This is a genomic window from Chitinophaga eiseniae, from assembly GCF_012641265.1.
In the GTDB taxonomy this organism is placed as follows: domain Bacteria; phylum Bacteroidota; class Bacteroidia; order Chitinophagales; family Chitinophagaceae; genus Chitinophaga; species Chitinophaga eiseniae_A.
The window spans coordinates 1-114,504 of sequence record NZ_JABAHZ010000013.1 but is presented as its reverse complement, the minus strand read 5'-3'; the positions used below and the strand labels follow the sequence as shown (position 1 = coordinate 114,504).

The window sequence follows — 114,504 nt, the reverse complement described above, 5'->3', positions numbered from 1 at the left end:
TTAATAGCCCTACCTTGTTTTTAATTAACTTTACTGCTGTATTCATTTCTGACGGTTTATGGGTTAATGAATAAGTGTGGTTACTTAAAATTAACCCTAACTGTCAGATTAAATCGCAACTATTCCACTTTATAATCAATACAGACCGCATCTGGCCCTTAAACTTAAAACACCAGGTCAGGTCCACGAACAAAAAATCCCGGTCATCTAATGACGACCGGGAATATCTTTAAATCTGTCAACCTATTTCAGGACGACACATTCTGCTACCTTCACACCCTTAACGAAACAGTGATTACCACGTAGCTATCTTCGCTATCAGTAACCTCCATCCCCCCGTTCATCTTCTCTAAAAAATCCCTGGTAATAGCATAATTCAGGGCATGCGTATTGTCCTGCCAATTAGATAAAGACGTTATAACATCTGTTGCCCCAATACCCGTATCTACCATAAAACGGATATATATAACCGGTGCAATTGTCCAGGTAGTTATCACCAGTGAACGGTCCGGCTGCGAATAATGCACAGACAACTGCAGTATATGCAGGAACACCATCCGGAGCATTTCCGGGTCGGCCTTTACCATGCAATTTGCAGGTAGCTGATTCACTATCTCCAGCTTTTTTTCGGCAGCAGTGCCCTCCACCTGGTGTAAGGTGGTCAGCAGGAGATCGTAAGCATGACAATCCACCGGCTGATACGTAAACCCTGATAATTGCAACCGTATCCATTTTAGAATATTATCAAACACGGCCAGCGTATCGCCCGATACAGCGGCTATTTTCCGGATCAATGCCACCATGGTAGCCGGATCCACACCTGGTTCCCTTAAACGGGTAGCTACCTCAGAAATGTAATAAAGTGGCGTTCTGAAATCATTGGCAAGAATGGTGATCAGCTTATTTTTAAACTCATCGTTTGCACGCAACGCCACATGCTTCAAGGATATACTGGCATAACTCTTCACCATCATTTCCTCCTGTTTCCCGGCTAACCGGTACTCCTGGTACCTAAAATACAGGAGCACCATCAGTAGTAAAACGATGGTGAATACTCCGGCTATCACCACCTGGGTACTTCTCCGCCTCATTGTCACTTCCTCCAATGCTGTCTGTAGCTGTTGATTGCGATCGGCCTGCTGCCGCAGTGCCTCCTGTTTCACGAAATAATCAATATAGTTGATCCCCTCCCTGCTTTGTACGTCTGTTCGTGCTGCTGACAGGCGCATTACCTCCTGGCTGTAGTAAGCAATTTTACGCTTATCACCTGCGGCACGGTATTGCTTGAACAACCCGGCCAGGGCAGGCAGGTTCAACTCTGCGCAACCTGCCTTCCTGGCCAGATCGTACGAAAGCTCCCGGTAATAGGTCATGTTAATGGGGTATCCCATGGCAGGATAATCTTCCAGGTGGCTGTAAATCTCCATCGCTACGTAGGGCAGCCCCCGATGTAATGCAGCAGTAGCCAGCTTGTTGATCACCGCCTCTCCCTCTCTGCCCCGGCCCTGCCTGACCAGGGAGTCGGCTGCAAAGGCATCAATGTATAACGAAAACCTGCTCTGAGGATATTTGCCTGCCAGCTGTTTTGCCTTGCGCAGCGCCCATTGCAGGGAATCCCTGCGGGTACTGTCCTGGTAAAAACGCATCACATAATTAACCAGTAGCATGCTATAAAGGGAATCCTGTGCATCCGGAAGACGACTGGCCATCTGGAAAGCCTCGTAAAAATAATTCCCTGCATCGTCCTTCCTTCCCATGTTGAGATAATAGATATAAAGGTTATTCAGGGTATTGCAAATACGTACACTATCCGACAACGACTTATGCAACTGAAGGGCTCTATAGGCATAGATAGCGGCAATGCTGAAATCTGTTTTCAGTGCATAACGGTAACTGATCACATCAAAGGCATCTGCAATCCCATGAGGATATTGCAGATGCTCGGCTATCTCCAGTTCCCGGATGGCATACCGGAAACTACTGTCGATATTAATCATCATGTACAGGGTACCAATTTTACCCAACGTATTCACATATGCCGCACTGTCCCGCTGTTCATGCAATTCCTGCAACAGGACCGGCAATTGCGGGTCTTGTGCGACTGCATGATTCACCTGGCCTAACCATAACATCGCAATACCCATAGCGAATGCCAGGTTCCTGAACCTTGTACGTATACTTATCATTACTTCCTCAATACCATTTTCTTTGCCTCCGGCAACCGGTAATAAAAAGTGCTTCCTCTATCCTGGTTATTATTGGCGCTAATAGTTCCGCCCATTTTTTCAATAAAGTCTTTACAGATAATCAATGCAACACCGGCGCCTTTTCCGGGCCGTTCCTGTTGCTCTGCCTGGCTGTTCCAGCTAAACAACCTGGATAATACCGTTGTATCTATACCGGTACCGGCATCTTTAAAGGCTACCTGCAGCCATTCCTTTTCACGTATAGCCGTTACAGTTATAGTACTATGTTTCGGTGAAAATTTGATCGCATTATGCAAAAAATTACGGTGAATGAACTGCAGCATTTCATAATCTGCATTCACCGTAATCGCATCCGGGATTTCTTTCTGTACCTGGATATCTTTTTCTGCCAGTAAATGATGCAGGGTATTGACGGTTGTATCGATCATATCTGACAACAGGAAAATTCCGGGACGATATACAAAACCTGATAACTGGGTACGTATCCACGCCAATATTTCTTCGAATACGGTGAGCGTAGCCGCAGCACTGGTTTCTACCTGCAGGATCATATCGGCAGCGTCTGTTACTGTCAGCGCTTCCTCTTCTATAAACCCGGTGATATTAACAATGTTATGCAGGGGCGTTCTGAAATCATGCGCAATCATAGAAATCAGCTTATTCTTAAAATCATCGCTTTCCTGCAACGCTTTATTACCTTTACGGATTTCTTCCCGCAAAACGGCCATACTGGCTGCATTCATATGCGAAAGACGGTATGCGCGCACAAAATACAGCAACAAAATAGCCAATAGTATAGCAATGGCGGTGATGATGATCACCTGGTAATACCAGAAATAGTTGTTGCTTTTGCCTTGCTGCAGTTTAGCATGTTGCAGCTGGTATTGCATACGCAGCGAATCCATCAACTCATCGCCGAAAACATAAGACAGGTAGTCTGCTTCCCCCTCCTGTATATCTTCCTGCTGTTGTTGCATTACCTGCAATGCCAGCTGGCTGTAGCTGGCCGCCCGCAGCGAATCCTGCTGCTGCTGATACCAGTTGAACAACGTAGTAATGACCGGCAGCATCAGTCCTGTATACCCTCCTGCCACTGCATAACTAAGCGACCGCTGCTGATATTGTAAGGAATCCGGCCTTCTCTGCCAGATGAGATACCCGGCCAATTGCGTACAGGCGTACATGGCGATATAATTCAGGCCCTGATGATCGGCGGTGGCTATCACTCCTTTCAGCTGCGCTTCTGCGGCGGGAACATTCCCGGCCCGTAGCGTTTCATTTGCCAGGAATAGCTTTACGTATAAACTACCCAGGTAGTCGTTATACTGAGAAGTCAGTGCTACTGCCTGTTGCAGGGCTTTCTGTGCCACAGGCAGCACGCTGGTATCCGCAGCGTTGATCATATAGTAGTTGATTAACACCCAGGCCCGAAGAGAGTCGAGATGCTGATCCCAGGCTACTTTCAGCGCTTTGCTTACATAATATTGTGCAGCCGGATGGTTACCCTGGTATTGATAATAATTGCCAATATTCATCAGGGCGGCTACTACCCCGGCAGAGTCGCCGGCAGTGCGACTTGCTTCCAATGCTTTTCCATAAAATAGAAAGGATAAATAGCGGTGAGGCCGGAGGGAGTAATAACGACCAAGACCCCGTAAGGCATTGCGTTGGCCTTTTTCATAGCCAATACTCGTAGCAATGGTATTGGCGGCAGTGGCGTAAATCCCGCTGCTGTCGAGCTGACAGGGAATGTAGCAGGCAGACAGGCGGTTTAGCGCGTCTACATACTTCATGCTATCCGTTATTGTCGGTAACGCATGCTTAATGTTTGTAATTTCATTCTGCTGGGCGTACAATCCCCCGGTGATCAGTAACAGGCAGGAAAGCGCCATGTAACGCAAACGGGACATATCTGGAAGTCAACTGCCCGTAAAATAGCGGTATTTACGGTGCCGACTGTCATCCATTTTGTTCATTTTACAAACTAGATCTCAAAGACCAGTCCTTTGCGTTTCAGTGCTTCATATTTTTCAGGATCAAAGCGATACAGATGTGCTCCTTTCTTGGAAGATGTTTTGTCTTTTTCATCCAGTTTTTCCATTACATCCAGGGAGAGAATTTTCTTGCGGAAATTGCGCTTATCCAGGGTTTTCCGGTAAATTTCTTCATACAGGCACCTGAGCTGAGAGAGGGTGAATTTTTCCGGCAGCAGTTCGAAACCAATAGGATGGAACTGGGCATTATTACGCAAGGCGGTCAGCGCATCTTCAATCATCTTTCCATGATCAAAAATCAGGTCGGGGATTTCATGTAATTCCAGCCAGTGGGCGCCATGCTCCCTGGCCAGCGGTTTATCGTGATTAGTAATACGGATCAGGGCATAATAGGCGACCGAAATTACCCGGGCGCCGGTATCGCGGGCCACATCACCATAGCAATGCAGCTGGTTCATATAAATGTCATTAAGCCCGGTAGTATGCTCCAATACACGTGCTGCCGCTTCGTCCGTGCTCTCTTCTTCCTGCACAAAACCGCCCACCAACGACCATTCGCCCGCCATAGGGGCTACTTTACGTTGCATGATCAACAATTTCAACCGGCCTTCATCAAAGCCGAAGATGATACAATCTACTGCTACCAGGTGCCTGGGAGCCTTCGCATAAAAGGAGGCAGCATTCATAATGGAACTTTAAAGGCAAAAGATCGGTAAAAATAATAAAACCAGCCTACTTTTTAGGCTTAAAACGGCTGTATTCCACAGCCGGTAACCGGTGAATACCCAACTGCGCTAACATATATACCAGTTGACCACGGTAAAAGGTACTATTGGTGCATACCTGGACGATGGCATCCTCCACGGCTATCTTATAATGCTCACTCTTTTTGAGGGTATAGGCAATCGTATGGTTCAACCGCACCTGGGGAGCCTTTGCTACCCACTCTTCCAGTAATGCCGATTGCTTCAGCCAGGCTGCGCAGGCCGCCGCAAAAGAATCGTTAAAGCCGGTTGTAGGATCTGTGGTCTTTTCTACCAGCTGCAAACGCTGGTACCAGCAACTTTCCTCCGACCATAAGTGATAAACCGCTTTCCGCAGGGTAGAAAAACGCCCTCCCAGCTCCTGGTCCAATTGCTCCGTTGTTAACTTCCCTAATCCCTTCACCAGCTGCTGATTAGCCCAATGATTATGCGCAGCCAAATGCACAAGCAAATTTTTCATGTTAAAAGAGATTAATAGTCACGCCCTGGTAAACACCTTCCAAATTACAATATTGTTTTTCATTTTAGCATATGATATTTTACCAATCTTCCTGTCGCCCCGGTAGTATACCCAATGCCTGTATTGGAATACAGTGGATCCACACAATTTTGATTATTTTGCACCCGGCATTTTAAAACAAAGCGCCGGTTCACCGGCATAACATTTACAGCTATGGAAGATATAACGTTAAGGGTTGCACGAAAAGAGGATTGCCCCCGTTTGATGGAGCTGATCCGCGAACTGGCGGAATATGAAAAAGCATCGGAAGAAGTAACTGTCACCATGGCCCATTTCGAAGAATCGGGCTTTGGCCCTCATCCGGTATGGAAAGCGTTTGTAGCTACCACTATGGTGGAAGGCCGGGAAATGATCCATGGTATGGCGTTGTACTATATCCGTTATTCAACCTGGAAAGGATGCCGTATGTACCTGGAAGATATTATTGTTACCCGTGAATGGCGTGGTAAGGGACTGGGTAAATTACTCTTTGATCAGCTGATTTTGGAAGCCGGAGAAAAACAATTCAGTGGCATTACCTTCCAGGTGCTGGAATGGAATACTCCTGCGATCAATTTCTATAAAAATTACACGAACAAATTCGACCCGGAATGGATAAACGTAGCCATCGAACTACGATAATTTTTCCGTTCATATAATTCTGGAAGGGTATATCCTCCATCCTTGCTAATATTGAGGATATACCCATTCCGTTATGACAATTGATTTCAGAACATTGCAACAAGTCGCTACCCCCGCGCTGTGCGACGCTTTCAATACTGCATTCAGCGATTATATAGTTCCCCTGCACCTTACTCCTTCCATCATGGAACAAAAAATACAGGGCGAAAACCTGCACCGGGATTATTCCATTGGCGCCTTTGCGGGCAATGAACTGGGAGGATTTATTTTACATGCACCAGACGACCACCTGCATCCCACCATGTTGTATAATGGCGGTACCGGCGTTATTCCCGGTTATCGCGGACAACGCCTGGTGCAGCAGATGTATGATCATTTCATTCCCCGTTACCAGCAACAGGGTATTCAGAAAATAATACTGGAAGTGATCAGCAGCAATATCCCTGCTATCAAAGCCTATAGTAGCACCGGTTTTGAAAAAATAAGAACGATCAATGCCTACAAGGGTAACATCCACATCGGTAAAATCCCGGTAGGCATCTCTGTAAAAGAAAATAAAACACCCGACTGGTCACTGCTGGCAACATTTATGGATATGGTACCCACCTGGTCTAATTCTGTGAGTACGCTACTCAGGGAAGCGCCGTTTACCACCACCTGGGAAGCAGCGATAGGCGGAGAAACAGTTGGCTATATCAGTGTACACCGCGATACACGCCGGATCCGTAATATAGCGGTACATCCCCGCTTCCGGCGACAGGGTGTGGGCAGTACCCTGCTTCAATATGCAGCCACCAGTCTCGACGGTCCTTTTACCATCATTAATATTGATGAAAATTTCCCGGAAATAGGGCTATTCCTGGAGCGTGCAGGCCTGGAACAATACCTATCGCAATATGAGATGGTGTTGACGTTGTAAGGCTAAAAGTAAAAAGCGAATAACTTCCGTTATTCGCTTTTTACTTTTAAATCATATCCTTAGTTAATACCGTTTACCACGGTGTCTTTGTTAATCTTCTGGATCAATCCCTGTAATACTTTACCAGGACCTACTTCGGTAAACTCTTTCGCCCCATCCGCTACCATGGCTTGTACAGACTGTGTCCATTTAACCGCGCCGGTCAGCTGATCAATGAGGTTTTGTTTGATTTGTGCAGGATCGGTTACTGCCGCTGCTGCCACGTTCTGATATACGGGGCAGGAAGGCGTATTAAAGGCAGTAGTTTCGATGGCTGCTTTCAGTTCTTCTTTGGCAGGCGCCATCAGCGGGGAGTGGAATGCACCACCTACCGGTAAAATCAGCGCTCTCTTGGCGCCGGCAGCCTTCATTCTTTCACAGGCAATTTCTACGCCTTTGAGGCTTCCTGAAATAACCAGTTGCCCGGGACAGTTATAGTTGGCTGGCACCACTATTTCGCCGGTTTCGGCGGTAACAGCAGCACAGATCTCTTCTACTTTTTCATCCGCCAGGGCCAGTACGGCGGCCATGGTGGATGGTTGCAGTTCACATGCTTTCTGCATGGCATTAGCGCGGATAGCTACCAGTTTCAGGGCTGCTTCAAACGACAATACACCATTGGCTACGAGTGCGGAAAACTCACCGAGAGAATGGCCGGCTACCATTTCAGGCTGTGAATGTTCGGTGCACAAAAAGGCAATTACTGCATGCAGGAATACAGCAGGCTGGGTAACATTGGTTTGTTTCAGATCTTCTTCTGTACCGGTAAACATGATATCAGAAATGCGGAATCCTAAGATGTTATTAGCCTGTTCAAAAAGTTCTTTTGCTTTTGCATTGGTGTCATACAGGTTTTTGCCCATTCCCGGAAACTGGGAACCTTGTCCGGGAAATACGTAAGCATGCTTCATGTGGAGATATTATAGTTTTAGCTTATCAAATTAAAATTTTCCAAATATACAAGTAAAAGAATTATAAATTATTTAGGGACCCTCAAATTTCATTTTTCCCGGTAGCACTGTGTAACAGTGCTATCCAAAAAATAAAATCTGAGCGTCCCTAAAATAGGTATAATGCTTTCTATCTGCCTATCAGCTTGAGGAATTCGGCCCTGGTAGTACCGTTCTCAAATTGTCCGCTGAAAGCGGAAGTAGTGGTAACAGAGTTTTGCTTTTGTACGCCACGCATCATCATACAGAGATGCTGGGCTTCGATCACTACCGCTACGCCTTGTGGCTGGAGCGTTTCCTGGATAGCATCCAGGATCTGATGCGTTAAGCGCTCCTGCACCTGCAGGCGGCGGGCAAATACATCCACTACCCTGGCTATTTTACTCAGTCCGGTAATATATCCGTTGGGAATATAGGCTACATGCGCCTTTCCAAAGAAGGGCAGCATATGGTGTTCACACATAGAATACAATTCTATATCTTTTACGATCACCATTTCACTATATGCTTCGGTAAACCGGGCGCCTTCCAATATTGCTTTAGCGTCTGACTGATACCCTTGTGTAAGCACCTGCATCGCCTTAGCCATACGTTCCGGCGTTTTTTGCAAGCCTTCCCGATCAGGATCTTCTCCCAATAATTGCAGGCATTCCCTATAATTCTCTACAAGACCGGACGTGATCTTATCATCGTATGTTTCAATCTTATTATATGCCATTCTTATATGATTTTAATAAATTCCAAGGCCGGCATATACGTATCCGTTTCCACTATTTTCCTCCGTAGTATTCTACGTATATGCGAGGGGTTTCATACAACTTGATACAGTGTAGTTGCACTTCTGCCGGCAGATGTTTGGCCAACTGGTCCCAGATAGCAATAGACAGGTTTTCGGCGGAAGTAAATTTACCTGCCATAAAATCAACATCCATATTGAGATTCCGGTGATCGATCTTCTCAATAACAGCATCCCGGATAATTACGCCTAAAGTCTTGGCATTGAATACAAACCCGGTCTCCGGGTCAGGATTACCTTTTATAGTGACGTGTAATTCGTAATTATGACCATGCCAGTTTTCGTTGGCACATTTCCCAAAAACTTCCTCGTTCTTCTCTTTGCTCCAGCCCGGGTTAGATAACTTATGCGCTGCATTGAAGTTCTCTACTCGCGTTAAATAAATCATTATTGCAAAAAATTTTCGCAAAAATACCACTATTAAGTGAGTAAGGCCAATTTATCCTAATTCCTGTCAATTGTTTTACATGGGAAGCTCTCATTTTTGCCGTACTTTTACCCCATGAAATTACTGGTAACAGCGGCTACCACACTGGAAATACAGCCATTTTTACAGTTCCTGGACCAACACCGCCCAACTTTATCTGCCGCTCATTGTGAAGTCGACGTACTCATCGCCGGCATTGGCATGATGCACACCGCTTTCCACCTCGGCCGGCACCTGGCCAATAATAAACCCGACATCGCCATCCAGGCAGGCATTGGGGGCGCCTTTGGCCCCCAATGGGAATTGGGACAGGTAGTGCTCATCCGGCAGGAATACCTGGCCGACCTGGGCGCAGAAGACAATGATCAGTTTAAAGATTTATTTGATATACAACTCTGGCAACCCTCCCAGGCGCCGTTTACCGGCACCAGCCTGGTCAATACCTTTTCCGGTCTCCCCTGGATGCCTGCCCTACCCACTGCTACCGGTGTTACGGTTAACCTGGTCAGCGGCAGCCTGCCCACTATACAGCGACTGGAACAACGCTATTCGCCAGACATAGAAAGCATGGAAGGCGCCGCCTTCCACTATGCCTGCCTGACGGAAAACGTACCTTTCCTGCAGCTGCGCAGCATTTCCAACCAGGTGGCTATCCGGGATAAAAGCAAATGGAAAATACCACTGGCCGTGAAAACATTAAATGAGGAACTGGTACAAACCGTGAAAACTTTGGCCGGCATTCAATAACAAGCAAATAAAATTTTGGAGCATATGCATTTATCGCTAGGATTTTCACCCTGCCCAAATGATACCTTCATTTTCGACGCATTGGTGAATAAAAAAATAGATACAAAAGATTTTACCTTCGATACCCATCTGGAAGACGTGGAAACACTCAATAACTGGGCTTTACAGGGTAAACTGGCCATTACGAAACTGAGCTTTGCGGTATACCTCAAAGTAAAAGACCAATACGACCTGCTCAACAGCGGCAGCGCACTGGGACGCGGCTGCGGCCCTTTACTTATTGCCAGGAAAGATATTCCTAAAGAGGAGATCAAAAACCTGCGCATTGCCATTCCGGGAGAAAATACTACCGCTAACCTCCTGTTTTCCATTGCGTTCCCCGAGGCGAAAAATAAAAAGATCATGGTGTTCTCCGAGATCGAAAACGCCGTATTAAACGGCGACGTAGATGCCGGTGTTATCATCCATGAAAACCGCTTTACCTACCAGCTGAAAGGCCTGGTAAAACTCATGGACATGGGCGAGTTCTGGGAACAGACTACCGGCAATCCCATCCCCCTGGGCGGCATCTTTATCAGGAAAGACGTACCGGAAGCTACCCGCCACCAACTCGACCAGCTCATTCACCAGAGTTTGCAGAACAGCTACACCACTTACCCTCAGCTCTCCGACTATGTAAAATCACATGCCCAGGAGATGGATGAACAGGTAATGCGTCAGCATATCGACCTGTATGTAAATGACTTTAGTCTCGACTTAGGCCAGGAGGGAAAGGCTGCCGTGACGGCGTTGATAGAAGCAGCGGAAAAAATCCGTTCTTAAACCAGCCGCCTGGGGTAATCAGTTTAAATCCATATTATTATAATACAACCATCTATAGCAAGCGGAGACCATAGATCTCCGCTTTGCTTTTTAGGATTTCAGCGCTTTCCCGTATACTTCCAATGCCCGCTTCCTCGCTACCTCATGTGATACGATTGGTTTCACATAGGTAGGCTCTTCAAACTCCGGCACCCATTTACGAATATATTGCAGGTCTTTATCAAATTTCTGCGTCTGCAAAGTGGGGTTAAATACCCGGAAATAAGGAGCCGCATCGCAGCCCGAACCAGCCGCCCATTGCCAGCCTCCGTTATTGGCGGCTAAATCGTAGTCTAATAACCTATCCGCAAAGTAGGCTTCTCCCCAGCGCCAGTCTATCAATAAATGCTTCGTTAAAAAACTCGCGGTAATCATGCGTACACGGTTGTGCATATAACCGGTAGCATTGAGTTCACGCATACCGGCATCCACAATAGGATAGCCTGTTTCGCCTTTACACCAGCGTTCAAATTCCTGTTCATTGTTACGCCACTGGATCTTATCGTATTCCTTTTTAAAAGAATGTCCCACTACATGCGGAAAATGCCAGAGTATCATCTGGTAAAACTCCCGCCATATCAGCTCTTTGGCGAAAGTATCGTTGAGTTGTAATGCGGGTTGCATCAGCGCACGAATACTAACGGTTCCAAAACGCAAATGAACACCTACCCTGGAAGTGCCCGCCATAGCAGGGAAGTCGCGGGTTTTATCGTACCCGCGGATCAGTGCTTCCGGCAATACATTTGCTGGAAAATATTTATTACCTGCCACAAAACCCATTTCCTTCAGGGAAGGAAGCAGCAATACCGGTTGCTGGTATAATTGCCTGATATAACGATGGCAGGGATAAGGCTTCAAATGAAAGGGAGTTAATGTATCGCGCCACTTCCGGCTATACGGCGTAAATATCGTATATGGTTCACCGTTATCTTTCAATACTTCATTCCGGTCGAGGATCACCTGGTCTTTATAAGTGTGAAAGGAAATGCCTCTTTCGCGGAGCTCCTTTTCCACCAGGGCGTCACGTACTTTTGCATAAGGTTCATAGTCATGATTGGTATATACTGCGGCTACATTATACCGCTGGGTCCAGTACGCAAAAGCAGCAGCAGGCGTGCCGTAAAAGATATCCAGGGAGGCGCCGTACAGTACCAGTTCCCGTTGCATATCTTCCAATGCCTCGTGGATAAATTGTAAGCGCAGATCCTGCTTATCTTCCAGGTCATCCAGTATATTCGTATCAAATACAAATACGGGCACCACCGGTTTACCAGCACATAATGCATAATAAAATGCGGCCTGGTCTTCCAGCCGCAGATCGCGGCGGAACCAGCATAAACTCACTTCAGGCTTCATGCAAACAGGTGATTTAGCTACAACATTCCTTCATGCAGTACTTCATGTAAAATAGCAGCGGTAGCATTGCCATAGCTGCTGTCGCGGAATACGCCTACCCAGCGAATACCATAAATGGCATTGGTCAGGAAGATTTCGTCTGCCATTTCCAGATCATCAATATCCAATGGGCGTTCTTCCACTTTAAAGGGCAATTCTGTTTGCAACAGGTATTTACGCATTACGCCACATACGCCTCCTTCCGAAGTAGGCGGCGTATATAGCACTTTGTTCCGTACAATGAATACATTGGCGATGGTACTGTCTGCCACACGGCCATACTGGTTCAGCAGGATCGCTTCATTCAGCCGGTGTTGTTTAGCGTACATAGCCGCCATTACATAAGGCAGGCAGTTATTGGATTTGATAGAAGAAAGTTTATCGCAACTCTTTTTCACATCCGGGAAGATATCAGTTACCAGGCCATTTTGATTTAACTCCAATACTGATTTACTTAATTCCCAGCATTGGATAATATAATTGGGCAAATTATTGACGGGGTCGTATAAACCGCCGTCAGAGCGGAATACAGCTACGCGTACACGTGCCAGGTGCGACACATTGTTTTTAGCGCAGAGGTCAGTGATCTGCTTAACAAAAAAAGCCTTGGTAAAATCAGCAGGAATGTCGAAGTGTAATAAATGTAAACTCGCGAGTAGTCGTTCAAAATGAAGATCGGCCAGTAATACATGGCCCTGGTATACTTTCAGCGTTTCGAAGCACCCATCCCCATATCTGAAGGAACGATTGTCCGCAGTAAAAATCGGGTCTGCCGCAGGAATATATTTACCATTATAACAAAGAAATCCAACTTGCACCTCGAACTATTTTAGCAAAGTGAAAGTTAGCACTTATTTGGCTATTTCTGAACTTTGAGATTTCCGGATTTTAACCCAGGAAAATATGTATGGAGATACAAAATATCTGATATCAAACAGTACTTGGCATTCCTTTTCTTAGCATTCCACCAGGTATGAATAATTAAATAATATCATTATTATAGATATATAAAGCGTCAAACATTCATATTTAATACTTAGTATAAAAATGATCACTTTGTAAAATAAAATGCCCCCGCTTCCTATAAAGGCGCAGAGGCACGGTAACGTATATATGTAATTATCCGGTCAGATCTTCATCTCCGGAATTTCACCTTCAACAATTAATCTTCCTGCTGTTTTAGCACGAATTTCGTCTACACTCACACCGGGCGCACGTTCCAGCAGTTTAAAACCATCTGGGGTAACATCCAGTACGGCCAGCTCTGTTACTACTTTCTTTACACAGTTCACACCGGTTAATGGCAGTGTACATTGCGGCAATAATTTACTTTCCCCCTTAGGATTGGTATGCATCATGGCCACGATAATATTACGTGCCGATGCCACCAGATCCATGGCGCCCCCCATTCCCTTTACCATCTTTCCCGGGATTTTCCAGTTGGCAATATCACCGTTATCAGCAACTTCCATTGCTCCCAGCACGGTGAGGTCTACTTTCCCAGCGCGGATCATACCAAAGCTCTCGGAAGAATCAAAGAAACTTCCTCCTGGTAATAGGGTAACAGTTTCCTTACCTGCATTGATCAGGTCTGCATCTATATCTTCTGTAGCCGGGTAAGGCCCCATGCCCAGTATACCGTTTTCTGATTGCAGCATAATAGACACTCCTGCCGGAATGTAATTGGATACGAGTGTTGGGATGCCAATACCCAGGTTAACATACATACCATCCCGCAGCTCCTGTGCTATTCTTTTGGCGATGCCATATTTGTCGAGCGACATAAAATTTCAGATTTGAAGAGTGGAAAATTTGATGAACTAGATCTTAACGGTTCTGCGTTCAATCCGTTTTTCATAGTTACCGCCCTGGAAGATGCGGTGCACATAAATACCCGGAACGTGGATGTTGTCCGGGTCCAGCTCTCCTGGCTCTACCAGGTGCTCTACCTCTGCAATTGTAATTTGTCCGGCTCTGGCCATAGAGGAACTGAAATTTCTCGTGGTTTTACGGAATACCAGGTTCCCCGAAGTATCGCCTTTCCAGGCTTTCACAATAGCGAAATCGGCATGCAGGGCCAGTTCCATCAAATGAGGTTTTCCGTTAAATAGCCTTACTTCTTTGCCTTCCGCCACCTCGGTGCCATAACCGGCAGGCGTAAAGAAGGCTGGAATGCCCATACCTGCCATCTGGATACGGGTGGCCAGGGTGCCCTGGGGAATCAGGTCTACCTCCAGCTCTCCGGCCAGTAACTGCCGCTCAAATTCTGCATTTTCGCCCACATAAGACGACATCATTTTCCGGATTTGCCGTGTTTTCAATAACAGCCCCAGGCCAAAGTCATCAACGCCTGCATTGTTGGAAATACAAGTCAATCCTTTTACAGCTTTCTTTACCAACGCGGTAATACAGTTTTCCGGAATACCACACAAACCAAACCCTCCCAGCATCAGCACCGCGCCATCCTGGATATCCTGTATCGCTTCATCGGCATTAGCTACTACTTTCTTCATGTTTTGGTGTTTTATAGATTATTGCTGCCGCTTAACAAAGGGCCGCATCGTGTCCATCCTGGGAACCAATATCACACTGTCGGCATAAGGGAAAATACTTTTCAAACGATACCGGACCGGCGCATTTTCTTCTATCGGGTTACCCAGCTTTTGTTTCCTGGTGGAAATATTATTCTGCACCATCTCCAATACCTCTTTCAACCTGCTGGGATGCGATTCATAATAGCGGTAACTATCCATAAATTCATGCACCGTTACTTTATGCAAATCCAGTATCTGCTTATAGTAGATCTTCACTTTTTCCTGTCTGACTGAATCGTAATTGGGAGAATAGGTAGTATTTTGCTGCACCTGCAACTCATTGCTATAAGCATCTGCAATAGACATATCTGTCATAATGCTGCTCATTTTATCTTTCGAAAGATATTTACCCGGTACTTTATCCCCCTCTCCGCAGGCAAATATAAACAGCACCAATAAAGCCAGGGGGGTATATTTTATTATATTCTTCATTATCTCATTTCACTTTTAGCAGGCAGATAATCTTCCTTCCGCCATTATTTCATCTGTTGATACCGTTGTGCATTGGGTACATCCATCTGGGACAGTAATTCCGCTGCACGGCTTCTTTCCTGTGGCATTGCTTTCGCAAATAACTTCTGTAATTCTTCCCCTTTTGCGGCAAAAAACACCTGCATCAGCATAGAATTGGGAATGTCCTGGTGAATGGAATATAACATATTCAGGCAATTCAGTACCGTAGCACGTCCCTTGGCTACATCATCGTACATCACATCCAGTCCCTGGCGATGGTATTGGTACATCACATCATGGAACTGGAGGAACTTGGCATTCAGCAGGTTATCCTGCAGCCAATAACGGTTACGATTCCCTTCAAAGGCCTTCCAACCGCTGATTTCCTTCCCATCTGGTGCATTATTCACAATATTCAGCGCTTTTTTGAAATAGGGGTCGCCGCCACGGGGAGAAAAAGAATCATAATCCAGCCCCAGTATAATATTCACATAATAGGCCAGAATAGCCGTAAGATTAGATGACATCGGGTCATTACCTACAATCCGGGTATCGCTGAATTCCAGCTGTTGAAATTCCACATACCGGAATACTACGCTGTTATCCTGGATGTTCATCAAACTGGTTACGTAGCTGGCGTTGTACACAGGCCGGGTAGCCTGTATTGTGAGACTGGCCTTATAAGTATCGGAACCTATAGTACCGGTTACATTCAGCAGGAAATTGCATTCAATCCGTTCGGCTGGGGTAAATGCATCGTTGGCCCAGTGACGGTTGTTGAGAAACTCCCGGATGGAATTTTGCAGGGTAGTAAATATCTTCTTATCTACACCTTGTACCTGGGCTGCCACCACAGATACATTGGCCCTGATTTCCTGGGCCTGGGCGGGGCGGCGGCAGTATAGGATCAATGCGCCAGCCAGCAGCAGAAGTAACGGGAAACGTTTATGCATGTTGCAATTCTATTATAGCGGAAACAATATCCTGCGCCACGGCCTGTTTAGATTTCAGTGGAAAGCTTTGTTCCCGGCCATTTTTATCGAACAGGGTTATTTTGTTGGTATCATAGTTAAAGCCCGCACCGGCATCGGCCAGTGAGTTCATCACGATCATATCCAGGTGCTTTTCCCGGAGTTTTTTGAGTGCATACTCCTTTTCGTTGTTGGTTTCCAGGGAAAAGCCTACCAGCAGCTGCTGAGGAGCTTTGGTATCTCCCAGCGAGCGCAGGATGTCGGGCGTTTTTTCCAGGTCAATATGTAACTGCGCTTCCCCCTTCTTGATTTTCTTATCAGCTATGTTAGCAGGGCGGTAATCTGCCACAGCAGCTGCTGCCACTACAATATCGGCCTGGGAAAAGCGGGTGGTTACGGCTTCAAACATTTCCTGGGCTGTTTGTATGCGGGTAGTGGTAATATCGGGGTGGCTGGTTTGCTGGGGGGTAGGCCCCAGTACCAGTTGCACATTGGCGCCCGCATCGGCCAGGGCTTCAGCAATAGCAATACCCATTTTTCCGCTGGAATGATTACTGATATAGCGTACCGGGTCAATATGTTCTATTGTGGGACCGGCAGTAACAATGGCTAATTTTCCGCCAAGTGGTTTATTTACAGGTACTTTTTGTTGAAAGTGCTGTTGCAGGTAGGCTACTATCTGTTCGGGTTCAGCCATGCGGCCTTCACCAAAGAGTCCGCTGGCCAGTTCCCCGGCGGCTACCGGTATTTGTTGATTTCCGTAGGAGATGAGTTTATCCACATTGCGGCGGGTAGCCGGATGATGCCACATGTCCTCGTCCATGGCGGGGGCAAACAGCACCGGGCAGGTAGCAGAGAGGTATACGGCCATTAAGAGGTTATCACAAAGGCCGGAAGCCATTTTAGCGATGGTATTGGCGGAGGCGGGGGCAATTACCATTACATCGGCCCAGCGTCCCAGCATTACATGGTTATTCCAGCTGCTATGGTCGCTGATATTCATGGGCACCTCGTTTTTGGAAAGGGTAGCCAGGGTGAGCGGGGTGATAAAGTCGGCAGCGGCGGGTGTCATCACCACTTTTACAGTAGCGCCTTCCTTTACCAGCAGCCGGATAAGGGTAGCCGCCTTATAGGCGGCGATGCTGCCGGACACTCCCAGCAGGATTTTCTTTCCTTGTAGCATGTTTATAGCGTCCATGGACATATACAAAAACGAAAAGCGGCAGAAATCATTCTGCCGCCATGAAATTAATATTTTTCTTTTTCGCAATCGCGTACCTCACAAAATAATGTGGGACGGATTAGCTGAACAAATCGTCGTCGTTCTTGCGGAAATAAATTTTGTTGTCCAGGAATTCCTGCGTAGCCTGAATAGCTGGATTAGCCAATCTTTCGTAAAAACGGGAAATTTCGATCTGCTCTTTATTCTCGTGCACTTCCTCGAGGTTGTCCGTATGGCTGGCAAACTCTTCCAGTTTGGAATGGAGCTCCTCTTTCACGGAAATATTGATCTGATTGGCGCGTTTGGCTATCACGGCAATAGACTCATATAAATTACCAGTTCTGTTCTTAATGTCGGTAGTATTTTTGGTTTCTACCCAGGGATTAAGGCTACTGGTTAGACTTCGCTTTAATTTGCTCATTATCCAGTGATTTTATGTTGTTTTGTGCTAAGGTATAAAATTTTTCGGCATCCGGCTTCAATTTGCTGTTCGGGTAGTGATCCGCGAAGTCCAGGTATTCGTCCAGCACAGTGGCATAACGCTCCTTCTGTTTCTCCGGGATACTGTTCTTAGCATAATTGTAATAAGCCCTGATAGCCATTACTTTGTATCCATCGCTTTTATCAGAGTCGGGGTAATTGCGCATCAGGCTTTTGAAGGCAATACCGGCTGCTTTAAAAAAGCCGAGGTTATAATACAATTCGGCGCTGTTGAACTCTTTCTTTTCCAGTTTGCGGCGGCACAATTCGATCACGAGATTGGCTTCCGCCACTTTTTCCGCAGTGGGATAGTTATTGATAAAGGTTTGCATAGCAGCAATGGCCTTCATGGTATTGGTTTGATCCAGGGATACCTTGGGCGACTGCTTATAATAGCAATAGGCCTGCATATAATCTATTTCCACGGCTCTTGGGCTGTTCGGGAACAGGTCCAGGTAATTTTTAAACTGGAAAGCTGCCTGGATATAATCCTTTACATAGTAAGAGCAGTATGCAAAATTATAATACATCGGCTCAAACTTATCGGTCCCCTTATACACTTGTACCAGGTCCGTATAGAGTGTAATTGCTGTATTGTATTTCTTCTTCTGGAATAACTGGTTGGCGTATTCCAGCTTCTTCTCAAAGTTGTTGCTTTTCTCTATTCTCCGTAACTGGTTATTACAGGAGGTGGTGATGACAAGCGCAATAACACTGATGTACAATAAAAATTTCTGCATAAAAGAGTGGCAAAATTAAGAATTAAATGTAAATGTAAGGCAGAGAGATTTTCATTGCTGTTAAAATTTTGCAAAAGAGGGAATTAAATCGGCCAAACAGCTGTTTTTCACCCTGGCGGCTGTGGCTGGTATTTATATATTTTCCCACTTTCTTGCTTTTCTCTAATATCCCGCAGGATATGTAATTAACACGATTTGCACATAAAACAAATACTTATAAACATATTATCAACATGCATTATTAAAAAATACACATTATCAGGTGCAAAATGGGATCGAAAGGGCTACTATAGCCGCCGGACCACCTGTGGAAAAAATTTATAAAGTATTTTTTCGTTAAAAAGTGGGAAAAAGTGTTATTTTGTGTTAGAAAATGGATTTTCAAGGACTTTGCCCCATGGTATGACAGGATTTCTCGGTGAATATGAATCGACGCTGGACGCAAAAGGACGCTTTCTGTTACCTGCTGGATTTAAAAAGCAGTTATCAGACGGGGCCGGAGGACAGTTTGTGATTAACCGAGGGTTTGAAAAATGCTTGTCCCTGTATCCCATGAATGAATGGCAGCCTATTTTCGAACGTATCAGCAAGTTGAATGACTTTGACCCAAAAGTAAGGGAATTCAGGCGGTACTTTCTAAACGGGGCCACCATTCTGGAGCTAGACAGTGCAGGAAGACTGCTGGTACCAAAAAACCTGCTGTCTTACGCCAATCTGGAAAAAGATATTGTGCTGGCAGCAGCAACCAATAAAATCGAGATCTGGGATAAAGCTAAATACCAGGAGTTCTTTGAAAATTTCTCACCAGGAGCGTTCAGTGATCTGGCACAACAGGTAATGGGAGGAGGAGATAACAACATTTCAATTTAAAGAGGGGAGCACATGGGCGAACAACAATATCATTTACCCGTTCTGCTGCAGGAAACTACGGAGCTGTTACAGATTAACCCGGAAGGGATATATGTAGATGCTACGTTTGGAGGCGGAGGACATTCAAGAGCCATATTGGAAAAACTGGGCAAAAACGGACGACTGATAGTATTCGATCAGGATGAAGATGCTTACCGCAACAGGATTATAGACGATCGCGTAACTTTTGTACAACAAAATTTCCGTCACCTGCAACGCTTTCTGAAATTGCACAAAGCCGAACAGGTAGATGGGGTACTGGCAGATCTGGGCGTTTCATCGCACCAGTTTGATACAGCAGAAAGAGGATTCAGCATTCGCTTCGATGGCGACCTGGATATGCGGATGGATCAGAGAACGGAATTTACCGCCGCCCAATTGCTGGCCACATGGGGAGAAGCAAGGTTACAACTGATTTTCCAGGAATATGGAGAAGTGACCAACGCCAAAACCCTGGCACAAACAATTGTTAAGCAACGCAAAACACACCCCATGCGCACCATCGCGGAATTCAAATCCGTTATCCAGCCCATCGTAAAAGGTAACCCGCAAAAATACCTGGCACAAGTCTTCCAGGCACTGCGTATTGCCGTCAACGATGAACTGGGCGCACTGAAAGATTTACTGGAGCAAGCTACCAACGTACTTAAACCGGGAGGCAGACTAGCCATCATTACTTTCCACTCGCTGGAAGACAGGATGGTGAAAAATTTTATGAAGACTGGCCGCTTTGATGAAGTACCCGAAGATCCGTTTGCGAAAGAAACACCCCCTAAATTGTTCAAATTAATCACAAAAAAACCGGTTACCGCCAGTGATGCAGAGTTGAAAGCCAATGGAAGATCCAGAAGTGCAAAACTGCGGGTAGCCGAAAAAACAACATGACGCGGATTGAAAAACCGCCCGTATTATCCTACCCTATCCTAGTACACATCTGTTTGATTTGCGTTCAGGTTTATATTGTCAATTTTTTAAAAAGACATAGCGCGTGTTGCAGGAAGTAGAAACTATCGAGACAATCCAGGATGCTCCGGAGGAGGTAAACAACAACACCTCACCGGATGAACAAAAAAAAGAATGGCGTTTGCGCATCAACTACCGAGCGTTGGTGCAAAACATGCCCTTCATCGGTTTCCTGGCCTGTTTAGCCCTCGTCTACATCGCTAACAGTCACCTCGCAGAGAAAAAAATAAGACGCATAAACAAACTGGGCAAAGAAATAAAAGAGCTCAAGTGGGAGTATATCAACGTGAAAAGTGAGCTCATGTTTCGCAGCAAGATGAGTGAAGTCAGCAAATCTGTAGAGCCGCTGGGACTTAAACAACTCAGCTCCCCTCCACAAAAGATTGTGCTGAAAAAGGAATCAGAAAAATGATTTTAATACTGATGCCTGACGCTGCCCGCCTGACCAAACAATCAGGTCGGGGATGCTGGTAAATCAAATCAATGGCAAGCATCTCAAATACAAATGCAGCCAGTGTCAGGTATCTTCTTAATAAGCTGTCAGCTCTTAACGATAGCCCTTAGCCATAACGCTGAGGGCATTCATGCTAAAAGCCAACAGTAAAAAAGCTAATCGCTAAAACGAATACGTGGATGTAAAAAAGGACATATTGTGGAGAGTGTATCTGTGCCTCATAGGTATGGCGCTGTTTGGCGTGGCCATACTGGTAAAGGTATTCTACATACAGAATGTTCAGGGCCAATACTGGCGCAATATGGCCGATAGCCTGCACACCGGCTATGTAGCACTCGACGCGGAAAGAGGTACCATCTACTCTGAAGAAGGCAGAATGCTGTCGACCTCCATCCCGTATTTCGATATCCGTATTGACTTCGCCGCCGATGGCCTCCGCGATAAAAATGGCAAAGTGTTCAAGGAAAACCTCGACTCACTCGCCGATCGCCTGGCAAATACCTTCGGCGACCGCAGCAAAGCAGCCTATAGAACCATGCTGCAGGAAGGCTATAAATCAAAGGACCGCTATTTTCTGCTGAAAAGAGATGTGCCCTTTAACCAATACCAGGAGCTACGTACCTTCCCGATGTTTCGCCTCGGCAAAAATAAAGGTGGCATGATCGCTGAATCCAAAAGTAAGCGCATCAATCCCTTTAAACTGCTCGCCAACAGAACCATCGGACTGGCCCGCGAAAACTCACAGAGCGTAGGACTGGAAAGAACCTACAACGATTACCTGAAAGGGGTAACCGGTAAAAGACTGATGCGCCGCATCGCTGGCGGTACCTACGTACCCGTTGATGGATACGACATCGAACCGGAAAACGGCCGCGATGTGGTTACCACCATCGATGTGAATATGCAGGATATCGTGGAAACAGCCCTCATGAACATGATGGTAGGCAATGAAGCCGATCATGGCACCTGCATCCTCATGGAAGTGAAAACCGGCAAAATCAAAGCCATTGCCAACCTGGGCCGGCAACCCGATGGCAACTACTGGGAAGATATGAACTATGCACTGCAGGTAGCGGAACCCGGTTCCACTTTTAAACTGGCTACCGTTATCTCTGTGCTGGAAGATAAATTCGCGACCATGAACACCATGGTCAATATGGATGGTGGACACTGGCAGGTGGGACGTAGAACCGTATATGACTCGGAACCACACCCCGGCCCCCAGAATGTAACCGTGAAACACGCATTCGAACTGAGTTCCAATGTGGGAATGGCTAAACTGGCCTACCAGTTCTATAACCGTCAACCCAATAACTTTGTCGCCCACCTCAGGAAACTGCGGCTCGATCAAAGTACCGGTATAGACCTCGTCGGCGAAGGAAGACCAGTGGTTAAATCCACCGCTTCCAAAAGCTGGAGCAACACATCCCTGCCCTGGATGGCATTCGGATATGAAGTGCTCATCAGCCCGTTGCAAACCTGCATGCTGTACAACGCTGTAGCCAACAACGGTAAAATGATGAAACCCTACCTCGTTAACTCCATACAGGAGTATGGCCAGGTAGCTAAACAATTTGAGCCTACTGTACTGCTGGATAGCATCTGTTCTCAAAACACGCTTAAACAGGTACAGGCCATGCTCGAAGGCGTTCCCATAGATGGTACCGCAAAAAAATTGCGTACCCCCTATTACGACTTCGCCGGCAAAACAGGCACCGCACTCGTGGCCAATGGCAGCCATGGATATGCAGACAAAATCTACCAGTCGTCCTTTGCCGGTTATTTTCCTGCAAAGGACCCACAGTATACCTGTGTGGTAGTGATTAAAAATAAACCGCACGCTTTGCGCTTTTACGGAGCAAACGTTGCGGGTCCCGTGTTTAGGGAAGTGGCAGATAAACTGTATGCCATCGCCGTTGAAAGACAAAAACCCATGCAGGCTACCATGCAACTGGATACCCTGCTGGCACTGAAAAACGGAAGAGGCAGCGAATGGAAAGAAATTCTCAGTACCCTGCAACTCCCGCTCAGCAGCACCCCTGCTAACAACAGCTGGGTGAGCGCTAAAGTAACAGACCGGAAAATTGCCTTCCAGCAGGTAACTCAACTGAAAGGCGCGGTACCGGATGTTACGGGAATGGGACTCAAAGACGCACTGTACCTGCTCGAAAATGCAGGACTCCGCGTAGTGGTAAAAGGCGCCGGCAAAGTTAAAACACAATCACTCCCCGGCGGAACTAAAATTGGAAACGAACAAACTATCGTCATAGAACTGAGCTAAATGAAAACGCTGCGCGACATATTGTACAATGTAAGCATCCAGGCGGTGCATGGTAATACGGATATTACCATCAACTCGCTCGCGATCGACTCCAGGGCCATCGGCTCCGGTGATGCTTTCATTGCGGTGAAGGGAGTACACGTGGATGGACACGGGTACATCGAAAAAGCGATTGCTCAGGGCGCCGCTGCCATTATTTGCGAAACATTGCCGGAACAACTGGCCAAAAATATATGCTATGTACAGGTAGCCAACAGCGCTACCAGTAGCGGTGTGATGGCAGGCAATTTCTACGATAACCCTTCTCATAAAATACAACTGGTGGGCGTAACAGGTACCAATGGTAAAACAACCATTGCTACGCTCCTGTTCCGCCTGTTTACCAAACTGGGCTATCATTGCGGGCTGTTGTCTACTGTACAAAACCAGATAGGCGACACCGTTATACCGGCTACCCATACCACCCCCGATCCGATCAACCTCAATGCTTTGCTCGCAAAGATGGTGGAAGACGGCTGCCTGTATGTGTTTATGGAAGTAAGCTCCCATGCCATACACCAGCAACGGATCGCAGGATTGAAATTCGCCGGCGGCATTTTCAGTAACATCACCCACGATCACCTCGACTATCACAAAACTTTCGAAGAATATATCCGGGTAAAAAAATCATTCTTCGATCATCTCCCGGTAGGCGCGTTTGCACTCACCAACCTGGACGATAAAAGAGGCATGGTGATGCTACAGAATACCAAAGCCAGGAAAGCTACTTACAGCCTGCGCACCCTGGCAGATTTTAAAGGTAAAATCCTGGAAAATAACCTCACCGGCCTGGTAATGCTGGTAGGAGACACGGAAGTACATTTCCGTCTCATCGGGGAATTCAATGCCTATAACCTGCTGGCTGTATATGGTGCCGCTGTATTACTGGGCATTGACAAAGCAAAAGTACTGCAGGCGCTCAGCGACACACCTGGCGCTGAAGGCCGGTTCGATTATATCATTTCTGACAAGGAACAGATCATTGCCATCGTAGACTATGCACATACACCAGATGCACTGAAAAATGTACTGGCTACTATCAAAAATCTACGCAAAGGCAATGAACAGGTAATCACCGTAGTAGGCTGCGGTGGTGACCGGGATACCGCCAAACGCCCTATTATGGGGGACGTTGCCGTGGAAAGCAGCGATAAGGTAATCCTTACCTCCGATAATCCCCGCTCGGAAGACCCGGCAGCGATTATCCATGAAATGGAAGCAGGAATACCCGTGCACCTGAAGAAAAAAGTACTCTCCATTACCGACCGGAAAGAAGCCATTAAAACGGCACTTTCCCTCGCCAACCGGGAAGATATCATCCTGGTAGCAGGTAAAGGACACGAAAAGTACCAGGAAATCAAAGGCGTGAAACATCACTTCGATGATAAAGAAGTGCTGGTGGAGATGATGAAGCTGATGGACAAATAATTTTTGAAGAAGAACGAATAATACTTAATAATCCAATGACTTAAAAGCCTGTCTGCCAAGGTTGCGGGCGGGTTACGACTAAAACATATGTTATATTATTTTTTAAATTACCTGAAAACAGAATTTAAGATCAGCATCATCGGTGGTGGTATGTTCCAGTATATCACCTTCCGTGTAACGATGGCATTACTGCTGTCGCTCGTGATTTCTTTGCTGTTTGGTAAAAGGATTATTAAGTTTTTACAGAGAAAACAAATTGGCGAAACGATCCGTGAACTCGGCCTACAGGGCGAAAACACGAAAAAAGGAACACCTACCATGGGTGGGTTGATCATCCTCTCCGCCATCGTAATACCTACTTTATTATTTGCACAAATAGCCAACGTATATATCTGGCTCATCCTGCTCTCTACCGTTTGGCTGGGACTGATTGGCTTCCTGGATGATTATATCAAAGTATTTAAAAAGAATAAAGAGGGACTTGCCGGTAAGTTTAAGATCATGGGACAAATAGGCCTGGGACTGATTGTAGGCTGTACCCTGTATTTCAATAATGATGTGGTGGTATCGCGCGAAGTAGTAGGCGCCCGTAAACTGGCTCCATATGAAAGACAGATTACGAATCACCCGGAGCGTGTAACCCGCGAAGGACAACGGTTTGTGGATGTTAAAACACCTATTACCACCATTCCTTTTGTAAAAAATCATGAATTCAATTACGCTAAATTAATCTCCTGGATTCCGGGAGGCGAAAAATATACGTTCGTCATCTATATCCTGAGCGTGATCATCATTATCACCGCCGTTTCCAATGGTGCTAATCTGACAGATGGACTCGATGGGCTGGCAACGGGTGTTTCAGGTATTATTGGTGTGTGCCTGGGCATCTTCGCCTATGTATCCGGTAACATACAGTTTGCCGAATACCTGAATATCATGTATATCCCTAACCTGGGAGAACTGTCCATATTCATTGCAGCCTTTGTGGGCGGATGTGTAGGATTTCTCTGGTACAATGCTTACCCCGCACAGGTGTTTATGGGAGATACCGGTAGCCTCGCATTGGGTGGTATCATTGCCTCCCTGGCTATTATTGTGAGAAAGGAATTACTGGTACCCATCTTCTGCGGCGTATTCCTGGTAGAATCCCTGTCGGTAATGCTGCAGGTATCCTATTTCAAATACACCAAGAAAAAGTATGGTGAAGGCAGACGCATCCTGAAGATGTCACCTCTCCACCACCACTACCAGAAAATAGGGTATCATGAAAGTAAAATTTCTGTTCGCTTCTGGATCGTCACCATTATGTGTGTGGTAGTAGCGATCGCAACATTGAAAATGAGATAATTTATAAACGACTAACAACGCAGTATAAACGAAATGAAGTACAAACTCGTCATATTAGGAGCCGGTGAAAGCGGAATAGGTGCAGCCTTGCTGGGAAAACAGCAAGGGTATGAAGTGTTTGTTTCTGACGGCGGCACTATAAAAGATAACTATAAACAGGAACTGGCGGTAAACCAGATCTCTTTTGAAGAAGGACATCATTCCTGGGATATCATCCTGGACGCAAACGAAATCGTGAAAAGTCCCGGTATCCCTGAAAAATCGGAACTGATGAAAAAGGTACGCGAAAAAGGCATACCTGTTATCTCCGAAATAGAGCTGGCCTACCGTTTCTCGACAGGTAAAAAGATTATTGCCATCACCGGTAGCAACGGCAAGAGCACCACTACTGCCCTCACCTACCACATCTTTAAAAACGCAGGACTGGATGTGGCCATGGTAGGTAATATTGGTATCAGCTATGCCAGGCAGGTGGCAACCGCACCCGCGGAGTATTATGTGATTGAAATCAGCAGCTTCCAGCTGGATGACATTAAGGACTTCAAACCCAATGTGGCCATCCTGTTGAACATTACGCCGGATCACCTGGATCGCTACAACTACAAAATGGAAAATTACGTAGCCTCCAAATTCAGAATAGCCATGAACCAAACAGCGGAAGACTACTTCATCTACTGCATGGACGATCCTGAGATCATGCGACATTTAGCGCAGCAACCCATTTATTCAGCATCAATACCTTTTACCATCATGAAACCACTGAAAGAAGGCGGCTTTATTGCCAACGACCAGTTGCACGTTGATGTCAACGGAGATCCGGTTATCATGTCTATGTATGACCTGTCATTAAAGGGAAAACATAATCTATATAATTCAATGGCAGCAGCAATTGCAGGCAGAACCATGGATATAAGGAACGAAAAAATCCGTGAGAGCCTCACGTCATTTGAAAGCCTCGAACATCGCATGGAATATGTAGCCACCGTGAGAGGAGTAGATTTTATTAACGATAGCAAAGCAACCAATGTTAACTCCGTGTGGTTTGCACTGGAAAGCTTTGACAAACCCATCGTACTCATTATGGGCGGTGTGGATAAAGGCAACGATTACGATGCCATCCGTGACCTCGTGAAAGAAAAAGTGAAAGCCATCATCTGTATGGGTGTAGACAATACCCCCATCTTTGCGGCGTTATCCAACGATACACCGGTGATGATCAATACCACCAGCATGCACGATGCCGTCCAGGAAGCATTTAACCAGGCTGCTAAAGGAGATATCGTATTACTGTCTCCTGCCTGCGCCAGCTTCGACCTGTTTAAGAATTACGAAGACAGGGGCCGGAAATTCAAAGAAGAAGTAAAAGGATTATAAAACATAAAAGTGGAAAATGGCAGGAGCGCTCTATAGAACAAAAGGCGATAAGGTAATCTGGACGATAGTAATTTTTCTATCGCTGGTGAGCCTGCTGGCCGTATATAGCGCTACCGGGTCACTGGCCTACCGCGAAAGAGGCGGCCATACCGAGTATTATCTCCTAAAGCAACTGATCGTATTGGTCATGGGATTAGCTATCATCTATTTTGCACACCGGGTAAATTATACCGTTTACTCCCGGGTGGCACAGATAGGCTTCCTGATCTCTATTCCCCTGCTGATCTATACATTGGCCTTCGGACGGCATCTCAACGATGCCAGCAGGTGGATCAGTTTACCGATCATTAACCTGACGTTCCAGACATCGGACGTGGCAAAACTCGCCATCTTCATGTATGTAAGCAGGCAGTTATCCAGGCGTCAGAACCTGATCAACGATTTTAAGAAAGGTTTTTTGCCCATTATTACACCGGTAGCTATCATCTGTGCGCTGATTATGCCGGCCAATATGAGTACGGCGCTTTTACTCGGCGCCAGCTGTATGTTGCTCTGCTTCATCGGCCGGGTACCGGTAAGATTCCTCGCTTCCATGGTGGCAGCAGGAGCAGTAGGCATCGTATTGCTTTTTGGAATAGCGAAGGTAACGGGCGTGGAAATGCGTACTAAAACATGGGAAAAACGTATCGATAACTTCTTACATGGCGATCATACGGAAGCTCCTTACCAGGTACAACAGGCCAACATTGCCATTGCAGGTGGAGGCATTTTAGGTAAAGGTCCCGGTAATAGTACCCAGCGTAACTTTTTACCGCATGCCTATTCTGACTATATCTATGCAACGATCATTGAAGAATATGGCATGGCTGGCGCCTTCCTGATCCTGGCGGCTTACATGATACTGCTGTTGAGAAGTATCAGGATCTATAAAAGATGCCCGTATGCCTTTGGTGCATTCCTGGCAGTAGGGCTCAGTGTAACACTGGTGATACAGGCGTTGACCAATATGGCGGTAAACGTGCACCTGTTCCCGGTTACAGGGGTTACCCTTCCACTGGTAAGTATGGGTGGATCCTCAGTTTTATTTACCAGTATGGCCATCGGTATTATCCTCAGTGTATCCAGGAATGTGGAAGAAATGGAGGGAAAACAGGCAGAAAAAGAACGTTTGGAAAAAGTAATGGCAAATGCAGAAAACGCTGCGGTAGCTTAATACGTATTTATAACAACATCAATCGTAAGTAATAACACATGCAACGCAAAGTGATCATAGCAGGCGGCGGTACCGGGGGACATATCTTCCCGGCGATAGCGATCGCGAATGCGTTGAAAAAAATTCAGCCGGATACCAACATCTTATTTGTAGGTGCTGCCGGAAAAATGGAAATGGAAAAAGTGCCGCAGGCAGGTTATCCTATCGAAGGACTGGAAATCGCGGGATTTAATCGCAGTAATATCTTCAAAAACATACTACTGCCTTTTAAAATATGGAAAAGCCTGCGCCGTGCAAAAGCCATCCTCCGCAACTTTCAGCCCGACGTAGTGGTAGGTGTGGGTGGATACGCCAGCTTCCCCATGCTCAACAGGGCACAGAAAGATGGTATTCCGACCCTGATCCAGGAACAAAATTCCTTTGCCGGAAAAACCAATAAAATACTGGGCAAAAAAGCCAGGAAAATTTGTGTGGCATATGACGGTATGGATAAGTTTTTCCCGGCCGATAAACTGGTCCTCACCGGCAACCCGGTAAGAAACAACATCTCCCAGTCGGCCGTAACCAGGGAAGATGCCGTGCAGCATTTCGGCCTGAGTCCTTTGAAACAAACCATCTTTGCAGTGGGTGGTAGCTTAGGTGCCAAATCCATTAATGAAGGATTACAACCCTTGCTGAAAACCATTGCGGATAAAGATATACAGCTCATCTGGCAAACAGGGAAGCCCTATTATGAAACTGCCAAAGCAGCGGCAGCTCCGTATGAATCACATATCAAAGTATATGATTTCATCAACGTAATGGACTTTGCCTATAAAGCAGCAGACGTAGTACTATCAAGAGCAGGCGCACTGGCCATCGCAGAATTATGTGTAGTAAAGAAACCCGTGATCTTTGTGCCCTATCCCTTTGCAGCGGAAGACCATCAAACGTCCAATGCCATGAACCTGGTTAATAAACATGCCGGTTTAATCATTAAGGACAGCGATGTTACCGGTCAACTGGAAAGCGTATTATTCAGTTTACTGCAAAACAAAGCATTGATGGAGCAACTGGAAAATAATATCGGCAAACTGGGAAATCCCAATGCAGATATGGTGATTGCGAAACAAGTATTGGAAATTATTTAGAGAGATTTAGCAGCATATATGGATTTGAACAACATACAAAGGGTTTATTTCATCGGTATCGGTGGTATTGGCATGAGCGCCATTGCCCGCTTTTTTAATGAAAAAGGCGTGCACGTAAGCGGTTATGACCGTACTGCTACGGCGCTTACCAGGCAACTGGAAGCAGAGGGTATGCAAATCCATTATACAGACGATATCAACCTGGTGGATAAACAGGCTAACCTGGTAGTATATACGCCGGCTATTCCGGCTGCACATACTGAACTGCAGTGGTTCCGTGAGCAGGGCTATGAAGTAGTAAAGCGCAGCGATGTATTACAGGAAATTACCCGTTCCCTGTTTGCCATTACCGTAGCAGGTACCCATGGTAAAACCACCGTTTCTACCATGATTGCTCACCTGCTTACCGACAGCGGATACGGATGCAACGCATTCCTCGGTGGTATCAGCGTTAACTATGATAAAAATTTCTGGAGCAGCAACAAGCAGGTAGCCGTTATTGAAGCAGATGAATATGATCGCTCTTTCCTGAAATTAAGTCCGGACATCGCCATACTGACTGCCATGGATGCAGATCACCTGGATATTTACGGCACACCGGAAGCCATGGAAGATGCATTTATTCAGTATACACACAATATTAAGCCCAATGGCACGCTGATTGCTAAGTTCGGCCTGCATCGGAATAATGAGCTCAACGCTACCAACAAGTTATTGTACAGTTTACAAAACGATGTAGCCAATGCTTACGCCGCCAATATCCGCATGCACAATGGCGGATATGAGTTTGATGTGATGCAGGGCGATTGGATGATTGACAATATTTCGCTGCACATTGGTGGCATGCATAATGTGGAAAACGCAGTAGCAGCCATTACAGTGGCGCATCTGCTGGGCATAGATGCCGGTAAAATCAGGGCCGCTATGGCCAGCTTCAAAGGCATCAAACGCAGGTTTGAGTATGTGGTAAAAACAGCGCAGCAGGTATATATCGATGACTATGCGCACCATCCGGAAGAGCTGCGGGCACTGATTGCCAGCGCCAAAGCATTATTCCCGGGTAAAAAATGCACCGTTATTTTTCAACCGCATTTATTTACCCGTACCCGTGACCTGGCAGATGGTTTCGCTGAAAGTCTTTCCCTGGCAGATGAAGTAATACTACTCCCCATCTACCCGGCGCGTGAACTTCCTATCGAGGGAGTTACCAGTGAAATGATTGCATCGAAAATAACAGTGCCCGTAAAAATATTGCCGAAAGAGTCGGTAGTGGAATATGTGGAAAAACACCCATCCCCGCTATTGATCACTGCCGGCGCCGGAGATATAGATCAGTTAAAAGAACCAATTGCCCGGATACTAAAAAACAGTACAACATAAAACAGTAAACATTTGTCTAAAACTACCACCATATTAAAACGACTGGGCACACTCCTCCTCTGGGGGCTGGCGTTGACAGGCTTTGTAGTATTGCTGGTAGCTGCTATACAAGACAAAGATGCTGGTAAATGTAAAGGCATACAGGTGAAGTTTGAAGGGAAAGATGACAACTTCTTCATCGAACCCAAAGACATCAAATCACTGATTGTAAAAGATAAAAACCTGAACCCGGTAGGCAAAAAGATTGGCGATATCAATATCGCACAACTGGAAGCCCTGATAGACCAGGATCCCTGGGTAAAAAACGCGGAGATTTACTTCGATAACAGGCAACAACTGAATATTAAAGTAACGCAACGCGAACCGGTAGCAAGGATATTCACCTTTTCCGGTAACAGCTTTTACCTCGATGCAGCAGGGGAACATATACCGGTATCCGGTCGTTATGCCGCCAGGGTACCCGTATTCACCGGCTTTCCCACAGATGCAGAAAAGCTGCAGAAAGCGGATAGCCTGCTCACCACACAAATTGTGGATATGGGCAATTATATTGGTAATGATCCGTTTTGGATGGCACAGATAGAGCAGCTCATGATCACATCTGATCGTAGGTTTGAATTCATACCTAAACTGGGCGACCAGGTGATTGTATTCGGAGACGGTACTGATATAGAAAAGAAATTTGTCAAATTATTGGCTTTTTACAAAGAAGGATTGAATAAAGTAGGATGGAATAACTATACGCGCATTAACATCGCATTTGAGAATGAAGTAGTGTGTACCCGTAAGGATGGCGTAGTTCCGTTACAACCGGTGATCAAAACCGACAGTATAAAACTGCCGGCCGTAGATGAACCACCTATTGCAGATGTAGAAGATGCTGATAGCGGAGCCGTAGCGCATCCGGTAGCAGCATCCCCCAAACCGGAGGCCGTAAAACCGGCTGCTAAACCGGCACATCCGGCAAAAGGAAAAGAAAAGGCGAAAACGCAGCATGAGAAAGTAGTGAAGAAAGCAAAAGCAGCCCCTGCGCCCGCAAAACAACAACCCAAAGCAGTGTATAAGCCAGGGAATAAATCTGTTAACACATCAAAAAAACAAAAAACGCCATGAATCAGGAAGCTCCCATCATTGTAGGACTCGACATAGGTACTACGAAGATTGCTGCCATTGCAGGACGGAAGAATGAATACGGGAAACTGGAAATCCTGGGATTCGGAAAAGCTACATCATTTGGTGTACAGCACGGTATGGTGCTGAACATCGACCAAACGATCAAAGCTATCAGGCAAGCACTCGAAAATTGTTATGCATCCAACCCCAACCTGGAAATTAACGAGGTATACGTTGGCATAGCTGGTCATCATATAAAAAGTTTGCAAACCCGCGGGGATATTGTACGCAATGACACTGATGCGGAAATATCCCAGAAAGATATTGATCAACTGATTAATGATCAGTATAAAACAGTTATTCCCGCGAGTGATCAGATCATCGACGTGATCCCGCAGCAATATATTGTGGACAGCCTGCAAAACATCACTTACCCCATTGGTATGTCGGGGGTAAAGGTGGGCGCTAACTTCCATATCATCACCGGCGATAAAAACGCCATTCGTAACATTAACCGCAGCGTGGAAAAATCCGGTCTCAAAATCCGTGACCTGGTACTTCAGCCACTGGCCTCCGCTGCCGCCGTTATGTGCGATATGGACTTTGAAGCGGGTGTAGCCATTGTTGACATTGGTGGTGGTACTACCGATCTGGCCGTGTTTTACGAAGGTATTCTCAAACATACTGCAGTAATTCCCTACGGTGGAGAAAACATTACCAATGACATCAAAAACGGATTGGGCGTATTAAAAACACAGGCAGAGCAGATGAAAGTGCAATTTGGTTATGCACTGGCAGATGAAGCCAAAAGCAATGCCTATATCACCATTCCCGGATTAAGAGGTCAAAGCCCCAAAGAAATTTCAGTAAAGAACCTGGCCCATATCATCCAGGCCCGTATGAGTGAAATACTCGATTTCGTAGTATACCATCTCAAACAAATCGGTATGGATAATAAAATGCTGAATGGCGGTATTATCCTCACTGGTGGCGGATCCCAGCTAAAACACCTGATACAGTTAACTGAATATACCACCGGCGCAAGCGCCCGCATAGGTTTCCCCAACGAGCACCTGGCAAGCGGCCACATAGATGAACTAACTAAACCTATGTACGCTACCTGCGTAGGCTTGATTTTAAAAGGATATAATGATTTCGAAAATGATCGTAAAGCGCTGGAAGAAAACTATGTAAAGATTAATACCAGCTATCTGGCAAAAGAACAGGCTGCCCAATCCGTAGCACAGCCTGAAGACTGGATAGAAGAAACGGCCCCCAGCAGCCAGGAAATACAAGACCGTAAAGCAAAAGAAAGAAACGCATCCCTGAAAAACTTCTTAGACAAAATGAAAACAAAAATCATTGACATGTTTACAGAAGAAGAAGATGCTAAACTTTAATCGCTATATGGCGCAATTGTTGTAACCAGCAAACGTTTAATATAATAAGAATTAAGAACGATAATTAATAATGACAGGACAAATGAACCATAGTAACATAATAGCATACACGCACTTAATTCTTAATAGTTCATTATTAATTAATCGTACTAACCCATAAAAGTATAGAGTCATGATACATTTTGATCTTCCTAAAGAAAAATCTTCTATCATCAAAGTCATCGGCATAGGTGGTGGTGGAAGCAACGCGGTGAATCATATGTATAGCCAGCGCATTGAAGGGGTAAATTTCATTATTTGCAATACCGATGCACAAGCTATTGCTAACAGTCCCGTTCCCAATAAAATTCAGTTGGGACCTCACCTCACGCAGGGACTTGGTGCCGGTGCAAATCCTGAAATCGGAAAACAGGCGACAGAAGAATCCTTTGAGGAAATCAAAAAAATACTGGAGGTAAATACCAAAATGGCCTTCATTACTGCCGGTATGGGCGGTGGCACCGGTACTGGTGGCGCCCCTATCATCGCACGTATATGTAAGGAACTGGGTATCCTGACCGTTGGTATCGTTACAACTCCTTTCTCCTACGAAGGAAAGAAAAGAATGTTGCAGGCAGATGAAGGCGTACAACGTCTGAAAGAATACGTAGACACCCTGCTGATTATCTCCAACGATAAATTACGTCAGAAATTCGGTGACCTGAAATTCAAAGCTGCCTTCGAAAAAGCAGATAACGTACTGGCAACCGCCGCCAAATGTATTACCGATGTGATCAATTCTACCGGTCAGATCAACGTGGACTTTGCCGACGTTTGTACCGTTATGCGCAACGGTGGTGTAGCCATCCTCGGCGCAGCCCTGGCAGAAGGCGAAAACCGTGCACAGAGAGCCATCGAAGATGCACTGACATCTCCGTTGCTGAACGATAACGATATACGCGGTGCTAAATGGATCCTCATCAACATCTCTTCTTCCGAAGGTGAATTCGAACATACACTGGATGAAATGGATGTTATCCAGGCCTACGTACAAAGCCAGGCTGGTGAAGATTGCGATGTGATCCTCGGTGTGGGATACGACCAGTCACTCGACAGACAATTGGGCGTAACCATCATTGCTACCGGTTTTGAACAAAAACCTATCACCCAGCAAAAAATAGCACCCTCCACCCAGGAACGCGTAGAACCTAAAATAGTGATGCAGCTGGGTAAAGATGGCGATGAAAAGAAAATGAATCTGCAACAGCAGTCGCAAGGCCTGCTCTTCCAGGAACCACAAGACCTGATGGCGCCACGACTGATGGAACCGGTGATTACACATCCGGAACCTGTCATTCCTTATACGCCGCCTCAACCACAGCAACAGGCGCCCATCGCTCCTGCCCGTCAGAACTATGTGCTGAATGTACAACAAGTACCTTCTACCCCACAGCAACCTGACCCGCAGATACAACAACAAATGCAACAGGCAGCGCAGCAACAACAGCTACAGCAAATGCAGCAGATGCAGCAACAACAAATACAGCAACAGATGCAGCCCGTTCAACAGGTGCCACCCGCACATACACAGCAGCCAGGCGTGAATGTTATCCAGCCACAAACTGGCAACGCTGCCGGCGGATACCTGAACAGACCTTCACACATTTACGTGGAACCAGGTAGTGCACCCGCTCCTGAAATGAAGATGGTATTTAAAGAGGAAGAAGACGCCGTAAACGTACCGCCAACACCTCCGGAAGTGCCTATGCAGCAAGCATATGAAGACCTGGAAGAACAAAAACGTAAACAGGCAGAAAGAGTAGCCAAATTACGCAGCATCAGCTTCAATGTGAAAAACATGGACAATAATGCGGAATTAGAAAACGTACCTGCCTACCTGCGTAGAAACGTAAACCTGGACAATGGTGCAGGATCTGCCGAACATTTCTACTCCAATTATACTGTGAGTGGAGATCCGGCACAAAATAATCACCCGGAAATCAATACTATCAATACCTTTTTAGATGGGAAAAAGCCCGATTGATGAACACATTTGATTGTTTTTTAGTTGTGTTAAAAAAAATCCTCCGGTTCCCCGGAGGATTTTTTTATGATAACGCCTTATTAATGCCCAATTATAATTCATTCAATCCTTGTTTGGCTGCCTGCAGGATAGTAGCGGCTGGTGTGGCTTTCAGCGCCTGCACATCACAAGGTTCCAGCAACTGGTTCAGTTTATTCAAAGCGGCCATGTTATTACTTTTTGTAAACTCCTCCTTCAATAACCTGATTTTCTCAAAATCCTGTATCCCTTCTACCATTCTTTCAAAACGGATAGAAGATCTCGGTCCCGGATATACGAAATAAGTATCTCCGGCTGCCCAGGAACGGAAACGGGAATCTAACAACGGCGCTTTCACCCAGCTGTTATAAGCCCAGCGCAAATAACCGCTATATCCCTTATGCGCAGCATACCAGCCCATAAAGGCCGATTCTGCCGGAGGCGAAAACGTAAATGTATTAGGATAACCTTCTGCACAATAAGTGTAAAAGGTAGTAGGTAATCCTTTTTGTATACGCTCTTTCATTACCTCTGCCGGGAATACTTCCTTGGAGGCTACACAGTAATCGTAAATCTCCTGCGCAATAGGCGCATGATAGCTACCTGCCAGCGATACCTTGAAATCCTTATCTGCTTTCCTGATAATAGCCAGCGCCTGTTTCATGTCTTCCATGGTTCTTTCATCCATTGCAATGGCGGTAATGTTAAACCAGCCCTTCGCTTTCAGGTGTTTCACAAAATCATTCAACATCGGCTGCCAGTGGGCTGTATACTCGGGGGTACCGGGCTTCGCTACAATGAAGGTATCTTTGCCTGCAGCTTCATCATAGTAATAAAACTTCAGGTTCCACGGAATCATGCTATAACAGTTGATTTCCTTGCGGATGCCCAGGTCCATCATGAACTGTACCCATTTGTCAAACACGGTATAATCGTACACCCAGCTACCATTTTTCTTCTTCATCCATTTAACCATGGTACCATAGATGTCTTCTGTTTGTCCATTCCATGGATCATATATAATGGCAGTAGTAATTACTTTCTGTCCGGCGTCGGCCAACATCTTCATGTAGGGTCTCATCGCGTTGAAATGCGCATCACTCCAGGGTTTCACACCATATACACGAGCCACGGCATTCGGACTTTGCCACAGATCCAGGTGAAATTTCCAGTCTTTCGGCGCTGGTAATGTGCGGTCTGTTACCGTTACTTCATAAGGCAGGCTCACGGCAGTAGCCCCTGCTTTTACGCTGATACTGCCTTTATAAACGCCTGCAGGCGTATTGGCCGGCACCTGGATGCTTAACCATACCGGTTGTGTATTATTGGCGGCAATCGCTCTTTTATTAATGATATCGATGCCATCTGCTGCCAGGGAGGAGTCAAAATCTACCGTTTTCCTGTAGCCGCAACCTGTGCCATCTTTATTCAGTTCATCTGTCATAACATAGCGTACAAATCCTGTGGAGATAGCATCCGCAGCGATCTTCTGTCCTTTACCATTCTGTAGCGGCGATGTTTGTATACTCACCGATGGCTGTGCAGCGGTAGTCCAGATAACTAATTGGGTATGTACCCGCTCTCCTTTCCAGGCTTTAACGGCCCAGGAAGGGGACAATACTTTATCATCTGGCGCATTTCTTTTATCATAACGGGTATCAGCAGTACCAAATGCTACGTGCAACCGGGAGCCATTAACAGCTGTCCAGGAGGCCTGGTTAACGGGTTTGGGATCGGGCAGTTCCCTGTAGTCGCTGGAGGGAGAAGTTTGCGCCCATACGTTTTGTTGCAATGCCAGCAAGGCCAGCATGCCAAAAAATTTGTTCACCATACTAAAATTTAGAGATTCGCGGATATGGGATGTCAGGACTCAATACTGAATGTCCGTATCCCGGAAAACATCCAATATCTATAAAAAAAAGGGATTTTTCATATTTATAGTATAGACGGAAAGCAGCCATTCATCGCATAAAAAATGGGGTTTTCAGTGTGTATCTGAAAACCCCATCTCAAGAAAATGACTATCTATTAATGTACAATACGCTTCAACTGCAAATTAGTAACAGGAGCTACCACCAATGGATATTTCTCAATGGTTACATAGCTGGAATCCAGTCCAAAGCCTCTTTCTTCCGACAAGCTGATCTTTTTCAGGAAGAAATACATCTTCATCACCATCCGCTCGTAAAGCGGCAGGTCGTTGTCGTGTGACAGGAATTTTTCCATTACTATAAACTGGAAATCGCCCACCACATTATTCTTACTTAACGATTCGTAACGGCTGGTGATGTTCACTTCCTTGTTGCGTACCATGTCTTCCACCACCATTCTGAACATGAGGTTTATACGTTGTTCCACTTTAAATCCAAGGCGAAACTCCACACGTATTACTTCATTGGGAATAATAGTTTGAACAGAATATTCACTGAGATAAGGTTCATCCACCACATCTACATGCACAAACCAGTAAATATCCGCCCGCTTAGGCTTTTTGTTGAGAATAGAATAAATGATCTTATGTTCTATCTCCTTAGGATTATCCGCGCTACTCATATAAACCAGGTGGGTAGCATATTTGGGGATAGAAGTATCGTTACTGAGTTCCTGGATAATAGGCAGGTAATCTTCCAGGCGGACAAACTCCACATAACGGTTCTTGATCTTACGTGACTTGAACCATACAATCATGACCAGGAAGAGCGCGCCGGCTATTATCACGGTAACATAACCGCCATGCATGAACTTTACTACGTTGGCGAAGAGGAAAGAAAATTCTATCGTAAAATAGACGACCAGGTATAACAGGATCCAGCCTACCCATACCCGTTTGGTATATAGATAAAATGCAAACAGGCAGGAAGTCATCAACATACAAATAGTGATAGACAAACCGTAGGCAGCTTCCATGTTACCTGATTCCTGGAAAAAGAGCACAATGGCGGAGCAGCCTACAAACAGCATGGAATTGATACCTGGAATATATAGCTGGCCTCTCATTTCAGTGGGATAGTTTACCCGCATTTTAGGCCACAGGTTTAACCGCATGGCTTCAGAAATAAGCGTAAAGGAACCTGAAATGAGTGCCTGACTGGCAATAACGGAGGCCATGGTAGCGATCAAAACGCCAAAAATGATGAACCATTCCGGCATGATAGTAAAGAACGGATTTTGATCTTTTGGAAGAATCTGTCCTTTTTGGGTAAGTAGCCAGGCACCTTGTCCGAGGTAGTTTAAAATAAGACAGGATTTTACGAAAATCCAGGATACCCGGATGTTGCCTCTACCGCAGTGACCAAGATCCGAATACAGGGCTTCTGCTCCCGTAGTACAAAGGAATACTGCGCCTAAGATCAGGAATCCTTTGGGATAAGTAGTTAAGAGCTCAATAGCATAATGGGGGCTAAAGGCTTTAAAGATGCTGAGGTCATCGGCAATATGTGAAATACCTAGGATACCGAGCATAGAAAACCAGAGTACCATGATGGGACCAAACATGCGGCCTATAGATACCGTACCGAACTGCTGCATTACAAAAAGCCCGGTAATAATGGTCAATACAATCTTTACGATGGTCATTTGGCCAAGATCCTTGAAGACTTCCAGGGTTCTTAAACCTTCAATGGCGGAGGTAACAGTAATGGGAGGTGTGATGATGCCATCTGCCAGTAAGGCAGCGCCTCCTATCATGCCGAAGGTAACCGCCCATTTGGCGTGACGTCTGACAAGGGCATAGAGGGAGAAGATGCCTCCTTCTCCTTTATTATCTGCACGAAGGGTCAATATAACGTATTTAACAGTGGTTTGCAGGGTAAGTGTCCATATAATACAGGATATACCTCCAACTACCAGCAGATCGCTGATGGGGTTTCCTCCTACAATGGCTTTGAACACATAAAGTGGAGATGTTCCGATGTCGCCATAGATAATGCCGAGTGCTACTACCAGACCAGCCAGGGAGACCCTGTTAATATTTATTCCCACGTAATAAAAAGTTGGTTAAAAAAGCCTTCAAAATTAGGGGTAAATATTGATACTCCAACAATAAATAATTATAGTGGAAGTATCCGCTACAAAGAGAAAACCTCCCCCGATTGAACGGGAGAGGTTTTCCTAGTTATCATCTTAATGAGTGATACTGATTAGTTAGCAGGAGCTAAGTCAACAGTGCCAGACTCACCAGGAGTGTTTTGTTTGATGAAACGACCGCGGTCGATTCCTTGTTTGTCAGCCAGGTAGTCGATAACTGAATCAACACGACGGCTGCTCAGGTCAACACCACCTTTTTTACCTTTAGCACCTGCGTGGCCAGTAACCAGCACGTTGCAAGAAGGATTAGCTTTCAGCGTAGAGGCAACAGAAGCCAGGATAGCTTCCTGATCTTTACCAACTTTGGTAGCAGCACCTTTGAATGAACAGCTAGGCAATACCAGGGAAGAGCAACTAGCAGTTGGCTTGTTTTTGCAGCATTCTGGATCTGGGCATTTACCAACACCATCAGCGTCAACTGGCTGGCAGTAAGTTGGAGTGATCAGCTGTTTGTCTTTGTAATCAGGAACGCCATCACCATCAGTATCTTTAGCAACACCGTGAGAATCAACTGGTGCACCTGCTGGAGTGTTAGGTTCGCGATCGAACTGGTCAGTTACACCGTCACCATCAGCATCAGGCAGAACCGGAGCTGGGATCTTCATGTGACGTGGGTTGCTCAGCTCGCTGTAAGCGTATTCCAGTGGGTTGATCCACCATAATGGCTGTACGCGTTTAGAAGAGTTACCCAGGTTGAAGTTCAGACGTAAGCTGGTGTAAGAATAGAAATCTTTGGTAGCACCGCCTGGTCCAGGATAACCATCCAGGTAAGCGTCAAATGGCAGCGTCAGTTTTTCTTCAACACCCAGGTTGAAACGTTTGCTGATTTTGAATGCGATACCAGTACCTACGTCCAGTGCGTGACGCAGTAATTGGTTGTCGTTGTGACGGCCAATAGCGATTCTGTTACCCTGAGAAGGAGCATTTTGCTCGTATTTACCATCTTGTAAAGACTTCAGGTCTTTCACGATGTCATGACGTTTCTGACCAAAGTTGATGGAAGAATAGTCATAACCGTTACCGTTTGCATCCAATGCGTCAACGTCAACGTCAGCAACTACCAGGGAGTAACCTGCCAGTACATACCAGTTAATTTTAGGTTCTGCTCTGTAGAACAGGATATTGCTCAAAGAGGCAATCATATCCAGAGACAGCTGGTGGTTCTGAGATTTGTAGTTAGGAACGTAGAATCCGTTCTTTGCAAAGGTTTTAGCCCAAGGACTAGCAACACCCGGATTTTCGTAAATGCGATTGTAGTTCTGACCTTTATCGATAGAACCGATGTACTCAGCTCTCAGGGAGAATGTATGACCCAGTGCTTTTCTCAGGGAGATACCACCACCAAAACCTGGTCTAGGGTTAACTGTTCCATCAATCAGGTGTAAACCACCGCTTAAACCCAGTTCCCACATATCTCTCGGTTTAGCCGGGAAATTCGATTGGTGGTTCGTGAAGTTATTTTGTTGTACCATACGCTTGCTAGACACTTTGGTGCTATCCAAAGCATCGTAGCCGGTTGGTTGAACCTGTGCAAAACTAGTAGATGCTGATAGTAAACCCACAGCGCCTGCCAGTAATAAGTACTTTTTGCTTGCCATAATTGTTTTTTTTATTAAAAACTGTTAAAAATTTACTAATAACCCGTTTTTTACCTAGCAAAGGTAAATATCATAAATGAATATACAAATTTTTCTTGCAATATTATTTTCATTGATAAGTCCTTCAATATTAAAGCGTAAATGAAAGTATTTATATACCTTAAATCCAGCTAAGTTAAAGGAATGCATACCTCGTGTTAATGAAATCTTTATCTCTTGTTAAGAGAATGTTATACTCCATATACAAATTAAAGGCCAAAATGTTAAAATGTGATTTATAAAACCTAGCTTAGCAATCCTTTTTATTTCATACATGGACGAGATTAAACACCTGATAGGGAAAGAATTACAGGATTTCGAAAGCAAGTTTGCAGATTCAGTAAAAAGTCATGTGCCATTGCTGGACAGGATCATGCATTACATTGTGAAACGCAAGGGAAAGCAGATCAGGCCCATGTTTGTTTTATTATCCGCTAAGCTTTTTAACGACAACATCCAGGAAAGCACTTACCGCGCAGCAGCGTTGGTAGAACTACTCCATACCGCCACCCTCGTACACGATGACGTAGTAGATGACGCCAATGAACGCCGGGGGCTATTTTCTATCAATGCCCTGTGGAAAAACAAAATTGCAGTACTGGTAGGCGACTATCTGCTGTCAAAAGGTCTGTTGCTGTCGCTGAATAACAATGACTTCCGGACTTTACAGATCCTGTCAGAGGCGGTAAAGGAAATGAGCGAAGGCGAACTGCTCCAGATTGAAAAAACAAGGAAACTGAATATCAAAGAGGATATTTACTTCGAAATCATCCGCCGCAAAACAGCCTCCTTACTGGCTTCCGCCTGCGCTGCGGGCGCATGGAGCAGCAGCAATGATGAACATACCACCGAACAAATGCGCCTTTTTGGCGAAAAAGTAGGCGTTGCCTTCCAGATAAAAGATGACCTGTTCGATTATGGGTCCGCCAAAATTGGTAAACCTACCGGCATCGATATAAGGGAGAAAAAAATGACCCTCCCCCTCATCTATACCCTGGAACACGCCACTTCAGATACCAGGAGAAAGATTATTAATATAGTAAAAAATCACAATACAGAAAAAGACCGCGTAGAAGAAGTTATCCGGTTAGTAAAAGCATCCGGTGGAATTGACTATACCCGCCAAAAAATGTTCGAATACCGGGACGAAGCCCTTGCCATTTTAAATAAGTTCCCGGAAAATGCCGTCAGAAACGGACTGGAATCTCTGGTACGCTTTACAACGGACAGAACATTTTAGAAAGAATAAAAAATAATGTAATATGCAGATGAAGCTGAAAGCAGCGAGCTAACAGCAGCGGGAGATAGTAGTGGAGATACAGGCGAAGCTTTCGCTTCTTAAAACATAATAATGCAAAAACGCTGGACAGTAAAAGCATATCAACCAAATCAGGAACAGTTACTACAGTCTTCATTGCGCATACACCCTTTGCTATGTAGGTTGCTGGTACAACGCAATGTGACCAATTTCGAAGCTGCCCGGCAATTTTTTCGCCCTACACTGGAAGATCTCCATGATCCCTGGACAATGAAGGACATGGATAAAGCCATTTCAAGAATTGAACAGGCGTTTTTTCAGCATGAAAAAATATTGATATACGGCGACTACGATGTAGACGGCACCACCGCTGTAGCGACTGTGTATGCTTTTCTACAAAAACTCTACGGCAATATCGAATTCTATATCCCGCACCGGTACCGCGAAGGATACGGTATTTCTATGCAAGGCATCGAATACGCGAGGGATAATGATTTCAGCCTGATCATTGCGCTCGACTGCGGCATAAAATCTATTGAACATATCACTATCGCCAAAGAATGGGGCATCGACTTCATTATTTGCGACCACCATCTGCCGGATGCCATACTTCCTCCAGCAGTAGCCATCCTGAATCCCAAACAAACAGATTGTCCTTATCCTTATAAAGAACTCAGTGGGTGCGGCATCGGCTATAAACTGATTTCCGCTTTTGCACAGAAAAGAGGACTTCCTCCTTCGGACGCCAACCAGTACCTCGACCTGGTTGCCACCAGCATCGCAGCAGATATTGTTCCTATGACCGGTGAAAACAGGGTACTTGCCTTTCATGGTCTCGTAAAAGTAAATACCGATCCGCTCCCGGGCATTAAAGCTTTGATTACGCTTAGCGCCCTGAAGGAAAAGTTAACGATCGCCAACCTCGTATTCGTTATTGCTCCCCGGGTAAATGCAGCTGGCAGAATGGATGACGCCAGAAAAGCAGTAAACCTGTTTATTGAAAAGGATGTAGAAAAAGCTGCTGCTATTGCCGCAGTATTACATGCCGATAACTTCGACCGGAAAGAAATCGACAATACCATCACCCAGGAAGCCATTGTGCTCCTCCAAAATGATGCAGATATTGCCACAAAAAAATCTACTGTACTATACCAGGCACACTGGCATAAAGGAGTAGTAGGCATTGTTGCCTCCAGGCTTATCGACAAATATTATTACCGGCCAACAATTATCCTCACTCAATCGAATGACGACAAAGTTGCCGGATCCGCACGTTCTGTAATGGGATTCAATGTATACGAAGCTATTCATCAATGCAAAGACCTGCTGGAAAATTATGGGGGCCATTTTTATGCGGCCGGCATGACCATGAAAACAGAAAATGTAAAAGCATTCCAGGAGCGCTTTGAAGCAGTGGTAGCCAATACAATACGTCCCGATCAACTGGTCCCTGAAATTGTGATCGACTCTGAAATACAGTTATCCGATATTACACCGGCGTTTTATAATATTCTTAAACAATTTGAACCCCTGGGACCAGAAAACCTGCGCCCCGTTTTCCTGGTGAGAAACGTCACAGATAATGGTTATTCAAAAATTGTAAAAGATGAGCATATCAAATTCTCTGTAAAACAAAGCAGATATGGTCCTGCTATGTCGGGGATTGGTTTTTACATGGCAGACAAATTCAGCATCTTAGCAGATAAAAAGCCATTTGACATGGCGTTTACCCTCGATGAAAATGAATGGAACGGACAAACATCCCTGCAACTCAAAGTAATTGATATCAGGCGCCCCCAGTAACGAGATCTACAGGAAATACTTATGTAGCTGCTGTTTATTTATGTTGTGCCAGCAACCAGGTATACACATCTGCATTGGCATAAGTACGGGTCCAGGCATCATGGCCACCATTCGGGTATTCTGTATATTTCACATTACTTCCCAGCGCTTTCAATGCATTTACCAGCACCCGCGTATTATTTACATTGACAGTAGGGTCATCTGCGCTGTGGAAAGCCCATATAGGCATAGTTTTCAGGTTGGGCATCCTATTTACATCCCCGCCGCCGCTAATAGGAATAATAGCAGCAAATTTTTCAGGATGGGCAGAGCTCCAGTCCCAGGTACCGAATCCTCCCATACTCAAGCCAGTGAGATATACCCGGGTTGGGTCCACGTGATACTTTTCCAATACTTCCTTGTACAATATATCGAGATACTGCGGATTCCACCACCCGCTTAAACACTGCGGTGCAATGATCACGAAAGGCTTCCCCCCTGCCACTTTTACCAGTCCTACATTTTTCAGCACATTCACATTATTACCCATTTCTCCTACACCATGCAGGAAAAACACTACCGGCCATTTATAACTTTTCTTCTCATTATAACCATCGGGAACATATAGAAGATAATCGCTGATGTTTCCCCCTTTGGTGTCAATCTTTTGCGCGGTAATACCTACCGTTTGCCGGCTAAAGGAATCTTCTGCTGCAGGCGGTGTAACAGGAGTAGTGGTCGAAGGCGGTGTAGTTTCCACAGGTGTCACGGGCTCCGTTTTTGAACAGGAAAACAGAGCGGGCATACAAGCCACCATGACATAACTTAAAAATTTAATTACTCTTTTTTTCATATAACTACCAAAAACTAAAAGTCCCCCGTCGCTAAAACGACGGGGGACAGGTTTTACAATATTTTCCTTCTGCTGGTTAAAATGCAGTTTTCCGGGGGTTACTGCAAATTAAATAACAAAAACAGGAAATGAAATGTTTTTTTATTGTATAGCTATATTATTTTTTTTCTGCCATCAATTCTACACTTCTATTTACAAAAGCGGTGAGATCTGCGCCGGTCAGCAGGTTCTGAGATAATAATGCCAGGTCTGCCAGGTTCTTTATTTGCTTCTGTTGCAAGGTATTATCATTTTCTTTCAGGATCTGGGTATATACCGGGTGATTGGCATTTACAGTCATATTGATTTCGTCGGGCATGTTGGCGTACCAGTTCATTCCGCCACCGCCCATGGCTGCCATATCTTTCATACGGCGCATAAACTCAGGACGTGTAACAATTACCGGTTGCGCTTCAGCGCTCAGTCCTTTCATTTCCACTTTGATATTGGGCTGGGTCACCTGGGCGCCAAACAGTTCTTTCAATGTACCTTCCTGTTCCTGCGACAATACGGTGGTAGCGTTTTCTTCTTTATCAATCAGGTTATCTGCAATATCAGCATCTACGCGGGTGAACGATACATTCTCCCATTTCATTTCCATATTATTGATAAAGGCAGCATCCACCAACGTTTCCATTTTCACTACCTTGTATCCCTTACTGATCGCAGCTTGCACATAGCTATCCTGTTGTACAGGATTGGTAGCATATAAAATGACGAGTTTCTGTTCTTTATTGGTTTGCAACGCTGCAGCGGCAGTGCGGTATTCTTCCTGTGTATAAAACTTACTACCTGCCACCTCTTCCAGCAACAGGAATTTATTGGCTTTTTCCAGGAACTTGTCATCGGTCATCATACCGTATTTCACAAACAGACCGATAGAATCCCACTTCTCTTCAAAAGAAGTACGGTCATTCCGGAATATTTCATCCAGTTTGTCAGCTACTTTTTTGGTGATGTGCGCATTGATTTTCTTTACGTTAGGATCGCCCTGCAGATAGCTGCGGCTCACGTTCAACGGGATATCCGGGCTATCAATCACACCATGCAGCAGCATCAGGAACTCAGGTACAATATCCTTTACTTCGTCAGTAACATATACCTGGTTGGAATACAGGTTGATTTTATCTTTCTGTAGTTCGTAGCTTTTGTTGATTTTCGGGAAATAGAGTATACCAGTGAGATTGAATGGATAGTCCACATTCAGGTGAATCCAGAACAACGGAGGTTCAGCGAACGGATATAATTCCTTGTAAAAATTCTGATAGTCTTCTGTTGTTAACTCGCTTGGTTTCTTTGTCCATGCCGGGTTGGTATTATTGATTTGTGTTCCTTCAAAAGTAACGGGAACAGGCAGGAACTTACAGAATTTTTCAAGGATAGCGCGTACACGTCCATCCTCCAGGAATTCTTCACTTTCCTCGTTAATGTACATCACGATTTCTGTACCTCTGTCTGTTTTGGATACTTCTTCCAGCTCATATTCCGGGCTGCCATCGCATTCCCAGCGAACGCCGGCAGCATCTTCTTTCCATGATCTGGAATAGATTTCCACCTTGCTGCTCACCATAAAGGAAGAGTAAAAACCCAGACCAAAATGCCCGATAATATTGGTGCCGCTTTCCTGTCCTTTGTATTTTTTCAGGAACTCTTCCGCTCCTGAAAACGCGACCTGGTTAATATATTTGTCCACTTCTTCTGCCGTCATGCCAATACCATGGTCTGCAATCGTAATGGTTTTCTTTTCTTTATCTACTTTTACGTCAATAGCAATATCTCCCAGATCTCCTTTGAATTCCCCAACACTGGCTAATGTTTTCAGTTTCTGAGTAGCATCCACCGCATTACTTACCAGCTCGCGGATAAAAATTTCATGATCGGAATACAGGAACTTCTTGATAATCGGGAAAATGTTCTCTGTTTGAACACGTATAGCGCCTTTTTGCATCGGTTATCTGATTTTTTCTGAACTTTTTCAAAGGGTGTGCCAGCCAGGGTTCGGCTGACAAGATGACAATAAGCATATTAATTAAATAAAAATATGATATCATAAAGCGGAATAAGAGCTGGTGGCTTTCCGGGAGGGAAATAAGTTCCTGTAAAAATCCGGATATCCATTATTGTTAGGGTTATTAACAAAAAAATCATATCCCGGGTAAACTGAATTGCGTAGATTTATTTACCGAAATCTGAAACCCTTTTTTTTTATTAAAACCTTACTATGGAAAAACCTCTACTCTGTCTGCTTATTGGCTTATTTATCGGGGGCCACGTGCATGCCCAAACGAATCCTGCAGCACAGTCGCTCCCTTATCAGCAAAACTTTGATGCACTCCCGGCCACGGCCACCGTTTATCCTGATGGATGGCAGGGATGGTCGCTAAGTGGGGCTCCCTCCGGCAGTTTCAATACTGCGGCGCCGGCAGCAGATAAAGCCCTGCTCACTGGCAGCGCTTCTTCTACCGGCAATGGCGTATACAACTACAATGGCAAATTGGGATTTCTGAATAGCGGTAGCGTAGATAATGCACTGGTGCTGGCACTCAATACCAGCGGACAACAAAATATCCAGCTGGCCTACGATGTGATGACTATCAGGAATCCTTATGACGGGAGCGCGAATACCCGTATTAATGAAGTGGTGGTACAATATCGTATAGGCAATACCGGTAATTTCATTAGCTTATCTGAAACTGCCTATCAGAGCGATACCATCGCACAAACGGGGTCGGGTATTACCACTCCGCAACATAACATCCATCAGTCAGTATCGCTGCCGCCAGCCTGCAGTAACCAATCGCTCGTGCAACTGCGCTGGGTAAACCGGCAAATCAGTGGTGGCGGCTCCAGGCCCAGCTTTGCTGTTGATAACCTGCAGGCCACGGGATCTGGTGCAGACACCACGGCGCCTGTTGCCGGCACGCTGATTCCGGCTAATGCAGCTACCGGCGTATCGCCTGTTACATCTCCCCAGGTTATTTTTAGTGAAAATATTCTGGCAGGCACCGGTTATATTCTGTTGCACAACAGCCAAACCGGCCGGATCGACAGTTTCGCCATTAACAATGCAGCTGTTGTTATCAGTAACAATTCACTGACCCTCAAAAAAACATTGCAACCTAACCGTCATTACTATATCACGATAGATAGCGCGGCTGTGAAAGACTTGTCTGGCAATGCTTTTGCCGGTATCCGTGATAGTACGCAATGGGAATTTGCCACTGGCAACCAGGAGCTGACCTATCGGTTCGATGATTGTGCGCCGAGCGGTAGCAGCCAGTTGAGCGGAGGATTCAGCCAATACAGCGTAAGTGGCGCTCAACAATGGGGCTGCACTACCTTTGGCCAAAATAATAGTAACGGCGTACAAATAAACGGGTACAGCGGCGGAGCGGTTGAAAATGAAGACTGGCTGATTTCCCCGGCTTTCGACCTGACAGGTTTTCATTATCCGCTGTTACAATTCAGCAGTCGTACGGCCTTTGCCGGTCCTTCACTGACACTGCGTATATCTACCAACTACAGTGGTACCGGCGATCCGCGGGAGGCTAACTGGACGACACTGAACGGGCGTTTCCCGGATAGTGGCAGTGATGTATGGAAATTGTCGTCCGATATTAACCTGGCGGCATTTAAACAATCCAATGTATCCATTGCATTTGTGTATACCTCCGGCCCGGCAGTACAGGCCGCCCGGTGGACTATTGACGACTTTATACTCAGCGATACTACCGCAGCGCCGGCGCCAACGCTTAACAGCAGCCCCGGGGCACTGGATTTCGATTATGTAAAGTCCGGGCAGTCACCTTCTCCCCAAAATATTCATTTCTGGGCCAATGATTTTACTGCGAACCTTAACATTACCGCCCCTGCCGGCTTCCAGGTATCCCGCGACAGTAGCAACTATGGCAATACAGTAGCCTTTAACGCAGGAGAATTGCAGAACGGACCGAAAGACATCTCGGTAAAATTTGTACCTGGTGTAGCGGGACAGGCTTATACCGGGAATCTTACCTTTAACGCAGGTAGCTTTACTGATAATCATATCCAATTATCAGGTACTTCCCTACGGTCGTTAAAAGTGGTGAACTGGAATATTGAGTGGTTTGGCAGCCCGGTACAAAACCCTGCCAATGATAGTTTACAGCAGGCCAATGTAACCAAGGTATTACAATCGCTCGATGCTGACATTTTTGCGCTGGCCGAAGTAGTGGACACTGCCCGCTTCCGGGCGGTAGTGAGCCAGTTACCTGGTTATAGCTACGTGCTGTCTGACTTTGGCTCGTATGCCGATAGCGTGACGGACGTAGATTATGTGAGTGCGCAGAAGCTGGCGTTTGTTTATAAAACAGCAGTGATCCGGAAGATACGTACCTATGGAATATTACGGCAAAACGGCAGCAGTAGCGCTTATTATAACTGGTCATCGGGCCGTTTCCCCTACCTGATGGAAGCTACCGCCAAACTGGAAAACGATTCAGCCCGCATACAGTTTATCCTGTTACATGCTAAGGCCAATACCGGTACCAAACCGGATAAAATCACTTCCTGGCAGCGGCGTAAAAATGGTGCTAAAGAGCTGAAAGACACCCTGGATGCGCAGTATCCGTATAGCAATATTATTATGCTGGGAGATTTTAACGATGATCTGAATAAGACCATCACTACAGAATTGTTGCCGGATACTACGACTTCTTATATCGATTTTATGAATGACAGCCTTGACTACCGGCCTTTGACACTTCCGTTGAGTTTGTCCGGACAGCGGTCTACCATCAGTTATCCGTCGGTGATTGATAACGTGATTGGCTCCAATGAAACCGGGGTAGCTTATATTCCTGGATCGGCCCGTGTACAAACGCAGGTAGAGAAGCTGGTAAGCAATTATGGCGCTACTACCACCGATCATTACCCGGTGGTGAGCCGTTATAATTTACAGGTGCTGGGGAATCCGTTACCTGTCAACGCATTTGACGCGAGACCAGATGGCAATAAGGTATTGGTAAGTTGGAAGACGCCTTATGAAATCAACAGCAAATACTTTGTGGTAGAGCGTTCCAGGAATGGCCGGAGCTATGAAGCGGTGGATACTGTGCTGGGACAGGGCAGTATCGCGGATGCGTCGGCCTATATTTCTTACGATGAACAGCCCTGGCCGGGTTTCTCACAGTATCGCCTGAAGACGGTGGGATTGGATAACAGTATCAGGTACAGCCCGGTCAAACCAGTCTTTATGATAGGTAAAGACCTGTGGTTGAAGTTATTGTGGTGCGTTTTTGGTCATCAGTTGCAATATTGGCTGGATTGGCCGATGAGTGGTCCCGCCAGTGTGTCGTTGATTGATGTGCAGGGAAGGGTGCGATATGAGGGCAGAACCGAGCTGATCAAGGGAAAAAATTACAAAACGGTCAATATTGATCAATTGCCTACTGGTGTTTATTTCCTGCGGGTACAATCGGGGATGCAGGTACAGGTAAGTAAGATTTTCATTAGCCGCTGATCTTTTTGAAAAAACCATGTAAATGAGTGGCCGCCCTGGGGGTTTCCGGGGCGGTTTTCTATTTCATAACTAATTATTTATCAATAAAATATACATTCGCCTTCAAATATTTGGCGTTTATCGTGATAAAGATGTGGAAATAAGGAATAGTTCAGTATCTTTGCGGTCCTAATTTTTTTTAATTAAACCATTTAAAACAGGGAATTATGAACTACGAATTGATGGTGATCTTTACCCCTGTGCTTTCTGAGGACGACTACAAAGCGGCTCAGAAAAAATTCGCTGATATCATTAAAGATAACGGCGGAGAAATTACGCACGAAAATCCCTGGGGATTAAGATCACTGGCGTATCCTATCCGGAAAAAAACTACAGGTATGTATGTTGTTCTGGAATATAATGCGCCATCCGACCTCAATGAGAAGCTGAAAATCCAGCTGAATCGCGATGAAAATGTATTACGTCACATGATTACTGTACTGGATAAGCACGCAGTTGCTTACAACGGTCGTAAAAGACATGGCGTAAATGCTGAATCTAAAACCACTGAAGCTTAAAATTATGGCAGTTAAACCTAAACAAGAAATTAAGTACTTAACAGCCGTAAAAACTGAAAAACGTCAGAAGAAATACTGCCGTTTCAAGAAGTTGGGCATCAGGTACGTAGATTACAAAGACGCGGAGTTTTTGAAGAAATTTTTGAACGATCAAGGCAAGATGTTGCCACGTCGTATTACGGGTAACTCCCTGAAATTTCAGCGTAAAGTAGCCCAGGCTATTAAAAAAGCTCGTCAAATGGCTTTATTGCCTTATGTTACTGACCTTTTAAAGTAAGAAGTTATGCAAATTATCTTAATACAAGACGTAGATAACCTGGGTCAGAAAAATGAACTGGTTAACGTAAAGAATGGTTACGCCAGAAACTTTCTGATTCCCCAGAAATTTGCAGTAGAAGCTAGTCCTTCTAACATGAAGCAACTGCAGGAACGCCTGAAAGTGCAGAAAGTGAAAGAAGAGAAACTGCTGGCTGAAATTGCGAAAGTGGTGGAAGTGCTGAAAGCTTCTCCTGTTAAAATTGGCGCTAAGACCGGTACTTCCGGTAAGATCTTCGGTAGCGTAACTGGTGTTCAGATTGCCCGTGCAATTAAAGAACAGAAAGGTTATGAAATTGACCGTCGCCGCATCCACATCCTGGATGATGTAAAAGAACTGGGTACCTACAAAGCTCGCCTCGATTTCGGTAAAGGCAACGAAACCGAACTGGAATTTGAAGTAGTAGCTGAGTAATATTCCAACTTGTTGGAAAAAGAAACTTCCCAAGCTGATTGTCAGCTTGGGATTTTTTTTGTGTTGAAAGGACGTTGTTTGGAATTCATTAACAAAAGACCCGGAAGTTGTTGGTAGATTTGGTTATATTTGTAATGTAACACAGATGAAACCTGTAAAGAAAATATCGACACCTGAGCCTAAAATTGTCACTACATTAAAAAAGATGATAGCTGACAAAAAGGTAATTCATGAGCACCTGACCCAAGGTGGTAGCATATCTGAATTAGAGGCTAAAGGATTTAAGTTTGTTAAGTTCCTATAACATTTCCACTGTAAAAGAAGGAGATTATCTATTTACCACTGAATCCGGTATTATATACAATGTGTATTTGCTGGATGACTCGTTATATTTTGATGAGTATCCTGAATTCTCCACAGATGTATACACTTTTGGACTGGATATAATATTTAACCCCTTACGAAAAACACCCTTTGATCAAAGGGTAAGGATTACTATATTGCAATATCATCGTTAACTACCTGAGTGCACATCCGGAGAAAGTGCTTTTCTTCGTCTGTGATAGCGCAGACACCAGGCAAAAAGGACGAATGCGTGTTTTTGAACAATGGTATAACCATCTGAAAGTAGCTGATATTGAAAAATACGATGCGGCCATCGAAACAACGGATATGGATATCTATTGTTCTATTATCATTCATTCACAAAATAAGCTCAGGGCTCATATTATAAGCTCCTTTCAACACCTTGCTGACGCCACCACCGAAAAACTCAAATCTTATTAGTATTTTCATATCCTTATCCGCCTGGCATATGAAAAATGTTATCTACTGCTTATTTATCGTCATTGCTATCTCCGCCTGTAGCACCAATAAATACAAAGCAACCGTACCACGGCTCGCCGCGATAGGTATCCAGGGTGATGATATCCCCCAATACTCTTTTCATTATGATGAAGCTGGTAACCTGACAACTTTGGTACAACATTACAGTGCACACGATACCAATATTCATACTTTCTTTTATGACAGCAGCCATCGTATTACCGGGATGATCGTTTCAAACCGGCACAACCAAACCGATACGATACAAGAACGGGCAGCCGTAACTGCCTGGGATAAAGACGGAAATGTGGAAGAAATACGCTATTTCGATGCGAAAAAAAAGCCCTTACGCACCGCAGCCATTCATTGGGAAAAGGGCCAGCCGCTAGGATTGAAATATTCCGACAGTACCCAGGCCGTGAGCTGGAACTATAAAAAAGCGGGTCCTGTACGGAAAGACATTTGTATGAATACCTTTTCGGGGAAGAAAGAAGAACCCCTGGTAACCTTACGTACTGCCCGGTACGAATGGGATGACTCTATTAATCCACTGCATCCCCTGATCAATCAATTACTGATGAGTGGTGCGGTAGCCCCGGTGGTCCGTCTCACGCCCCTGTACGACCTTTCAAATACCTTACTCCACCTGGGCACTCAAAATCCTGCTCTCATCAAAATATCTGAAAAGGAAAAATCACGCTGCCAGCAACATTATCAGGAATATGAGCGTTATACCACCATGCAATATACCTGGTCCTGTAATAGTGGCAAGTACCCTTCAGGAGCATGGGTACATGTACATAGCGAAGGATTTACCAAGCTTGGGTCAGACACCGATGTGATACTGGAATATAATTACGAATAGTATTATTGATGATTTTTCATTAACTTTTAGGAGATGAAAATCGCCAATCGATTAAGGGCTATGCCGGTTACCATGGTACTGATTGGTATAAACATACTGGTTTTCGGCTATACAGCGTTAACAGGTATGGATATATGGCAGGGAAACGGCGGGCAATTACTGCACCTGGGAGCCAATTACTGGCCACTTACCATATCTTCCCATCAGTACTGGAGATTGCTCAGCAGTATGTTCCTGCACGCAGGGCTTTTTCATCTCTGCACGAACATGATTGGATTGTTTATTGGCGGATTTTTCCTGGAGCCCGTCATTCGCAGCGGCAGGTATGGAAGCGCCTATATTGTTACTGGTATTGTATCTGACTATATGAGTATCTGGTATCATCAAAGCGCAGTGGGAGTAGGCGCCTCGGGAGCAATTTTTGGCATTTTCGGGGTATTCCTGGCCTTATTAACGACTCCCCTCTTCCGGCGGGAAGTACAGAAGGCTTTCCTGGCGTATATAGGAATATTCATCGCATTAAACGTAATCACTGCCGTTGTTTCAGAAGGCGTAGACAACGCAGCACACCTGGCCGGCTTTTTAAGTGGAGCCATGATGGGATATATTTTCTTTTTTACATTAACAGGCGCAGATGGAGAAAGACTATCCCGCTGATCGTCTCCAATATGCTAAATACTTACATTTGCACACTTAAATGCAACAAAAGATGATGAATAAGTTATGGTTCCTGCTTTGCGCAGGCATAATACTGGCGCTGGGCTGTAAGACGAAAAGCAAAAATAATGCAGCCACTGCCAACGATTCCACCCCCCGGGCTATTCACAGCACACCAGACGACACAGTTCAACTAGGTGATAAAACATTCTTTGTTTATTTTATTGAGAAGGCAGATTTTGACAAATTCCCTCTTCCGCCATCAGATTCCAACGAAGCCCAGGTACTGGCAAAAGATACCCTCGTAAAAAGAGAAGGTAATAAACTGACCATACAACTCCAAAATGGCAAACAGCGGATCCTGGCCGACAATAGCAACGAAGGCGAAGAGTATATCGGGTATACTTACGCGGCCAACTATCCATCTATCAAAAGAAAAGGATTTTTTGTCAGCTATTATGAAGGCAGCGCCTTTGCCCTGGTAAATACGCTCGACGGCGACTCAATGATCACCTGGTCAGCCCCCGCTATTTCGCCCGATAAAAAGTACATCATGACCGCATGCATGGACCTCGTGGCCGCTTTCGATCCCAACGGGTTTCAATTGTTTAGCGTAAATAACAACGAGATAAAACCTGTTGGCGAAGCTAACCTGGACGATTGGGGCCCAGGTATGGTTCAATGGATTAACGATAAAACATTATTGTCTGAATACATTACCATTAATGAAGAAGGAAATACACAGATACGCTATGTAAAACTGGTGATGCAATAAAGACTATTTAGTATATTTAATAGTAATCTCCTGCATCAAACCCACGTACATATGAAAAAACTGTTCACTTCAGGATTATTGCTGTTGCTCATTTGTTCTTTTACAGCCGCAACGCTGGCAATGCCCGTTGATGCCGTGGTCCAGAACCCAACCATGAATATAGACGGTACCGCCAGTTCTATTGTCAGTAAACTGGATAAAACGCTTTTACTAACGGACGCACAGAAACCCAAACTGCTCAACATCATCACGGGTTATCTGCGCCAGAAAGTAAATATTCAGCCGTTACGCCTGAACAATGAAAAGGCGTATACCTCTAAAATGAACAGTATGCAAAATGGATTGCACGCTAAACTGAAACCACTGTTTACACTCACTCAATACTCCGAATTCCTGGGATTAAAACCCAAGTCTTTCGATGACACCAATATCCTGACTCAATTGTATTATTAAGCAGAAAGCTTAAAGCAGAAAGCAAAAAGCTATTGTGGAGGATAATCTTAGCGAATATTTAAATCGCTTTGGTCATCTTCCACAATAGCTTTTTGCTTTGCGCCTTCCGCTTTCAGCTAAATAATAATCTGCCTGTCACGGGCCACAATACGCCAGTTGGCAATAGCGGTATTATCTTCCACTACATACGCTTTCTCATATAACGCCACCGTAGGGCATATGTGAAGCGGTACACCGTATAACACGGTGCCCACCGGGAAGTGACTGGCAGCTTCTACCTTGAGCACCAGGTGTTCTTCACTTTGAGAGATGATTTGTGCAGTGGGTGCATTCAAAAAATGAACCCGTGGCTGGGGGCTTTCTGCAGCCACTGATTTATGACCGAGATCAAGACAAATGTGTTGTTCATCAATAACCGATATTACCCGGCTGAGTACCAACGCCGCCCATTTGAATGGTTGCTCTGGTAAGTTCCTTCCATATCCCCAGTCCCAGAATACAAAAGTACCCGGGCTGCATTCTATATCTTTTCGTTTCGCATGTACCGGGAATGTGGGACTACCGCCTGCAATAATTACCGGTCGGGGTATGCCCGCTTCGGCAATTTGCTCCGCCAGCACAGCTACCGAAGCATATGCCGCATCACATTTTTCCTTTCGTATGATCATATCCGTATCATGAATATGTCCGTCGTATGCATGTAATCCTACCGGGGTTACACCTGGCAGGGTATGAAGATACTTGTATAGTTGCAGTGCAGCTTGTCCAGGTTTGATTCCCGTACGATTCATGCCAACATTCAGATCAACATACACTGGCAAACGCCGTCCCTGTACTGCAAAGATATCACTGATGGCCAGCGCCGCATCTGTGTTATCGGTCACACAGGAAAAGGTAGTATGTGGATATTTCTGTGCCAATTCCAGCAGTCGCACTATTTTAGGGCCCACCGGCTGATAAGCCAGCAATACATCTTCAGCCTGCACCATCCCCAGCATTTCTGCTTCCGCTATTGTAGCACATTTAAACCGCTGTATACCGGCTTCCTGCATCAACTGCACTACTTCTGCTATCTTATTTGTTTTTACGTGTGGGCGTAACCGTTGTATATCATCGATCATTTTTTTCAATAAAGCGATATTATCTTTTACCCTTCCCCTGTATATAACTATTGCCGGAGAATCAATCTGCGCAGCATTTGCAAGCTGATACCATTCCATGAATAAAAATTTATTTTTTACACCTCTGTTAATTTATTTACGTTTAGCCATCGGTGTTATACAATCATACTTAATAGCAAACATCCGATCAACCCCGTTACAGAAACGATTGTTTCCATCACCGACCAGGTTTTAATCGTGTCCTTTACCGACAAGTTAAAATATTCCTTGAACATCCAGAAGCCTGCATCATTAATATGAGAAAACATCAGGCTTCCTGCTCCGGTAGCCAATACCATGAGATTTGGATTTACACCCGATGCAGCAATCATGGGTGCTACAATCCCCGCTGTAGTTAAACCCGCTACAGTAGCAGATCCGATACATACGCGAATAATAGCAGCAATGCCCCAGGCCAGCAGTAATGGATGCAGATGCATATGTTGTAAAGTATCTGCAATATAAGCGCTTACCTTGCTATCGTGCAATAACTGTGTCAATGCACCCGAACCTCCGATGATGAGAATAATTACGGCTACATCTCTTACTGCATCATCCATAATACCCATCACTTTCTTTGCAGGCATTCCTCTTCTTAACCCCAGTAAATACATGCCATTCAGCACCGCCAGCAACATCACTATTAACGGCTCTCCCAGCCAGTCGGCTACGTGGAACAAAGCGCTGTCCTTTGCTACCCATAACTTTGCCAACGCCGTTCCTGCCAGCAGAAACACCGGCAGCAAGGCGGCAAACAAACTGGTAAACATTCCCGGTAACTGCTCTTCCGGAATGGGCGGAGCAACAAACATCTGTCCCGGAGGATTGGTATAATGTTTCAGGAAACGCGAAAACACAGGCCCCGCCAATATAATAGCCGGAATGGCTATCATGATACCGAATAATAAAGTCATTCCCATATTAGCATGAAACTGCTGTATCAGCGCAGTGGGCGAAGGATGTGGAGGCAAATAACCATGCGTTACGGATAAAGAGGCCAGCATGGGAATACCCAGGTATACCACGGGTAATTTAGTACGTGCTGCCACGGTGAAGATCAGAGGAACCATTAACACAAATCCGATGTTATAAAACAAGGGAATACCTACAATAAAACCGGTGAGCATGAGCGACCACTGCACATACTTCGGTCCAAATATATTCATCAGGCCTCCGGCAATCTTTTGTCCCGCACCACTTTCCGCTACCAGCTTACCAAGCATAGCACCAAAAACAATAATCACAATCAGCGAACCCAGCGTTTTACCTATACCTGTTTGAATAGACTGTGTAATGTCTGTTACCTTCATGTGCAGGGCCAGCCCCATCAACAAAGACACGATCAGGAAAGAAAGGAAAGTATTGAGTTTGCACCAGGTAACCAGTACTACCAGTAAAAGAATAGCGGCGATAACAACTAATAAGGGCATATGTATTGTTGTTTTACATGAACATGGAAAACAACAAGATAATAAAATATTATTCGTATCTCAAGGCTATAATAGGATCTAATTTGGAGGCTTTATAAGCGGGATAAATGCCAGACACCAGGCCTACTGCCGCACAGAGGCTTACCCCTATCAATATCCACAACCAGGGGATGATAAAAGAAGATTTCAGTAATGCCGACACAATGTTACCCAGTAACATACCCATGATAACCCCGATAATTCCTCCCATCACACTAATAATAATCGCCTCATACAGGAACTGGGTGCGTACAACTTTACTGGTGGCGCCCAAAGCTTTAGTAACGCCTATTTCGCGGGTACGCTCTGCTACTGATACCAGCATAATATTCATGAGACCAATAGCTGATCCGAAAAGTGTAATAAAGGCAATAACAATAGCAAAGAGGTTCACTTTTCCCAAACTGGAGAACAACATTTCTGCGATGCTGTCACTTTTACTCAGCTCAAAGTTATCTTCTTCAGTGATCGCCAGTCCCCGGATAATGCGGAACAACCCGATGGCTTCTCCCTGGGCGGCATCCATTTGCTTGATATCTTTCACCGACACGCCAATCTGGTAGCTGGCATTAGGGCGGTCAAAAATGCGCCGGGTATTATTTACGGTAGTAATTACTACGTTGTCGGCACTCATCATTTTGCTGCTTCCTTTGGAAGCCAACACGCCAATAACGCGGTAGCGTATATCTCCCACCCGGACGGTATTATTTACCACATTCTTCATGTCTTTACCAAAGAGCTTCTGGGCAACATCCTGTCCCAGGATGGCCACATTCCGGCCCGATTGCACATCCAGCTGGTTAAAATTACGTCCCTGGGCGACTTCATAGTTGGAGATTTCCAGGTAGTTTTCATCGCCCCCTATTACCTGTACGTTAGGGTTGGTTTTCTTGTCATCTTTATACACGGTGGCAATACCGCTGGCCTGGAAAGATACGCTTACGATAGCCGGGAATTTATACCGGTCGCGGAAAGCCACGGCTTCCGGGTAGCGGATCATTTTATTGCTGTTGGACTTCTTTACCTTCTTGATATTTTTATTCCCCTTGGAGGCTTTATCGCCATCATCCCCCATGTGTAGCTGCATGCCCCGGTTACGAATGGAAAAGCTGTTGGCCCCCATACTCGCAAAACTGCTGTAAATACTGCTTTTCATGCTGTCGATCGCAGTAAGAATCCCCACCAGCACCGTAATACCCAATGCAATAATGGACACAGTAAGGCCTGTACGCAGCTTATTGCCAGTTACAGAACGGTACGCCAGGGAAAAAATATCTCTTGCTTGCATAATATTGGGTTACCTATAAAGTTAACGTAATATAGGTATTTAATTCGTTCATTTTGGGATGAGCGGCGTCAGCAGCTGGCCGGTAGCAGCAATAAAAAAGACCGGAGCGTGTGCCCCGGTCTTTCCATTATCTGGTAACTGGTGATTACAGCCAGCAAAGTAACAGGTTCGGGAATAATCCCAATACCAGTACCAGGGCTACTGCCAGTATTAATGCAGCTTTAAAGCCTCCGGAGATGTTTTCTACTTCAGGCTCACCGGTTCTGAAATACATGGCAATGATGACACGGAAATAGTAATACACGCTGATAGCCGCACAAAGCACTGCCAGTATTACCAGCCACAGTAAATGGCCGTGCTGGATAGCGGCAGATAATACAAAGTATTTGGCGAAGAAACCAGCAGTTACAGGAATGCCTGCCAGGGAAAACAGGAAGACTGCTGTTGCAGCAGCCAGCAAAGGCTGTTTACGGGCAAGGCCATTGAATCCCTCGAAAGTATAATCTTTCAGTTTCATCAGCACGCCAAATACACCAATGGTAGCAATGCTGTAAGCAGCTGCATATAACACGATGCCCTGTGTACCCATATCATTCATGGCTACTACGGCAAACAGCATAAAGCCTGCCTGTGCGATACTGGAGTAGGCCAGCATACGTTTCACACTCTGCTGGAATACGGCGCTGAAGTTACCAATCACCAGGGTTACCGCAGTGATGATAGACAGGATCAGGGTCCAATGCTCGCTGATAGTTCCACCAGCAAAGCTGCCGTGGAACATCCGTAAAAAAGCTACAAAAGCACCTGCCTTTACAATGGTAGACATGAAAGAAGTAAATACGGTGGGTGAACCATCGTATACGTCTGGTGTCCAGAAGTGGAAAGGTGCTGCCGATACTTTAAAGGATAATGCAAATACGATCAGGATAATACCGCACAATGCCAGGGGATGTACACTTTCTGTACCCAGGCCTAAACCTGCGATATCAAAAGTGCCGGCGGCTCCATATATGAGGGTAATACCCATCAGTAAAATACCCGTAGAAAAAGATCCCATCAGGAAGTACTTCAGGGAAGCTTCATTACCCTTCAGGCTCTTCTTGTCGGCTCCTGCGAGGATATACTGCGGAATAGACATGATTTCAATAGCCAGGAACAACATAAGGAGGTTGCTGAAAGTAGCTGCCAGGGAGATACCCGCCAGGATAAAGAACACCAGGGTAAAATAGTCTGCCACATGCTCTCCTACTTTTTCAAACTCACTGCCGGATAACAGGAAATATAACAAAGTGGCGCCCAAAGCTACTGCATTGAACAACACGCCAAATTTGGTCACTTCAATCATGCCATACATCACATAACCGCCGTGTTCTACAGACGGATACTGCGCCAGGTTAGCAATAAATGCTATAATGATGGCCGCGATGGCAAAAAATTTAATATGCTGCTTATTGCGTACAAATAAACCAACAAACATCAGTACAACGCCCGATAAAGCAGTAGAAATTAGTGCATTCATATTTTTGCGTTACAAAACCCCGTTACAAATTTTTCCATTTCGTTATTCAGTACCTAAATGACCAAATCTCAAAACAATTTATTTACCACTTCAGATGTGCTGCTCACCAAATCCAGCATTGGCTTTGGATACACACCCAACACAATAATCATGATCACAACCAGGCTCAAAGCCAGGGTTTCGCCAGGCTGCAAATCTGTAGTGGTGTCGGTTAAGTCATTGCTTTCACCAAATATCACCTTCTGTATCATACCCAGGGTATAAACAGCAGCGAGGATAATACCTAATCCGGCAAATGCCATAAACCAGTGATTATATTGGAACAATCCGCTGAACATCAGGAACTCACCGATGAAACCATTGGTAAGCGGTAAGCCGATGTTGGCCAGACTGATAATAACGAGGAAAATAGCCATCCGGGGAGCTTTCCGGGCCATACCACCCATCTGATCCATGTTCTTCACTCCCAAACGTTGCTGTATCACTTCTACGATAATCCACAAACCAATGATATTGATACCATGGTTAAACATCTGGATCAACACACCCTGCAGACTTTGTTCGTTGTTAGCGAAAATAGCAGCGCACATCAGGCCAATGTGGGCAATAGAAGAATAAGCAATCAGGCGTTTCAGATCGTTCTGCACCATCGCGATACAGGAAGCATAGATAATACCGATCACACACAGCACAATGGCCACATCAGACCACATAGCGGCGCCCTGCGGAATTACCGGCAATAACCAGCGGATAACACCAAATAACCCCATTTTTACCATGACACCGGAAAGGATCATCGTAACAGGTGTAGGCGACTGTTCATAGGTATCTGGCTGCCAGGTATGAAACGGAAATATGGGCATCTTAATGGCAAATGCCACAAAGAATAACCAGAATAACCATTTCTGATCATCCGGGTTCAGGTGAATACTGCTGAAGGAAGACCAGCTGAAGGAATGATCAGCAGTCTGAAAGTACAGGTAGATGATACCTACCATCATCAACAGTGAACCGAGGAAAGTATATACAAAGAATTTAAAGGTAACGGCTATACGTTTTTCGCCTCCCCATAAAGAGCAGAGGAAATAAACAGGTATCAGCGCTAATTCCCAGAAGATGTAAAACTGCAAGGCATCAAAAGCGGTGAAAACACCGGTCAGCCCGGCCTGGGACAATAACATCAAACCATAAAAAGCACCTGGCTTTTCATAGTCGCGGCTATAAATAGTAATGAAAACCAGCAGAGAAGCTATCGCTGTCAATAAGCAAAGCATCACGCCCATTCCATCTAACCCTACACGAAATTGACTTCCCAGCTGTGGAATCCAGTTCGCAACAAGATTCAGACTGTCTGGAGCAGTACGAAAACGGCACCATGCTCCTATTGCTAACACCACTGTTGCCAGCGATGAAATCATGCCCAGCACTTTTGGCCCGGATCCCTTCAGACCAAATGCGATAAGGCCGGCTATGAAAGGAATCAATATTAATAAAACTGTCAACATAATTTATCTGCGCTTGTAACTTCTGCTATTGGTTTATAATAAGAATCCGATCACAAATAATACAATCATACCGATCACCATGGCAAAGATGTAAAAACCTACCAGGCCATTCTGTACCAGGCGAATCCGCTGGCCACCCAGCTGTACACCACGCCCGATACCATTTACCAGCTTGTCGATACCTGCCTTTTCTACCGTATCCCGGAAGAAACGACCCAGTTCATACAATGGTTTCACTATGATAGTATCATACAATTCATCTATATACCATTTGTTTTCCAGCACTTTACCGAAGCCAGTGCTTTCAGCGCCGGTATCTTCATAGCTCGCAAATTTCTGACGGGCCAGCAGGATAAATATGATGACCAGCACACTGCTTACTCCCATCAATAACCATTCAGTGCCTTCAGTCATATGATGCTCCACTGCAAAAGGTGCGGAAGGTGCAAATACAGGCGATAGGTAATCTGCCAGCAGGTTCTTTGTATGAAATACTTCCGGTAAGCCAATATAACCACTGAAGATAGAAAGCACTGCAAGGATCACCAACGGAATAGTAATAGCAGCGGGACTTTCGTGCAGGTGGTGTTCCTGGTCGTGTGTACCCCGGAATTTACCGGCAAAAGTGATGTAGTATAAACGGAACATGTAGAAGGCTGTCATCAGTGCACCAACCAACCCCAGTACATATAACACCGGGTTATTGGCATAAGCCTGCGCCAGGATCTCATCTTTGGAGAAGAAGCCAGAAAGCCCCGGAAAACCAGCAATAGCCAAACAGCCTATGAAGAAAGTCAAACTTGTAGTAGGCATGAACTTCTTCAAACCACCCATTTTGCGGATATCCTGTTCACCGCCCATGGCGTGAATTACAGAACCCGAACCAAGGAATAATAAAGCTTTGAAGAAGGCATGTGTCATTACGTGAAACACCGCCGCTCCATAAGCACCTACGCCCAGGGCCAGGAACATATAACCCAGCTGGCTCACAGTAGAATAAGCCAGCACTTTTTTAATATCATTTTGTTTTAACGCAATAGAAGCAGCAAACAGGGCGGTAGCCAGACCGATAATCGCTACTACCGTTTGCACATGTGGTGCCAATGTATAAATCACGTTGCTGCGGGCAATCATGTAAATACCGGCGGTCACCATGGTAGCGGCGTGGATCAGGGCAGATACCGGGGTAGGACCCGCCATCGCATCCGGCAACCAGGTGTATAAAGGAATCTGGGCAGATTTACCCATCGCTCCTACAAACAGTAGCATGGCAATGGCGCTGAGGACAGTGTTGTTCATGCCCAGCGGTGCTGCTTTTGCAAATACCTCAGGGAAAGTAACTGTACCAAACTGCATGATCATGAAGAAAATAGCGATCAGGAAACCGAGGTCACCGATGCGGTTCATCACAAATGCTTTCTTGGCGGCGTTGTTATAGTTGGTATTTTTAAACCAGAAACCGATCAGGAGATAAGAGCAAAGACCAACCCCTTCCCAGCCTATAAACATCATGACGTAGTTGGCGCCCAGCACCAGTATCAACATAGAGAAAACGAAGAGGTTCAGGTAAGCAAAATACCTGGCGAAACTTTCATCGCTTTCATCATGCATATAAGAAGTAGAGTAGATATGTATCAGGGTACCCACACCGGTGATCACCAGCAGGAACAGGGCACTCAGCTGATCTACCTGGAAGGCAAAAGGAATATGCAGGGATCCTACGCTGATAAAATCAAACAGGGTAACTACCTGTGCAGAAAACCCGGGAGCCTTTACTTCCAGAAATATTAATAAGCTAATCACAAAGGACGCCAGTACAGCGCCGCTTCCAACAAATCCTACCAGGGACTTGGATAAAAATCTGCGTCCCAATCCATTCACCAGGAAACCTAATAATGGTAAAAATGGTACCAGCCAAACTAGATTAATCATTTATCAATTCTATTTACGACGACGAAAAATTCAATAATTAAGAAGAGCAGAATTATTAATTTTTCAGCCTGTTAAGAATGTTAATATCTACTGAGTGTGTATTTCTGTAAACCATTGTAATGATAGCCAGTCCCACTGCTACTTCTGCAGCCGCCACCACCATTATAAAGAATACAAACAGCTGTGCCGATCCGGCATCTACTCTGCCTGCATCTGCCCACATTTTGGAAAATGATACCATCAGCAGGTTCACTGCATTCAGCATCAGCTCTATGCACATAAAGATGATGATGGCATTTCTGCGCATCAGTACACCCATCACACCTATACAAAACAAGGCGATACTCAGGAATATGTAATATTGAACAGGCATAAAATAAATTACGAATTACCAATTAAGCATACCCGGAAGCTCCGTGTATACCCGTTTCTCTAGTCTTTTTTACCAATAACAACGGCACCTACCATGGCGCTGAGGAACAGGATACTGCTCACCTCAAATGGCAGCACATATTGTTTGAACAGGATTTGTCCCAGGTTCTTAATCAACCCTATTTCCGTAGGTTGTGTGCTCAATGCAGGCATGCTGGCATCGCGTAAAGCAGCTACCAGTACCACCAGTAAAGCACCCCCACTGATAGCGCCGGCATATTTCAGCCAGTTGCGTTTCTGTGGTTCCAGCTCTGCATTGAGGTTCATGAGCATCAGTACATAAAGGAACAACACCATGATGGCACCGGCGTACACAATGATATGCACCACTGCCAGGAACTGGGCATTCATCATAATATAATGCCCGGCTATAGTAAAGAATGTTATGATCAGGCACAATACGCTCGTCACAGGATTCTTACTTAATACCACGCCCAATGCTGAAATCAGCGCGATGACCGACAGCACCATGAAAATTATTTGTTGGATACTCATTCCCATCTCTGCTATGTTTGACTATTGTATTTTTAGCTAAATGTGCGCTGTGAATAATATTATTTTCCTTCTTTCGGATCAGGGATCAACAGATCATCTTTTCCGTAAATGAAGCCCTTACGCTGATAGTTTGCGGGTGCAAAGGTTTCAGACAGATAGATAGCGTCTTTAGGACAAGCCTCTTCACAAAAACCACAGAATATGCAACGCAACATATTGATCTCATATTTTGCGGCATATTTTTCTTCCCTATACAGGTTTTCTTCTCCGGGTTTTCTTTCTGCTGCCTCCATGGTAATGGCTTCAGCAGGACAAGCTACCGCACACAATCCGCAGGCAGTACATCTTTCACGTCCTTCTTCATCACGGTTTAATATGTGTAATCCACGAAATACCGGGCTGAAGTCACGCTTCTTTTCAGGAAAGCTCACCGTAGCCTTACGCTGAAAAATATGTTTAAAAGTGATACTCATACCTTTGGCAATAGCAGGGATGTACAACTTCTCCATGAAGGTCATCGGCCGGCGATCTACTGCTTTTGCCCTGTTTGTTAATGCTTGCATAACGAATGCTTTATTTCATCCACACTTGCGTGTGTATTTAATTAGATAATATTAATGTTGACGCGCCAATACTACCGCTCCTGTAATCAGCATATTTACCAATGCCAGTGGAATCATTACTTTCCAACCCAGGCGCATCAGCTGATCATAACGGAATCTTGGCACCGTCCAGCGTACCCACATAAAGAAGAAGATGAATACCAACGTTTTGATAAATAATGCCAGGAATCCTAAAATCGTTAACATATTACCATCCAGTCCCAGCTTATCCATACCCGGGAAGGCATAACCACCGAAATACATAGTAGCCATCAGGGCTGAACTGATAAACATGTTGATATACTCTGCGAACAGGAAGAACCCAAGTTTCATGGAAGAATATTCCAGGTGGTAACCTCCGTTCAATTCATTTTCTGCTTCAGGCAAGTCGAAAGGAGCACGGTTACATTCAGCGAAGGCACATACCAGGAAGATGAAAAAGCCCAGTGGTTGGTATACTACATTCCACAAACCATGGCGTTGTTGTTCTACAATATCCTTTAAGCTCAGGGAACCGGTCATCATCAACAAAGCGATCAAAGCCAGGCCCATAGGCAGCTCATAGGAAATGATCTGGGAGGCAGCACGTACGGATGCCATCAGGGAGTATTTATTGTTGGAAGCCCAACCTCCGAGCATGATACCATATACGCCCATACTCACCACCCCGAAAATGAAAAGAATACCAATGTTAACATCTGCTACCTGCAGGGATATTTCACGGCCGGCAATAGTCAGCGTATCGCCCCAGGGAATAACAGCACTGGTCATACAAGCCACCAGCATAGCAATGGAAGGACCGAGTATGAACAGGAAGCGGTTGGAAGTACTTGGAATAATTTCTTCCTTGAAGAAGAGCTTTCCTCCATCGGCCAATGGTTGCAATAATCCCATTGGACCCGCACGGTTAGGCCCCAGACGATCCTGGATCCACGCCGCGATCTTCCTTTCTCCCCAGGTAGAATACATGGCCACTACCAGTGAAAGTACCAGCACTCCGGATATCAGGAGTACTTTTTCAATTATAAAAAACCAATCTATGCTTAATAAGGTCATACTTACACGTAATTACGATTGTTACTTCTTAAAATCATCAGAGTGAGCCGGGCCGTGGATCTTCGACAGATCAATGTCCGGTCTGTTTACCTGGCTTTCAGAATGGATATCAAACAACAGTTTAGGTTGTCTGCCGTCCAGTACTTCCACCAGCGCATCTTTAGGCTTCACGGTATTCACATAGTGACCTTGTGAAATAACGCTGTTACGTTCTATTTTGCGTGGGCCTTCGATGATCCAGTCTTTCACATCTTTTTTATCAAAACGGCAGGTATCGCAGATAAATGCTTCTACTTCGCCGTATTTGTCTTTACGGGCAGTTACGCGGAACACTTCATTACCACGCATCCACAGCACAGTTTTACCGCAGCATTTCGGATTTTCACAATCGCGGTGGGCATCTACCGGCTTCAGGAACCATACACGGTTTTTGAAACGGAAAGTTTGATCGGTTAATGCGCCTACCGGGCAAACATCGATCACATTACCGATAAAGTCGTTATCCAGTGACTGGGAGATATACGTACTGATTTCAGACGCATCTCCACGGCCTAATATCCCGTGTTCACGTTTTTCGGTCAGCTGGTCGGCAGTATACACACAACGATAGCAGAGGATGCAACGTGTCATGTGTAATTTGATTTTATCGCCCAGGTCTACCTTATCGAAAGTTCTGCGTTTAAATTCATAACGGGTGCTATCCGCTCCGTGTTCGTAGCTCAGATCCTGCAAGTGGCATTCTCCCGCCTGATCACATACCGGGCAGTCCAGCGGGTGATTGAGCAGCAGGAATTCCACTACGCCTTTACGTGCTTCCAGTACTTCCGGGGAAGTGATGTTAGACACTTCCATACCGTCCATTACGGTAGTACGGCAGCTGGCCACCAGTTTAGGCATGGGACGAGGATCGGCATCGGAGCCTTTGGATACTTTCACCAGGCAGGTGCGGCATTTACCACCACTTCCCTGCAATTTGGAATAATAACACATGGCTGGCGGCACTATCTCTCCTCCTATCTGCCTGGCCGCATTCAGTATGGTTGTACCGGGTTCCACCTCTACAGAGATGTTATCGATTTTAACCTTAAATAATTTTTTTTCCTCCGCCATCTTAATATAGTTTTTGCTTATCAATGCTGTTGCTCGCAAAGGAGCAAAGGAGCAAAGACGCAAAGTTTATAATTTTATAACTTATTTACTATCCTGTGTATTCCTGTTTTAATTAGTGCAACATTAAAGTTGACTAATAGTCCAAGTTTTAAGTTTGTTAGTTTCAGATAGGTAAACAATTGCTTGTAATGCATATCTTTCAACTCTTCCACTGATTTAATTTCAATGATCACTTTATTCTCTATTATCAGATCCACTCTGAATGCCTTATCAAGAATAATATCCTCGTGAACTAATTTTACCCCTTCCTGTCGCTTGACACCTAAATTTCTCTTTCTTAGTTCATAACTCAATAATTCCTCATATACAGATTCAAATAGTCCTGGTCCATACCTGGTATGTATCTGAAAACAGGCATCTACAATCTCCCTGGAGATTTCATTTTCCGTCATGGATGAAAGTTTTATCGTGGGTTAACTACTTTCAGTAATGAAAATCTTCTCTTCTCCTTCTATTCTATCCTTTCTATTCTTTCTTTTCTCCTTTTTCCTTTGCTGCTCTGCTTCTCTGCGCCTCTGCGTGACTTACACAGCTGCTACCGGAGCAGGCAATGGATCCGCATAATGCGCCAGCCCGAAGTTCCGGGTCAGGGCCTCCTGTGGATGTGCCACATGCCATTCAAATTCGTCACGGAAGTGGCGTATAGCGGCAGCCACCGGCCATGCAGCAGCATCGCCAAGCGGGCAAATAGTATTTCCTTCTATCTTACGTTGAATGTCCCAGAGCAGGTCTATATCACTCATTTTACCTTTACCGTACTCAATATTCTTCAATACTTTCTCCATCCAACCGGTACCTTCACGGCAAGGGCTGCACTGACCACAGCTTTCGTGGTGGTAGAAGCGGGCAAAAGTGAGTGTATTGCGTACAATACACTGGTCTTCATCCATCACAATAAATCCACCGGAACCGAGCATAGAACCTGTTGCAAATCCGCCATCAGCAAGACTCTCATAAGTCATCATGCGGGTTTCGCCCTTTGCTGTTTTCAGCAGCAGGTTGGCCGGTAACACCGGTACAGAAGATCCGCCGGGGATACAGGCTTTCAGGCGTTTGTTATTTTTGATACCACCGCAATATTCATCAGAATAGATGAACTCTTCCACGGAGATATTCATTTCAATTTCGTATACACCGGGCTTGTTGATATTGCCACAGGCCGAAATCAGTTTGGTACCGGTAGATTTGCCGGTGCCATACTTGATATACTCATCGCCGCCGATGTTGATGATAGGCACTACTGCTGCCAGTGTTTCCACGTTATTTACCACGGTAGGGCACTGCCATAATCCTTTTACCGCCGGGAATGGAGGCTTGATACGGGGATTACCGCGCTTACCTTCCAGCGATTCGATCAAGGCTGTTTCTTCACCACAGATATAGGCGCCGGCGCCGCGTTGTACATATATTTCCAGATCGAAGCCGGTACCGAGAATGTTTTTACCCAGCCAGCCTTTATTTTTTGCTTCTGCAATGGCCTGTTCTAGGATGTCCGGAATCCATGCATATTCACCGCGGATGTAGATGTAAGCACTGTTAGCGCCAAGGGTAAAGCTGGAGATAATGAGCCCTTCAATGAGGAGGTGGGGGATGAATTCCATGAGGTAACGGTCTTTGAACGTACCTGGTTCCGATTCATCCGCATTACAAACCAGGTAGCGGGGTACGCCTTCCGGTTTGGCGATGAAACTCCACTTTAAACCGGTAGGAAAACCTGCACCACCGCGACCTCTCAGGCCGCTCTTCTTCACTTCTTCCAGTACCGCATCGGGTCCCATGGTTTTCAGCGCTTTTTCCGCTGCAGCATAACCGCCATTGCTCCGGTAGGTGTCATAGTACCGGATGCCTTCTATATGTGCTTTATCTAACAGTAATTTGCGTCCCATTTTCTTCCTTATGGTGTAATGGTATCAGACTATCCGATCCCATCAATGATTTTTGTGTATATCTTTTATGCCTTACGTATACCATGTTGCGAAATGCGGTCTGCCAGTCTGTAAAACAGGAGGCCGGCGCTAACGCCACAGATAAGGGAAACCAGCCAGTTATCGATTCGCCACAATGCGGTGAGTAATCCCACCAGTAAAAGTGCTTCTACGATTTGCAGTTTGTGCCGCTGATACATGTCCCTTACACGCATGGGCAGGTTGTTTTTTGGATGCATCAGTTTGCGTTTGCTTTAGATCTGCATTCTGCAATGATTTCATCTACCTTGGCAGGTGTCAGATGCTCGCGGTAATGTTTACCCAGCTGCATCATCGGTGCGTACCCACAGGCGCCCAGGCATTCTACCGTTTTAAGGGTAAACATCCCGTCTGCTGTAGTTTCGCCCACACCAATACCCAGTTTATTTTTTATATAATCAACAATCTGATCAGAACCACTTACCATGCACGGACCTGTTTGACATACCTCAAAAAGGTAAGTACCTACCGGTTTCAGGTTAAACATGCTATAGAAAGTAGCTACTTCATACACTTCAATCGGCTCCAGTTGCAATAGAGATGCAACGTAGTCCATTGTTTCTGCACTCAGCCATCCCCCAAATGCTTCCTGAGCCAGGTGCAGCACTGGTATCAATGCACTTTTCTGCTTCCCTGCCGGGTAGCGTGCAATGATTTCTTTTACTTTATTCAGTTTCTCTTCCGAAAATTGAACCTCAGCCATTATTTTAATCAGCTTTAATCTTCAAAATATTCTTTACCGGAGTCTATCAGCTCCCTGTTAGGCATCCAGTTCTCCCGCAATCAGGTTCAGGCTGCTCATACAAACGATGGCATCGCTCAGCATGGAACCTTTAATCAGCTCAGGGTAAGCCTGGTAGTAAATAAAGCAGGGACGGCGGAAATGCAGTCTGTAAGGACTACGGCCACCATCGCTGATCAGGTAAAATCCAAGTTCACCATTTGCTCCTTCCACGGCATTGTACACCTCACCCGGTAATATATCTGTTTCCCCCATTACTATTTTAAAGTGATAGATAAGGGCTTCCATTTTCGTATATACATCCTTTTTATCAGGCAGGTAGTAAGCAGGTACATCTGCATGGTATACATCTGCCGGCAGGGATTTCAGTTTCTCCATGGCCTGGCGGATAATGCTGATGCTTTCCCACATTTCGGCGTTACGCACCAGGAAGCGGTCGTAGCTATCGCCGGTAGTACCTACCGGTACTGAAAAGTCGAAGTCCTGGTAGGAGCTGTACGGATTAGCTACACGTACATCGTAGTCAACGCCGGCTGCACGCAGGTTAGGACCTGTAAAGCCATAGCTGAGTGCTCTCTCTGCACTGATTGCGCCTACACCCTGGGTACGTTCCATGAAGATACGGTTACGGGTAAGCAGGGTTTCAAATTCTTTCAGTACAGCAGGATATTCTGCCAGGAAGCGTTCTATTTTGGCAAATGCAGTTGGCGTGAAATTCCTTTCAAAACCGCCGATACGACCAATGTTGGTGGTCAGGCGGGAACCGCATATTTCTTCGTAAATTTCGTATATCAATTCCCGGTAGGTCATCACGTATACGAAACCGGTTAAAGCACCGGTATCCACGCCCATTACAGAGCTACAGATCAGGTGATCTGCAATACGTGCCAGTTCCATGATAATCACACGCAGGTAGTCTACCCGTTTAGGTACTTCGATACCCAGGAGCTTTTCTACGGTGAGTAACCATCCCATGTTGTTGATAGGGGCGGAACAGTAGTTAAGACGGTCGGTAAGTGGTGTAATCTGGTAATAAGGACGGCGCTCCGCAATCTTCTCAAATGCGCGGTGGATATACCCTACGGTAGGTACCGCGCTGACAATACGTTCACCATCGATTTCCAGGATATTCTGAAATACGCCGTGGGTAGCCGGGTGGGTAGGACCCAGGTTCAGCGTGGTGGTGTCTTTTTCGATGGAGCCTTCCGGCAGTTTTATATGTTGTTTCTGATCTAACATAGCCTGGTTGTATTAAATATTTCCTCCCCTTCCAAACATCTCATCATCCTTGTCAATACGCATAGCGTCTTCCAGCGGAAATTCCTTTCTCATGGGGAAATAGGTCATTTCGTCCACATTCAGTACACGGATCAGGTTAGGATGGCCAACAAAATTGATCCCGAAGAAATCGTAAGTTTCGCGTTCCATCCAGTTAGCCGATTCATATAAGCTGGTAGCGGTAAAAACGTCCGGTTTGGCCACAGGCGTAAATACTTTCAGACGGAGCCTGATATTGTCCTGCAGGTTGTGCAGGTGATATACTACTGCCAGTTCTTCGTTCTTTCTTTCCGGGTAATGCACAGCGGTGATATCCGTTAAAAAACGAAAACGCAATTCCTCATCATCAAACAGGAATTGCATTACTTTCAGGTTATAATCTTTCTGGGCGGTGAGGGTAAGCAGTCCGTACGGCTCTTCAAAGCCGCTAAGCACATCTCCAAATTTCTCCGTCAGGCGTTGCTGTATGCGTTCGTTTGTTAAAGACATTAACAATTTGAAATTTACGATTTACAATTAACCATTCCCTCTCCTTACTTGATACCGTAGGATTCCATCAGCTCCTTATACTTGTCGGAGTTACGACGGCGAAGACTTTCCTGCCCTACGAGTTCCTGTATTTTCATGAAGCCGTCGATAATTCCTTCTGGTCTTGGAGGACATCCTGGTACATATACATCTACCGGAATTACCTGGTCTATACCCTGTAATACGGAGTAAGTATCAAATATACCACCGCTGCAGGCGCAGGCGCCTACCGCCATTACCCAGCGTGGTTCCGCCATCTGCAGATATACCTGGCGTACAATAGGTCCCATTTTCTTGGAAATAGTACCCATTACCATCAGCAAATCGCACTGACGCGGCGTAAAAGCCATACGTTCTGCTCCAAAACGCGCCATATCATATGTTGCCGCCATGGTAGCCATAAACTCAATACCACAGCAGGATGTAGCGAAAGGTAAAGGCCAGATGGAGTTTTTACGCGCCAGGCCTATTGCCTTATCAAAAGAGGTGGCATAAAATCCTTCACCGGAATATCCATCAGGGATTTCCACCATCTTCACTTTATTATTATATTGAACCGGACGAGCCATTGGATTTAATTTAGAGGTTTAAGATTAGTCTTCCCACTTCAGGGCACCCTTCTTCGTGATATAAATAAAACCACACAAGAAGAAACCCACAAACATCAACACAGCCATGAAGCCTTCCCAACCCAGCTCCTTGAAATTCACAGCATAAGGGTAGAAAAAGATAACTTCCACATCAAATAACACGAAAAGAATAGCGGTGAGGAAGTATTTGATAGCTACCGGCTGGCGGGCATTTCCCTTTTGCTCGATTCCACTCTCAAAGTTAATAAGCTTATCGCTGGTTTTACGCTTGGGACCCAAAAAGTGAGTAGCTAACATCGTGATCCCTACGAAACCTAAAGCAGCAATTAATTGCAGTACTATAGGGAAATAGCTGAAAGGAGTAGTCGTTGCTGACAAAAATACAGTGTCTGTATACATAAGCTTCCCGATAAAAACATTGTCCGAATGCGCAAAAATACTGTAAGTTGACCAAATATCAAATCTATTAGTAGGTAAAATATTATCTTTTTTCACCAACCGGAAACTAAAAAACCTCCTGTAAGTACAGGAGGTTTTTTAGCTATTTGACATTTTTCAATGCTTATTTCTTGTTCTGGCCTGCCTTAGCAGCTGGTTTAGCTGCTGGCTTGTTAGCCGCTTTTTCGCGGGCAGCCATATTTTCTGTGATTTGCTTAACGGTGCCGTTATTTGGATCTAAAGCAATCAGTTTATCCGCATATACCTTCAAATTCGCTTTATCCTCCTTAAAGTAGTAATATAACAACTCATAAGTATAAGCGTTGATCAGCGTACTCTTGTTTTTAGCCGGATCTACTTCTGAAATTTCGATGTATTTGTCGTAGTAAGGCTTAGCTATACCTTCCTGCGCCTGTGGATCTTTAACGAAGTTAGTCATACCTCTCCAGTAGTAACCGGTGCCCAGCTCTGGTTTTGCCTCAATTACTTTCTGGAAAGCAGCATCTGCTTTTGTCAGCAGGGCGGTATCAGAAGGCTTAACGTTTACTGCGCCATAGTAGTAGTTGATACCCACGTTGAAATAATCAATGGCCTGTAATTGCTCTTTATTGGCCAGGCTTATTTCATTGGCTTTTCCATACCAATCAGCAGCAGCCGCATATTTCCTGGCACCTTTCAACTGTTCTGCAATCTGGATAAAGGTTTCAGGATCCTTGGCTGTGATAGAACCTGCATATTTTTCCAGGTAACCCAGCGCCTTTTCTGTATACTGGGTTTGAGTAGCAGTATCAGCAGATTTTAAACGCATGTAGATAGTACTCAACAGCTTATAGTCGTTCGAGTCCAGTTTGGATTCGCCTACTTTAGCTACATACTCATCCATTGTTTTCTTAGCGTTCAGGGAATCGCCTTTCTGCAGGTAAGCATCCCCGATCAGCAGGTTCAGCTTATTGGTATAGAGCTCATTAGCACCTGCCAGGGTAGCCTGACCTTTAGAGATGGCGTTATCATAGTCTTTCTTGAAGAAAGCGATGTAAGCGCCCAGGTACTGGTTCTTGGTTTTATCTGCCGGGTCAGCAACTGCCATATATTTTTCCAGGTATTTGGCAGCTTCGTCCCACGATAACTGGTCTTTCTTCGGAGTAATGTAGAAGTTAAACAGTTCGTAGTAAGCCGGGCCATAGTTGGCGTCCATGTTGGTAGCTTTGGTATAATCAGCTACCGCTTCAGATTTCAGCCTGGCGTTGTAGTTTACCAAACCTTCTTTCATTACAGCTTCTGCGTTGTTAGGATCCACTTCCAGCGCTTTTTCATAAGTAGTGATGGCTTTACCACCATTTTCACCACCCAGGAAGCGGTATGCATCTCCTAATTCGATATAATCAGCTGCGATCGGTGTGTATTGTTCTTTCTTTTTGCGGCCTTCATTGTTCAGGAGTTTCTCCATCACAGTAAGGGCATAAGGACGATCACCACCTTTAATTTCTGTGTTGGCATCGGCTATGGCGCGGGCTACATCCCCGTCGCGGCCCTGGGTAGCAGCACTGGCAGCTTCAAATTTCTGTTTTGCAGCAGCGGCATTACCATTGATCAGATCAATACGGCCCATACCTGCCTGTAATAAGGCTGAAGTAGGCACTGCCTGTAAACCTTTCTGGAAAGTAGCTGCAGCACCTGCAACATCTTCCAGTCCGAGCTGTGCTATACCGAGGTAATAATAAGCTTTGTCCTCCGTAGGCTTTGCTGCTATCACCTTCTCTAAATTCTGCTTGGCAGACAGGTATTTACCATAATACAGGTCTTTCACTCCGTCTTCCACAGATTGGGCCATCACACCGCTAGATGCAGCGCAAAGCAATGCTACGATTAAACTTTTCCGTTTGTTCATGCAATCTGGTTTTTTAGTTTTAGTTGTGTTTTTTTTCTACTTCAGGTTCGCTTCCCGGAAAACTACATTCAGTCTGGCGGGGAATAAACGGAACTGTTTGATGACCAGTTGCCCTTCATAACTGCCGAGAAAGGTTGCAAATCCACTGCCAAGGCCATGATAAGGCTCTTTCAGGCAGAAAAAGAAGCCGCGCTTTAATGGATAGGAACCAATACCAATATAAGCCTGGTATGGTTTAACAAAATCCGAACCATTGTCTGCCCTTAACCTCACTACACTCACCCGCTTCGTGAAGGCCATTGACAATGAATCGGCGGGATCAGAGATCCAGCTGACACCTATCACACCAATTGCGTCTTTGTTTTTAGACACGTAATCCACCACTTCAGGATTGGTTTTGGCAGCCATTGTGTTTGTTGGCAAAGGCTTTCCCTTGTTGATGGAGTCCATGATGTATCGCACGGTGCTTGAGTTGGCATTATCAAACACCAGTTGCCATTTTCTATCTTTAGCAGTACCGTCCATGATGCTACGCACCTGATCCATCGTAAATACAGAATCAGGATTGTCTTTATTCACCACCAGTGCCAGTGCATCCCAGGCAAGTAAAAGGCTGTTAGGCGTAATTTTTATTTGCTTGAAATATTCCAGCTCCTGTTTGTTGAAATCGCGGGTTACGATCACCAGGCGGGCACTATCATTTAAAAGATCTTTAAAGCAATCTGCTTCCGGTTTATAAGAAGCTACGATATGTGCTTTGGGATACAGCGATTCAAAAACTTTTATTTCTGAATCCATGAGTGGTTTATACGTTTCATCTACGCTGATGCGAATAGTACCTTCCGTGGCTGTATCAAGTTTTTTCGCATTTGGATTTGGGCCACAAGCCGCTAACACCAATATTAGTGCTGATAAATATACAGCATTCATTCTTTTAAAACTGAAAAACATATCTGCCCTCTTTAGTTCCTGTTAAAAAAAAGTTTCCTGATTCCATTGTAAATCCTAAAGAGGCCATAGATTAGCAATATCGCACCAGCTATGTTCATCGTTGTTTGTGAAATACGGAAATGAGCCAACCCCATTCGTTCTCCGAATATGGCAAACAAACCAAAGAGGATAAAAAATAGCCCCCTGATCAGCTCACCCATTGGCCGATACCTGTTTTCCAGTCGTCTGCTTGTCTGTTCTTCGTGTGTTTCCATGTTGCGAGTTACAATTATACAAAAAATAATTTTTTAATCCGGTAAAGAGAATTTTAGAAGAATGTTAAAAAACTGCAACAAAACTGCATCCAATCGCCTATCCGGCCGCAATTTGAGGCATTTTTTCAACATCACGCAAATTTTTGATTTAAAATTTCATCATTTCCCGCTAATTACAATTTGCGGAAGTTTTTGCTTTATTACGCCTGAAATCCTTCTTTTTGAGCCCGTTTCTACGATAAAGATGCAAATGGGTACACATTTCCATAATATCTTGTAGGTTTGCGGCCTGATTCATCTTTTGATACGATATGAAGATTTTGATGGTATGCCTGGGAAATATTTGTCGTTCTCCCCTGGCAGAAGGCGTAATGCGACATCTGGCTACCGAAAGGGGGCTCAACTGGGAAATTGATTCTGCCGGCACCGGCAGCTGGCATATAGGCCATTCCCCCGACCACCGGTCTGTAAAAGAAGCCAGGAAAAACGGCGTGGACATCTCCAGCCTCAGAGGCCGGCAGTTCCAAACAGCCGATTTCGATACCTTTGACCGCATCTATGTAATGGACCGGAACAACTATGCCGACGTGATAAGAAAAGCCCGCAACGAGGCCGATAAAGCTAAAGTGCAATTCCTGCTGCCAGGACAACAGGAAGTACCGGACCCTTATTACGACGACAAAATGTTTGCTCCTGTATATAAAATGATCTTTGAGGCCTGTGACGCCATCACAGCCCAGCAACAATAAACTTTTAACATTTTTTTGAGATGATAAAGCCAGGCATTCCTAAAGGCACCCGTGATTTTGGCCCCGTGGTAGTAAGAAAACGTAATTATATCTTCCAGACCATCCGCGAAACCTTCGAACTATTCGGCTTCCAACCACTGGAAACCCCCGCGATGGAAAACTTATCCACCCTTACCGGTAAATATGGGGAAGAAGGGGATAAACTGATGTTCAAAGTATTGAACAATGGAGAGATCTATACCGCCGCTCACGAAGCAAAAGATAATAAAGAACTGGTAGCCGCCATCACAGAAAAGGCCCTGCGCTACGATCTCACCATCCCATTTGCCCGCTACGTGGTGATGAATCAACATGAACTGGCATTGCCCTTTAAACGCTATCAAATGCAACCGGTATGGCGGGCCGACAAGCCCCAGAAGGGCCGCTACCGCGAATTTTACCAGTGCGACGCCGACGTAGTGGGAAGCAATTCCCTGCTGAATGAAGTAGAACTCCTGCTGATCTATGATACCGTGTTTACTAAACTGGGATTGAAAGGATATGAACTACGTATCAATAACCGCAAAATATTGGCAGGCCTCGCAGAAGTAATCGGCAAACCCGAACTGCTGACAGATATTACCATCTCCATCGATAAACTGGATAAGATAGGCGCAGCCGGTGTCCGGAAAGAACTGGAGGAACGCGGACTTGCACCCAACGATATCAACACGATTGAACGCTTCCTCGCCATTGACGGCAGCAGCACCGAAAAATTGTCGCAGCTGAAAGAACTGCTGCAATCCTCCGCTACAGCACTAAAAGGCATCGAAGAACTATCATTTGTGATCAACTCTGGCTATGGCGATTTTAATACTACACCGATCATAGACGTAACCCTGGCCCGGGGCCTCAACTACTACACCGGCTTAATCGTAGAAGTAAAAGCACCCGCCACGGTTAAAATGGGCAGCATCGGCGGCGGCGGCCGATACGATGATCTTACAGGCCTCTTTGGCCTCCCTGGCATCTCCGGCGTTGGTATCTCCTTTGGCGTAGATCGTATTTATGATGTACTGGAAGAACTGCAACTGTTTCCCCAAACAGCACAACAATCTACCAAAGTACTATTCCTGAACCTGGGAGAAGACAGCGCCCGTAAAGCATTTGGCTACATGATGCAACTGCGTAAAAATGGCGTAGCAGCAGAACTGTTCCATGAAAATGCCAAAATGGATAAACAAATGAAGTATGCAGATAAACGCGGTATTCCGTATGTGATCATCCTCGGTGAATCAGAACTACAGGAAAATACCCTCAGCATCAAAAACCTGGTGAACCGTCAACAGGAAAAAATTGAGGCAGCTGAGTTGCCGAATTATTCTTTCTGATATCCGTGTAAACTATAAACAGGAAGGGCTGCACAAATGTGCAGCCCTTCCTGTTTATAACTCATAGTAGTACAAACTACTTAGTACTTTTGAATGCCTCCAGGCCGCATTTCAGCCACTCTGCATACGCTTTCGGATCAGGTGTGTAACCCACCGGATGCGTCAGCAGCTTTTCATCGGGACTGATTAACACATAAAACGGCTGTGAGTTGTTGGAAAAGTTCTCTGTCTGCATTGTAGCAAACTTGTCGCCTACTGTTTTGATCTCTTTCTTGAAACCATTGCTGGTAGTGAATAAAAACTGTTGATCTTCCGGTAAAAGCTTTCTGTCATCTACATAAAGCGATACCAGGATATAATCCTTTTCTATCAACACTTTTACTTCATCCTTTGGCCAAACATTTTCTTCCATCTTACGGCAGTTAACACACGCCCAGCCGGTAAAATCCAGCAGGAGTGGCTTGTGCTGCTCCTTAGCCAGTTGCAGCGCCTTCTCATAATCATTCATTACATTGGGCTCTACTCCTTTTGCAGCATCTTTCCCATAAACGCTATAGCTCAATGGTGGCGGGAAACCACTGATGAGTGAACGATTAGCATAAGTGGTATTGGTGACTCCCGGTATCAGGTAAATAGTGAAGACCAGGAAGATCAGCGCCAGTGTAATTCTACCCTTGCTAAGTTTTTTAATAGGTGAATCGTGCGGGAAACGGATTTTGCCAAAGAGATATAACACGATACAAAAACCAATGATAATCCAGATAGCAAAGAATACTTCCCGTTTCAAAATACCCCAGTGTTTCACCAGGTCAGCATTTGACAGGAATTTGATCGCCATAGCCAGTTCCAGGAACCCTAAAACCACTTTCACTGAAGTAAGCCATCCACCAGACTTTGGTAGTGAATTCAGCCATCCGGGGAACAAAGCAAATAAAGCAAAAGGCAGGGCCAACGCGAAGCCAAAGCCGCCCATGCCGACAGACAGCTGAATAGCCCCTCCGTCGGTAGATAAAGAACCCGCTAACAAAGAACCTAAAATTGGACCCGTACAGGAGAAAGACACCAATGCCAGGGTTAAGGCCATGAAGAAAATACCTACCAGGCCTCCTACACTACTTTTCGCGTCTACCTTATTCGCCAAACCGCTGGGCAAGGTGATTTCAAAGTATCCAAAAAATGAAATCGCAAATACAATGAAAATGACGAAAAACGTAAGATTCAGCCAAATGTTGGTAGAAATATTATTCAATATTTCCGGGTTCAATGAATCGAGGAAATGGAATGGAAGACTTAAAAGTATGTATATCAGGAATATAAAGAACCCGTATGTAATAGCGTTCATAACTCCTTTCTTCCTGTCTTTAGACTGTTTGGTAAAGAAAGACACAGTCAATGGAATCATCGGGAATACGCACGGCGTGAATAACGCAATGAAACCACCCAGCATACCGAGGATAAATAGCCCCCACAGACTTTTCTTGGCATTGCCTTCCTGGCCTGTACCACCACAGTCTTTTACTGGTTTTTTCAGATCAATAGCAGTACGCTTTAGCGTCTGTGCATTACCTGCAGATTCCTGCAAACCGGCTGCCACACTGGTCAGGTTGCCAGAAGCATCTTTACTGAATTTAAAGGTTTCTTCTTCCGGTCCAACGGCATCCTCTCCTTTTAATGCCATATAATTGACACTACCTTTAAATGAAGCGGGAACAGCTCCGGTAAATTTTACGGTTGTTTCGAGATCCACAGTATTCTCGAAATACCTGATTTCCAGGTTATCAAAGAGTGGTTCTTTGCGGGTTTCTAATTTACCCGCTTCCTTGATACCAGTAATACTGGCTATGGAAGTAGCTGCACTATCCAGCGCTACCCTTGTATTGGGATCATCATTTCCCATGGTGGTGGAAAACATCAACCAGCCTTTGTCTACCGTACCTTTCAGGTGCAGTACATATTCCTGGTCGCTTTTCTTTTCTGCGGAAAACTGCCATTTAACAGGTTTCGGGCTGTTGTCCTGGCCATTTGCATGCAAGGCAAAGAGGGCGAAGACAGGTATTAAAAATGCAAGCAGTTGCTTCATAAAGTCAATAGGCTTTAAATAATATAGATCTGAGAAAACAAGAAACGAGTTCCCTGGAAGAGGAACTCGTTTTACGAGTATTTTTATCAGTTACCGGATACAATTTACTTTCCTCCTACATTCACCGCAAATTCCAGTTCTTTTGGAGGCAGACACTGGTGGTCATCGCACACCATGAATTCTACAGCGCCTTTCACTTTAGTAGCTGCTTTACCTTTTACGGTTACTTTCTGCACGAAGTCTACGGTGTTTTCGTAGTATTTCAGTTCAGAGTTGAAGTTTTTGTCGAATGCCTTATGCAGTTTACCTGCTTCGGTTACTTTACCTTCCAGTGTCGCCAGTGGATTTTTAGTAAACTTGAAAGAGGTAGGTACCGGGCCTTCTCCTGCTTCCTGCGCGTACAGGTGCCAGCCAGCTTCGATAGTGGCGATGGCGTGTACTTCGTAGGTGTTGGCATTTACTTTCTTGGCAGAGAAGCTCCATTTTACCGGATTTTCGATTTGTGCACTTGCCAGGATGGGCAAGGCGAACAATGCCAGTGCTGTGAGTAATTTTTTCATGCTTTTCTTTTTAATTGGTTGGTTGATTTAATCTATTAGTTGTTATTGATCAGACTCTGTAAAATCAGCTGCCCGTCTGTATTACCCAGGGCGAGGCTGGTGGCCCTTTCCGGGTGAGGCATCATACCAAAGACATTTCTTTCTTTGTTACAGATACCCGCGATATTACGGATGGCGCCGTTTGGATTAGCAGTTTCAATAATGTTGCCAAACTCATCGCAGTAACGGAACAGTACCTGGTTGTTCTTAAACAGTTCTTCTACGGTAGCATCATCTGCATAGTAGCGGCCTTCTCCATGGGCTACAGGGATCATCAGGGCCCTGCCGGTTACATCCTTAGTGAGTGCGGTAGTGGTATTTTCGCTTTTCAGGAAAACGTTCTTGCAAACAAACTGTTGGTGGTCATTCAGCAATAATGCACCTGGCAACAGGCCTGCTTCGCACAATACCTGGAAACCATTACAAACACCTATTACACGGCCGCCTTTGTTGGCAAACTCAATCACACTCTGCATCATTGGGCTAAATCTCGCGATAGCGCCGCAACGCAGGTAGTCGCCATAAGAAAAACCACCCGGCAATACGATGCAGTCATTGGTAGTGAATGCGCTCAGGTCTCTGTCCTTATGCCACAGTTCTATTACTTCCTGTCCCAGGTCGTTACGCAGGGAATCAATCATATCATGATCACAATTAGAACCGGGAAAGGTGACAACGCCAAATTTCATCTGAAAATGTTTTGTGTTTATGTGTAAATAATGTTTTTAAAAACTGTTTTTATCCCCGTTTTTATCCTCATTTTTCACGAATGACAAATCTAATGGGAAAGGACAAAATTACTTCGCCGTTCGCAATTTTCCATTGCCGTTTGTCCTGATTTAACAAATTACTGGTAATCAGCCTTTTAAAATGGAGAAACTAGCTGAAATACTGCATAACGATGACGTACGCCAGTGTAATAAAGTGGATAATGTTGGCAAAAGTATCGTTTGTGACAGACCAAAAGACGTTGCCAGCAAACATAGAAACCGGCAAAACGGCCAATACCCAGTACCCGGCAGAAAAATGTACGTTAAAAAACGGTATCAGCATGGCTACCAGCACATATATGATCAATGCGGCCCATATCTTACGGCCCTGGATCAACATTTTCTTGAGCGGACGCTGTAATAACAGCCAGCCTATCACAAAAAACAGCAAACAGGCTACCATGGCTCCCCATACCTTATAATCCTTAATCATGGGCAGCGACAACCCAATATTTGGTATTTTCCAGAGTAAAGTCATCTGCCCAGTCAGGAAGAGATAAGTACCCATCAAATAAATCGGACATATGAGCCCCAGCAGTGCAATAATCCACTCCGCCAGACGGAAAGCCCGCATAATGAGCATGCTCGCCAACAACAGCACACAGAAAATTACAGACGGAAAATAAAACAATCCACATACCCCCAACGCAAACCCAATGTTAAATACCACATCCCGGGCGGAAGTCCGTGTATACAGTTCCGTTATACTGGAAAACACCCACAGCATAATCAGGTTGACCAGCAATGCCGGAGAAAATACATTCCAGCTCTGAAGCATAGAGGTAAAAAGCAGGAAACACATGGCCGGCAGGTAAGTAGGCCGGGCAAACAACCGGTGATGGTTGATAATGCGGGTAAACAGCAACGACTGCAGGAACAACAACAGTATCGCCAGGGAAGTGAAGATCAACGGACTATTGCCTATACCGGCTTGCATCCATTTCACCAGCAGGTGGTACAATAATCCTTCTGATCCATCTGCCACAAAGGAAGATGGATGAATCAGATAGTAAAACTTAACGACCAGTGTATATATCAGCAGGAGCAATACCGTCAACGGATTGCCTGAACGGAAAAATCTTATCACAGTGCAAAGGTGTGATTAAAAGTCAATTTTAGCAAAGCAAATATAATTCCTGTAAATACATGGTACTACTACCGTGCGACCACTGATCTGTTTACCATACCTGGGCATCCAGGTAAAACCTTTATCCAGGTTACGCAGGGTAGGCATGCGGTTTACTTTCCCACCAGGCGCCAGGCTTACATCCGTAAGCATATAGCTCCTTCTGTCCAGCTCATTATACAGGAAACGCAGTTCACTGCCTACATTTACCATCAGGTAAGACAGGTACAGGTCGGCGTTATCGTCGAATTGGCTCTTGTGTACAAAGTTGTTCCACTGCATATTGCCCTCGTCATCGAAAGACAGCACCGCCACATTATCGTAGTGGTAGCGTAATCCCTGGGAATTGTTCCAGTAGTATGGGTTATAATACATGGAAGAGTAAGGCGAATAGTAGTAGGGAGCATACATACCGCCGTATGGGCTTCCGTACATATAGTTCCAGCGGTTCCAGGGCTGATAGCGGGAAGACGTGGAGAAGGATTCGGCGGCCAACAGGAATCCGCCATTGGCAGTATTAATGATTTTCCGGATGAAATAATCATTGAATGCCGCGTTGGTACTGGATTCGCCGCGGGCATTCGCCTTCAGCTCATCTGCAAAGGCAGTTGATTTCTCATACACGGTTTTATGATTGCCATAATCATATTTATAGAGATAGATGCCCTCTACATTCCCCCGCTTCTGTTTATAGTAAAAAGCCGTTACCAACGCGGTTTGTTTGCTGTTGTCCAGCTTCATTTTTACCTCATCGAGCAACTGGGATTTGAACTCCATAGGAGTTACTTCAAAGCTATCGACCAATGGGCGTTTGATGATCATGTTGCCATTTAACACATAATCCCGGTTGGAAGTACGCTCCAGCTTATTGAAGATAAAATCGCCGCTATTAGTCAGGTTAAAATTGCTCAGGAACTGTCTTTTCTGCATGGGCAGCGACAAGCGGCTGTTATTGACCAGGTTCATGGCGCTGTCGTATAGGAAAGTATAAAACACATTGTTGTTTTCGTTGTCCTGGTTGATCTTATACACCATAATGCGGTTCTTATCTTCCGATACATCCACAGAATATACCTTGTTTTCTTTGGAGTATATACCAATGCGGGTAGAATCGATCAGGATAGGCGCATCTGTAAAGGTGGCATCAGGCGACATGGTAGCACAGAGGCTGAAAACAGCATCTTTACGCTGAAACTGGTATATCATCAGCACTTTATCGGAGTAAGCCACAAAGTCCATACTGATCACCTTCCGTGGCAGAAAATCCAGCTTCACCCGGTTTTTCAGCTGCATCGTATTATCATACACCGATACCACGTAATCGCCACGGTCTGTTTTATACACGAGGATATTGCCTGCTACCCTGCCAATGATTTCGAATTCCGTGCTTTTGTAATCATCCTTTTCAGGTTCTGAATAGGTGATCTTCTGTGCCATTGCTGCTGAGCCGGCAAAAAGCAGCAGCAATACTAACTGTATGCGGTATAGCGTATGCATGCGGTAATATAGATTTCAGATATGTGTTAATACAGATGGCACGTTTCAATGCTTCAATTTCAAACTTACATTAAAAATCAGAAATTAAGCGGTCAATTTACACCTACCTGCTCCTGCCTTTACATAAATTCCAAAAGGCCCGATTTATTGTGTACTTTTATTAAATTATTTTCAAAAAGCAGCTATACTTGATGGAAACCGTTATTATAACCGGTGGAACAGGACTTATAGGAACGGCATTGACCCAACTGTTGCTGGAGCGCGGCTACAAGGTAATTATATTGAGCAGGCGCCCGGAAAACGGCGACAATAAGGCGGTTACATATGCCCCTTGGAACCTGGAAACGCAAACGATTGATAAAGACGCCATCCAACAGGCTGATTATATTGTACACCTGGCAGGAGCCAATGTAGGCGCCAGGCGCTGGACAGCGGCACGTAAACAGGAGATTATTGACAGTCGCACCCAAAGCAGTGCACTCATCTATACTGCACTACAAACTATTCCCAATAAAGTAAAGAAAGTCATCAGCGCCTCGGCTACTGGCTACTATGGCGAGTTTACAGATCATGTTTTCACAGAAACCGATCCGCCGGCCACCGATTACCTGGGCAGTACTACACAGGCCTGGGAACAAAACATTTCCAGGGTTACCACGCTGGGAAAGAAGCTGGTTATTTTACGTACCGGGATTGTATTGAGCAGGGAAGGCGGCGCCCTTAAAGAGTTTTACAAGCCGCTGCGCTTTGGATTTGCCACCATATTGGGTTCCGGCGACCAGTTTATTTCCTGGATACATATCCATGACCTGGTAAGGCTTTATTTCAGCGCTATCGTTAATGATAAACTGGAAGGCATTTATAATGCGGTAGGCCCTCATCCTGTTACCAACCGGGAGCTGATCCTCAGCATGGCCCGGATAGCCAAAGGCCGCAGCTTTATGACCACTTATGTACCGGCAGCGGTATTGAAACTGGCATTGGGCGAAATGAGTGTGGAGGTATTAAAGAGTATGAAGGCATCTCCGGATAAAATACAAGAGACGGGATTCCAGTTTTCCTATCCTACCATCGATGAGGCGATGGAGCAGCTGTTTAGCCAATAATGGTTTTCTCCATGACAGCCGCTTTCAGCAGGCATTCCTCCCATTCTTTTTCCGGATCACAGTAAAAGGTAATAGCAGAACCGGTTTGGAAAGACAGGTACTGGCTTGTCGCATTATAAAGCATACTACGGATCACGACATTGAAATCGAAATCGCCTTCCGGCGTAATGTAACCTACTGCTCCGGAGTAAAGTCCACGGCGGGTTTGCTCATATTGTTCAATCAACTGCATCACCCTGATTTTGGGTGCTCCAGTCATGGAGCCCATCGGAAACGTAGTGCGGAGCACTGCTGTAAACGGTAGCTGTGGCGGCAATTGAGCCGATACGGTGGAAATCATGTGGTGTACATGGGCAAAAGAATAGATCCCAAACAACTCGGTTACCTGTACTGAACCCTGTATGGCGGTGTGCGACAAGTCGTTGCGCACCAGGTCTACCACCATTACATTTTCGGCTCTCTCTTTTGGATTTTGCAGTAATTGTTGTTGCAGCCACTGGTCCGTAGCCGGATCTTCGTCTTTGCGGCTGGTTCCTTTGATAGGCTGTGAAATAACCGTGTTTCCTTTTTTCTGCAGGAAGCGTTCGGGACTGGAACAGGCCAGGTAACGATCGTGCAGACGATAATAGGCAGCAAAAGGTGCGGGTGAAAGGTTATTCAACTTTGTGAATAACGCTGTGGGATTTACGTTAACACCGGTCATATAATTTTCCCGGCAGAAATTGATTTCATAACAATCTCCGTGTAAAATATGCCGGCGGATATCCTCTACTGCGGTAATATAGTTGTGGTGATCCAGGCGGCTTTGCAGCGCAGGCACCGGCCCCGTGGTAACCGGTACTACCTGAACGGGCATACGTAAACAGTCGTCATATATGGCACGGGCCTCCGTTTCTTGGAGATGGATGCCGCCAATATGTACCTGTTGCTGTTGTAATTGAACAATAATGCGTGGCTGAAAAAAGCACATATCCGGGAAGCCAATACCATCGGTATTAGCGGATTGTAGTCCGGGGGCTGTTTCATTTTTAAGATCATATGCCAGGTGACCAAAGAGCCAGTCGGCGTGCCGGTCGTGGAAGGCCTGTAAAGCGGGGAAGGCATTGCCTGCGTTTACTTCAAGGATTTGCAGGGCATCTGCAGCCAGAACGGCGTCATATTGGTGCCAGGGAGAATCGTAGTTATTATTGTCCAAAAAACAACAAATGTTGAACTGGTTTCCCCAATTCAACATTTGTTGCTTAAATATTTTCTGATTATCAACCGGGAAGGTGTGGAATATCCTGATAACAATCGTGTTTTAAAGCTTAAAAATCATCATCCTCATCGTCAAAACGATCGTTAAACAGATCCATATCCTTGAATTCATCGTCTATGCCCAGGTCATCATCGTCATCGGTTTTCTTACCGCCGCCGGCAGGACGACCGCGTTTACCTTTTGACTTAGGCATGTCAAATTCTTCAAAATCGGGATCATAATCATCATCTTCTCCTTTTTCCCAAGCATCGTCCATGTCATCCACCTCATCGTCATCATCATCCTCCTCATCGTCATCTTTACGTTTGGATTTTGATGCGGACTTATCTGATTTCTTAGCGGCAGATTTTGAAGGTTTTACATCTTCATCATCTTCCTCCTCTTCATCTTCATCCACCTCTTTCTTAGGCTTGGCCGCAGCTTTGGGAGCGTCTTTTTCAGTCTTAGGAGAAGTAGTTTTTTTGGTCTCTTTCTCTTTATCAGATTTTGATTTCATAATAGGTTGCCTTATTTCTTTGCCGTAAAGTTTTAATAGTTTTTTTTATTCGCCAAATTTTTTTTGCCGTTTTTTTTCCTTACTTTTTTCCTTCTACTTTTCAAGGATCTGATCGCGCCCAGGTCCGTTGGAAACGTATTTCACGGGAACGCCCAGGTAATTCTCCACGGATGAAACAAACGCTTTCATCTCGGTTGGTAACTCGTTGAATTGCTGACAAGTAGACGTCTTGTCACTCCAGCCTTTATAAGTTTCCCACACCGGTTTAATGTCCAGACCGTTTAACTGGAAAGGCAATTGTTTTGTTTGCTGACCGTCGATCTGATAAGCTGTACAGGCCAGTACTTCATCAAATTCGTCCAGTACGTCGCTTTTGGTCATTACCAGTTGAGTTACGCCACTCAGCATGCAGGTATAGTTCAGTGCAACCAGGTCAATCCAGCCACAGCGGCGGGAACGGCCTGTAACGGCGCCAAATTCATGACCGGCACTGCGCAGGTGCTCACCCACTTCATTGTCCAGCTCAGTAGGGAAAGGTCCGCTACCCACGCGGGTGCAGTACGCTTTGGTAACGCCAATTACATCTTTAATCCAGCGGGGAGCAATACCCAAACCGGTACATACGCCGGCAGAAATGGTGTTGGAAGAAGTAACAAACGGATAGGTACCAAAATCAACGTCCAGCATACTTCCCTGGGCTCCTTCGGCCAATACTTTTTTACCGGCTTTCAGCTGTTCATTCAGGAAATATTCGCCACTTACCACGTTCATCTTTTTCAGGAAAGGAATCGCTTCAAAGAATTCGGCTTCCCAGGCGGCAATATCTTCAGTAAGATCTGTAATATCGTAATGAGACAAGAGCTGCAGGTGCTTCTGCTTCAGGCTCTCATACAGGCTTTTAAAATTAGGCGACAACACATCTCCTACACGTAAACCGTTTCTGCCGGTTTTATCCATATAGGCAGGGCCGATCCCTTTCAGGGTAGAACCGATTTTATCGTTGCCTTTTGCAATTTCAGATGCTTTGTCCAGCGCACGATGCGTAGGAACGATGATATGGGTTTTTTCTGCTATAAACAGATTTTTTGTCAGATCCACGCCCAGTGCCGCGATATCTTCGCTTTCCTTTTTGAAAGCTACGGGATCCAGTACCACCCCGTTACCGATAAGATTCACGGTCTTATCATGGAATACACCGGATGGAATGGTGCGTAATACTACTTTCTGTCCGTTTACATATAACGTGTGACCAGCGTTCGGGCCACCCTGAAAACGGGCAATCACGTCGTACCTGCCGGCAAAATAGTCCACAATTTTACCCTTGCCTTCGTCGCCCCATTGCAGGCCTAACAAAACGTCTACCATAATGATTTAATTAATTATCGGAGGTTGTTGCTTTAAAAGAAGTCGCAAAATTAAGGCGAATATTAAGAAATACAAATTTTGAAAGCTTTTAGCCTTCCCTTATCCGCAGTCAGTAAACCCCATAGCCCTCACATCGCGTAAATATACGCCACCTTTACCGACAGTTTTCCTTAAAATGACAATGGCTATATCACGATTCCTCGAGCCGTTGGATAGATTGTATGCCATCCAGCTTTTTAAGCCGATCTACCAGTTCATCCAGCTCCTCCTTATCATGTACATACACTTTGATCAATCCTTCAAACAGGCCTTCTTTTGACTCAATACTGAGGGCGGAGATATTTATCTTCAATTCTCCGGAAATGATGTTGGTGATTTTGTGGATAACCCCCACATCGTCCATACCGATAATACGCAAGCCGGTGAGGAAAGAGATTTCCCGGTTCTTCACCCACTTGGTTTTCACGACCCGGTGGCCATAGTTAGCCAGAAGCTGGGCTGCATTGGGGCAGTTGGTACGGTGAATTTTGAGGCCTTCGCTGGCCGTAATAAAGCCAAATACGTCATCGCCCGGGATAGGCCGGCAGCAATTGGCCAGCTTATAGGCAATCTTATCTGAACTTTCACCGAAAATAATCAGCTCTGCATCCTTCTTGGAAGGCAGCTGGTGCTTCACCTGCTCTTCCGGTACATGTTCCGGCGCCTTCACCGGTTTTGGGGGTTCCAGCTTATCGCCCAGTACAGCAAACTGTTTGAGCTCTTTCAGGTCGATATTCTTAACCGCTACCTGGTAGTATAAATCGAGTGGAGATGGTTGTTTATAGAACTGAACCAGCTCACTGATATTATGTTGATTGATGGAGATATTCATGTGGGATAGCTTACGCTCCAGCGCCGCTTTCCCATCCATCGCCACTTTCCGCTTTTCTTCCTTCAGGGCATCTTTGATCTTTGACTTGGCTTTGGCTGTGAGCACAAAGTTGAGCCAGTCTTCCGAAGGCTTCTGTTTATTGGAGGTAATAATCTCTACCTGGTCCCCACTGCGCAACTTATGGCTCAGGGGCACCAGCTTGTAATTCACCTTGGCGCCGATACACTTATTCCCCACGGCACTATGGATAGAGTAGGCAAAATCCAGTGCGGTAGAGTTCACCGGCAATATCTTCAGGTCGCCCTTAGGCGTGTATACATAAATTTCCTCGGTGAACAGGTTGCTCTTAAAATCGGCGAGGAAGTCGAGCGTATTGGAATCGGGATTGTTCAGTATTTCCCGGATCTGGGTAAACCACTGGTCAAATTTGGATTCCTGTTGCGCGGAAGCACCGCTGCCCTCTTTATAGCGCCAGTGTGCGGCCACGCCTTTTTCGGCATAGTCGTTCATGCGTTTGGAGCGGATCTGTACTTCTACCCATTTACCGTTGGGCCCCATTACCGTTACGTGCAAAGCTTCATACCCATTGGATTTGGGGTTACTGAGCCAGTCTCTCGTTCTTTCCGGGCTGGGGTGGTAAAAGTCGGTAATAATGGAATATACTTTCCAGCAGTCCGCTTTTTCCTTTTCCAGTGGGGAATCCAGGATAATACGGATGGCGAAAAGATCATATACTTCCTCAAAGGCTACGCCCTTGGTTTTGATTTTATTATGGATAGAATGGATTGACTTGGGCCGGCCATAGATCTCGAATTCAAAGCCTTCCTCCTGCAATACCTCTTTGATAGGTTTAATAAACTCATTGATATAGCGGGTACGCTCCCGTTTTGTTTCCTTGAGACGTTTGGCGATTTCCCGGTAGGTTTGCTGCTCGGTGTATTTCATCGCCAGGTCTTCCATCTCGGATTTAATATTATAAAGCCCTAGGCGATGTGCCAGGGGGGCATATATAAATACCGTTTCGGAAGCTATTTTCAGCTGTTTTTCACGGCTCATGCTGTCGAGCGTACGCATGTTATGCAGCCGGTCTGCCAGCTTGATCAGTATTACCCGGGGATCATCAGCCAGGGTAAGCAATATCTTCTTGAAGTTTTCAGCCTGTGCGGTACTGGTGCTGGAATCTATGACGGTAGATATTTTGGTTAACCCGTCTACAATATGAGCGATTTCATTACCAAATTCACGGGACACATCTTCGAGGGTCACTTCTGTATCTTCCACTGTATCATGCAGTAATGCACAGATAGCAGAACGTACCCCCAGCCCTATTTCTTCCACGCATATCTGCGCCACTGCCAGCGGATGCAGGATATACGGTTCCCCGGACTTACGGCGCATTTCCTTGTGTGCATCGGCTGCCATTTCAAAAGCAGTACGTACCAGCTCCCTGTCGCCTTTTTTTAACCGGGGTTTTAATGCCCTCAATAAAGCACGGTAATGCCGAACGATTTCTTTCTTTTCCTGCTCTTCGTCTAAATTATATTTTTGAACTGCCACTGTTTCCATTAGAATAAAGTTACGATTTAATATAATCTGAAAGAAAAGCAGGATGGAAAAAGCAGGGGCTGGCAAAAAATTCCCGTCCTTTCCCTGGTACAGTCACCGGGAAAGGAACGGGAATTCGCTTCATTTATGGTTGTTATTTGTGCGCTAGGTGAGTGGTACACATATCTTAACAGGCAGTAATGCTTCGGGCACATTCAGCCTCAGCCCTACATTGTACACCGTTTCCAGCTCTACTCGGGGTTCCAGCTTCAGCTGCTTCCGGATCCGGCCAATAAACACGTCCATGCTCCGGCTGGCATAAAAATCTTCTTTTCCCCATACCCGCAGTAGCACTTCGTCTTTTTGTACGATAATATTGGGACGGCTCAGGAAATAACGCAGCATTTTGGCTTCAATCGGGGATAACTTGCTCTTTACCAGCTTGCTTTCCGTCTCATATATCTTCAGCTTCCTGTAGTGATACGTGTAGGTGCCCAGGTTATGCCCGATCAACAGCTCCGTTCTATTGGGCCGGGTCCATTTCAGGATCACCCTTATCCTTCTCAGTAATTCCTCGAAACTAAATGGTTTGATCAGGTAACCGTCGCCTCCTAACTGGAATCCGTTGATCCGGTCTTCATCCCCGGTTCTTTCGGAAGAAAGGAAAAAAATAGGCGTTAGCAGGGTGCTTTTGCGGATATGCCTGGCCAGCTCAAATCCATTCATTTTCGGAATGACAATGTCTATCAGGCAAATATCGTATCGGTTTCTGAGATATAGATTCCAGGCATCAATACCGTCGTAACAATGTTCTACGTTGTAGCCGGCCTGCTCAAGATGTTGTTTTACTATACTACCGAAGGCCTTATCATCTTCAACAAGCAGCACTCTTGGGTTTCTGTTCATATAGCTACCATTTGTGGATATTATCGGTTATAAAACAAAAAAGAGAGGACTGCGGGTAAGCAGTCCTCTCTTTTTTTCTTTATCAACATTAATCCACATGAACTAACACATAAATCACACTTTTTCCACAGCTGATATTTTAATCGCTATAGCATGTTTAAATCCTTTCTGGCGAATAGTTTCAGGCACCTGAATGGTTACGCCATCGGCAGTAGTTTTCCACACCAGCTTATTACTGGCTCCCAACAGCTGTAAGCGGGCGCCTTTGGCAGGCGTGAGTCCTTTAAAACTGATAGTAGCCGGTACCTGCTCATTTTCATCCAGCAGGTAGATAGCGTATACCGCACCGTCTTTTTTGCGGGTAAAGCATACTTTGCCATCTTTATAAGGCGCTACGGCGCGGGTACCGTAAATAGCGTCGCCATTAACATGCATCCATTCCCCAATACCCTTCATGGTAGCGTAAGCCGCGTCATGTAATTCGCCATCAGGGCCAGGAGCCACATTCAGCAGATAGTTGCCTCCTTTAGCCACAATATCGACCAGGTTGTGGATGAGCACATTCACTGTTTTATACTTATCGTCCGGTACGTAAGACCAGGAGCTACCCATGGTCATACAAGTTTCCCAGGGATAGCTGAGCGGCTTGTTAGGAATTTCCTGCTCAGGCGTGCGGTAGTTTTCGTACGGACCATGTACGCTACGATCCACTACGATCAGCCCCGGTTGGTGACTACGGGCCATGGTGGTAATTTTACCCATGTCTATATCCTGGTCCTGTGGAGCGGTCTGACTCCAGGAAAGCGATTCTTTGGTCTGTGTTTTACGTGGACGTACCCAACCTCCGTCCAACCAGAGAATTTCCAGCTTACCGTAACCTGTCATCAGCTCTTCTATCTGGTTGTAGGTATATTGCTTAAACTGGTTCCATCTTTCAGGATACTTCTTAATATCATAGTTCACGTTCCTGTCGCGGGGCGGGAAATAAGGCCACCAGTAATATTCTGTATGCCAGTCGGGCTTAGAGAAATAAGCGCCGGCATGAATTCCTTCTTCCCGGAACGCCTGGAATATCTCCTTGGCGAGGTTAGCCCGCGGATTCTTGCTGAAAGCACCATCGGCGGCGGTAATCTTATAGTCTGTTTGTTTGGTATCAAACATACAGAAACCATCATGGTGCTTGGTAGTAAATACCAGGTATTTCATACCGGCATCTTTGGCTGCCTTTGCCCATTTTTCGGGATTAAAATGTACCGGGTTAAAGGTTTTCCCTAAAGCCTCATACTTTTTCAGGTAATCGTAATACGGGATACCGGCAGGTTTACGCTGCGTCCAGCCTTCATCTTCCGGGCAAATGCTCCAGGATTCCACTACGCCCCACTGTGAATAAGGTCCCCAGTGCATAATCATACCAAACTTCCAATCCTGCCATTCATCCAGTTTTTTCACAACTGCCTGATCGGTTTCAGGTACATATGGATGTTCTTCGCTTTGGGCCTGGGCGCTCGCCATTCCCATTAATACGCAACCTAATGCAATCCAGAATTTTTTCATTTTCAGTGTTTATAAGATGCTTCCAATGTGGTTATCTTCAATGCCTGCTGAACTATTTCAGGCAATTGTGTTGTTTGCAACCGGATAGTCCGGGTTTCCCCGGGCAACAGGTCAAAATAGTTTTCTTCAAAATGCGTAGCTGCCGGCGCATTGTCGAGCGATAAATAAACATTCCGCGCCAGCTTATCCGATTTCAAACGGATATATACCACCCCACTCTCTTTAACTGGCTTGCTGGTCACCACCTCCAGGTGCGGTACCTCCAGCTTCATTTCCTTCGCCGGAGCAAAGTAAAAGATATTCCGTTCTAAATCCTTATTGTCAATTCGCAGTTGCGCATAGAATATTACCATTGCCGGGTTCCGTCCCTGCAAAATAGCCGCGGTATCAATGGTATGCAGCTTTACACTGGCATTGCTGTTTAACTGGATATCCTTCAACTCCTTTTGCCAGATCGTCTTTCCGTTCAAGTCCATCGCCAACATCACCAGGTCGGCTTTTCCCTGGTATTCATCCGTCACCACCCAGGTATTGAGCTGCCCGTTTTCTACGACGTTAGACACCAACCGGGGCTTGAAAGCCTCTTTCACATAGTATTGCAACGCTTTCCAACGACCGTTATAATCCCTGCCAGACCAGGACGGACCAGGCCAGCAATCGTTCAACTGCCAGTAAAGGGTACCCATACAATAAGGCATGGCACGGCGGTGCGCTTCTATGGCCACTTTCATCCCCTCTGCCTGTAATACCTGGCTTAGATACACGAATGCCGGAAAATCTTTCGGCTCCCGGTAATAATGCAGCATATAGGTTTTAATCGCAGTATTCCCTTTAGCAGGGCTTTTCTGGTGCGACTGCATCACATTGGAAAAAATATCGTAATCGTCTTTGGTAGCAAACGTGCGTATCGTTTCCATACCCGGGAAGGACTGGAAACCATATTCGCTCATAAACCGGGGAATATGCGTATTGAAGGCCTCAAACCACTCCATGCCATGCCAAACACCCCAGTAGTGGTTGTCGCCTCTGGTAAATTCTTCCGGCTTACCCCAGTTGCTGATAGGAGAAGAATGGAAATAAAATACCCCTGGCTGATAAGTCGCCACCTGTTGAGGTAAAATAGTTTTAAACAGCAGATCATACCCCTGCTGCAAACTATCCCATTGCTTGTTCGTATAGGCGTAACCGCTTTGCCATCCCCAATTTTTAATAGCTACCGCTATCTCGTTATTCCCGCACCATAAAGCCAGGGAAGCATGATTACGTAAACGCCTGATGTTATCGGCCGCCTCTTGTTTCACATTCTCCAGGAAAGCGGTATCTGAAGGATAAAGGGTGCAGGCAAACATGAAATCCTGCCATACCAGGATACCTTTCTGATCTGCCAGGTCGTAGAACTTATCATCTTCATAAACACCACCACCCCATACGCGCACCATGTTAAAATGCGATTCCGCCATATCGCGAAACAGCTGCTCCTGCTTATCAGCAGTTACGCGGGGCAGGAAATTGTCCTGGGGAATATAGTTGGCGCCCTTCATAAATACCGGGCGGCCATTTACTCTCACATAAAAAGATTCGCCCAGGCTATCCGGTTTATTCACTACTTCTATCGTTCTGATCCCAATTTTATCGCTACGGGTATCTATCTTCTTCTTACTAAGGAGCAGATTGGCTACCAGCTCGTACCGGTATTGATCGCCCATACCGGCAGGCCACCACAGCACTGGTTTTTCTATCACGAAAGGTATCTTAAACACCTGGGTACCTGCCTGTAAAGTTACCGGGAACAACGCCAGGGAGGGTTCTCCACCACGGGCAGATTTCTTTTGCAGCTGCAGCGTATACGCTCCCGCTACCGCAGCATCCACGGTTACTTCCGCCTGCATTTCTGCCCGCGTACTATCTACCTTCAACTGCTGCCAATATACATCACGAATGATTGCTCTATTCCAGCTGTGCAGGTACACCGGGCGCCAGATACCGGAAGTGACCAGCCGCGGCCCCCAATCCCAGCCATAATGATACGGCGCTTTACGCGCATATACGCTTAATGGAATATCGCTGGCATCGTTGCCGGCAGGATAAATAACCTGATCCTGCAGAAATTTAGGCATGTCTGTTTTAACAGGACTTTTAAACAGGATGCGTAGTTCATTGTCGCCCGCTACCAGCCACTCTTTCACATTTACCACATGCGACACAAACATATTGGATGACTGTAAAACCAGGTGGTTATTGAGATACACTTCTGCGTAGGTATCCAAACCTTTGAATTCGAGCGCTATCACATCAAAATTCAGTTCCTGCTTCTTCAGCTTCCACTTTTTCCGGTATTCCCAGTCTTTTTTATCGACCCATTGAACCGCCTTTTCATTGGTACCTACAAATGGATCAGGAATTAAATGCTGGGCCAGCAGATCGGTGTGTACGGTGCCGGGAACAGTGGCAGGGCGCCACACGCCTTCGTCGGTACGGGAAAACTCCCAGCCGGAGCCCATGAGGTTAACGGTATGATCCTGTGCCTGCAGATTCATAAAAACAGCTAAACAAAGCCAGGCACTTAACAGTATATATTTCATGTTCTAATTTTTCAGAAGAACCAAAAATAGTACTGATTTACGATCTTTGAGAAATGAAAAGTATCTGGAAACAAATATTGAGGTATCTATATATCGGTAAAAAAGATCCCAATGCACCAAAAACACGCTACGTGGCCATGATGCATGGGATGAACAGAATTTCTCTTTTACTTTTTATTATTGCGATCATCGTGATGATCATCCGGCTAATCCGGAAGCATTAGCGCGCTACAGCATATTCATAGATCACTTCAGCTGCGCGGCGGGAAGCATCCTTCTCGCCCAGTTTATGCCACAATGCAGCATAGTCGTTCATCACGCTATTCCTGACAACGGTATCCTTCAGTAACAGGGTCAGTTCTTTCAGGAGGTTCTCTTCTGTAAGGTCGTGTTGAATTAATTCCTTTACTACCAGTTTATCCATCACCAGGTTTACCAGGGAGATGTATTTTACCTTAATGAGTCGTTTGGCGAAAAAGTAGGAAATAGGATTTCCCTTATAACATACTACTTCAGGCACCCCGAATAATGCCGTTTCCAGCGTAGCGGTACCCGATGTTACCAGGGCAGCGGTAGCCTGCCTTAATAAGGTATATGTTTGTCCTTTTACCATCGATACGTTAGGATGTTGCCCGGTCAATGCTTCGAGGAAATGATCGTCCAGGCTGGGCGCCTGGGCTACTATAAATTGGTAATCAGGGAAATGTTTAGCCATGGTAAGCATAATCGGCAATTTCACGCTCACTTCCTGTTTGCGGCTACCCGGCAATACGGCTATAATAGGTTTATCGGACAAAGGCGCATCAGCAGGCTTTTCTTTGGCAGCTTTTACCACTTCTACCAGGGGATGACCTACATATTCTACCTCATAATTCCATTTATGATAAAATGCCTGTTCAAACGGGAGAATACAGAGCATTTTATCTACAGACTGTTTTAATTTTTTCACCCTGTTTTCCTTCCAGGCCCATACCTGTGGAGAAATGTAGTATACTATTTTAAAGCCTTGCTGTTTTCCCCATTCTGCAATGCGCATATTAAAGCCGGGATAATCTATCAATACCAGCACGTCAGGTTGCCAGGCGGCAATATCTTTTTTACAGGTATCTATATTGCGTAAAATAGTGCGCAAGTTCATCACCACTTCCACAAATCCCATAAAGGCCAGTTCCTTGTAATGCTTCACCACATGGGCGCCGGCGGCTTCCATCATATCGCCTCCCCAGCTGCGTATATCCGCTGCGGTATCTATCTGTCTTAATTGCTTTACCAGATTACTGCCATGCAAATCACCAGACGCTTCTCCTGCAATAATGTAATATTTCAATATAATGTCGATTAAAAATTATCTGATCAGTTTGAGTAACAGGATAGCAATGGCATACAGCATGGTCATCAGGAAAATACCCTTGGCGGTAATATCCAGTCGTTTTCTTGTATACAGGAAAAACACCAGCCCATTCAGCAACAGGCAAATGCTGGTGAGTTTGGGAATCATCTGGCGGTTATCTTTCAGGATGCCCAGGAATTGTCCAAATCCTACATTGTTATGCGGCCTGATAACAAAAAAATAGTACAGAAAAAACGCTGCCAGCGGGGTCAGAAACCCCAGTAAAATCCCTAATGGAAGATTGTCTTTTTTTAACATACGTGTGTTTAGCTTTTAGCTGCTAGCTGTCCGTGATCATCGTGGAACTGCTGCCTTTACCATTTTACAGGTCGCTCCAATCCTCTTCCAGCTTCTTTTTCAGCTTATAATTAGTCAGATCAAACTGCACCGGTACTATAGAAGCAAAGTTATTATCTAATGCCCATACATCTGTATCTTCACCTGTGTCGCGGTTTTTAAATGCACCGGTCAGCCAGTAATATTTCTTTCCATGCGGATCGCGACGCTCGTCAAACTCCTCTACCCACTTGGCATCCGCCTGCCGGCTCAATTTCAATCCTTTAAACTCCTGTTCGCTCACAATCGGGATATTCACGTTAAACAGTGTACCCGCCGGCAATTCTGACGAAAGCATGCGTTTGGTTACCTCGTGAGCGACTTTCTTAGGCAGCGAAAAATCCGCATCATAGCTATATTCAAGGAAGGAAAAACCTACCGAAGGAATTCCTTCTATCGCTGCTTCCATAGCGGCAGACATCGTACCAGAATAAATGACATTAATGGAGTGATTGGCGCCATGATTAATCCCACTCACACAGATATCGGCCTTATTGCCATGCAATATCTTATCCCGGGCCAGTTTCACGCAGTCTACCGGCGTACCGGAGCATTGCCAGGCCTCCACCCCTTCAAAAATATCCACTTTTTCCAAACGTAAAGGAATGCCAATAGTAATGGCATGCCCTTTCCCCGATTGAGGGCTGTCCGGCGCTACTACCACTATCCTGCCCAGCGGGCGTACCGCTTCAATTAATGCACGTATACCGGGTGCTGTAATGCCGTCATCGTTGGTTACCAATATTACACGTTCCTGTTTTGCCATAATTCACCATTTAATATTGCCCAACAAATTTAAGCTCTCTGCGATACATTTCGCTTTAAAAGAATGTGAAATATATAGATATTTCTATAGATCGGATTTTAATATTTTCCTGAAAACCAAAAAGATACCTAAAATGATATAGCACAGCATGGCCAGGATATACACATAAGTATCGTAATGGTCGCTGGTAGTCACCATTTTACCCACCAACGGAAAAGGCAGCAATTCATCCCCGCTTTGCAGTGGCAGCAGTCCCCCTGCAGCACCTATGTACCGTTTCAACAGGAACGTTAACAATTGATCCAGCATCATATTGTAGGCAACAAACAATACAATGGCCAATCCCGCGCGTTTTACCAGCACCCCGATCAGTAAAGCTATCGTGAGCATGACAACCAGTTGCAGGAAATAATAGAGCATGTATTCATACCCTTCAAAGCTCACCGGCTTATTACCATAAATAACCCCCACAAGGGCGGCACTGATGGTAGCTACTACCAGCGTGAGCAGCGCCAGCAATACCAGCCAGAACAATTTAGCATACACAAAATGTTTCCTTTCCCAGCCATCAATGATATTCTGCCGGTTGGTACGGTAGGTATATTCGTTGGTAACCAGGATGATCAGCAACAGGCCAAATAAAGCGGAAATATAGCTATTGATGGAGGCCATGGTCAGCCACACATCCGGGAAGCTAAAAGGGTTACCAACCAACTTGCTGAGCTGCTGGAGGTTTTCAGTGAACTTATCGGCCACCATAAAGTTACCTGCGGGAATGATGATGAGCGCCAGCAGCAGCATAGCCCAGAAAGTACGGTAGTTCTTTACTTTCAGCCATTCGGTATAGATGATTTGTTTCATTGTACAGGGGTGTTAGTTATTTCCAGGAATGCAGTTTCAAGGCTCTTCTTACGCAGTTGGAGGTGACTGAGCCAGATTCCCTGTTGCGCGCAGTAGTTGTTAATAGCAGCAGCATCGGGCTGTGCAGCAAACATGACTTTCAGAAGGCCTCCATTCAATTCAGCATTGGTGCAACCGGGATATTGCAACAGCGCCAAACGCAGTGCATGGTTGTCGGCCGCGGCAATTTCTATATAGTCATTGCGGCTGATCACTTCGTTCACAGCGCCGGATAACAACAAATTCCCTTTTCTCAGGATAGCCACATGGGTACAGACTTTTTCTACTTCGTCCAACAGGTGGCTAGCCAGGATAATGGTTTTACCGGTACCGGCGAGACGGCGCACCAGGTCCCTTACTTCCGCAATACCCGCAGGATCCAGCCCATTGGTAGGTTCATCCAGGATGAGCACTTCCGGATCTCCCAGCAATACCGCCGCAATAGCCAGTCGCTGCTTCATGCCCAGCGAATAGGTTTTGAAAGCGGAATGCTGACGCTGGGTAAGACCGCAGATATCCAATACCCGGGCTATATCATCTTTTCCCCGCTGCTTAACCGCCGCAGAGATCTCCAGGTTTTTATATCCACTGAGATAATGATAAAAGTTAGGCGTTTCCAGCAAAGTGCCTATTTTCCGGCGCTCCCGGGCAGTTGGCGTCTTATCAAATAAGGTAAAATGGCCGGTATCAGCTTTCAGTACGTCGGTCACAATACCCAACAGGGTGGTTTTTCCACTACCATTGGGACCAAGTATACCAAAGACGCTGCCCGCAGGTACTTCAAAGGAAACACCGGCTAAAGCCTGTACTGCTCCATATCTTTTTGAAATGTTTTGTAGGGTTAGAATTGGCACGGGAAATATTATAAGGGTGTACAATAAAAAGGGAAATGCAGCGAATGATCTTATGGCTAATCTTCACTACATTTCCCGTAGAAAATAACAGTTTTTAATTCCGTACAGGTTTGCCTGTTTTAATCACACTTTGCAGCCGCTCCAGTGTTTTGCGTTCGCCACACAAGCTCAGGAATGCTTCGCGTTCCAGGTCCAGCAGGTATTGTTCGCTCACAAAGGATGCTTCTGTAAGATCGCCACCACACATCACGTATGCCAGTTTATTAGCTACTTTCTGGTCGTGTTCTGAAATGTAGTTACCAAACTTCATCGCGTATACGCCGGCCAGCATGGCTCCCAGCGCACCGCGGCCCATCACTTTTATATCGGTTCTTTCCACCGGACGGGTATATCCTTCATCTGCCAGGGCAATCACACTGCGCTTGGCGTCGGCAATGAGCCGGCCCGGATTCATGGTAATTTCGTCATGTCCTTTCCGCAACACGCCCATATCAAAACCTTCAAAACCGGATGTGGCCACCTTAGCGGTAGCTACGGTCATGAAGTAATCTTTCAGTGGTTCTTCTTCAATCCGGCCTTCTTTAAATTCCAGGCTGGCCCGCAACGCCATTTCTTTGGTGCCACCTCCGCCAGGAATCAGTCCTACGCCCAGTTCTACCAGGCCTATGTAAGTTTCAGCAGCCGCCTGTACTTTGTCGGCGTGCAAACACATTTCACAACCACCACCCAAAGTAAGCGCATGAGGCGCTACCACCACAGGGATGGAAGAATAACGTAAACGCATGGTGCTGCGTTGAAACAGGCGTACCGCCATGTCCAGCTCGTCAAACTCCTGTTCTGCCGCCAGCATGAAGATCATGCCTACATTGGCGCCAGCAGAAAAATTGGTGCCATCGTTTCCTACTACAAGGCCACGGAAGTCTTTCTCAGCACGGTCTACCGCCTTATTCAATCCTTCCAGTACTTCGCCTCCAATAGTATTCATTTTTGTTTTCCAGTCAAAACATACCACGCCATCGCCTATATCAATAAGACTGCAGGCGCTGTTTTTCCAGATAATATTATTGGAGAAATTTTCCAGGATAATGAACTGTCCTTCGCCAGGCAATGGTTTATAAGCCTGTGAGGCCACATCATAATAAGATTTCTTACCGTTATCTGTTTTATAGAAAGTGTTGATACCCTTTGCCAGCATATCTTTCACCCATTGGGCCACCGTCAGTCCTTTTTCTTCCACCAGCTTTACAGAGGCTTCTACACCCAGCAGATCCCAGGATTCGAAGGGGCCTATTTCCCAGCCAAATCCGGCTTTCATAGCATCATCTACTTTATACAGATCATCGGCTATTTCAGGAATGCGATGTGATACGTAAGAAAAAAGATACGCATGGAACTGTTTATAGAACTCGCCGGCTTTGTCGGAAGCGGTAGCCAGCATTTTGAGGCGCTGTTTCAGGTCCTCTATAGGTTTGGCGGCATCGATGCTGCCAAATTTAGGTTTTTGTTTAGGTCCGTACTCCATCGTTTGAAGGTTCAGCGTAAGGATTTCCTTGCTGCCGCCCTCCCCTTTCGTTTTCTTGTAGAAGCCTTGCCCGGTCTTATCTCCCAGCCAGTTATTTTCCACTACTTTCTGAAGGAAACCGGGTATTTTAAAAATGCCGATGGCTTCATCCTGCGGACAATTGTCCATCACGCCTTTGGCTACTTTTACGAGGGTGTCTATCCCTACTACATCGGCGGTACGGAAGGTAGCTGATTTAGGGCGACCAATCACCGGTCCTGTCAGTGCATCTATTTCATCGATGCCGAGGCCCATTTCCTGCATAATATGGAAGATGGCCATGATAGAAAATACGCCTACCCTGTTGGCGATAAACGCCGGCGTATCCTTACAGAGTACGGTAGTTTTACCGAGATACAGATCGCCGTAGTGCATCAGGAAATCGATTATGGCGGCGTCGGTATGAGGTGTTGGAATTATTTCGAGTAAACGGAGATAGCGGGGTGGGTTAAAGAAGTGTGTACCACAGAAATGCTTTTGAAAATCTTCACTGCGACCTTCCGTCATCAGGTGAATCGGGATACCGGAAGTATTGGATGTGATCAGGGTACCTGGTTTCCGGAATTTTTCCACCTGTTCAAACACTATTTTCTTCACATCCAGGTTTTCTACTACCACTTCGATGATCCAGTCTACCTCACTGATACGTTTCATATCATCGGTGAAGTTGCCGGTTTTAATGCGTTTTACCACATCTTTCGTAAACACCGGCGATGGATTGGATTTTATCGCTGCCTGCAGTGCATCATTTACGATACGGTTTCTTACAGCAGGATGTTCCAGTGTCAGTTTCTTTTTTGTTTCTGCTTCGTTCAATTCCTTTGGCGCTATGTCCAGCAGCAAAACCTGTACGCCAATGCCTGCAAAATGACAGGCGATCCTTGATCCCATTACTCCCGAGCCAAGAACGGCTACCTTGTTGATATGTCTCATCATAGCTTTTAGCATTTAGCTGTTAGTCTTTAACGGATCTTACAGCATTGGTAAGTTTACTGATCCCTGAATTTAGCATTTTTTGTACTTCCATCATCAGCGGAAAGATGATTTCTATGATAGTTTTTTGGGTAAACAAAAAAAAGTGGCTGCACCGACCGGTACAGCCACTTGTATATCTTGTTCGGATAATTAGTATCAGCTTACGCCGCTACCTGCTTTTACAGCTTCAGATGGGTTTACAAAAATCAGCTTGCCGTTATCTTCGGCCATGAGGATCATGCCCTGGCTTTCGATACCGCGCATTTTGCGGGGAGCCAGGTTGGCTACCAGCGTTACCTGTTTACCCACAATGTCTTCCGGCGCAAAGTGCATGGCTATACCGGAAACGACGGTACGTTTTTCGGTACCGATATCTACCAGTAATTTCAGCAATTTATCCGCTTTTGGTACTTTTTCTGCTTCCAGGATAGTGCCTACCCGCAGATCCAGCTTAGCGAAATCATCGTATTGAATTTCAGGCTTTGCCGGCGTAACAGGCGCTTCAACGGCCGCTGGTGCAGGCGCTGCGGCGGCAGCGGCATCCATGGCTTGCTTTAAGCCAGCATGCAGTTTTTCTACCTGTGCTTTTACCTGTTCGTCTTCAATTTTCTTGAACAACAGCTCCGGCGCACGCAGGGTGTAACCAACACTCAGCAACTTAGTGCTGCCGGCGTTATCCCATTCCAGCATACGGTCTACCACTTTCAACAGGTGACAGATTCTCTTGGCGGTAAAGGGCAGGAATGGCTCAGAGAAGACAGCCAGGTTAGCAGACATTTGCAGGCAGATATGCAGACAGATATCTATACGCGCCTGCAAGTATTCCTCGCTCTTACCTTCATACTGAGGATGCTTGGTATTAGGTTCTCCTGCCTTCAACTTTTCAAGCACACTGGCCAGTATCCATGGTTCGCACTTCTGGAGATACTGATTCCCTTTACGGGCAAATTCCATCACTTCAGACAACGCCTCACGGAAGCGGTAGTTTTCCAGGCTGGTTTCAATTTTTTCTTTGGCAACCGCAAATTCATTCAACATTTCACGATCTGCCTCTTCCATGTATTTTTCATGCAACGGCGGTACTTTTCCACCGCAAAGCTTGTGCATCAGCACCAACGCACGGTTGATAAAGTTGCCAAAAACAGCAACCAGCTCATTGTTATTCCTGTCCTGGAAATCTTTCCAGGTAAAGTCGTTGTCTTTGGTTTCCGGTGCAGTAGCGCAAAGCACATAGCGCAACACGTCCTGTTGATCCGGGAAGTCCTGGATATAATCGTTTACCCATACCGCCCAGTTACGGGAGGTAGATACTTTCTCTCCTTCTATATTCAGGAATTCATTGGCAGGAACATTATCCGGTACCACAAATCCGCCGTGTGCCTTCAGCATCGCGGGGAAGATGATACAGTGGAAAACGATATTATCCTTACCGATGAAGTGTACCAATTTGGTATCCTCTTCACACCAGTAGCTGGCCCAATCATCCGTCAATTCTTTGGTAGCGGAAATATAGCCGATAGGTGCATCGAACCATACGTACAACACTTTCCCTTCCGCATCTGGTAAAGGTACTTTGATGCCCCAGTTGCTGTCGCGTGTCATGGCGCGGCTTTGCAAGCCGCTATCCAGCCAGCTTTTACATTGGCCATATACGTTGTTTTTCCACTCTTTATGACCGTCGATGATATATTCTTTCAGCCATGGTTCGTAGTTCTGCAGGGGCATGTACCAGTGCTTGGTTTTCTTTTTCACCAATGGTGCATTACTGAGGGCTGAATGGGGGTTGATCAGTTCATCGGGGCTGAGGGTCCTTCCGCAGCGCTCACACTGGTCGCCATAGGCTTTGTCGTTGCCGCAGTTAGGACAGGTACCAATGATATAGCGATCGGCCAGGAACATTTCTTTTTCCGGGTCAAAAAACTGTTCACTTTCTCTTTCCTCAAACAGGCCGTCCTGGTACATTTTCAGGAAGAAATCCTGTGAGGTTTGATGATGCAGCTGGTTGCTGGTACGGGAGAAGATGTCGAAAGAAATACCCATAGCGGCAAAACTATCGCCAATGATTTTATGGTATTTATCCACTACGTCCTGCGGGCTCACATTTTCCTTCATCGCTTTGATGGTGATAGGTACACCATGTTCATCTGTTCCGCAAACGAATTTTACATCTGCCTTTTTAGCGCGCAGGTAACGCACATAAATATCTGCAGGCAGGTAGCAGCCGGCCAGGTGACCAATGTGTACCGGGCCATTGGCATAGGGCAATGCCGCAGTTATTAAATATCTATTAAATTTTCCCATATTCTCTTAAAGAATGCTTAAATAAATTTTAAATCGGGCGATTGTTTTGGAATCACCATTACAATTTATCACCTTAGTCCGCAAATAAAGTATGAATTTACGCTAACTAATCTGCAAAGGTAAACAAAAGGTACAATGGTAAAAATTCCACCATATTTGAAAAAAGGTGATCTGATCGGAATTACCTGTTCCAGCAGCAAAATGGACCTGCAGGCAGCTGAATATGCACGGGGCGTGCTCAGCTCCTGGGGTTATCGCGTACACCTCGGTATTACAGTAGGCACCAGCTTTCATAATTTTTCTGCCCCCGACGAACTCCGGTTGGAAGAACTGCAGGATATGCTGGATGACCCGGAAATAAAAGCGATTGTCTTCGGACGTGGTGGCTACGGCATGGTTTGTATCCTCGATAAACTCGACTTTACCAAATTCCGTAAGGCGCCAAAATGGCTCTGCGGCTACAGCGATATTACTACACTGCACTCCCATATACAACGAAAATTTGGTATTGCCACGCTCCATTCCATGATGTGTAGTGGCATTACCCCCGATACGCTGGATAATGAGTATGTACGCAGCCTGGCTACCGCACTGAAAGGAAAGCCTTACCGCTATACTACCACCGCTCACCCGCTCAACCGGGAAGGAAAAACTTCCGGTATACTGGTAGGCGGTAACCTGTCTATACTGGCCAATCTTTCCGGTACCCCCTCCCAGGTAAATACAAAAGGTAAAATCCTGCTACTGGAAGATATAGGCGAATACCGGTACAACATCGACCGGATGATGTACAACCTGAAACGCGCCGGCTGGCTGGATAAACTGGCCGGACTGGTAGTAGGCTCTTTTATAGACGGCAAGGAAACAGATACCCCATTTGGACAGTCCGAATACGAGATTATCAGCAACCTGGTAAAGGAATATGACTACCCGGTTTGTTTTGGCTTCCCATCCGGGCATAGCGCCGAAAACTATTCCCTGAAGCTGGGTGTAAAGCATGAACTTAAGATCGGCGCCAAAACCGTTCTGACGGAACAACTATAAACAATATGACAACAGCATGCCTCAAGCGTATTTAAAGCATGTTTAAAGCATAAAAAGAAATGCCGGAACTGATTCCGGCATTTCTTTTTATATAGTGATCTACAATCATTAATCTTCCACATCCGGTACTATTTCCAACCCGTAATCATCCGCTGTGAGGATGCCAGCTGCACGGGTACTTTCTATCTGTACAGTATCCAGTTGCAGGTCATATACCTGGGTTTGATTATGGAGATAGTCTATGCCATAGAGTTTCCCCGCCACACCTATGGTAACGCCCATGAGATATTTGATCACCTCGCATACGATTTGCATGCCGAGCGCGCCATGCGTAGCGCCCATAGCGCCTGCATCGAAATTGCGGTATTCCTCTGTAATGGGCAGGGCGCAGCGGTAAGTAGCTGAGCGCGTGCCATCTGCCAGGGGCATATTAAAGCCGCCAAACCAGGCCATCCAGTTATGCACCTCCCCGATGATAAAAGGTTTATCATGAACCAGGCAGGCATCATTAATCACCAGATGGGTGGGCAGATGTTGCGAGCAGTCGATCACCAGGTCAAAACCCACCAGCATCATACCAATGGTTTCGGGTTTTACCTGCATCAGTATCGGGTAATGTTTGGTATATGGATTTACGGCCCACAGCCTGCTGGCCGCCATTTTTGCTTTATGCTTGCGGATATCCTGCATCTGGTATACTGGCTGCCGGTGCATATCTTCATCGTTGATCACACCGTAATCCGCGATTCCTAATACCCCTACACCACTTGCGCTGAGGTATTGTATTACCGGGCTTCCCAGGCCGCCGGCGCCTACTACCAATACCCGGGCTTCCTTCAGTTTTTCCTGCATGCTGATACCCATACCCGGTACGGCAATGGGGTTTTTAAAATGCTGTATTTCTTTTTCACTAAGTATCATACGCTTTATCCTTTATCTAGTTCCTGCGGAAATTCCAGGGTAAACTTACTGCCTTTCCCCACGATACTTTCCACTTTAATTTTTCCTTTGTGTGCGTCTACAATGGCTTTCACGTAGGTGAGCCCCAGCCCGAAACCTTTTACGTTATGCACATTACCGGTATGGGCGCGGTAGAACTTTTCAAAGATACGGGAAATAGTGTCGCGGCTCATCCCGATACCATTGTCGATAATCACAATGAACAGGCTTTTGCGCGTATTATAAGTCTGGATAACGATCTTAAGCTGATCATTGGAATACTTGATGGCATTGTCCATCAGGTTGAAGATGAGGTTGGAAAAATGCACATCATCCGCCATAATCACCGGGTTAATAGCATCCAGTTGCAGATCTACCTCCCCATTTTTACCGGCCAGCTGCAGCTGCAGGTTATCGGTGGTATTCTGGATCACTGCATGTACATCGGTGGCCTGTAGTTTCAGCCCTATTTCATCCTTTTCGAGGAGGGCCGATTGCAGGATACTTTCCACCTGTTTATTCATGCGTTTATTTTCTTCCTTGATAATACCCGAGAAATACTGGATTTTTTCCGGTTTTGACATCACTTTCTCATTCCTGATGGCATCAATGGCCAGGGAGATGGTGGCCAGCGGTGTTTTCAGTTCATGGGTCATGTTGTTGATAAAGTCCGATTTTATCTCCGACAGCTTTTTCTGGTTCAGCATCGTGCGGATGGTAAGGGCAAAGGCGGTGATAATAATTATGGTAAAAAGCACCCCACCGGCGATCATCATGCCCAACTGCCGGGTAATAGAGTCATCGTTGGCCATGATAATATATAGCTTCTCCACACGGGGATTAAAGTCATTTGGTTCTGCCAGGGGAATTACCTGTACCCGGTATTTTTTTTTGTCACCGATGCTATCGGCATCATTTCGCTGGAACATTTGCTCAAAGCCGGCCGACAACATTTTAGGTACTCCCAGGTCTGACCCGGGGATCCCCCCGATAATGGCGAATTCAAAATGAGTAGAATCGAGGCGGTTTTTCCTCATATTGTTCTGGATAATACGCCTCACTTCCTCTACTTTGAAGATTTCGCTGATGCCCGGCGGATTATAGGGCATCCGGGTAACATCCAGGGGGTTAAATCCTTTTATAGCCGGGGCCCGGTTATCCAGTTTAAACATCGCCATGCTCTGGCGGCGGTACATCAGATCGTTGTACACATCATTGGTCATGTTAACAGCGCGTTGAAACAGCTGCTCTTCTTTAATCAGTATCGCACTTTTGATCCAGCTCACCTGGATATAGATGATGCCGAACAGGGATAACGTGATCAGTACAACAATAACGGGAAAAATCTTCTTCAGTGGTATCATGTAATGTTTTGTCTGACTTTAAGTTACGTCAAAGATAAGCGCAGGGAAATATTAAAATATGTTAAAAAAGATGTTTGCTATAGCAACTATGATACAAAATTCCGAATGGAATGCAAGCCTGCAGTTTGTTAACAGCAATACAACATCACTTTAACGTAATTTTAACTGGCCACTGCTGATTTTATTATTGCATCTTTCCTTACCTTTGCTTCAGAATCTTGGTACTAAATTTGATTAGTTCAAGATCATAACAAAGTAATTAAACTTTCTACATACATCGATGTGGATTCGTTCCATAAGCGATTTAGATTTTGGTTGATAAAATGGTAAGGAGGTTTTCTAGCCTCCTTTTTTTATTCCCCTTATTTTCCCCCCGCAAAGACGCAGAAGAGCAAAGAAGCAAAGAAAATTCACATTTTTTCCATTTTGGGAGCTATTTCCTTAGCTATTTTTTTGGATCTCTACATTTTTAGTATGATTCTGAATGTCTTAGCGCCTTTGCTCCTCTGTTTCTTTGCGAGCTACTTTTTTCCTTTACTATTCAATCATTTAATTAAATTTGGATAGAGCTATAAAATTGTATGTCTATGGTAAGTTTGTCGCCCGGCATTTTGCTGATAGCTGATCCGTTCTTAAAAGACCCAAATTTTGCACGCACGGTAGTATTGCTCTGTGAACACGAAGAAAAAGGCAGTTTTGGGTTCGTTATCAATAAGTTATTCAACCAGTCGCTGGATGACCTGGTACCGGAGGTGTTGATCAACAATATCCCGGTATACTACGGTGGCCCGGTACAAATGGATACCATACATTTTATTCACCGGCAGCCTGACTTGATTGCCGGGGGACTGGAAATACTGCCTGGTATTTACTGGGGAGGCAGGTTCGACGAGGTGGTGACTGCCCTTAATAAAGGCCTGCTGGAGCCTAAGCAGATCAAATTCTTTATTGGCTATAGCGGGTGGACAGAGGGACAGCTGGAAGAAGAAGTAAAGGAGAAATCCTGGATCCTGTCGCAGCCAGATGCAGCCCTGGTATTTGAATCGCGGGAACAGCAAATATGGCAGCAATCTCTTAAAAATCTTGGCAGCGCCTTTGCCATGATGGCAAATTATCCCATTGATCCCTCCCTAAACTAAAAGTTAATAATCTGAGAAAGAAGGAGATGTAGCATGCTGGCTGGTTTTGTTGAAAAATGAACAGCCGGAATCGTGTTTATTTAAAACAAATTAAATATCTTGCTAAAGTAATTCGTAAATAATATCAATTACGTAGCCCGTTCAGGTAAGTAATAACCGATGAGAATACACCTATGAAGGAACAAACCTATGAAAACATTTTGACCCTTCTATAGACCGATACCAGAATTTTACCTGATCATCAACACTTTATCGTCAAAGGCATATTCATTAGGTAATATATACAGCCCTTGATACGGCTGTTTATTGTTGTGCATTATAGAACTGCGGATATCTCGTATAGCCGTACAGGTAATGTATTGCACATAGATGAATAGAGAGGAAATCCCGGCGTTGCAATCCTGTTCCTTACCGGGTCATCTAAGATTGGAATAGTTAGGACAAAAACGAAGGCCGGGTAATCTTACCCGGCCTGGTTATTATAATTTCTTGCTGGTATGCTTATTTCTCCACTGCTACAGCGCCTTCTACGAGTACGGTAGCCTTATTGCGCAACACTTCCACAAATCCGCCGCTGATAGTAAAGAATTCGGCGTGCGCCTTGTCTTTCAGCACTTTCATTTTACCATTTCCGAGAGCTGCAATTAATGGCGCATGTTTATCCAGTATTTCAAAAGAACCGTCAATACCTGGCAGCTGTACTCCGTACACTTCGCCGGTATATAATTTTCTTTCTGGTGTTAATACTTCTAATAGCATGTTATGATCGTAAATGGTGAAGGATAATGATCCCGGCCAGACCGGGATCATTACTATAATTAGTTATTCGCTGCTTCCAGTAATTTCTTACCTTTTTCGATAGCTGCTTCAATATTACCTACGAGGTTGAAAGCTGCTTCCGGATACTCATCCACTTCACCGTCCATGATCATGTTGAAACCACGGATAGTTTCTTCGATTGGAACGAGTACACCTTTCAGACCGGTAAATTGTTCTGCTACGTGGAAAGGTTGAGACAGGAAACGTTGTACACGACGTGCACGGGATACCGTCAGTTTATCTTCGTCGCTCAATTCATCCAGACCGAGGATCGCGATGATATCTTGCAGTTCTTTATAGCGTTGCAGGATCATTTTCACACGCTGCGCACAGTTGTAGTGTGCTTCACCCACGATAGTTGGGGTGAGGATACGGGAAGTTGAGTCCAGCGGGCTCACAGCAGGGTAGATACCAAGATCGGAAATCTTACGATCCAATACGGTGGTAGCATCCAGGTGAGAGAAGGTAGTTGCAGGAGCCGGATCCGTCAAGTCATCCGCAGGTACGTAAACCGCCTGTACGGAAGTGATGGAACCATTTTTAGTAGAGGTAATACGTTCCTGCATCAGACCCATTTCAGTAGCCAGTGTTGGCTGGTAACCTACCGCTGAAGGCATACGGCCTAACAGTGCGGATACTTCAGAACCTGCCTGGGTGAAACGGAAGATGTTATCTACGAAGAACAGGATATCGCGGCCGCCACCTGCTGAACCATCTCCATCACGGAAATACTCAGCCAGGGTCAGACCGGATAATGCCACACGGGCACGGGCTCCTGGTGGTTCGTTCATCTGACCAAACACAAACGTTGCCTGTGATTGTTTCAGTAATTCTTTATCTACAGCGGCAACGTTCCAGTCACCGTGTTCCATGGATTCTTTAAACTTATCACCGTATTTTACGATGTTGGCTTCGATCATTTCACGCATCAGATCGTTCCCTTCACGGGTACGCTCTCCCACACCGGCAAATACGGACAAACCTTCGTAACCTTTCGCGATGTTGTTGATCAGCTCCTGGATCAATACGGTTTTACCCACACCAGCACCACCAAACAAACCAATTTTACCACCCTTGGCGTATGGCTCAATCAGGTCAATTACTTTAATACCGGTGAACAGTACTTCTGTTTCAGTAGCCAGATCCTCAAACTTAGGCGGCTCACGGTGAATAGGATAACCATTTGAAGTATCGATATCACCCAAACCATCGATCGCTTCACCTACCACATTGAACAAACGTCCTTTAACCTGGTCGCCAATTGGCATTTTAATCGGAGCGCCTTTATCAACTACGGCCATTCCACGAACCATACCGTCTGTGGAGTCCATTGCCACGGTACGAACGCTGTCCTCACCCAGGTGCTGTTGTACTTCCAATACTACTTTCTGACCATTTTCGCGGGTAATTTCCAATGCGCTGTAGATTTCGGGCAATTTGTCATCAAAGTGCACGTCCACCACGGGACCGATAATTTGTTTGATCTTACCTGTGTTAGGCATATTTTTAAAGAGGTTTATAAAATACTAAAATGTTACTTCCTCAAAAACCGCTTGCAGTGCAAACAGTTTCCAAAATTTGCCGCAAAGGTAAGAGTTAATAGATGAATATCAAAACGCTATTGACGAAAAAAAACCTTTTCCCGCCCCATTTTTCACCGTTCTCACCGTTATTTTACTTTTATCTCCCGGCAATCTAAAGCGCAGTCTATCAAATTACAGAATATTTATATCTATAAATAACCGGTATCCGCTACACCACTCATATAAAAATAGCTTCCTTTTCTTGATTCTCTTACTATTTTTAAAAACTATCCTGATATATATAATATCTACATATGAAAAAATCAAACAGTGAACAATCCAGGCGATCTTTCCTGGGCAACATTTCCAAAGCCAGCCTGCTGGGTATGACCGGTATCATACCTGCCGTAGCCAAAGCCAGTATCCACCCGGCCGATAACCCGGACATCACCTTTCTGTGCAAACCTTATCTGCAATACCCCGGCCCACATACCATTTCCGTAATGTGGCTCACCTCCCGCCCTTCCTATAGCTGGGTGGAGTACGGTACCGGCGGACAGCTCAACCAGAAAGCCCACAGCACCCACCATGGCCTGGTAGACGCCAACAACCGCCTGCACCGTATTGAACTGGGCCCCCTGCAACCAGGGAAAAAATATAGCTACAAGGTTTGCTCTAAAGACATCGTGTCGTTTGAACCTTATAAAATGACCTACGGCAATACCATCACCAGCGACACCTACACTTTCATCGCTCCCGATCCTCAGGCGAAGGAAGTATCCTGGGTGATCATTAATGATATACACGACCGCCCGGCCTCTATTCCTCACCTGATGGGACTGAACGGACAAGATCCCTGTGATTTCGTTTTCTTCAACGGCGATGTGTTCGACTACCAGGCCGATGAACAACAAATCATCGATCATTTGCTCACCCCCTGCGGCGATACCTTTTCTACCCAAACACCTTTCATGTATGTAAGAGGTAACCACGAAACCAGGGGCAAATACGCCCGCGAATGGCACCAGTACTTCGACAACCCGGGGCATAATAACTATTTTACCTTTAACATAGGACCCGTTTTCGCGATTGTATTGGATACGGGAGAAGATAAAGAAGATGCCCATCCCGTATATGCGGGCATCGTGGACTTTGATGCTTACCGGCAGCAACAGGCACTATGGCTGGAACAACAACTGCAAAGCCCCGCCTTTAAAAAAGCGAAGCATAAAGTTGTCATGATGCATATTCCGCATTATCACTCCGGTGAATGGCACGGCGTAAAACATTGCCGCGAAATGTTTGGCGACCTGTTCAACAAACACAAGATAGATATCCTGGTATGCGGTCATACCCACCAATACGGCGTTTATGCGCCCGTAAAAGGACAGCATGAATACCCGCTTATCATTGGTGGTGGCCCGAAAGACGGCGCCCGGACTCTCATAAAAATAAAAGCAGATCAGCAAAAACTGGTATTAACCATGCTGAAAGACGATGGCACCAAAGTAGGTGAGTACACCGTATAAAATAAATACTGATGAGGGTGTCTCAAAAGTAATTTTGAGGCACCCTCTTTAATTTTGAGAAAAAAGGGCTGATTTATCCAGATAATCTGGTTGAAAAAAAGACTTTCAAGTGTTGGTCAGGGTAGTTAAATTTGGGTATG

General features: G+C 45.4%; 100 protein-coding genes. 35 read left to right on the top strand and 65 right to left on the bottom strand.

Annotated elements, in window-relative coordinates; all coding sequences use genetic code 11:
- Window positions 1-272: 272 nt before the first annotated feature.
- The 4 genes from HGH91_RS30050 to HGH91_RS30035 all read right to left on the bottom strand — a co-directional run bounded on the left by HGH91_RS30050 (window position 273) and on the right by HGH91_RS30035 (window position 5,425).
- Complete coding sequence (locus tag HGH91_RS30050; protein ID WP_168742932.1) at window positions 273-2,186, bottom strand: sensor histidine kinase; 1,914 nt, start codon at window positions 2,184-2,186, stop codon at window positions 273-275.
- On the bottom strand, window positions 2,186-4,117 hold the full coding sequence (locus HGH91_RS30045) for a sensor histidine kinase (RefSeq protein WP_168742931.1): 1,932 nt from the start codon (window positions 4,115-4,117) through the stop codon (window positions 2,186-2,188). Before HGH91_RS30045 ends, HGH91_RS30050 begins: the two co-directional genes overlap by 1 nt.
- 74 nt (window positions 4,118-4,191) lie before the next feature.
- Entirely contained in the window at window positions 4,192-4,887 is a 696-nt protein-coding gene (locus tag HGH91_RS30040; RefSeq protein WP_145664669.1) for an NUDIX hydrolase, read from the bottom strand.
- 46 nt (window positions 4,888-4,933) lie between these two features.
- The gene (locus tag HGH91_RS30035; RefSeq protein ID WP_168742930.1) at window positions 4,934-5,425 is read right to left on the bottom strand and encodes a DinB family protein; all 492 of its coding nucleotides are present in this window, start codon (window positions 5,423-5,425) and stop codon (window positions 4,934-4,936) included.
- Between the two features lie 213 nt (window positions 5,426-5,638).
- Between HGH91_RS30035 and HGH91_RS30030 the strand changes: the two genes are divergently transcribed.
- The gene (locus tag HGH91_RS30030; RefSeq protein WP_168742929.1) at window positions 5,639-6,106 is read left to right on the top strand and encodes a GNAT family N-acetyltransferase; all 468 of its coding nucleotides are present in this window, start codon (window positions 5,639-5,641) and stop codon (window positions 6,104-6,106) included.
- A 73-nt stretch (window positions 6,107-6,179) separates the two neighbouring features.
- Window positions 6,180-7,025 carry a GNAT family N-acetyltransferase gene (locus tag HGH91_RS30025; protein WP_168742928.1) on the top strand — a complete coding sequence of 282 codons (846 nt, stop codon included), beginning with the start codon at window positions 6,180-6,182 and terminating at the stop codon, window positions 7,023-7,025.
- Window positions 7,026-7,084: 59 nt separating this feature from the next.
- On the opposite strand, the gene fabD is transcribed toward HGH91_RS30025, so the two are convergent.
- The 3 genes from fabD to HGH91_RS30010 form a co-directional block, all read right to left on the bottom strand.
- A complete protein-coding gene (fabD, locus tag HGH91_RS30020) occupies window positions 7,085-7,975 on the bottom strand; it encodes an ACP S-malonyltransferase (protein WP_168742927.1) in 891 nt (296 codons plus the stop codon).
- A gap of 169 nt (window positions 7,976-8,144) precedes the next feature.
- A complete protein-coding gene (folE, locus tag HGH91_RS30015; RefSeq protein WP_168742926.1) occupies window positions 8,145-8,732 on the bottom strand; it encodes a GTP cyclohydrolase I FolE in 588 nt (195 codons plus the stop codon).
- A 52-nt stretch (window positions 8,733-8,784) separates the two neighbouring features.
- Window positions 8,785-9,198, bottom strand: a complete 414-nt coding sequence (locus HGH91_RS30010; protein ID WP_168742925.1) for a 6-pyruvoyl trahydropterin synthase family protein — start codon at window positions 9,196-9,198, stop codon at window positions 8,785-8,787.
- A gap of 114 nt (window positions 9,199-9,312) precedes the next feature.
- On the opposite strand from HGH91_RS30010, the gene mqnB reads away from it, so the two are divergent.
- Together mqnB and HGH91_RS30000 are read left to right on the top strand one after the other, a co-directional pair.
- Complete coding sequence (gene mqnB / locus HGH91_RS30005) at window positions 9,313-9,984, top strand: futalosine hydrolase (RefSeq protein ID WP_168742924.1); 672 nt, start codon at window positions 9,313-9,315, stop codon at window positions 9,982-9,984.
- A 24-nt stretch (window positions 9,985-10,008) separates the two neighbouring features.
- On the top strand, window positions 10,009-10,806 hold the full coding sequence (locus HGH91_RS30000) for a 1,4-dihydroxy-6-naphthoate synthase (protein WP_168742923.1): 798 nt from the start codon (window positions 10,009-10,011) through the stop codon (window positions 10,804-10,806).
- Window positions 10,807-10,896: 90 nt separating this feature from the next.
- Here HGH91_RS30000 and HGH91_RS29995 read toward each other — a convergent pair whose 3' ends face one another.
- The 9 genes from HGH91_RS29995 to HGH91_RS29955 all read right to left on the bottom strand — a co-directional run bounded on the left by HGH91_RS29995 (window position 10,897) and on the right by HGH91_RS29955 (window position 18,700).
- Entirely contained in the window at window positions 10,897-12,201 is a 1,305-nt protein-coding gene (locus HGH91_RS29995) for a cryptochrome/photolyase family protein (protein WP_168742922.1), read from the bottom strand.
- Window positions 12,202-12,218: 17 nt separating this feature from the next.
- A complete protein-coding gene (locus HGH91_RS29990; RefSeq protein WP_168742921.1) occupies window positions 12,219-13,058 on the bottom strand; it encodes an aminotransferase class IV in 840 nt (279 codons plus the stop codon).
- Window positions 13,059-13,367: 309 nt separating this feature from the next.
- Window positions 13,368-14,024, bottom strand: a complete 657-nt coding sequence (locus tag HGH91_RS29985; RefSeq protein WP_145664633.1) for a 3-oxoacid CoA-transferase subunit B — start codon at window positions 14,022-14,024, stop codon at window positions 13,368-13,370.
- A 36-nt stretch (window positions 14,025-14,060) separates the two neighbouring features.
- Entirely contained in the window at window positions 14,061-14,753 is a 693-nt protein-coding gene (locus HGH91_RS29980; protein ID WP_168742920.1) for a CoA transferase subunit A, read from the bottom strand.
- Window positions 14,754-14,771: 18 nt separating this feature from the next.
- Window positions 14,772-15,266: a DUF4296 domain-containing protein gene (locus tag HGH91_RS29975; protein WP_168742919.1), complete on the bottom strand. Its 495-nt coding sequence runs from the start codon at window positions 15,264-15,266 to the stop codon at window positions 14,772-14,774.
- A 44-nt stretch (window positions 15,267-15,310) separates the two neighbouring features.
- Entirely contained in the window at window positions 15,311-16,240 is a 930-nt protein-coding gene (locus tag HGH91_RS29970; protein WP_168742918.1) for a DUF4835 family protein, read from the bottom strand.
- A complete protein-coding gene (gene coaBC, locus HGH91_RS29965) occupies window positions 16,233-17,441 on the bottom strand; it encodes a bifunctional phosphopantothenoylcysteine decarboxylase/phosphopantothenate--cysteine ligase CoaBC (protein WP_168742917.1) in 1,209 nt (402 codons plus the stop codon). Before coaBC ends, HGH91_RS29970 begins: the two co-directional genes overlap by 8 nt.
- A 118-nt stretch (window positions 17,442-17,559) precedes the next feature.
- Window positions 17,560-17,901, bottom strand: coding sequence for a DNA-directed RNA polymerase subunit omega (locus tag HGH91_RS29960; RefSeq protein ID WP_142683742.1), 342 nt, complete (start codon window positions 17,899-17,901; stop codon window positions 17,560-17,562).
- Complete coding sequence (locus HGH91_RS29955; protein WP_168742916.1) at window positions 17,870-18,700, bottom strand: outer membrane protein assembly factor BamD; 831 nt, start codon at window positions 18,698-18,700, stop codon at window positions 17,870-17,872. Before HGH91_RS29955 ends, HGH91_RS29960 begins: the two co-directional genes overlap by 32 nt.
- A gap of 363 nt (window positions 18,701-19,063) precedes the next feature.
- Here HGH91_RS29955 and mraZ point away from each other — a divergent pair, with 363 nt between their 5' ends.
- The 13 genes from mraZ (at window position 19,064) to ftsZ (ending at window position 35,754) form a co-directional block, all read left to right on the top strand.
- On the top strand, window positions 19,064-19,570 hold the full coding sequence (gene mraZ, locus HGH91_RS29950) for a division/cell wall cluster transcriptional repressor MraZ (RefSeq protein WP_317166865.1): 507 nt from the start codon (window positions 19,064-19,066) through the stop codon (window positions 19,568-19,570).
- Between the two features lie 12 nt (window positions 19,571-19,582).
- The gene (rsmH, locus tag HGH91_RS29945) at window positions 19,583-20,494 is read left to right on the top strand and encodes a 16S rRNA (cytosine(1402)-N(4))-methyltransferase RsmH (protein ID WP_168742915.1); all 912 of its coding nucleotides are present in this window, start codon (window positions 19,583-19,585) and stop codon (window positions 20,492-20,494) included.
- Window positions 20,495-20,597: 103 nt separating this feature from the next.
- Complete coding sequence (locus HGH91_RS29940) at window positions 20,598-20,984, top strand: FtsL-like putative cell division protein (protein WP_317166864.1); 387 nt, start codon at window positions 20,598-20,600, stop codon at window positions 20,982-20,984.
- Between the two features lie 217 nt (window positions 20,985-21,201).
- Window positions 21,202-23,307: a penicillin-binding protein gene (locus HGH91_RS29935; protein ID WP_168742914.1), complete on the top strand. Its 2,106-nt coding sequence runs from the start codon at window positions 21,202-21,204 to the stop codon at window positions 23,305-23,307.
- The gene (locus HGH91_RS29930) at window positions 23,308-24,774 is read left to right on the top strand and encodes a UDP-N-acetylmuramoyl-L-alanyl-D-glutamate--2,6-diaminopimelate ligase (protein WP_168742913.1); all 1,467 of its coding nucleotides are present in this window, start codon (window positions 23,308-23,310) and stop codon (window positions 24,772-24,774) included. It begins immediately after the preceding gene.
- Window positions 24,775-24,861: 87 nt separating this feature from the next.
- Entirely contained in the window at window positions 24,862-26,121 is a 1,260-nt protein-coding gene (mraY, locus tag HGH91_RS29925) for a phospho-N-acetylmuramoyl-pentapeptide-transferase (protein ID WP_168742912.1), read from the top strand.
- Window positions 26,122-26,154: 33 nt separating this feature from the next.
- A complete protein-coding gene (gene murD / locus HGH91_RS29920; RefSeq protein ID WP_168742911.1) occupies window positions 26,155-27,495 on the top strand; it encodes a UDP-N-acetylmuramoyl-L-alanine--D-glutamate ligase in 1,341 nt (446 codons plus the stop codon).
- A gap of 16 nt (window positions 27,496-27,511) precedes the next feature.
- Window positions 27,512-28,708 (top strand): FtsW/RodA/SpoVE family cell cycle protein, encoded by a 1,197-nt coding sequence (locus HGH91_RS29915; protein WP_145664598.1) that lies wholly within the window; start codon window positions 27,512-27,514, stop codon window positions 28,706-28,708.
- A 38-nt stretch (window positions 28,709-28,746) separates the two neighbouring features.
- A complete protein-coding gene (gene murG / locus HGH91_RS29910; RefSeq protein ID WP_168742910.1) occupies window positions 28,747-29,838 on the top strand; it encodes an undecaprenyldiphospho-muramoylpentapeptide beta-N-acetylglucosaminyltransferase in 1,092 nt (363 codons plus the stop codon).
- A gap of 18 nt (window positions 29,839-29,856) precedes the next feature.
- Window positions 29,857-31,218 (top strand): UDP-N-acetylmuramate--L-alanine ligase, encoded by a 1,362-nt coding sequence (gene murC, locus HGH91_RS29905; protein WP_168742909.1) that lies wholly within the window; start codon window positions 29,857-29,859, stop codon window positions 31,216-31,218.
- Window positions 31,219-31,230: 12 nt separating this feature from the next.
- The gene (locus HGH91_RS29900) at window positions 31,231-32,331 is read left to right on the top strand and encodes a cell division protein FtsQ/DivIB (RefSeq protein WP_168742908.1); all 1,101 of its coding nucleotides are present in this window, start codon (window positions 31,231-31,233) and stop codon (window positions 32,329-32,331) included.
- A complete protein-coding gene (gene ftsA / locus HGH91_RS29895; RefSeq protein WP_168742907.1) occupies window positions 32,328-33,731 on the top strand; it encodes a cell division protein FtsA in 1,404 nt (467 codons plus the stop codon). Before HGH91_RS29900 ends, ftsA begins: the two co-directional genes overlap by 4 nt.
- A 172-nt stretch (window positions 33,732-33,903) precedes the next feature.
- Complete coding sequence (gene ftsZ / locus HGH91_RS29890; RefSeq protein WP_168742906.1) at window positions 33,904-35,754, top strand: cell division protein FtsZ; 1,851 nt, start codon at window positions 33,904-33,906, stop codon at window positions 35,752-35,754.
- Between the two features lie 91 nt (window positions 35,755-35,845).
- Here ftsZ and HGH91_RS29885 read toward each other — a convergent pair whose 3' ends face one another.
- From HGH91_RS29885 to HGH91_RS29875, 3 genes are all read right to left on the bottom strand, one after another.
- On the bottom strand, window positions 35,846-37,603 hold the full coding sequence (locus HGH91_RS29885) for a DUF4091 domain-containing protein (RefSeq protein WP_211092475.1): 1,758 nt from the start codon (window positions 37,601-37,603) through the stop codon (window positions 35,846-35,848).
- A 197-nt stretch (window positions 37,604-37,800) separates the two neighbouring features.
- Complete coding sequence (locus tag HGH91_RS29880) at window positions 37,801-39,753, bottom strand: KUP/HAK/KT family potassium transporter (RefSeq protein ID WP_168742905.1); 1,953 nt, start codon at window positions 39,751-39,753, stop codon at window positions 37,801-37,803.
- A gap of 158 nt (window positions 39,754-39,911) precedes the next feature.
- Window positions 39,912-41,456, bottom strand: a complete 1,545-nt coding sequence (locus HGH91_RS29875) for an OmpA family protein (protein WP_168742904.1) — start codon at window positions 41,454-41,456, stop codon at window positions 39,912-39,914.
- 313 nt (window positions 41,457-41,769) lie between these two features.
- Here HGH91_RS29875 and HGH91_RS29870 point away from each other — a divergent pair, with 313 nt between their 5' ends.
- Both HGH91_RS29870 and recJ read left to right on the top strand, forming a co-directional pair.
- Window positions 41,770-42,735, top strand: coding sequence for a polyprenyl synthetase family protein (locus HGH91_RS29870; RefSeq protein WP_211092474.1), 966 nt, complete (start codon window positions 41,770-41,772; stop codon window positions 42,733-42,735).
- A gap of 111 nt (window positions 42,736-42,846) precedes the next feature.
- Complete coding sequence (gene recJ / locus HGH91_RS29865; RefSeq protein WP_168742903.1) at window positions 42,847-44,556, top strand: single-stranded-DNA-specific exonuclease RecJ; 1,710 nt, start codon at window positions 42,847-42,849, stop codon at window positions 44,554-44,556.
- Window positions 44,557-44,590: 34 nt separating this feature from the next.
- Here the strand turns inward: recJ and HGH91_RS31465 are convergent, their stop codons facing one another.
- Together HGH91_RS31465 and htpG are read right to left on the bottom strand one after the other, a co-directional pair.
- A complete protein-coding gene (locus HGH91_RS31465) occupies window positions 44,591-45,304 on the bottom strand; it encodes a dienelactone hydrolase family protein (protein WP_168742902.1) in 714 nt (237 codons plus the stop codon).
- A gap of 241 nt (window positions 45,305-45,545) precedes the next feature.
- Entirely contained in the window at window positions 45,546-47,375 is a 1,830-nt protein-coding gene (gene htpG, locus HGH91_RS29855) for a molecular chaperone HtpG (RefSeq protein WP_168742901.1), read from the bottom strand.
- 273 nt (window positions 47,376-47,648) lie between these two features.
- Here htpG and HGH91_RS29850 point away from each other — a divergent pair, with 273 nt between their 5' ends.
- The 9 genes from HGH91_RS29850 to HGH91_RS29810 all read left to right on the top strand — a co-directional run bounded on the left by HGH91_RS29850 (window position 47,649) and on the right by HGH91_RS29810 (window position 55,789).
- Window positions 47,649-50,927 (top strand): Ig-like domain-containing protein, encoded by a 3,279-nt coding sequence (locus HGH91_RS29850; RefSeq protein ID WP_168742900.1) that lies wholly within the window; start codon window positions 47,649-47,651, stop codon window positions 50,925-50,927.
- Between the two features lie 206 nt (window positions 50,928-51,133).
- Window positions 51,134-51,484 (top strand): 30S ribosomal protein S6, encoded by a 351-nt coding sequence (rpsF, locus tag HGH91_RS29845; protein ID WP_211092473.1) that lies wholly within the window; start codon window positions 51,134-51,136, stop codon window positions 51,482-51,484.
- Between the two features lie 4 nt (window positions 51,485-51,488).
- Window positions 51,489-51,761, top strand: a complete 273-nt coding sequence (gene rpsR / locus HGH91_RS29840) for a 30S ribosomal protein S18 (RefSeq protein WP_133806446.1) — start codon at window positions 51,489-51,491, stop codon at window positions 51,759-51,761.
- Window positions 51,762-51,767: 6 nt separating this feature from the next.
- Window positions 51,768-52,214: a 50S ribosomal protein L9 gene (gene rplI / locus HGH91_RS29835; protein ID WP_106527275.1), complete on the top strand. Its 447-nt coding sequence runs from the start codon at window positions 51,768-51,770 to the stop codon at window positions 52,212-52,214.
- 507 nt (window positions 52,215-52,721) lie between these two features.
- Entirely contained in the window at window positions 52,722-53,000 is a 279-nt protein-coding gene (locus tag HGH91_RS29830; RefSeq protein WP_317166866.1) for a DUF6169 family protein, read from the top strand.
- Between the two features lie 28 nt (window positions 53,001-53,028).
- Window positions 53,029-53,904 (top strand): hypothetical protein, encoded by an 876-nt coding sequence (locus HGH91_RS29825; protein ID WP_168742898.1) that lies wholly within the window; start codon window positions 53,029-53,031, stop codon window positions 53,902-53,904.
- Window positions 53,905-53,937: 33 nt separating this feature from the next.
- Window positions 53,938-54,561 (top strand): rhomboid family intramembrane serine protease, encoded by a 624-nt coding sequence (locus HGH91_RS29820; protein WP_168742897.1) that lies wholly within the window; start codon window positions 53,938-53,940, stop codon window positions 54,559-54,561.
- A 52-nt stretch (window positions 54,562-54,613) separates the two neighbouring features.
- Window positions 54,614-55,336 carry a hypothetical protein gene (locus HGH91_RS29815; protein ID WP_168742896.1) on the top strand — a complete coding sequence of 241 codons (723 nt, stop codon included), beginning with the start codon at window positions 54,614-54,616 and terminating at the stop codon, window positions 55,334-55,336.
- A 51-nt stretch (window positions 55,337-55,387) separates the two neighbouring features.
- The gene (locus HGH91_RS29810) at window positions 55,388-55,789 is read left to right on the top strand and encodes a hypothetical protein (RefSeq protein WP_168742895.1); all 402 of its coding nucleotides are present in this window, start codon (window positions 55,388-55,390) and stop codon (window positions 55,787-55,789) included.
- Window positions 55,790-55,905: 116 nt separating this feature from the next.
- Here HGH91_RS29810 and HGH91_RS29805 read toward each other — a convergent pair whose 3' ends face one another.
- The 21 genes from HGH91_RS29805 to HGH91_RS29705 all read right to left on the bottom strand — a co-directional run bounded on the left by HGH91_RS29805 (window position 55,906) and on the right by HGH91_RS29705 (window position 76,775).
- On the bottom strand, window positions 55,906-57,009 hold the full coding sequence (locus HGH91_RS29805) for a D-TA family PLP-dependent enzyme (protein WP_168742894.1): 1,104 nt from the start codon (window positions 57,007-57,009) through the stop codon (window positions 55,906-55,908).
- A 56-nt stretch (window positions 57,010-57,065) separates the two neighbouring features.
- Window positions 57,066-58,379, bottom strand: coding sequence for a gluconate:H+ symporter (locus HGH91_RS29800; protein WP_168742893.1), 1,314 nt, complete (start codon window positions 58,377-58,379; stop codon window positions 57,066-57,068).
- A gap of 49 nt (window positions 58,380-58,428) precedes the next feature.
- Window positions 58,429-59,706: an ABC transporter permease gene (locus HGH91_RS29795; protein WP_168742892.1), complete on the bottom strand. Its 1,278-nt coding sequence runs from the start codon at window positions 59,704-59,706 to the stop codon at window positions 58,429-58,431.
- Window positions 59,707-59,851: 145 nt separating this feature from the next.
- Entirely contained in the window at window positions 59,852-61,225 is a 1,374-nt protein-coding gene (locus HGH91_RS29790; protein ID WP_168742891.1) for an NADH-quinone oxidoreductase subunit N, read from the bottom strand.
- A gap of 68 nt (window positions 61,226-61,293) precedes the next feature.
- Window positions 61,294-62,730, bottom strand: a complete 1,437-nt coding sequence (locus HGH91_RS29785) for a NuoM family protein (protein WP_168742890.1) — start codon at window positions 62,728-62,730, stop codon at window positions 61,294-61,296.
- Window positions 62,731-62,763: 33 nt separating this feature from the next.
- Entirely contained in the window at window positions 62,764-64,662 is a 1,899-nt protein-coding gene (gene nuoL, locus HGH91_RS29780) for an NADH-quinone oxidoreductase subunit L (RefSeq protein WP_168742889.1), read from the bottom strand.
- Between the two features lie 55 nt (window positions 64,663-64,717).
- A complete protein-coding gene (gene nuoK, locus HGH91_RS29775) occupies window positions 64,718-65,035 on the bottom strand; it encodes an NADH-quinone oxidoreductase subunit NuoK (RefSeq protein WP_079469422.1) in 318 nt (105 codons plus the stop codon).
- Window positions 65,036-65,094: 59 nt separating this feature from the next.
- A complete protein-coding gene (locus HGH91_RS29770; RefSeq protein ID WP_247651885.1) occupies window positions 65,095-65,595 on the bottom strand; it encodes an NADH-quinone oxidoreductase subunit J in 501 nt (166 codons plus the stop codon).
- A gap of 53 nt (window positions 65,596-65,648) precedes the next feature.
- Window positions 65,649-66,152 (bottom strand): NADH-quinone oxidoreductase subunit NuoI, encoded by a 504-nt coding sequence (nuoI, locus tag HGH91_RS29765; protein WP_168742888.1) that lies wholly within the window; start codon window positions 66,150-66,152, stop codon window positions 65,649-65,651.
- A 51-nt stretch (window positions 66,153-66,203) separates the two neighbouring features.
- Window positions 66,204-67,247, bottom strand: coding sequence for an NADH-quinone oxidoreductase subunit NuoH (gene nuoH, locus HGH91_RS29760; protein WP_211092472.1), 1,044 nt, complete (start codon window positions 67,245-67,247; stop codon window positions 66,204-66,206).
- 21 nt (window positions 67,248-67,268) lie between these two features.
- On the bottom strand, window positions 67,269-68,357 hold the full coding sequence (locus HGH91_RS29755) for a 2Fe-2S iron-sulfur cluster-binding protein (protein WP_168742887.1): 1,089 nt from the start codon (window positions 68,355-68,357) through the stop codon (window positions 67,269-67,271).
- Between the two features lie 74 nt (window positions 68,358-68,431).
- Window positions 68,432-68,809, bottom strand: coding sequence for a GxxExxY protein (locus HGH91_RS29750; RefSeq protein ID WP_168742886.1), 378 nt, complete (start codon window positions 68,807-68,809; stop codon window positions 68,432-68,434).
- Window positions 68,810-68,941: 132 nt separating this feature from the next.
- The gene (gene nuoF / locus HGH91_RS29745; RefSeq protein ID WP_168742885.1) at window positions 68,942-70,303 is read right to left on the bottom strand and encodes an NADH-quinone oxidoreductase subunit NuoF; all 1,362 of its coding nucleotides are present in this window, start codon (window positions 70,301-70,303) and stop codon (window positions 68,942-68,944) included.
- A 65-nt stretch (window positions 70,304-70,368) separates the two neighbouring features.
- On the bottom strand, window positions 70,369-70,581 hold the full coding sequence (locus HGH91_RS29740; RefSeq protein WP_168742884.1) for a hypothetical protein: 213 nt from the start codon (window positions 70,579-70,581) through the stop codon (window positions 70,369-70,371).
- A complete protein-coding gene (gene nuoE, locus HGH91_RS29735) occupies window positions 70,581-71,084 on the bottom strand; it encodes a complex I 24 kDa subunit family protein (RefSeq protein WP_168742883.1) in 504 nt (167 codons plus the stop codon). Before nuoE ends, HGH91_RS29740 begins: the two co-directional genes overlap by 1 nt.
- Before the next feature lie 57 nt (window positions 71,085-71,141).
- A complete protein-coding gene (locus HGH91_RS29730; RefSeq protein ID WP_168742882.1) occupies window positions 71,142-72,362 on the bottom strand; it encodes an NADH-quinone oxidoreductase subunit D in 1,221 nt (406 codons plus the stop codon).
- A gap of 12 nt (window positions 72,363-72,374) precedes the next feature.
- Window positions 72,375-72,890: an NADH-quinone oxidoreductase subunit C gene (locus HGH91_RS29725; RefSeq protein ID WP_168742881.1), complete on the bottom strand. Its 516-nt coding sequence runs from the start codon at window positions 72,888-72,890 to the stop codon at window positions 72,375-72,377.
- Window positions 72,891-72,934: 44 nt separating this feature from the next.
- Window positions 72,935-73,498: an NADH-quinone oxidoreductase subunit B gene (locus HGH91_RS29720; RefSeq protein WP_168742880.1), complete on the bottom strand. Its 564-nt coding sequence runs from the start codon at window positions 73,496-73,498 to the stop codon at window positions 72,935-72,937.
- 24 nt (window positions 73,499-73,522) lie between these two features.
- Window positions 73,523-74,014: an NADH-quinone oxidoreductase subunit A gene (locus tag HGH91_RS29715; protein ID WP_317166863.1), complete on the bottom strand. Its 492-nt coding sequence runs from the start codon at window positions 74,012-74,014 to the stop codon at window positions 73,523-73,525.
- Between the two features lie 67 nt (window positions 74,015-74,081).
- On the bottom strand, window positions 74,082-75,845 hold the full coding sequence (locus tag HGH91_RS29710; protein WP_168742879.1) for a tetratricopeptide repeat protein: 1,764 nt from the start codon (window positions 75,843-75,845) through the stop codon (window positions 74,082-74,084).
- Between the two features lie 36 nt (window positions 75,846-75,881).
- Window positions 75,882-76,775 (bottom strand): substrate-binding domain-containing protein, encoded by an 894-nt coding sequence (locus HGH91_RS29705; protein ID WP_211092471.1) that lies wholly within the window; start codon window positions 76,773-76,775, stop codon window positions 75,882-75,884.
- Between the two features lie 586 nt (window positions 76,776-77,361).
- Between HGH91_RS29705 and HGH91_RS29700 the strand changes: the two genes are divergently transcribed.
- Both HGH91_RS29700 and hisS read left to right on the top strand, forming a co-directional pair.
- Window positions 77,362-77,799 (top strand): low molecular weight protein-tyrosine-phosphatase, encoded by a 438-nt coding sequence (locus tag HGH91_RS29700; RefSeq protein WP_168742877.1) that lies wholly within the window; start codon window positions 77,362-77,364, stop codon window positions 77,797-77,799.
- Between the two features lie 20 nt (window positions 77,800-77,819).
- Window positions 77,820-79,169 carry a histidine--tRNA ligase gene (gene hisS / locus HGH91_RS29695; protein WP_168742876.1) on the top strand — a complete coding sequence of 450 codons (1,350 nt, stop codon included), beginning with the start codon at window positions 77,820-77,822 and terminating at the stop codon, window positions 79,167-79,169.
- A gap of 76 nt (window positions 79,170-79,245) precedes the next feature.
- Here hisS and HGH91_RS29690 read toward each other — a convergent pair whose 3' ends face one another.
- From HGH91_RS29690 to HGH91_RS29670, 5 genes are all read right to left on the bottom strand, one after another.
- Complete coding sequence (locus HGH91_RS29690) at window positions 79,246-81,249, bottom strand: protein-disulfide reductase DsbD family protein (RefSeq protein WP_168742875.1); 2,004 nt, start codon at window positions 81,247-81,249, stop codon at window positions 79,246-79,248.
- Window positions 81,250-81,353: 104 nt separating this feature from the next.
- On the bottom strand, window positions 81,354-81,809 hold the full coding sequence (locus HGH91_RS29685; protein ID WP_168742874.1) for a protein-disulfide reductase DsbD domain-containing protein: 456 nt from the start codon (window positions 81,807-81,809) through the stop codon (window positions 81,354-81,356).
- A gap of 35 nt (window positions 81,810-81,844) precedes the next feature.
- Window positions 81,845-82,537, bottom strand: a complete 693-nt coding sequence (gene purQ / locus HGH91_RS29680; RefSeq protein ID WP_168742873.1) for a phosphoribosylformylglycinamidine synthase I — start codon at window positions 82,535-82,537, stop codon at window positions 81,845-81,847.
- A gap of 190 nt (window positions 82,538-82,727) precedes the next feature.
- On the bottom strand, window positions 82,728-83,705 hold the full coding sequence (locus HGH91_RS29675) for a hypothetical protein (RefSeq protein WP_168742872.1): 978 nt from the start codon (window positions 83,703-83,705) through the stop codon (window positions 82,728-82,730).
- Window positions 83,706-83,720: 15 nt separating this feature from the next.
- Window positions 83,721-85,241, bottom strand: coding sequence for a hypothetical protein (locus tag HGH91_RS29670; RefSeq protein WP_168742871.1), 1,521 nt, complete (start codon window positions 85,239-85,241; stop codon window positions 83,721-83,723).
- A gap of 191 nt (window positions 85,242-85,432) precedes the next feature.
- Between HGH91_RS29670 and HGH91_RS29665 the strand changes: the two genes are divergently transcribed.
- Complete coding sequence (locus HGH91_RS29665) at window positions 85,433-86,347, top strand: TIGR01777 family oxidoreductase (protein ID WP_168742870.1); 915 nt, start codon at window positions 85,433-85,435, stop codon at window positions 86,345-86,347.
- On the opposite strand, the gene HGH91_RS29660 is transcribed toward HGH91_RS29665, so the two are convergent.
- From HGH91_RS29660 to HGH91_RS29630, 7 genes are all read right to left on the bottom strand, one after another.
- Window positions 86,337-87,542, bottom strand: a complete 1,206-nt coding sequence (locus HGH91_RS29660; protein ID WP_247651883.1) for an anthranilate synthase component I family protein — start codon at window positions 87,540-87,542, stop codon at window positions 86,337-86,339. The genes HGH91_RS29665 and HGH91_RS29660 overlap by 11 nt on opposite strands.
- A gap of 112 nt (window positions 87,543-87,654) precedes the next feature.
- Window positions 87,655-88,101: a hypothetical protein gene (locus tag HGH91_RS29655; RefSeq protein WP_168742868.1), complete on the bottom strand. Its 447-nt coding sequence runs from the start codon at window positions 88,099-88,101 to the stop codon at window positions 87,655-87,657.
- Window positions 88,102-88,194: 93 nt separating this feature from the next.
- A complete protein-coding gene (locus HGH91_RS29650; protein WP_168742867.1) occupies window positions 88,195-89,466 on the bottom strand; it encodes an adenylosuccinate synthase in 1,272 nt (423 codons plus the stop codon).
- Window positions 89,467-89,656: 190 nt separating this feature from the next.
- A complete protein-coding gene (locus tag HGH91_RS29645) occupies window positions 89,657-91,903 on the bottom strand; it encodes a RelA/SpoT family protein (RefSeq protein WP_145664460.1) in 2,247 nt (748 codons plus the stop codon).
- Window positions 91,904-92,047: 144 nt separating this feature from the next.
- Window positions 92,048-92,788 carry a response regulator transcription factor gene (locus HGH91_RS29640; protein ID WP_168742866.1) on the bottom strand — a complete coding sequence of 247 codons (741 nt, stop codon included), beginning with the start codon at window positions 92,786-92,788 and terminating at the stop codon, window positions 92,048-92,050.
- A gap of 114 nt (window positions 92,789-92,902) precedes the next feature.
- Window positions 92,903-94,342, bottom strand: coding sequence for an alpha-L-fucosidase (locus tag HGH91_RS29635; protein ID WP_168742865.1), 1,440 nt, complete (start codon window positions 94,340-94,342; stop codon window positions 92,903-92,905).
- 2 nt (window positions 94,343-94,344) lie between these two features.
- Window positions 94,345-96,924, bottom strand: a complete 2,580-nt coding sequence (locus HGH91_RS29630) for a beta-mannosidase (protein WP_247651882.1) — start codon at window positions 96,922-96,924, stop codon at window positions 94,345-94,347.
- Window positions 96,925-96,977: 53 nt separating this feature from the next.
- On the opposite strand from HGH91_RS29630, the gene HGH91_RS31570 reads away from it, so the two are divergent.
- A complete protein-coding gene (locus tag HGH91_RS31570) occupies window positions 96,978-97,148 on the top strand; it encodes a DUF6728 family protein (protein WP_317131881.1) in 171 nt (56 codons plus the stop codon).
- On the opposite strand, the gene lpxB is transcribed toward HGH91_RS31570, so the two are convergent.
- The 7 genes from lpxB to metG form a co-directional block, all read right to left on the bottom strand.
- The gene (gene lpxB / locus HGH91_RS29625; RefSeq protein WP_168742864.1) at window positions 97,145-98,251 is read right to left on the bottom strand and encodes a lipid-A-disaccharide synthase; all 1,107 of its coding nucleotides are present in this window, start codon (window positions 98,249-98,251) and stop codon (window positions 97,145-97,147) included. The genes HGH91_RS31570 and lpxB overlap by 4 nt on opposite strands.
- A gap of 18 nt (window positions 98,252-98,269) precedes the next feature.
- A complete protein-coding gene (locus HGH91_RS29620; protein WP_145664450.1) occupies window positions 98,270-98,572 on the bottom strand; it encodes a hypothetical protein in 303 nt (100 codons plus the stop codon).
- Between the two features lie 64 nt (window positions 98,573-98,636).
- Window positions 98,637-99,416 (bottom strand): 5'/3'-nucleotidase SurE, encoded by a 780-nt coding sequence (gene surE / locus HGH91_RS29615; RefSeq protein WP_168742863.1) that lies wholly within the window; start codon window positions 99,414-99,416, stop codon window positions 98,637-98,639.
- A gap of 84 nt (window positions 99,417-99,500) precedes the next feature.
- Window positions 99,501-100,277: an ABC transporter permease gene (locus tag HGH91_RS29610; RefSeq protein WP_168742862.1), complete on the bottom strand. Its 777-nt coding sequence runs from the start codon at window positions 100,275-100,277 to the stop codon at window positions 99,501-99,503.
- Complete coding sequence (locus HGH91_RS29605) at window positions 100,274-101,170, bottom strand: ABC transporter ATP-binding protein (protein ID WP_168742861.1); 897 nt, start codon at window positions 101,168-101,170, stop codon at window positions 100,274-100,276. Before HGH91_RS29605 ends, HGH91_RS29610 begins: the two co-directional genes overlap by 4 nt.
- Before the next feature lie 94 nt (window positions 101,171-101,264).
- Window positions 101,265-103,667, bottom strand: coding sequence for a 3-hydroxyacyl-CoA dehydrogenase/enoyl-CoA hydratase family protein (locus HGH91_RS29600; RefSeq protein WP_168742860.1), 2,403 nt, complete (start codon window positions 103,665-103,667; stop codon window positions 101,265-101,267).
- 195 nt (window positions 103,668-103,862) lie between these two features.
- Window positions 103,863-106,007: a methionine--tRNA ligase gene (metG, locus tag HGH91_RS29595; RefSeq protein WP_168742859.1), complete on the bottom strand. Its 2,145-nt coding sequence runs from the start codon at window positions 106,005-106,007 to the stop codon at window positions 103,863-103,865.
- 156 nt (window positions 106,008-106,163) lie between these two features.
- On the opposite strand from metG, the gene HGH91_RS29590 reads away from it, so the two are divergent.
- Window positions 106,164-107,051, top strand: a complete 888-nt coding sequence (locus HGH91_RS29590; protein WP_247651881.1) for an LD-carboxypeptidase — start codon at window positions 106,164-106,166, stop codon at window positions 107,049-107,051.
- A gap of 108 nt (window positions 107,052-107,159) precedes the next feature.
- Here HGH91_RS29590 and HGH91_RS29585 read toward each other — a convergent pair whose 3' ends face one another.
- A complete protein-coding gene (locus HGH91_RS29585; protein ID WP_168742857.1) occupies window positions 107,160-107,972 on the bottom strand; it encodes a HesA/MoeB/ThiF family protein in 813 nt (270 codons plus the stop codon).
- 5 nt (window positions 107,973-107,977) lie between these two features.
- On the bottom strand, window positions 107,978-109,354 hold the full coding sequence (locus tag HGH91_RS29580) for a sensor histidine kinase (protein WP_168742856.1): 1,377 nt from the start codon (window positions 109,352-109,354) through the stop codon (window positions 107,978-107,980).
- A gap of 581 nt (window positions 109,355-109,935) precedes the next feature.
- Between HGH91_RS29580 and HGH91_RS29575 the strand changes: the two genes are divergently transcribed.
- Window positions 109,936-110,493 (top strand): YqgE/AlgH family protein, encoded by a 558-nt coding sequence (locus tag HGH91_RS29575; protein ID WP_247651880.1) that lies wholly within the window; start codon window positions 109,936-109,938, stop codon window positions 110,491-110,493.
- 501 nt (window positions 110,494-110,994) lie between these two features.
- Here HGH91_RS29575 and atpC read toward each other — a convergent pair.
- Together atpC and atpD are read right to left on the bottom strand one after the other, a co-directional pair.
- A complete protein-coding gene (gene atpC, locus HGH91_RS29570) occupies window positions 110,995-111,252 on the bottom strand; it encodes an ATP synthase F1 subunit epsilon (RefSeq protein ID WP_168742855.1) in 258 nt (85 codons plus the stop codon).
- A gap of 59 nt (window positions 111,253-111,311) precedes the next feature.
- The gene (gene atpD, locus HGH91_RS29565; RefSeq protein WP_168742854.1) at window positions 111,312-112,814 is read right to left on the bottom strand and encodes a F0F1 ATP synthase subunit beta; all 1,503 of its coding nucleotides are present in this window, start codon (window positions 112,812-112,814) and stop codon (window positions 111,312-111,314) included.
- Between the two features lie 335 nt (window positions 112,815-113,149).
- On the opposite strand from atpD, the gene HGH91_RS29560 reads away from it, so the two are divergent.
- Complete coding sequence (locus HGH91_RS29560) at window positions 113,150-114,364, top strand: metallophosphoesterase (RefSeq protein ID WP_168742853.1); 1,215 nt, start codon at window positions 113,150-113,152, stop codon at window positions 114,362-114,364.
- Window positions 114,365-114,504: the final 140 nt, after the last annotated feature.

Bases quoted from the DNA above. Each gene is read 5' to 3' on its own strand.
- HGH91_RS30050 (WP_168742932.1), bottom strand. From the start codon at position 2,186: ATGATAAGTATACGTACAAGGTTCAGGAACCTGGCATTCGCTATGGGT.
- HGH91_RS30045 (WP_168742931.1), bottom strand. From the start codon at position 4,117: ATGTCCCGTTTGCGTTACATGGCGCTTTCCTGCCTGTTACTGATCACC.
- HGH91_RS30040 (WP_145664669.1), bottom strand. From the start codon at position 4,887: ATGAATGCTGCCTCCTTTTATGCGAAGGCTCCCAGGCACCTGGTAGCA.
- HGH91_RS30035 (WP_168742930.1), bottom strand. From the start codon at position 5,425: ATGAAAAATTTGCTTGTGCATTTGGCTGCGCATAATCATTGGGCTAAT.
- HGH91_RS30030 (WP_168742929.1), top strand. From the start codon at position 5,639: ATGGAAGATATAACGTTAAGGGTTGCACGAAAAGAGGATTGCCCCCGT.
- HGH91_RS30025 (WP_168742928.1), top strand. From the start codon at position 6,180: ATGACAATTGATTTCAGAACATTGCAACAAGTCGCTACCCCCGCGCTG.
- fabD (WP_168742927.1), bottom strand. From the start codon at position 7,975: ATGAAGCATGCTTACGTATTTCCCGGACAAGGTTCCCAGTTTCCGGGA.
- folE (WP_168742926.1), bottom strand. From the start codon at position 8,732: ATGGCATATAATAAGATTGAAACATACGATGATAAGATCACGTCCGGT.
- HGH91_RS30010 (WP_168742925.1), bottom strand. From the start codon at position 9,198: ATGATTTATTTAACGCGAGTAGAGAACTTCAATGCAGCGCATAAGTTA.
- mqnB (WP_168742924.1), top strand. From the start codon at position 9,313: ATGAAATTACTGGTAACAGCGGCTACCACACTGGAAATACAGCCATTT.
- HGH91_RS30000 (WP_168742923.1), top strand. From the start codon at position 10,009: ATGCATTTATCGCTAGGATTTTCACCCTGCCCAAATGATACCTTCATT.
- HGH91_RS29995 (WP_168742922.1), bottom strand. From the start codon at position 12,201: ATGAAGCCTGAAGTGAGTTTATGCTGGTTCCGCCGCGATCTGCGGCTG.
- HGH91_RS29985 (WP_145664633.1), bottom strand. From the start codon at position 14,024: ATGTCGCTCGACAAATATGGCATCGCCAAAAGAATAGCACAGGAGCTG.
- HGH91_RS29980 (WP_168742920.1), bottom strand. From the start codon at position 14,753: ATGAAGAAAGTAGTAGCTAATGCCGATGAAGCGATACAGGATATCCAG.
- HGH91_RS29975 (WP_168742919.1), bottom strand. From the start codon at position 15,266: ATGAAGAATATAATAAAATATACCCCCCTGGCTTTATTGGTGCTGTTT.
- HGH91_RS29970 (WP_168742918.1), bottom strand. From the start codon at position 16,240: ATGCATAAACGTTTCCCGTTACTTCTGCTGCTGGCTGGCGCATTGATC.
- coaBC (WP_168742917.1), bottom strand. From the start codon at position 17,441: ATGCTACAAGGAAAGAAAATCCTGCTGGGAGTGTCCGGCAGCATCGCC.
- HGH91_RS29960 (WP_142683742.1), bottom strand. From the start codon at position 17,901: ATGAGCAAATTAAAGCGAAGTCTAACCAGTAGCCTTAATCCCTGGGTA.
- HGH91_RS29955 (WP_168742916.1), bottom strand. From the start codon at position 18,700: ATGCAGAAATTTTTATTGTACATCAGTGTTATTGCGCTTGTCATCACC.
- rsmH (WP_168742915.1), top strand. From the start codon at position 19,583: ATGGGCGAACAACAATATCATTTACCCGTTCTGCTGCAGGAAACTACG.
- HGH91_RS29930 (WP_168742913.1), top strand. From the start codon at position 23,308: ATGAAAACGCTGCGCGACATATTGTACAATGTAAGCATCCAGGCGGTG.
- mraY (WP_168742912.1), top strand. From the start codon at position 24,862: ATGTTATATTATTTTTTAAATTACCTGAAAACAGAATTTAAGATCAGC.
- murD (WP_168742911.1), top strand. From the start codon at position 26,155: ATGAAGTACAAACTCGTCATATTAGGAGCCGGTGAAAGCGGAATAGGT.
- HGH91_RS29915 (WP_145664598.1), top strand. From the start codon at position 27,512: ATGGCAGGAGCGCTCTATAGAACAAAAGGCGATAAGGTAATCTGGACG.
- murG (WP_168742910.1), top strand. From the start codon at position 28,747: ATGCAACGCAAAGTGATCATAGCAGGCGGCGGTACCGGGGGACATATC.
- murC (WP_168742909.1), top strand. From the start codon at position 29,857: ATGGATTTGAACAACATACAAAGGGTTTATTTCATCGGTATCGGTGGT.
- ftsA (WP_168742907.1), top strand. From the start codon at position 32,328: ATGAATCAGGAAGCTCCCATCATTGTAGGACTCGACATAGGTACTACG.
- ftsZ (WP_168742906.1), top strand. From the start codon at position 33,904: ATGATACATTTTGATCTTCCTAAAGAAAAATCTTCTATCATCAAAGTC.
- HGH91_RS29885 (WP_211092475.1), bottom strand. From the start codon at position 37,603: ATGGTGAACAAATTTTTTGGCATGCTGGCCTTGCTGGCATTGCAACAA.
- HGH91_RS29875 (WP_168742904.1), bottom strand. From the start codon at position 41,456: ATGGCAAGCAAAAAGTACTTATTACTGGCAGGCGCTGTGGGTTTACTA.
- HGH91_RS29870 (WP_211092474.1), top strand. From the start codon at position 41,770: ATGGACGAGATTAAACACCTGATAGGGAAAGAATTACAGGATTTCGAA.
- recJ (WP_168742903.1), top strand. From the start codon at position 42,847: ATGCAAAAACGCTGGACAGTAAAAGCATATCAACCAAATCAGGAACAG.
- htpG (WP_168742901.1), bottom strand. From the start codon at position 47,375: ATGCAAAAAGGCGCTATACGTGTTCAAACAGAGAACATTTTCCCGATT.
- HGH91_RS29850 (WP_168742900.1), top strand. From the start codon at position 47,649: ATGGAAAAACCTCTACTCTGTCTGCTTATTGGCTTATTTATCGGGGGC.
- rpsF (WP_211092473.1), top strand. From the start codon at position 51,134: ATGAACTACGAATTGATGGTGATCTTTACCCCTGTGCTTTCTGAGGAC.
- rpsR (WP_133806446.1), top strand. From the start codon at position 51,489: ATGGCAGTTAAACCTAAACAAGAAATTAAGTACTTAACAGCCGTAAAA.
- rplI (WP_106527275.1), top strand. From the start codon at position 51,768: ATGCAAATTATCTTAATACAAGACGTAGATAACCTGGGTCAGAAAAAT.
- HGH91_RS29825 (WP_168742898.1), top strand. From the start codon at position 53,029: ATGAAAAATGTTATCTACTGCTTATTTATCGTCATTGCTATCTCCGCC.
- HGH91_RS29820 (WP_168742897.1), top strand. From the start codon at position 53,938: ATGAAAATCGCCAATCGATTAAGGGCTATGCCGGTTACCATGGTACTG.
- HGH91_RS29815 (WP_168742896.1), top strand. From the start codon at position 54,614: ATGATGAATAAGTTATGGTTCCTGCTTTGCGCAGGCATAATACTGGCG.
- HGH91_RS29810 (WP_168742895.1), top strand. From the start codon at position 55,388: ATGAAAAAACTGTTCACTTCAGGATTATTGCTGTTGCTCATTTGTTCT.
- HGH91_RS29805 (WP_168742894.1), bottom strand. From the start codon at position 57,009: ATGGAATGGTATCAGCTTGCAAATGCTGCGCAGATTGATTCTCCGGCA.
- HGH91_RS29800 (WP_168742893.1), bottom strand. From the start codon at position 58,379: ATGCCCTTATTAGTTGTTATCGCCGCTATTCTTTTACTGGTAGTACTG.
- HGH91_RS29795 (WP_168742892.1), bottom strand. From the start codon at position 59,706: ATGCAAGCAAGAGATATTTTTTCCCTGGCGTACCGTTCTGTAACTGGC.
- HGH91_RS29790 (WP_168742891.1), bottom strand. From the start codon at position 61,225: ATGAATGCACTAATTTCTACTGCTTTATCGGGCGTTGTACTGATGTTT.
- HGH91_RS29785 (WP_168742890.1), bottom strand. From the start codon at position 62,730: ATGTTGACAGTTTTATTAATATTGATTCCTTTCATAGCCGGCCTTATC.
- nuoL (WP_168742889.1), bottom strand. From the start codon at position 64,662: ATGATTAATCTAGTTTGGCTGGTACCATTTTTACCATTATTAGGTTTC.
- nuoK (WP_079469422.1), bottom strand. From the start codon at position 65,035: ATGCCTGTTCAATATTACATATTCCTGAGTATCGCCTTGTTTTGTATA.
- HGH91_RS29770 (WP_247651885.1), bottom strand. From the start codon at position 65,595: ATGGGAATGAGTATCCAACAAATAATTTTCATGGTGCTGTCGGTCATC.
- nuoI (WP_168742888.1), bottom strand. From the start codon at position 66,152: ATGCAAGCATTAACAAACAGGGCAAAAGCAGTAGATCGCCGGCCGATG.
- nuoH (WP_211092472.1), bottom strand. From the start codon at position 67,247: ATGACCTTATTAAGCATAGATTGGTTTTTTATAATTGAAAAAGTACTC.
- HGH91_RS29755 (WP_168742887.1), bottom strand. From the start codon at position 68,357: ATGGCGGAGGAAAAAAAATTATTTAAGGTTAAAATCGATAACATCTCT.
- HGH91_RS29750 (WP_168742886.1), bottom strand. From the start codon at position 68,809: ATGACGGAAAATGAAATCTCCAGGGAGATTGTAGATGCCTGTTTTCAG.
- nuoF (WP_168742885.1), bottom strand. From the start codon at position 70,303: ATGGGACGCAAATTACTGTTAGATAAAGCACATATAGAAGGCATCCGG.
- HGH91_RS29740 (WP_168742884.1), bottom strand. From the start codon at position 70,581: ATGCATCCAAAAAACAACCTGCCCATGCGTGTAAGGGACATGTATCAG.
- nuoE (WP_168742883.1), bottom strand. From the start codon at position 71,084: ATGGCTGAGGTTCAATTTTCGGAAGAGAAACTGAATAAAGTAAAAGAA.
- HGH91_RS29730 (WP_168742882.1), bottom strand. From the start codon at position 72,362: ATGTTAGATCAGAAACAACATATAAAACTGCCGGAAGGCTCCATCGAA.
- HGH91_RS29725 (WP_168742881.1), bottom strand. From the start codon at position 72,890: ATGTCTTTAACAAACGAACGCATACAGCAACGCCTGACGGAGAAATTT.
- HGH91_RS29720 (WP_168742880.1), bottom strand. From the start codon at position 73,498: ATGGCTCGTCCGGTTCAATATAATAATAAAGTGAAGATGGTGGAAATC.
- HGH91_RS29710 (WP_168742879.1), bottom strand. From the start codon at position 75,845: ATGAACAAACGGAAAAGTTTAATCGTAGCATTGCTTTGCGCTGCATCT.
- HGH91_RS29705 (WP_211092471.1), bottom strand. From the start codon at position 76,775: ATGAATGCTGTATATTTATCAGCACTAATATTGGTGTTAGCGGCTTGT.
- HGH91_RS29700 (WP_168742877.1), top strand. From the start codon at position 77,362: ATGAAGATTTTGATGGTATGCCTGGGAAATATTTGTCGTTCTCCCCTG.
- hisS (WP_168742876.1), top strand. From the start codon at position 77,820: ATGATAAAGCCAGGCATTCCTAAAGGCACCCGTGATTTTGGCCCCGTG.
- HGH91_RS29690 (WP_168742875.1), bottom strand. From the start codon at position 81,249: ATGAAGCAACTGCTTGCATTTTTAATACCTGTCTTCGCCCTCTTTGCC.
- HGH91_RS29685 (WP_168742874.1), bottom strand. From the start codon at position 81,809: ATGAAAAAATTACTCACAGCACTGGCATTGTTCGCCTTGCCCATCCTG.
- purQ (WP_168742873.1), bottom strand. From the start codon at position 82,537: ATGAAATTTGGCGTTGTCACCTTTCCCGGTTCTAATTGTGATCATGAT.
- HGH91_RS29670 (WP_168742871.1), bottom strand. From the start codon at position 85,241: ATGCATACGCTATACCGCATACAGTTAGTATTGCTGCTGCTTTTTGCC.
- HGH91_RS29665 (WP_168742870.1), top strand. From the start codon at position 85,433: ATGGAAACCGTTATTATAACCGGTGGAACAGGACTTATAGGAACGGCA.
- HGH91_RS29655 (WP_168742868.1), bottom strand. From the start codon at position 88,101: ATGAAATCAAAATCTGATAAAGAGAAAGAGACCAAAAAAACTACTTCT.
- HGH91_RS29650 (WP_168742867.1), bottom strand. From the start codon at position 89,466: ATGGTAGACGTTTTGTTAGGCCTGCAATGGGGCGACGAAGGCAAGGGT.
- HGH91_RS29645 (WP_145664460.1), bottom strand. From the start codon at position 91,903: ATGGAAACAGTGGCAGTTCAAAAATATAATTTAGACGAAGAGCAGGAA.
- HGH91_RS29640 (WP_168742866.1), bottom strand. From the start codon at position 92,788: ATGAACAGAAACCCAAGAGTGCTGCTTGTTGAAGATGATAAGGCCTTC.
- HGH91_RS29635 (WP_168742865.1), bottom strand. From the start codon at position 94,342: ATGAAAAAATTCTGGATTGCATTAGGTTGCGTATTAATGGGAATGGCG.
- HGH91_RS29630 (WP_247651882.1), bottom strand. From the start codon at position 96,924: ATGAAATATATACTGTTAAGTGCCTGGCTTTGTTTAGCTGTTTTTATG.
- HGH91_RS31570 (WP_317131881.1), top strand. From the start codon at position 96,978: ATGAAAAGTATCTGGAAACAAATATTGAGGTATCTATATATCGGTAAA.
- HGH91_RS29620 (WP_145664450.1), bottom strand. From the start codon at position 98,572: ATGTTAAAAAAAGACAATCTTCCATTAGGGATTTTACTGGGGTTTCTG.
- surE (WP_168742863.1), bottom strand. From the start codon at position 99,416: ATGGCAAAACAGGAACGTGTAATATTGGTAACCAACGATGACGGCATT.
- HGH91_RS29610 (WP_168742862.1), bottom strand. From the start codon at position 100,277: ATGAAACAAATCATCTATACCGAATGGCTGAAAGTAAAGAACTACCGT.
- HGH91_RS29600 (WP_168742860.1), bottom strand. From the start codon at position 103,667: ATGATGAGACATATCAACAAGGTAGCCGTTCTTGGCTCGGGAGTAATG.
- metG (WP_168742859.1), bottom strand. From the start codon at position 106,007: ATGGGAAAATTTAATAGATATTTAATAACTGCGGCATTGCCCTATGCC.
- HGH91_RS29585 (WP_168742857.1), bottom strand. From the start codon at position 107,972: ATGATACTTAGTGAAAAAGAAATACAGCATTTTAAAAACCCCATTGCC.
- HGH91_RS29580 (WP_168742856.1), bottom strand. From the start codon at position 109,354: ATGATACCACTGAAGAAGATTTTTCCCGTTATTGTTGTACTGATCACG.
- HGH91_RS29575 (WP_247651880.1), top strand. From the start codon at position 109,936: ATGTCTATGGTAAGTTTGTCGCCCGGCATTTTGCTGATAGCTGATCCG.
- atpC (WP_168742855.1), bottom strand. From the start codon at position 111,252: ATGCTATTAGAAGTATTAACACCAGAAAGAAAATTATATACCGGCGAA.
- atpD (WP_168742854.1), bottom strand. From the start codon at position 112,814: ATGCCTAACACAGGTAAGATCAAACAAATTATCGGTCCCGTGGTGGAC.
- HGH91_RS29560 (WP_168742853.1), top strand. From the start codon at position 113,150: ATGAAAAAATCAAACAGTGAACAATCCAGGCGATCTTTCCTGGGCAAC.